Source organism: Nostoc sp. FACHB-110 (genome assembly GCF_014697425.1).
Taxonomy (GTDB): Bacteria; Cyanobacteriota; Cyanobacteriia; order Cyanobacteriales; family Nostocaceae; genus Nostoc_B.
Window position 1 is genome coordinate 1 of sequence record NZ_JACJRU010000004.1, and the last position, 115,343, is coordinate 115,343.

Genomic DNA, 115,343 nt, shown 5'->3' on the forward strand with positions numbered 1-115,343 from the left:
AATCCCAAAGTGAAGTTGACGCTGGAATTAACTGTATCGACACCACCTAAAGCATCGTTAAAGTTTTCCGTGACCACATCCAAGAGGTTATCGACAAAGTAGGTATCACTACCATCCCCACCATTGAGGATATCAGCACCACTGCCACCATTGAGGGTATCAGCACCACTGCCACCATTGAGGGTATCAGCACCACTGCCACCATTGAGGACATTATTGCCACTGTTACCATTGATGACGTTGTTATTGGCATTACCAGTACCATTAATATTGCCAACACCTGTCAGATTCAGGTTTTCTAGACCAAATCCCAAAGTGAAGTTGACGCTGGAATTAACTGTATCGACACCACCTAAAGCATCGTTAAAGTTTTCCGTGACCACATCCAAGAGGTTATCGACAAAGTAGGTATCGCTGCCATCCCCACCATTGAGGGTATCAGCACCACTGCCACCATTGAGGGTGTCGTTTCCATCTCCACCCAATAGACTGTCATTTCCTGACCCACCATCAAGTGAGTCGTTTCCTAACCCACCAATGAGGGTGTCATTCCCCCCCAGCCCCGATATGTGATCGGCAAAGCTAGTACCCGATAGAAAGTCATTTAAAGGGGTTCCAATAATCGAACTCATTTAACTAACTCAATGTAATACAAAAGGTTGTATCTATTATTATACATATTTATACGTATTTAGTAATAATATAATTGTACTAAAGCGGATGCCAGCGATGACCAAGGCTTAATTGAACTACTGAGCAATAATCTGGATTACTTGCGAGCCAAACCCGTGAATATCCCGAAGATTACTATCCTGCTTGATCACGGTTATCACCGAGACAAACTCACACTCGAACTACAAAAGCTCTACCCCCAAATCATGACCAAGATTAGGTTTCAACTCGCACCAAGCCAACCAAAGCGGAAATTGCAGCCTTTGGGAAAACTGGATTTGTACCTGTAGCTACCCGATGGGTGATTGAGCGGTCAAATGCTTGGATGGAACGCTATAAAAGTTGGGTCAAAAATTTTGAGAGAACCCTCTTCCATACCAACGCGAAGCTTAATCTTTGCTTCATCAGACTCATGCTCGACTGGCAAATGGATAAATCCCAAATGGGTTCTATAATGGCATAAAATTTTACACTGGCAGTTGAATGATAAATTCTGTCCCTTCACCCAAAACAGAATTGACTGTGATTTGACCACCGTGTTTTTCTGCGACAATTTGCTTTGCTATAGCCAACCCTAAACCTGTACCTTTACCGACAGCTTTAGTAGTAAATAAATGGTTAAAGATTTTGTGTGTTACCTCTGCACTCATCCCTTTACCATTATCAGCAATGGAGATGTTCACGAATTGAGCGGCTATTGATGTGGTAATTATAATCGAGTTAGGATGAGCTTGAATTTCTGCAAAACTCCGTCCGATATTTGCTTCATCTAATGCGTCAATGGCATTCGCCAAAATATTCATAAATACCTGATTTAATTGCCCAGGGAAACATTCAATTTGGGGTAAATCACCGTAGTTAGTGATTACTTCAATTGCCGGACGTTGTTCGTTAGCTTTGAGACGATGTTTGAGAATTAAAATTGTGCTATCAATGCCTTCGTGAAGATTAAATGGGACTTTGTAATCTCGGTCAGCACGGGAGAAAGTGCGGAGGGAAGTACTAATATTTTTTAATCTATCGCAAGCTATCGCCATAGAATCGAGCATTTTCGGCAGGTCTTCTATGGTATATTCCAAATCAATTTCTGATTCATGGTCGAGGATTTCTTCAGTTTTATCGCTGAAGGTTTCTTGATAGATTTTCAAATGTTCGATAATATCGGTAAAGGTGGGTTTAGCTTGTTTGAGAGTTGCCGCAATAAAGCCCAAAGGATTATTCATTTCGTGGGCGACACCAGCGACTAAGTTACCCAAGGCGGACATTTTTTCACTTTGGATAATTTGTAATTGGGCTTGTTGTAAAGCTAGTTCAGCTTGTTTACGCTCGCTAATATCCAACAACAGTCCATCCCACACTAATGTGCCATCAATAAGTTTTTCGATGCGTGCTTCACCGTGAATCCACTTAATAATTCCCGAGGGTGTAACAATTCGCCCTTCCCACAGCCAGGGATTTAGGGTGTTAATTGAATCTGCAACAGACTGATAATAAGATTCTAAATCTTCTGGATGGCCCATATCTAGGAGGATCTGCACATTGGCGATCGCTTGTTCGGCGGTGATTTCATAGAGGTCATAACAGTCATTACTCATATAAGGCATTGACACCGAACCATCAGTCGCCATGAGGAATTGATACACTACGCCAGGAACGTTATCTACTAGATTATGAAAGCGGGATTGAGCAGTTTTTAACTCATCAAGCGATCGCTTTAATTGTTGGGCATATTCCTGAGAAAGTTGATAAAGTCGAGCATTTTCTAGAGAAATTGCAGCTTGAGCGCAGATGAGGTTAAGTAGTTCGACGCGTTCGCTCGTAAACGCCCCCTTAGCTAAATTATTTTCTAGATATAAAATCCCCAGTAATTTACCTTGATGCAAAATTGGGTTACACAAAATACTATACGGTTGCTGACGGACAATATAAGGGTCATTGGCGAAAGTGATATCTGCGGTTGCATCCAATAAAACAACAGTTTGTTGGTTGTTTTTGACTTTGTAAATCAGCTTGTGGGGAATATCTTGACTGTCTGCAATGGCAAGACTTTGTAAAACAATCGGTTGTGTTCCTTGGGTAATTGCGCCTTGAATTAGTAAATGATTGTCTTGCAACAGCATTAACACACATTTATCAGCCCCAGCAGTTTCAATCACGATGGAAAGTAAGGAGGAAAGTAATTTTTCTAGTTCGATTTCACCGGAGATAGTCTGAGATGCTCTGAAAATTGCTTTTAAATCTAGAGTATCTGAGACACTGCTGCTAGAACTGGAAGAACGGGTAGATGTGACAGTCCCCAAGGTAAAGATAGTTTCGTTAGTTGAAAGAGGCGAACGGGTTGGCTGTAATATCGGGGCGAGTAATTGGGGATAGCGTCTTTCTAAGTCGGCGACTTTGGTTTTTGCTCCCCAACGGGTATAACAATAATATGCTTCCTGCATATAGCCTGCGGCAACTTTCTCTTTCCCCCAAGCAAGGTAAGATTTTGCTGCTAATTCGTTGGCGAGGGCTTCTTCTTGGATATATTCGTTGGCTTTAGCACCGAAAATAGCGCGATCGTAATAATCCATCGCTTCATACATCTGCCCTAATACCCGATATCGTTCTGCTTCCACCAAATAAAACTTGTGTAAATGGTTGGTGGGCGCATAGAGAGACCATTTTTTCAGCTTATCCTGGTTGTCAATTACTTGTTGTAAATCTGCCTCTTGATTGTTAGGTAATGTACCAAGATAAGTCAATGAATCGTAGAAGTGAAATAATGGAACCATAAAACAGCCAGATACTCCACTTAAATATTGTTTAGCTTGAGTTGCGGCTTCAATTGCTGATTCCCCCTCATTAAACAAGTAACAAAGAATTAATTTATTGACATAGAGTGTTCCCATTGCGTAAAGATCGTTAGCTTTTTGATGCAAGGGCAACATGATTTTTTCGTCATAAATTATGCCTTGAATTTCCCAAGGACATTTATTTGGAGTGAGTAAATTGGTAACAGATTGGTAAAAAATTCTCAGATAATTATGAGCAACTTCCTGTTTAAGTTGAGCCAGTGCTTGATTATAAAGCTGAATTTCTGGTTCTAAAGCAGACAAATTTTTCCCCAGAAAATAGGAAAGGGAACAGTAATTGTAGGCACAGTAGGCCGCATATTCTAAAGTCCCTGTCTCCAAACCACTGTGATATCCATCAAGTAAAGGGGCGAGTGAATCTTGAATATGATGTTTCCAGGGTTTGACAAATGGATAAACCATATTAATGGTACTGGCTTTAAATTCTCGGTTCTGGAAGCGTGATAATAGCCCCATTGCGATTTCGCCAATGCGATCGCCCAAATCAATTTCTCCGCTACTGCATAAAATTACTCCATACCAAGCAAAAGCTTGTGCTGATACAGCAGCATTACCATACTGAACTGATAATCTTACTTGCTTACACACAATTAACGGTAGAAGTTCGGGAACCGCTTGATAAACTGCTGCTGTGACAGTTGCTAAAATTCGTATCTTGGCAATAGCTTGCAGATCAGTCATCTCTGGTAGTGTCAATAAATCTGCTAAATCTTTTTCTGTGAATAAATCTTGAGTCTGTTTTAAACTTTGAGAAATATCTGTGGCGGTAGGATGCTCTGGAAACACAATGCCAAATAATTCCAAAACATTAAGAGCAGTTCTAATAGCTTCAGGCTGTTGACTTTGAGCTACTTCAGCCAAAATTTTTACTTCATAGACTTTCACTTTATCTAGTAATTGACGCGCATTTTTTACTACTTCATCAACTATCTGCTGCATTTGGCTAAAATCACCAATCAGACAAGTTGCTTCTGCGGCTAAATTATATAGAGCCAAGGTGATTTCATAATGTTGTTGCCAACAATTTGATGTGAGCAGTTCTCTCCCTTTATTGGCATATTCAATGGCTGCAATATAAGCAGTTGCTGATTTAGCTTTTCGTGCAGCTTCTAAATTCAGATTGGCTAGTTTTTCCCGTTCATTTTTTGAATTAATTAAATCAGCACCTTTATTCAACTGATTGACAATCTCAAAAATTCTCTCTTCTTTTTCTGCTTGATTGATAACACTTAAAAGCAGTTGCCCAATTTTTAAATGCTTTAGTTGTTTTTGGTCATCAGGAATCCGAGAATAAGCTGCTTGTTGTACTCTATCGTGTAAAAATTTGTAAGTAACAATTTCGTGCTTTTCAGAAATAGATACTATGCTTTCTTGACCGACATAAAACTTATAAACATCACCAATTGGTAAAATCAATCCTTCTTGTAGTGCTTTCCATAAACAGGCTGCGGTTTCGATTTGAGATTGTTCGGCAACAATAGCTAAAGTACCTAAATCAAAAGAATTGCCAATACAAGCAGCTAACTGCAACATCTGTTGAGTTGATAGTGGTAGTTTTTGCAGTTGTAAACTCATAAAAGCAATCACATCATCTGTTGCTACTTGCGTTTTTATCTGGATAATGTCACATTGCCAACAAGTTAATTCAAAGTCAAATGTGATTAATTTATCTTGATGTAACGCTTTGAGAAACTGTGCAGTAAAAAATGGATTACCTTGAGTTTTATGATATACTAATTCTGCTAGAGATAATGCCAAATCTTTACTACATTTGAGTGTGTCAGCCACTAACTTATTCACTTGTACCTGACTTAATGGTGCTAAAGTAATTGTGTTAATTGTGGCTTGAGCCTTTTGAATTTCACTTAATGTTAATAATAAGGGATGTCCGGGAGTGACTTCGTTATCACGATATGCACCAATAATGAAAAGATAAGCTGTATCAGCCATTAATAGCTGCATTAATTTGAGTGATGCGGAATCAGCCCATTGTAAATCGTCTAAAAATATGACTAAGGGATGTTTAGGAGTTGTAAAAACTTGGGTGAATTTTTGAAATAATAAATTAAAGCGATTTTGCGCTGCTGTTCCTGATAATTCTATCGCTGGTTGTTGTTGACCAATAATGTTTTCTAATTCGGGAATAACTTCAATAATTACTTGTCCATTTTCCCCGACAGCCTCTAATATTTTATGTTTCCATTTCTGAATTTGGATATCGCTTTCGGTTAATAATTGCCCCATTAAATCGCGGAATGCTTGGACAAAGGCACTGAAAGGAATGTTCCTTTGAAACTGGTCATATTTACCTTTAATAAAGTAACCGCGTTGTCTGACAATGGGTTTATGTACTTCGTTAACAACGGCGGTTTTGCCAATTCCAGAGAAACCCGCTACAAGCATCATTTCGGTTGCGCCAAGGCTGACTCTCTCAAATGCTTCTAGGAGGGTTTTTACTTCGGTTTCTCTGCCATATAATTTATCAGGAATGATGAAGCGATCGCACACATCCTTTTGCCCAATCTCAAAGCTTTGAATTTCACCAGTTTCTCTTAACTCAGTCAGACATTTTTCTAAATCATATTTTAATCCCAATGCACTCTGATATCTATCCTCAGCATTTTTTGCCATCAATTTACTGACGATTTTTGAGATAACTGAAGGGATATCTGGGTTAATTTCATGTAGTAACGGTGCTGTTTTCGCAATATGAGCATGTACCAATTCCATTGGGTCATTTGATGCAAATGGTAACTCACCTAAGAGTAATTCATAGAAAGTCACACCCAAAGAATAGAAATCTGTACGATAATCAATCCCCCGATTCATTCTCCCGGTTTGTTCTGGAGAGATATAAGCGAGTGTTCCTTCTAAAACATTGGGGTTAACTAGGGTTTGGGTTTCTCTGGGTAATAATGATGCAATACTAAAGTCGATTAATTTAACTTGTTTAGTTTGGGGGTTAATTAATATATTGCTGGGTTTAATATCTTTATGAATAATCCGCTCATGATAGAGTAAGTCTAGGATGTCGCAGAGTGCGATCGCTATTACTAAAAACTCCTCTCTAGATGTAACATTTTGATTTTTGGCCAAATAATCCTTAAGAGAAATTCCCCCAAAGTCTTCCATGACTAGCATATAGCCATTATGTAAGGCTTCTAGGCTATGGGTTTGAATAATCAGGGGTGAGTTAAGATTTTTGCCAATAGTATATTGATTGCGAAATAACAACAATTCGCTAAAGCTGGGATAGGCATTTTTCAGCAGTTTGATAACTACTGGTGTTGAGTCATTTTCTCTAATTGCGCGATAAACTAGCGTTCTTGCTCCGTTGTAAAGTTCTTGTACAAGATTATATCCGGGAATACTAAAAACGCTGCTCATCATCTTGTGCTCATCTGATAATTTCTCAATCTAGTATTCCCAGATAGATACATAGAGCTAAAATTTAAACGGGGATTTCTATAATAAATTCAGTACCTTCACCAAGAAGAGATTGACAAGACAACTGACCGCCGTGTTTTTCTTCAACAATTTGTTTAGCTATAGCCAACCCTAAACCTGTACCTTTACCGACTCCCTTGGTAGTAAATAAATGCTCAAATATCTTTTGTTGTATCTCTTCACTCATGCCTTTACCATTATCGGCAATTGATATTTTTACCCATATATTATCTACAATTGATGTTGTAATTGTAATGCAGTTAGGATGAGCTTTAATCTCGGCAAAACTCTTACCAATATTTGCTTCTTCTAGGGCATCAATAGCATTGGCAAGAATATTCATAAATACCTGATTCAATTGTCCAGGAAAACAATTGACTAAAGGTAAATCACTATAGTTTGTAATTACTTCAATTGCTGGGTGTTGTTGATTTGCTTTCAGGCGATGCTTGAGGATTAAAATTGTGCTGTCAATGCCTTCATGAAGATTAAATTGTACTTTGTAGTCTTTGTCAGCGCGAGAAAATGTCCGCAAGCTAGTGCTGATATTTTTTAATCTATCGCACGCCATAACCATTGCATCAATTGTTTTGGGTAAGTCTTCCAAAAGATACTCTAAGTCAATTTCCTCCGCATGGTCTTGAATTTCATGACTAGGATTTTCTAAGTTTTGTTGATAGAGTCGTAAATGTTCTGTGATATCGGCAAAATTGGGTTTAGTTTGTTGAAGCGTAGCAGAAATAAAGCCCAATGGATTATTCATTTCATGGGCGACACCTGCAACTAAATTACCCAACGCAGACATTTTTTCACTTTGGACTATATGCAATTGGGCATTTTGCAAATCAGTGAGGGCTTGCTCTAACTTTTGGGCATATTCCTGAGCAGATTCATAAAGTCGGGCATTTTCGAGAGAAATGGCAGCTTGAGCGCAGATGAGATTGAGTAGTTCGATGCGATCGCTTGTGAATGCTCCTGTGACTAAATTATTTTCTAGATATAGAATACCTATCAACTTGCCTTGATGTAAAATTGGACTGCATAAGATACTTTTAGGCTGCTGATGAACAATATATGGGTCGTTGGCTAAGATAGGATCTGCGATCGCATCCACTAAAATAGCAATCTGTTGGTTGTGCTTGACTTTGTAAATCAGCTTGTGGGGAATGTCTTGGCTATCTTCAACAGGAATACGCTGCAAAACAACTGGCTGCATCCCTTGAGTAATCGACCCTTTAATGAGCAAATTTCCATCTCGCAACAGCATTAAAACGCATTTATCCGCCCCAGCATTTTCGATGACGATTCTCAGCAATGATGAGAGAAGTTTTTCGAGTTCAATTTCACCAGAAAGAGTTTGAGAAGCTTTGAGGATAGCTGTTAAATCTAGGGTATCGGAGACACTGCTGTTAGAAGTGAGGGAACTGGTGGATGAGACACTCTTTAAGGTAAAGATGGTTTCGTCAGTGGACAGAGGAGAATAGGTTTGCTGTAATATGGGAGCCAGTAATTGAGGATAGAGAGTTTCTAAGTCAGTCACTTTGGCTTTTGCTCCCCAACGAGCATAAGCATAGTAGGCTTCCATCATATACTCTTGAGCAATGCGTTGCTTACCCCAATCAAGATAGAATTTTGCCGCTAGTTCGTTAGCCAGGGCTTCTTCTTGTACGTAATCGTTGATTTTAGCTCCACATATTGCCTTGTCGTAGAGGTCACTGGCGGCGATTTTTTGTCCCGACACGCGACATTTTTCTGCTGCTACTAAATCAAACTTATGTTGGTGATTCATCGGTGCGTGGTGCGCCCAGTTTTTTAGCTGAGTTTGATTTTCCTCTACCCTTTGCCATACTGCTGATGAATCTTGTAATTGCAAATTCAAACTGGCTAAAGCAATCAAAGAATCATAGAAATAAAATGCCGGCTCATATACCAGTCCCTGAGCAGCAATTAAATGGTTTCTGCACTCAACAGCATGATTTTGCGCTTGTTCAGTTTCTCCAAACAAAAAGCAGAGCATGAGTTTATATGAATGAAACACATACAACTCACTCAAATCATTATCAGACATGATCTGTGGCAGAACTTCCGTTTCTTGTACAACTTCCCCAGACAAAATACAAGGATCTTCCCCATAACCAAGCAAATTGAGTGCAGACTGCCAAGAAAGCCGACAGTGATTAGCTAGTCCCACTTGATTGATTTGCATCAACCCATTGTAGTAAGCACGAGCATTCTGTTCTAAAGTAGCAAGAGGTTGATTACACCAAAAAGAAGCATTGCAAAAAGTTCGCGCATGATATCCGGCAAACTTTGTGCTACCAACTTCTAAACCAATCACATAACTTTCTTGCAACAGAGGGAGGACTTCTTTAATGTGAGATTTGCGATGCAGAATAAAACCTGCCAACACTAAAAGTACTTCTGGTTTAATAGCTTTAGCATCAAATTTGGTAATCAGTTTTAGTGATAATTCAGCAAATTCTGTTGCTTTATCTACATCTTGTAAAACATTGCAGAGAATGAAGCCATAGTTAGCATAAGCAAATGCAGAAATAATTGTATTGCCATACTGAATTGATAATTTGACTGACAACGCCATCAGTAATGGACACAAAATAGAACCGGAGTTGTAAGCTGGTGGGACGAGAGCATTGGCAATTTGGATAATTGCCAAAACTTCTCGATTTGTCATTACAGGTAAATCAAATAAATCTGTAATTTCTCTATCTCCAATTAGTTCATTAATTTCTTGAATTGCCTGTTGAATATCTACTGGGCTTGGTGATTCGGCAAACTTTATCCCAAACTGTTGCAGGAGATTTTGTCCAATTTCAAGGGCTTTGACTGGTTCATTCTGAAAAACATAAGCTTGAATTTTAATACAATAAATATTGACCTTTTCTAACAGAGAGTTTGCTTGAATAATTACGCTATCAATCAACCGCTCCATTAATGCAAATTCGCCGCATAAAGAAGCAATTTCTGATGCTAATTCATGAAACGCCAAGCTCATATCATATTGCCGTTGCCACGCTTGTTCGCCTAATAAACATAATCCTGTTGAGGCATATTCTCCTGCAGCTTGATAGGCGGTAGAGTTTTTAGCTTTGCGACAAGCAATTAAATTAAGTTCTGCTAATTCATCTCGTTGATTTTGTTGAGTAATTAACGTAGTTCCGTAATTTAATTGATTGACAAGTTTAAAAATTCTCTCTTCTCTGATATCTGGAGACATCTGTTGCAGTAGCAGTTGTCCGATTTGGTAATGAGTTATCTGTTTTTGGTCTTCTGGTATGAGGGAATAGGCAGCTTGTTGCACGCGATCGTGTAAAAATTTGTATGTAACGGTTATTTGTTTTTGGTCATCTTGCTGAATGTCGCTATTTTGTAATGAAGAATCTTGATAAAGTTTATAAATTTCATTAGTTGGGAGAATCAGTCCTTCTTGTAAGGCTTTCCACAAAGCAGCAGCAGTATCAATGACTGATTGCTTACAAACAATAGCCAAAGTATCTAAATCGAATTGATTACCAATACAAGCTGCGAACCGTAATATTTCTTGGGTTGATGATGGGAGTTTTTGTAGTTGTAAATTCATAAATACTACAACATCATCTGTGAGTGCTTGAGTTGTCACCTGGGCAATATCAAATTGCCAACAGCCTAATTTAAAATCAAATTCAATAAATTTATCTTGATGTAATGATTTGAAAAATTGGATAGTAAAAAAGGGATTGCCTTGAGTTTTTTGATAAATTAATAAAGATAAATCCCATGCTAAACTTTCACTACATTTGAGAGTGTCAGCGACTAATTGATTTACTTGTGTTTGATTAAGGGGTGCTAAGGTAATTGTATTAATTGTTGCTTGTTTTTTTTGGATTTCACTCAAAGTCAATATCAATGGATGTCCTAGATGGACTTCGTGATCACGATATGCACCGATAAGTAAAAGATGACCTGTATCAGCCATTAATAGCTGCATTAATTTTAGTGATGCTGAATCTGCCCATTGCAAATCATCTAAAAATATTACTAAGGGATGTTCTGCACTGGTAAATACTTGCGTAAATTTTTGAAATAATAAGTTAAAGCGATTTTCGGCTGCATTACCTGATAATTCGATGGCTGGTGGTTGCTTACCAATAATTTCTGCTAGTTCAGGAATAACATCAATAATAACTTGTCCATTGTCGCCGACAGCTGCTAATATTTTATTTTGCCATTTTTCTATTTGAGCGTCACTTTCTGTTAACAATTGTCCCATTAAATCTCGGAAAGCTTGCACAAATGCACCCAAGGGAATATTGCGATTAAACTGGTCAAATTTACCTTTGATGAAATAGCCGCGTTGTCTTAGTATGGGTTTATGCACTTCGTTCACAACGGCTGTTTTCCCGATTCCCGAAAACCCAGCGACAAGCATCATTTCGGTTGCGCCAAGGCTAACTCTATCGAATGCTTCTAGTAGGGTTTGTACTTCGGGTTCTCTGCCATAGAGTTTATCAGGGATGATGAAGCGATCGCACACATCTTTCCGGGCAATTTTAAAGCTGTCAATCTTCCCGGTTTCTCTTAGTTGAGTTAAACAATTCCTTAAATCATATTTCAATCCCAAGGCACTTTGATATCTATCTTCAGCATTTTTCGCCATCAATTTGCTAACAATTTCGGCAAGTACCGATGGAATTTGGGGATTAATTTCTGTGATTAGGGGTGCTATTTTTGCGAGATGACAATGTACTAATTCCATCGCATCATGAGAGGGGAAGGGTAACTCACCTGTGAGTAATTCGTAGAAAGTTACACCTAAAGAATAAAAATCTGTGCGATAATCAATCCCACGATTCATTCTCCCTGTTTGTTCAGGAGAAATATAAGCGAGTGTTCCTTCTAATACGTTGGGATTAACTAAGGTTTGGGTTTCTCGCGGTAATAGCGATGCAATACTAAAGTCAATTAATTTAATTTGTTTGGTTTCGGGATTTATTAAGATATTGCTGGGTTTGATATCTTTATGAATAATGCGCTCATGATAGAGTAAATCTAAAATGTTGCACAAAGCGATCGCAATTACTAAAAATTCTTCTAAAGATTGTTGGGTTTCTCTAGTTCGCCACTCCTTTAGAGAAATCCCCCCAAAGTCTTCCATAACTAAGGCATAACCATTTTGACAAGGTTCTAGACTGTAGTTTTGGACTATCTGGGGGGAGTTGAGATTTTTGGCAATTGTATACTGATTGCGAAACAACAAAAGTTCATGAAAGCTGGGATAAGGATTTTTGAGGAATTTGATAACTACTGGTGCTGAGTCACTTTCTCTGACTGCTCGATAAACCAGTGTTCTTGAACCATTGTAGAGTTCTTCACTCATACAATATCCGGGAATCTTCATAACAAGAGTGCCAATCATAATACCTAAATCTTGAAAATATCTGGATTTAGTATTCCCAAATGCTCAACTGAACTCTATAGTAATGTAAAACTTTACACTGGTATTTGAATGATAAATTCTGTTTATCAAATAAATGATATTAAGCTTTCACCAGTTTTCAGCTTAACTATCAAGTTACACTCAAGTAATTTTTCATCTAAAAATTACAAAAATGTAATTCTCAAGTAGGAGAACCTGTAATTTTTCCCTATTTCAATCAGGAATATCAACAATCAACAAATTAGTTGAGTAATTCCATGAATCGTCTATTTCGCAAATATCATCATTGGTTGGCAATTGTCTGTGCGTTACCTTTATTATTGACAGTCATCACTGGTATGACCTTTCCTATTGCTAAAGCTTTGCATCAGAGGGAATTAGCCGGGTTTTTGATTCATCTCCACACATTAGAAACTTTTGGCTTGGATGGCTTTTTTCCGATAATTAATGGATTAGGATTATTTGGTTTATTAATTACTGGTATGTATATGTCAAATTTATTTAAAAAACGTCGGGCTGCGCCTCATTCAATTGATTTCTAAGGCGGATAAATAAGATTAAAATGTCCTTATTTCATCGCCAAGCATGAAAGTAGAACTGATATTTTTACTCAGCACTTTCAAGCTAGGAAAACATTTAGATTTACAGCCAATTGCCTACCAACACAAATGCTGACCAATAAAAAGGATGTTGAAAATTAGCATCTTGCAAAAAACTAATTTGAGCTTGGCGTAATGCTTCTGCTTTGCTAACACCTGGTTTTCGCAGGTGTTTATAAAATTCCACCATAAATTTAGCTGTGGAATCGTCCTTGACAGCCCACAACGTAGCTAAGGTACTGCGCGCACCAGAACGAACTGCAACGCCAGCTAACCCTAAGATAGCGCGATTATCTCCTTTGGCTGTTTGACAAGCACTCAGAACCATTAACTCCAAAGGTGTAGATTCTAATTCGTTTCTGCTTTTGAGAAATTCACTTAATTGTTTGATGTTGATTCTGTCATTCCAACTGAGGATAAATGTTTCATCTGATTTGCTGCTAAACTGACCGTGAGTGGCTAAGTGTAGCACAGAAAAAGGTGTTGATTTAATAGCTTGTTGCAAACTAGCGTCAGTAAAATTCTCATTCAATAAAACTTTTGTGGTTACTTCCGAGGCAATTTCTGTGACTTCTGATTTCACCCCAGGTAAGGCTTTAAATCCTTGACGGGCTTCACTCAGGGCGGCTGTCATCACACTAATATTTTCTTGTTGGAGCGATCGCGCTGACATCAGTTGCATTCCTGGCGAAAGTGCTACACTATACTTCTCTATCAGATATTGTTTACCATCATAAAGAGCAGCCATTGGGATATTGCGTAAAGAACCATCTAATACAAAAGCTAGAGTTTTGATGTTATGCTTTGTTAGTTGAGATTCTGCTGGGCGAATGAGCCAATCATAAATTTTCTGCGATACAGATAAGCGCTCTTCATTAGCAATAACAGGATTCAGAGATTGACGCATTTGCTGGACAATCTGATTTATTTGTTCTGCTGATAAAACAGTTTGATAATTAGAGAGTGGTTGCCCAGGAATCGATACAATTACTTCTAAGCGATCGCCTAAAATAATTGGATAGATAACAGCTGCTTGTTTGTCAATTTTGTCTAGTTGTTCTGGTTGGGCATTTAAACAAGCTTCGCGGAAAAAGTTATCTAATTCGGCTATTTTTAAGGCTTCAATGGTTTCTCTTGCTTGTTTGAGATTTTTTTGACTAGGTTGAGATTGCAGTAATAAATCTACTAATTCTCGATAAACTGGTTCAACACTTTCTTGAAAAGAAAACTGCACATCACGATTAATGGCTACTAAGTCACTCCGCAAAGACTTGAGAGTTCTAATAGAATAATCATAACTGGCGATCGCACCTGGAATATCACCTTGTTGTTTGAGAATTTTGCCAACTTGCCAAGCAGCTTGATAACTAATATCATTAGCATTAATTTCTTGGGCCAGTTTTAATGCTTTTTTGCTGAGTTTTAAAGCATCAGATAACTGTTGCCTTTCAGAGTACAACTTAGCTAATTCGTGTAAAGCATAAGCTTCGGCGCGTAAATCTTGTAAATTTTCTGCCTGTTGTACAGCCAAAGCCATAATTTGCGCTAATTCTGGATATAACTGATAATTACTCCTATCTAGTTTTGCCAATTTAGTAAAGTTGTGAACTAAATTGACTTTGGCATAAATGCTCATCCGGCTTGATGGCAAATTATTTAGTTGTGATTTAATCTGCAATAATAAAACCTTAGCTGCTTCTATTTCCTGAGTTTCTAGATAAACACTAGCTTGGTTTAACTGTGCTTCTAATCGTAATTGCAAATTAGTTGTTTGTGTGACAACTTTTTGATAATAATCTAAAGCGACTGTGGGTTGCTGTAAATCTCTAGCAGTATTGCCCAAACTGAGAAAAATATCCGTTTTATCTGTAGAATCATTTAAGCGATCGCTAATTTTTAAACTTTGCTCTAAAACTTCCTCAGATGTTTTTAATTCACCAACTAATTGAAAAGCTACCCCTAAACTGTGCAAAGCTTTCGCTTTTATCAAAGAATCTGGCTGATTTTGAAGTTTGCCATTAACATCAACTAACAACTTCTGCGCTCTGCGATAAAACCCCAATGTCTGCATTGCTTGAGCTTGATTAATTTGGCTACCAACTTTTCCCACCTCATCTCCAGCCTTAGCGTAAGCACTTTCGGCATACTGCCAAGCTTGCAAAGCATCTTCCGCTTTTCCCATTGCCAATTTCAGATTTCCTTGGGTATTAAAAGCCACCGCAAGTATGGCAGCATTAGCTTTTTTTTGCTTTTGTAAATGTTGGAGAATCTCTAGGCTATTATTTATAGCAATTTCGGCTTTTTGCCAATCCCCTAACTTCTGATAACCTAAAGATAAATAGCTTAAACTCCAAGCCTGATTGATATCATCACCTTGATTTTTAAAATTCACAGCCGCACTTTGCCAAAACTCTACCGCCTCAGCAAAACGCCCCAAGGCAAAAAGATTTCTGCCTTGGTGAATTTGATATTGACCATCTGTAAAATTATCAACTGATTTGGGTGGCAAATTTGCATCTGCCAAAATATTCACATCTAAACTTTTCACTAATGGTAAATTATCCTTATCTTGGGCAGATACACTAGTATTTGCCATCAATAAAATTAAGCAACCACAGTAAATATGATATTTAAAATAAAATATTAGCCTCCGATAATGGTACATATATTTCAATATAAATTTATGATGTTACTTCACTAGTAAATTTCAGTTATCAACTGGGATTTCAATCAAAAACTCTGTGCTTTCCCCCAATGTAGAAAATAATTTTAATTTACCATGATGTTTCTCTTCAATAATATGCTGACTAATAGATAAACCTAAACCAGTACCTTTACCTAAAGGCTTTGTAGTAAAAAATTGTTCAAATATGCGTGTTTGAATTTCTGGCGGAATACCCAGACCATTATCTTTAATTCCAATAATTGCTAATCCCTGCTCTGGCTCGTAGAGAGTTTTAATCACAATTTGTTGCTTATTTTTGGTTTTTGTCTGATTATCGACGGTTTGAGCGCTTTCATCAAAAGCATCAATGGCATTCGCAATAATATTCATCAAGACTTGGTTAATTTGCTCAGGATAACCTTCAATCAAGGGTAATCTTCCATAGTCTTTAATGACCTCTATATCTTCACGTAATTTATTTCGTTTGAAACGATGAGACAGAATTATCAGTGTACTTTCAATACATTCATGGATATCAAATTCAATTTTTTGTGATGTATCTGTGCGCGAAACATTCCGCAAACTATCACTGATTTTAATAATTCTATCTAATCCTAAATTTATTGATGAGATAATTTGAGGTATATCTTCAACTATTTGCGCTAATTCAATTAGTTTAGCATTTTTGGTAATGGCTATATCTGGATTAGGATAACATTGCTGATAAAGAGATAAATGATTTAATAAAGCATTTAGGTAATTATTGATAAATTCAAAATTACCTGTGACAAATCCCAAAGGATTATTAATTTCATGAGCTACTCCTGCAACTAATTGACCAAGCGTAGATAATTTTTCTTTTTGAATTAACTGTAATTGAGATTTTTTAAGTTCGTTTAATGCTTGGGTAAGTTCTTGTGTCCGTTCCTCTACACGTCGATCAAGTTGCTGATTTTGGGCTTCTAGTTGTTTGGTTAAAAAATTGAGTTTTAAATGTACTTGAATTCTTGCTAAGACTTCTTCTACCTGAAAAGGTTTAGTAATGTAATCTACGCCACCAATTAACAGACCTTGTACCTTATCAAATTTATCGTTAAGCGCACTCAGAAAAATCACAGGGATATTTTTAGTAACAGGATTTTGTTTTAGTTCTGCACAGGTTTGAAAGCCATCAATATCTGGCATAATTACATCTAGTAAAATTAAATCTGGATGCGCATATTCAGCTTGTTCAATCGCACCTTGACCATCAGTAGCGATTAAAATTTCCCAGCCAGAACTAGCAATAGCCTGAGATAGAACTTTTAAGTTTGTGGGATTATCATCTACAATTAAGATTGTGACATCCTCATAAAAGTTTTTTTTTGTCATAACTATTTAACCTTTGGTATCTTTAATCAATTGGCGTATCTGCTTCAGTTGAAAGTTCTCAGCAAGATTTCTCATCTGTTTTATAAAAGGTAAATATTTATTATCTATTTTTTCCAGTTCATTCAATGTGTTTTTAATGCCTTCAATATTTCCCCTCATAGCTAAATCTAGTAGCTGATCAAGTTCCCTATTTGGCGGAGAGACTATTAATTGATAATTTGGCGGTAGCTCATCATCTTTGGTATTATTTCTTGCTTCTGAATAAATCCATTCTAGGTGTAAATAACTTTGTAATAAGCTAGTTAAATGGTCAAGTTGTATTGGCTTAGGTAAAAATTCATTTCCTCCAACTGCTAGACTTTTTGCTTTATTGCTCTCAAAAACACTGGCAGAACAAACTATAATTGGCAGTTCATCAGATGTATATGTTTTTCTTAAAGTAGCAATCATTTTAAATCCATCCATAATTGGCAAATCCAAATCAGTAATAATTAAATCAGGCTGGTTATCAATTACGATATTGATTGCGGCTTCTCCATTAGCAGCCTCAAAACATAAAAAACCAATCGATTGGAGAAAACTAAAAATCAAAGCACGATTTTGCCATTGGTCATCAACAATGAGAATTTTTGGTTGCTTGTCTTTAACTCTCTGAATTTTCTGGTTATGCAGTTCGCCCTGTATAGTTAAGCAATCACTGTGAACCTGAAAACTCAAATCTAACCAAAATTTACTCCCTTGACCAAAATTACTTTCAACTTTGATTGCACTACCCATCAACTCAGCAATTTTACTACTAATTGCTAAACCTAAACCTGTACCTTCTGCTTGCTTATTTTTATCACCTACTTGTTCAAAGGGTAAGAATATCTTCTTTAGTTGTTCCGCCGTCATCCCAATTCCTGTATCTTGGATAGCAAATCTAATTTTGCACAGAGTATTGACTGCTTCTAATACCTCTACTTTAAAAGTTACGCTACCATTATCAGTAAATTTAATGGCATTACTCAGGAGATTAATTAATATTTGTCGTAAACGTTTTTCGTCTGCATAAATTCCTTGAGGCAATAGGGTATCGGGTTCGTAAATAAAGGAAATTCCTTTTTGTAAAGCACGAATGCGGCACATTTCTACTACTCCCGTTAAGAAGTAGGAAAAATCAAAATCTGTATTATGTAGTTCTAGCTTACTTGCTTCTATTTTGGATAAATCTAAAATATCGTTAATCAGAGTCAGAAGATGATAACCACACTGATGAATGATTTTAATTCCCTCTAATTCTGATTGCGCCATGCTTTGAGAACGTTCGAGGATTTGTGCATAACCAAGAATGCCATTTAAAGGTGTGCGTAACTCATGACTCATATTGGCTAAAAACTCACTTTTAGCTTGGTTAGCAACATCAGCAGCAATTTTGGCAACTTCTAATTCTTGAGTACGATCGCGTACTTTTTGCTCAAGAGTGCGAGAATAATCTTGCAGTTGTTGATTAGCTTTTTCTAGCTGAAACTGCTTATGAAAGTTTGTTGTCACAATTGTCGATAAAAAAATTGCCAGTAATGGTGAAATTACAGGCATCCACCACCCAATTAAAAACACACTATAACCAATACTGATCACAATAGCCGTGCCAGCGACAATAATCAAAAATGGCAGTCCCAAAGATGATCTTTTAAACTTAGAATTAACTTGTAATACTTGCCAAGTACTACCACTGGCAATCAAAGACCAGCAAAAAACCCATACCCATTCTAATTGCTCAGACCATATTTGTAGCAATGGTCTGCCATCAATAGCAGCACTGAGAATTTGACTAATTAAATTAGCATGAACTACTACACCTGCCATCGTTTCACCTTCACCCTGTAACTGGCGACTGTAGCCAACATTAAAAAAATCGTTAATACTTTTAGCTGTTGTACCAATTAAAACAATGCGATCGCGGATTAAATCTGCTGATACAGATTTATTCAAGACATCTCGCATTTTCACAACGTCAAAATTTTCTTGATAACCACGATAGTTCAAGACAATTTGATAGCCACCAACATCTGCGTTGCGATAATTAAACTCTTGACCAGTCAAAGGTTTAAATACCGCTTTACCTAAACCCAAAGTATGTGCGCGGTCATCGAGCGCTTGCAAAGAAATACCCTTTGGTTGCAAATACATTAAACTCAGACGCACTGCTAACCCTAAAAAAATTTTGCCGCTATCATCCCCAGCAGATAATAAACCCCGTCGCACTTTGCCATCTGTATCAGCAACCATATCCGCTAAGGCTACTTTATCTTGTTCAGCAAGAGTGGGGGATGGAGCTACTTTCTCTCCGACTAATTTTCTCACGCCAATCAAATTCGGCGTAGATTTCATGACTCCAACCAATTTTTTGTAACCAGGTTCCACTGGTAAATCTCGATAGATATCTACACCTATGACTGCTGGTTGCTTGGCTTTGATTTTAGTCAACAATTCCGCTAACACAACATCAGGAATCGGCCATTTGCCTGCTTGAGTAATATCTTGTTCATCTATGGCTACAATTAAAATTCGCTTGTCTACAGCTTCGGTAGAACGTAGCGCAAAAAAACACTCCATCGCATTCCACTCCAGCAGCTGCAATAGTCCTACCTTGCCGAGGACAATTACAAAGATTGTGACAGTTGGTGTTGCAATCAAAACAGTCAGCCAATATGGAAAACATATCCCGCGTATATACTGAAAAACAGTTTTAAAAGATAACTTCATCAGTCTTTTAAATGGAACACCTCAGCCCAAAATCAAAAAGAATTAGGAATGAGGGAATTTTTTCCTCATTCCCACATCACTCATGTGTTGAGTTTTAATTAATTAGTGGTTCATTAGCGATCGCATTTAAATCAACAGACTTTAACAGTTCTTGCCAAGAAGCAGACACAGAAGGATTATTTGGTTGCTTTCTTTTTAACTCTGCTAGAGTAGCCAGTGAATCATACCAAATACCCATACGTGCTAGTTTAGTAGCTACTGCCAAACTAGCTTGATTGTTCAAACTGCGTTGCGATTCTACTCGGCGAATCCATCCACTCACCCAAGGACTATCTGGCTCTAATTCTTGGGTACAAATCATTACCAAAGACCATTGATAATTTTTGCCAGTTGTCAAAGCCGGAACCGAAGATGGCAGTTTAACAGCCATCACACCATGTTGGCGCGGAACAGGAAAAGTTGTTTGATAATATTGCTTACCTTGCTCATCTTGCAGTGTAAACATCGCTTTTTTAGCCTTAGTCTGAGGTACGTAAACCAAAACTGTGGGACGCTGTGTAAGTGTCAGACCAATATTCGTTTTGGGCAGCAATGGCGTTACTGATGCGGCATTACTAGTTGATATGTCTGCACTGCAAATAGAAGCATCTCTCGAAGCTCCTCCGGTAGATTTTTTGGGTGCGAGGTCTTTCGGGGGATTAAAAGTCACCTGCGCCCAAATAGGTGTGGCCGCCAACATTAATAATGAAAAAGTTGCCGCCCCAAGTGTCAATAATGTAGGTAGAGAAAGATATTTTTTGTGTTGCTGCATAACTATTTTGTCTTTACATCTTCAGTTGAATCGTGTTAGCAAAAAAATTGATTTATAGAAATGTGTATAAATACGACTCTAATTATATTGTAATAATTAATCTCTCTAAATCAGTGTAAACACTGTTCCTGTTAAATATATAGATAAAATTAGGTGAACTTGTAGGTTCAACAGGGACTGAATATTTCTAAAAAACTGATAATTTTGTTAAAAACTTTTAACTTTTACACAAGCATTATATTGGAATTAGAATTATAAACAATGAATAAATCAACTATTCTGACACAATCAACCTGACCAAAAAACTTTATCTCTGTTTTACACAAACATTGTTTTATTAAATTAAATAAACACAATTTCATATAATAAAAGCAAAATATTTCACCAATAATTTATACATTTTGGTGTTTAGTGTATGTATGTTTATTGTTAATATTCTTGTTTATGAATTTTTCTGAACAGAGTATTGTCAGATTGATGAGAAATATTGAATCAAAAACTACTTCTGTTTATATGTTGAGTTCATATGCAAAACATTAACACTGCTAATATACAGCAAAAGAGATCACAATTTCTTGGCAAAATTATTCCTTCTTTAGCACTAGCTAGTTCTGTCATCATAGGTAACTCTTCAGCCCAAGCACTACAATTTAATTTTACTTATGCACCAGGAACAAGCTTAGACCAAATGCTGGGCTATGAAATGGCTGGCAAATATTGGTCAAATTATTTATCTGATGATGTCACCTTGAACATATTTATTGAACCAACGAATATGTTACCGAAAAACGTCATTGGTGGGGCGATACCAGGAGTAACATTACAGAACTTTAATACTGTTGCTCAAAAACTCCAAGCAGATGTCACTTCATATACAGATCGCACAGCTTTAAATAGTTTATTGAACCAATGTAATATCGGCATTGGCTTTAGCAACGGATATTGGCAATATCAATGCACAGGATATAAATCTTTAACCAGTACCTATAAGTATGGTATTTCTGACTTAGAGATTCAATCCGATGTGAAAACAGTCAATCTTACCCGTCCTAATGCCAAAGCTTTAGGAATTATTGGGGCGAATGATCCTGGTTATGATGCTTACATTCTTGTGAGTAACCTAGACAATATTAGTCGGCCTCTTTCATGGAATTATTTTTCTGCCAACAATAGCAGTAGTCTCATTCCTAACGGAACTCTGGACTTTTTCACTGTGGCAGTACATGAATTAACTCACACTCTAGGCTTTGTCAGTGGAATTGATTCACCTGAATATGCAGACTTATTAACCAAAAAGTCATTATTTACTAATGACGATATGTCTAAATATGGCTACTTGATGGATATGTTTCGCCTCTCTCAATCTAGCCGCTTTTGGAATAGACCTGATATATCCATTGGCGTAGATACAGTGTTATCTATTGATGGCGGTAACACCAAATTAGGTAATATGTCTTCTGGAAGTACTAAATTTGGCGGAGACGGTAATCAAGGCAGTCACTGGGATAAAGATGCTACCTATGATGGCATTATGGAGGCTAGTCTGGGTGCGGGCGGTACAAGACAACTGGTAACAAACAACGATTTAACTGTTTTGGATGTTCTCGGCTGGAATTTACAACAAAACAACCAAGATTTACTCAGCATTTTTAATAGTGCTAAGTCGGGACTGGCTAGCAAAATGGGAGTAACGACAAGTTGGATGGATACAAATCCCGCACAAGCCGCTTTAAGTCTGACACCAGGATTCATCGATGCGAATAACAATGGTTATGATGACCGTGGCGAAGCCTTAAATAAAATGATCAACAGTAGCGGGACTTACAACTGGGGTTGGAATGGTTATTGGTGGGGTTGGAACGGTTATTGGTGGGGTTGGAATGGTTATTGGCAATCTACTGACAACTTAATTGCTGATGGCTTTTGGCAAAATGCCACCTGGGAAACACTTGATGAATTTGAAGCTGATAGCGATCATTCTACCAACGATTCTCAGACGCAATCTGTTCCTGAACCTACCACTATCTCTGGATTGTTAGCAATGGCGTTATTTAGTATTTTTGGACGATGCCAACGCCGTGTCCGCGATTAACTAGGGTTTGCTAATACTTAAGTTGCCATCAAATAGGCTATTCCTATTCCTACTCTCCATTGCAGTTACTATCTTTGACAAAAATTGACTAACTAACGCACTAATTCTTTTTTGAGGTGCATCTTCCAACAGAAATGATTATATAAGAATCATATTAATTTTTGAAAAATCAGTACAGTAGTAGTGCATAAAATATAACTCTTGTGGCGTGGGCATCCTATCGCACCGGACGGGCTAGAAGTCCATCCCACAAGAGAATTTTAATGCAATATTTTAGTCTGGCTACGCCACTACATATACTACTATTCCTTACCTAATTAGGTTGAGTAATCAAATTCTTAAATCTATAAAAACTATCTTAATTTATAATGAAAATCTCAAAATTATTATTAGCTTTTAGCTTTTTTTTATTGCTGGAAACACCTTTAACAGTATTGGCACAAACTAAAATTAATCCAGACGGGACATTACCTACTAATGTCAATCATAACGGCAAGGTGTATGACATTACTGGGGGTGATAGACCAAATAATGGGGCGAATCTTTTTCACAGTTTAAAGGATTTTTCTCTGAAATCAGGTGACACTGCCAGGTTTATTTACGAACCAAACATTAACAATATTATTACTCGGATTACTGGAGGGTTGCCCTCGCAAATTGATGGAACTATTCAAACTTTGATGAATGGAACCAATAATATAGGTAATGCCAATCTATTTATTATTAATCCGAGTGGAATTATCTTTGGTGCTAATGCCAAATTAGATGTTGGTGGTTCGTTTGTGGGGACGACAGCCGATAGTATTAAATTTGCTGATGGTACAGAATTTAGCTCTATCAATCCCACATCTCACCCACTGCTAACTATTAGCACTCCTTTGGGTTTGCAATTTGGTTCTCGTCCTGCTGGAGAAATTCGCGTCAATGGTTCAGGAAATAATTTTCAACTCAATCCCGATTTTTCTTTGAATATTAGTAACATTCCATTAGGATTAAGCTATCAAACGCCCAATAGTCAGACTTTAGCTTTAGTTGGTGGTAAAGTAGAACTCGATGGCGGAAATATTAGCGTACCTCAAGGCAGAGTAGAATTATGGTCAGTAACGCAAGGTGAAGTTGCGATCGCCCAATCAAATGGAAAAATTCAATTACAACCAGCACCAGGAATTAGCTATGGTGATATTAACCTGAATCATGCGGCTTCTGTAGATGCAAGTGGTAATAGTGGTGGTTTAATTCAGGTGCGGGGACAAAATGTAACTTTACAAAATGGCTCGCTCATCATTACAGATACAAGAGGTAGTGGTTCTGGTGGGATATTAAATGTATTTGCGTCTGATCAATTAACGATTGATGGCTTTGTATTAAACCCCGATAACCAAGTTTTTAGCAGTATACTTGCTGATGTTGCTACTGGCGCTAGTGGAGAAGGCGGCAAAATCACCATTAATACAAAAACGTTGCAAGTGAGTAATGGTGGTCAAATATCTAGTGGTACTTTTGGTACTGGCAATGCTGGAGAATTGAATATTACAGCCGAAAATATTCAAGCCAGTGGTTTTTCTCCCTTCGGGCCGAGTGGTTTATTTGCACCTGTGGCTTTAGGTGCTAGGGGGAGAGGAGGTAATTTAACTATTAACACTGATGGGTTGCAAGTTAATGGTGGCGCACAAATATTTGCCAGTACCTATGGTTTTGGTCAAGCTGGCGACTTGAAAATTCTCGCTCAAAATGTCGAAGTCCTTGGGGGGGCAGAATCTGGCCCTAGTAGTATTCAAGCTACAGTACAGCGCTCTTCAGGTGCAGGAGGTAATTTATCACTGCAAACAAATCATTTACGAGTTGCTGATGGCGGTCAAATTGCTGTTAGCACCTCTGGTAAGGGATCGGCTGGCAATATGACCATCATCGCTGATTCAGTAGAATTAACAGGTAGTAATCAATTAGGTCGCAGTGGCTTATTTGCTAGTGCTATTGTTGGTAATGGTCAAGGCGGCGATGTCAATTTGAGTGTTGATCGCTTGGTGATTGCTGATGGTGCAACTATCAATGTCAGTAATTTCCTGAGTCGAGATCCACTTAATCTACGTGGTTTGGCTGGTAAAGGTGCGGCAGGAAATATTAGAATCAACTCCAATGCTGTACTATTAACCAATCAAGGAACAATTACTGCTAATACTAATGCTGGCGATTGGGGCAATATTACGATTAAATCAGATACTCTGCAAATGCGCCGAGGTAGTCAAATCAGTACCAATGCCCGTAATAGTGCAGTTGGTGGAAACATTAACATCACAACAAATACTTTAGTTGCCTACGAAAATAGTGATATTACTGCCAATGCACAAAAGGGCTTTGGTGGTAGGGTAGCGATTAATGCTCACGGAATTTTTGGTACTCAGTCGCGTCTACAATTGACTCCCGAAAGCGATATTACGGCTTCTTCTGATTTAGGTGCAGATTTTAGTGGAACTGTAGAATTAAATACACCTGATGTCGATCCCTCTCAAGGATTGGTGACATTACCAGCTAATTTTAGCGATCGCTCACGACAAATAGTCAATGCTTGCGGGGCAGTACAACAAAACCGTTTTGTAGTTAGTAATCGTGGTGGAGTACCGACTAATCCAACTGATAGCCTCAAAAGTGAAGTAGTTTGGCAGGATATCCGCGACTTATCCCCAGAAATCAGTCATCCCAAAACCAGTAGCAATTATTCAAATCCGAGTCGTCAGCCATCAATTATAGAAGCTCAAGGATTAATTGCTCATCCAGATGGCAGCATTGAGTTAGTAGCAGCCATACCACAGGTAACAGCTCATACTCCTTGGCAAACTGCGACTCAATGCGCTGCCAAAAATTAAAAGGGGTTGGCGACAATCGAAAAATACAAACCATTTTCTTGCCATGAGTTGCCATCTCCAGAAGGCGGGGAAACTAGGGGAATACCCCAATCCAAACGTACTGTTAAGTAATTCTGCCATTGCCAGCGTAATCCTAGCCCAGTAGATAATAAAGTGTTTCTACTGAGATTTGCTGGCGAGGATCTGCCGGGGTTGTTCCAACCAGTCCCAAAATCTACGAAAGGTGCTAGTTGCAGCAGACTTTTACCTTGCCAGAATTGGGCGATGGGAATTCGCACTTCCGCCGAAGCAAAAACTCCATTGTCGGTTAACAACGCATCTTGACGATAACCCCGAACGTTATCCTGACCACCGATGCCAATTTGTTCAAAGGGAACAAGGGGACGGTCTGCTAATTGTAAATCACCTTTGAGCAGCACTAAGGTATTAGGAGCTAATAAACGCACCCATTGAGCTTGTCCTCGCCAAGCCAAAAAGCGGCTATCAACAGAGTGATTGTTAATGGTGGCATTGAAAGCATCAATTCCCAAACTCAACTGCGAACGTAAAGCCAAAACCTGTTGGTTACTGCGAGCCGTCCATTCTTGAAAAAATCGGATTGATGTGATGTTTGTTCTTCCTTGTGCATCTGCACCAGAACTGGGAAAAGGAAGTTCCCCGTTTAAGAACCGGGCTTGACTGGCTCGATGACTAGCTGTTAAACCTAAAGCTAATTCTTGAGTTTGTTTTTGGATGATGGGTTGGCGTAGGGTGAGTTCGTAATAATGGGAATCAGATTGAATATCCAGAACGCTAAAAGGTTCTTCAATGACGCGATTATTAGAAGTGCCGTAGCTCAAAGCTAAAGTACCATTATGGGGATTGATGGGCAAAGTATAGCTGAAGTCATAGGCATTACTACCATCGGTATTAGTATAGCTAGCACTTAGACGATCGCCCCAGCCCGAAAGATTGGCTTCGCTTACTTGAATTTGTCTACTAAAACTACCCACAGCAGGCGATCGCCCATTATCCAGTACTATTTGTGTATTGAAAGTATTGGCTTCTTTGACCTGCACTTCTAATAAACTTTTTCCTGGTTGGGTGCTAGCCGATAGCTCGGCGGAAATACTCGCAATTAAAGGATTTAATTGTAACAATTGTAGGGCTGCTAACAGGCGATCGCGCTTCAACGGCTGATGAATATTTGTAGCCAGACGACTCTGCACATATGCAGGATTAAGTCTGCGAGTACCTGTAATTTTTATCTGTTCTAGTTCTCCTTCAACTATTTTGATTTCCACGATTCCATCGTGACGCTTTTGTGGCGGTATATAAGCTCCAGAAGTAATGTATTCATTTTGGATATAAAGGTTAGTAATCTCCGAACGGAGCTTATATAAATCTTGAAGTTTTATCGGGCGGTTAGTATAGGGTGCAGTAATTTTGGCAAAATCTTCCTCGGAAAAAACTGTGCTACCAGTAACAGCAAATTTCTTGACAACAATGGTGGCAGAATCTTCGCCTAAAGATTGCTGTTCTAATGTAGGGGATGTTGTATTTGGTTGCAGTAACTCCTCGATTGGTGGTAACTGCGTTGGCGGCGATAACTCCGGTAATGGTTGAGTGGAAGGCGGCTGACCAGGTTGAGAGCTTTCTAGATTAAGTATTTGGGCATTGACTGAATTAAAGGGAATTGTCAAGCTAATGATAGAAAAAATTAAATACCATTGGTAACTTAAAAAACCTGTATTGTTCATCTTGAGGCTCAAAATAAAAGCATCATCGCCAATTGCCGACTACAACAGAGCTACTTTAGGCATATTGGCGATCGCTCTAATAGAAGTATGCTTTTTTATGTTGCCCTTACGGAGATAGGTTATATCATGTCTGAATCAACAACAGGGTGTGGGAGGGGCGTTTTTTCCTGACACCCCACACCTCACACCCTGTTCTTGGTCAGGATTGCAACGCCTCAATATCTACAGATTTTCTCGCTAAAGTTGAGAAAATTATTGATGCTCCACAGGTGTGCGTTTTAATGGATACAATGGCTCCGAACCATTTAATTGCCAAATTCTCAAGACTAATACAGCAGCTACAGTCAGCCAGACACAAGAGAATGACAAAATTATTCCAGCATAAGGATTAGTTTGCCAGTAAAGCGCTGTTACTACTAAAGCAGATAACCAAGGGCCAAAAATTACTACAGGAACAGCCGCACCTAATCTGCGTTCTACTGTAAAAATTGTATTCCAAGTATCACCTACAGCCAGATGCACCACAAATAAAATTAAAGGCCACACTAAAAAGTGGTGATTCATTGCCTGCCACACTAATACAGAAGAAATCACTCGCAAAACCGCTATCATCATCCAGACAATGGGAAATACTAAAGGAGGTGGCGCCCATTTTGGTCTAATTACTTGGTCGTAGGTTTGACGAGAACGGGTATTATCTAACAGCGAAAATATTCGAGAACGGATACTAAATACGGCAAAAAGTAATCCGGTCAAAAATGTGCTAACCCAACTGGGAATCGCTGAATTATTATCAATCAATGTGACTAATTTTTCCATCCCCAACAAGACACCAATCATTGTTCCTATTTGGAAAATAGTGCCTAGTTTATAAACCAAAACTGCTTTGATATCTATCTCTGGTTTGGTAGATACCGATATCTGAGAATGTTCTTGCTTACCAGTTTTGACTCCCATCACTGTATTGACAAATTGTTCGATTATGCCACTATTGTTAGACTGATTCATCATGAAATACTAGGGTGTAGTTCTTATTTGGTAATAACCGCTTTACCCATAGTTTAATATGAGTAAAAAATAAAATATCCTAGAATTAATAAATATTTTTTATAAAATAAAATTAAATAAATTTGATGGGGACTGCTGGAGTAGAGAGGATCATCTTCAGTTCTGCTTTTTATAATTCAATACGCTTGGGTTAAGACTAAAAACCAATTCTGGCATAGGTTGGGGAGCCAGTGCGTTGGGCGGGTTCCCCGACATGAAGCAACTGGCGTTTGAGGAACGAAACCCAACATCCGAGCATACTTTGTTGGGTTACGCTATCGCTACACCCAACCTACTTTTCTGCTTAACTGCTGTTTTGCCTTGATGAGCATCTACTCTCAGAATGGTATTTATTTAGTAGCGATCGCACCTTGAAAAAAACTGCTATCAGAACATCAAAACCAGTCTAATACCAAAAGAGGGATACATGAAACAGTTAATGTACCCCCAGATAGAAGTAAAAATATATCTAAACATTTAGGATGCCTGTGTGTCTTAAAAAGACATTTATTGCTGAAAAATACAGACATAACTGCAAATTCAAGGAGTATCAAATGTCTAGATTTATTCTATCTTTGAAGCAAATAGTCAGCACAGGTGTGGTAATTGTTGGTTCTATCATTTTTATCATGATATCAGGGGTTTTTCTCAGCATTCAACAGCCAAGTTATGCCACTACCCAAGAAGAGTTAAAGCTAATTCCGCCAGAGTTTAAGCCTAATACTGAAGAAAAAATCAACCGTGCCAATGAATATGATCCAGGTGTGGGAATTCAAGAAGAAGATAGACAAGCAGCTTACGAACAAGCGATAAAAGATTCGCAAAATCTCAACACTTTAGAAAAAGCATATAAAAATAATTTAAAAGAAGAACAAGCCGAAAATTCTCAAAGTTTAGGCAAACAAGCCTCAGAAGTGATTAACAAGGTAATAGGCAAATAAAAATTGTTATAAACTCTAGCATTTTTGAATCATTGGTTAACAATAAGATACCTGATTTGATAAAAAATCGGGTATCTTATTCAGCACAATTTTATTACAACCAATTACCAATTAATACATAAGCAGACCAAAAGCTGGGGGCTTTGTAATTGGGATGATTAAGCATAGTTAGTTGAGCATGACGAAGAGCTTTAGCTTTGCTGATGTTGCCTTTTTTGAGTTCTTGATAAAAGTCACTCACAAACAAAGCTGTTGATTCATCATCGATTTGCCACAAAGAAGCCAATGTACTCCTAGCACCAGCACGAATGGCTGTACCTGCAAGTCCTAAAGCTGCACGGTTGTCACCCATTGCTGTTTGACAAGCACTTAATACTAATAATTCGACTGCTTTTGTTTGGTTGGCGTTCCTATTTCGCAGGAGGTTATCAAGTTGCTTAACATGAATTGGCCCATCAGCAGCTAATATAAAAGTTTGCTCGGCACTGGAACTAAATTGGCCGTGAGTGGCTAAATGGACAACATTAAAAGGAACATTATTCACCTCTTTTGCTAATGCTTGACTGGTGAATTGTTTGTCAATAAGATTAGTTGTAGAAACGCCTGCTTGAGCAATTAAATTAACCTCAGATTTAATCGCAGGTAATGGCGAGAAGTTGGGAAATCCTGGTGGTGGTTCAGATAATCCGGCAATTAAACCTTTAAGTTGCTGCTTGACTAGAGGTTGAGGATTTTGTAATTGTAAACTGACATTTAAGGCGATCGCATATTTTTCAATTAAGAATTTTTCCCCATCAAACAGCGAAGCCATTGGAATGTTACGCAATATTCCATCCAGGACAAACACGAGGGTATCAACTTTAGTGGCTGATAACTCCGACTCAATAGGTTTAATTAACCAGTCGTAAACTATTTGTGATTGGGTTTTAATCGTGCGAGTAGCAGTTGGATTGACTAAAGCTGTACGCAGACTGGAGACGATGTTTTCTACTTCTTTTTGGGGAATTTTGGTACTGTAATTGTGTAGTTTTTGGTCACGTAGTTTGACAATTACCTGAATTTCGTCAGGCAGAATAATCGGATATAAAATTGCTGTGTTGGGATTTTGCTTGTCTACCACTTTATCAAGGGCGACTTTTTTACCTTGCAAACAAGCTTCTTGAAAGAAATTATCTAATTCTGCTAATTGCAAAGCTTCAATCCGTTCCCGTACGCGCTCTAAAATTGTACTATCGGTTTTTGCTTGCAGTAATAATAACTCGACTGATTGGCGATAAACTGGTTCCACACTATCTCGAAAGTTAAATTGAACGTATTGACTAACTGCGGCTAAGTCGCTACGCAAAGATTTTAAAGTATCCACAGCTGCATCATAAGCCGCGATCGCACCTGGAAGTTGATTTTGCTGCCGCAGCAATCGCCCTAACTGCCACTGCAAGTGATAGGCAATATCGGGTGTATTTGTAGACTGTGCTAACACTAAACCTTTTTCGGTGAGGGTTTGGGCATATTTCCATTGCTTAGTTTGCTCGTAGACATTACCCAAAGTCAAAAGTGCGTAAGCTTCAGCCTGCTGATCGCCTAGACTGCTTGATGCGTTTACTGTTGCGGCTAAAAGTTGAACGATTTGTTGGGGCTTGGCGAGCGCAAATTGAGAATCAATCCCCAACTTAATTAAACTTTGAGCAAAATTAATCTGAGCATATATTGCTGCACGGCTAGGAGGAAGTTGGTTAATTTGGGATTGAATCGCAGTTAATAAAGCTGGGACTTGTGCTAATTGGTTAATTTCTATGAGTAAGCTGAGGTAATTCAGTTGTGCTTGAATTTTGCCTAAAGGTGAGGGGGAGATTTCCATCGCTTGTTGATAATAAGCGATCGCTTGTTGGTTGTCTTGTTGTTTGCGCGCGTTATTTGCCAAACTCAACAAACTGGCTCCCATCTCATCCACAGATTTGAGGTTTGTGGCTATCTCCCGACTTTGGGCGAGAACTTTTTGGGATTTTTGTAAATCACCTGATACTAACAGTGCATCACCAAGCGATCGCAATCCCACAGCTTTTTCCAGAGAATCTGGTTGCGCTTCTAACTGCTGCTGTAATGCTGCTAAAATTTGTAATGCACGACGGTAAAAACCTTGAGTCCGCCACGCCTGGGCTTGATTGATTTGCGATCGCACCACGCCACTAGTATTTTTTGCCTGCTGATAAATAGTTGCCGCTTGTTGCCAAGTGACTAAAGCTGCCTCAGCTTTACCCATTGACAGCTGCAAACGACCTTGAATTAAGAGTGATTGGGCGAATATTTGCTGATTTTGACTGCCTTGTAGTAGTTGCAAACTTTCAGCAATGGCTTGCTCTGCTTCTGTCCATGCACCTAGTTGCTGGTAAGCGAGGGATAAATTACTCAGGGTAATGGCTAATTTCAGTGCGTCTTGCTGTTGGCGATATTCTTGTGCTGCTTGTTGCAAAACTTTGACCGCTTCAGCAAAACGTCCACCATCATAAAGCGTCTTGCCTTCTTGCAAAGGCGATACCATCGTATTTGTCGATGAAGCGTTGAGAGGATTAGGCACTAACGCCAGCACAGGTGAACCCAAGACACACAGCAAACTCAGCAAAAAATACAGAAATAAGCGCAACATCCTGCTACTTTGATGAGAACTTAAGCAAAAATCCCTAGTTTTGGTCTTCAGTGACATGGTAAGCAGTAAATGATGGACTTTGCAAAATTGAATACAACAACACCAATCAAAATTATTTCATAGCCTTGGATGAATCTGCTGCTAGCATTTTGACGCAGCAGATTCATGCTAGAAGAAATACAACTAAAGAGAAATTTAATGCTGATTTTCAACTTAATTTGGATAAGCTGTAAAAGCTTACCTTAAAATTTTTTCACCTCTGGCCTTCTGCCTTGCCCAAAGGGCAAAATTTCACCAAGAGCTTCGACAATTTTATATTGTTTGTTGCAGTACCTTTGCCAAAATGGTGTGGCAGTGAAGTCTCTGCTACTCCAAAAACTGGTATGGGGGTGCATCATAGTAAAGGCCAAGCTATGCAAGGAATGTCTATGCACTCAGAAATGATGGGTATAAAGAGGAATCTAGAATCATTAAAAAATGCCTCTGACTTTGATAAAGAATTTGTGCGACAGATGATTCCGCCAGTAATGATGTCCTCCAGGATGGTAGCTAATCATGCAACTCATCGTGAAATTCGCAACTTAGCTGAAGAAATCTTCAAATCACAAACTGCTGAATTTCCGCAAATGTAACAATGGTATCAAGCTTGGTCTAAATAGTCTTATCGTTTAATATCTGACAACTATGACACTGACACTTACAGTTCCCAACATGGCTTGTTCTGCCTGTGCAAACAACATTACTAATGCCGTCAAAACAGTTGATGCCAATGCGGTTGTTGAAGCCGATCCGAAAACTAAGCTTGTAAATGTAGAAACTCACGTTTCTGAGCAAACAATCAAGGAGGCTTTAGCAGAAGCTGGCTATCCCGCAGCCTAATTTTTTCGATTACTGACAAAAAATAGTTGCGGAATTAGGCAGTAGGCAGTAGTTTCTGAGAACCCATTCATGACTGCTATAGACTTATTCTAAAAATAAGAGTTAAAGGAATATTATCCTTTGACTCTTATTTTTAGAAACACTAACTTTTAAATTTATTGAAGAAAATCTAATATTTTAAAATTACAATAGTATTTACCGCAGTCTCATTTTTACAATCATTTATAATAATTAGCTTTTAACTTAATTTGATTTATAAGATATGCCAAAAATATGACATTTGGCTTATATATAAATATAAAAAATTATCAAATTAATCAATTTCCTATTTCTGCCAGTACTGAAAATAACCGTTTTGATGAAATTAACATGATATTCCTAGAGGAACCCCTTCACTTCTAGTGAATCTCGAAAATGAATGTTAACTCGCAGAATTTTACTTCGATGCGTAAACCTAAAACTTTTAATAATCCAGAGCGTTTTGTTGAAGGCTGGTATTGGGTAATGCCATCACAAAATCTGCGAATAGGTGAGGTAAAGCCAGTTACTATTTTAGGGAGAAAGTTAGTAGTTTATCGTGGTCAAGATAAAAGAGTAGTTATTTGTGATGCCTACTGTCCTCATATGGGAGCGCACCTTGCTGAAGGCAGAATAGAAGGCAACGAATTACGCTGTTTTTTCCATCATTGGAAATTTGACAATCAAGGAATCTGTGTAGAAATTCCCTGTTTAGATGAGCCACTGCCGATTAAATTAAAAACTTGGCCCACAAATGAAGGGTACGGCATGATTTGGATTTGGACTGGGGAAACACCACAACAACCCCTACCATTTATTCCAGATTTACAACAACAGCAGTTTGATATTACTTTTGGGTTTCACTTTGTGAAAAACTGTCATCCGAATGTAGTGTTGATTAATGCGATTGATGCTCAACATTTTAATACAGTTCACAAGTTACCATTAGAAGTTATCTTTGACAAAGAAGAATATAATCACAATGTGATTATTTTTACGAATATTACAGATATTCGCAGAGGTCATTCTTTCACTAAGCTGATTCGTTCTCTATTCAAACACCCCATTAACTATAGTATCTGTTACTGGTATGGTAGTACGGGGATAGTTTCACTTGGCCCTGATTTTTTGGGTTTACACATGATGTTTGCCTTACGTCTTTTGGAGTCTGGCAAAACAGAAGGACAAACTATCTTTATGCTCAAAAAACGTAGTCATCTTTTTGGCAGATTATTTAATCAGTTGATATTTTGGGTAACGAAGCTTGTAGGTGAACATTTTATTCAGGATGATGAAAAAGTTTTTCGGACAATTCGTTTTGATTTAAAAACACCGATTAAAGCCGATCAAGCAATTATGCAGTTTATCAATCATATTGAACAGCAAAAGCCACTTTTATGGAGTACTTGGAATTTGGCACGGCGTGAAGTGGAACCGCAAGCTACTCAAAATCAATGGCGCGATGATTTGACTAATGACTAATTAACACCAAAAAGTGAAAAGTTAAACGCGACTTTTTACTTTTTCTTTCATAAGTTAATGCTTAAATAAAAAGAAGTGGCAAAGCCACTTCATCATTCCCAGGTAGAACCTAAAGATAAGTATAGCTATTGTAGAAATCGAAAATGGTATAAATAAACACCAATTAATTTAAGATTCCAATTTTCATTGCTAGAAGCTAAAAAATTATCATTTCCACTCATAGGCAAATTTCAGATTCGATATTGTAACACTATTGGTCTGGGTTTAGTGAAACAATCAACTGTGCTACCTTGATCCCTAGAGGTTTCCAATGGGGATTACTAGAGGAAAATATGCTATCACCTAAGACTGCATTATAGTCTCTAGGGTATTTTTGGGCGGCATTGGCTGTAGCGTCTACGCGCAGAATAAGTTTACCTTGGTAGCGAGAGAGTTTGCTGCTGTCTAGCAAGATAGTCCCGCCATAATCCCAGGCTAATCCATAAAGTTTAAAGTTGCCTAATTTTTGGCATAACTCACTCCAAGGAGTACCAACACCGATACCTTCGCGGGTTTTCCACGCTGTACCTAAGTTCCGTACATCTAGGGGTTTAGTGCGAGTGTTATCACTCCAGACTACCAAAAGCGATCGCTCTCGGCCTAAGTTTAACTGAGTAGCGGCAAAACTCCCGATTCCTTCTGCACCAGAAATAGTTTTATCCACTACGCGAGATTGACCAAATAGCTTGACTAAATCTTTTTTGGTGGTGGTGCGGGTAATAGGGCCAACTCTTTCACCAGGCACAATTAAAGTATCGTTTAAAGGTTTTGATTGAGCAAGGGTGAAATTATGAGAGCTATTTTGTGGTAATGCAATTGCTGGGTTGGCTGAGTAGCTAATTAATAAAGCTAACACAGCCGTTGTGATGTTTTTGATGGGTAGATTCACTGTTTTCTCGTTTAAGTAGTAGTAATTTAACTGACGACTATGATTAGCTACAGTTCCTCATTACTTATTCCTGAATTCTTGCTTATTTCATCACTCTTGTGGCGTTAAAAATCGCCAGCAAGGCTACACCCACATCAGCAAATACAGCTTCCCACATGGTTGCGACACCTAAAATTCCTAAGCCAATAAATGCAATTTTAATTGCTAAGGCGAAACTAATATTTTGCCAAACAATTTGGCGGGTTTTTCTGGCAATTTGAATTGCTGTAGCTACTTTAGAAGGTGCATCTGTCATGATGACGATATCGGCAGTTTCAATGGCTGCATCTGAGCCTAAACCACCCATTGCCATACCAACATCGGCTCTAGCAATTACAGGTGCATCGTTAATGCCATCACCAATAAAAGCGACTTTATCATGTTTAGGATTCGTGCTAATTAACTTTTCCATTGCCGAGACTTTTTCTTCTGGTAATAACTCGGCAATATAAGAGTCTATACCAATTTGTTGAGCAATTCTAGCCGCGATCGCCTGATTATCTCCTGTTAACATGACTGTTCTTTCTACGCCGATTTTTTTGAGTGCTTGTATCGCTGTTTTAGCATCGGCTTTTAACTCATCTGCAATCATAATATATCCAGCGTAAATATTATCTACTGCTAGATGTACAACTGTGCCTTTTACGTCGCAATTGTCATGGGTAATCTGCTCTTGATGGAGTAGGCGATCGCTTCCTGCTAATACTAGTTTATTACCTACATTTGCTTTAATTCCCTGCCCGGCTATTTCTTCATAATTCGACACTTCGGAAATATCAAAATCTTCACCATATTCTGCGCGAATTGATTGAGCGATGGGGTGATTGGAATGAGCTTCTACTTTGGCGGCTAACTCTAGTATTTCTTGTTGGCTATAGCCGTTAAATGGGACAATTTCGACTACTTTAAATACCCCTTTTGTTAAAGTTCCTGTTTTATCAAATACTACTGTTTTAACTGTAGTTAATGTATCCAAAAACATCGAACCTTTAATCAAAATACCGCGTTTGGCAGCACCGCCAATTCCCCCAAAATAACCCAGGGGTATACTGATAACCAATCCACAGGGACAAGAAATTACTAATAATATCAAAGCTCGATAAACCCATTCTGAAGATGTCGCCCCAGGAATTATTAAAGGTGGTAATATGGCGACTGCTAGAGAGATGAAAACAACTATTGGCGTGTAATAACGAGCAAATTTTGTAATGAATTTTTCTGTTTCTGCTTTTTTACTTCTGGCATTTTGTACTAAGTCTAAAATCTTGGCAATAGAAGATTCATTAAATAGTTTGGTGACTTGAATTTTGAGCAATCCAACTTGATTGATGGAACCAGCTAATACGGTATCGCCAATTCTAACGGTTTGTGGTACAGATTCCCCGGTTAAAGCTGATGTATCAACTTGGGAATTTCCGGTAATAATTTCCCCATCTAAAGGAATTTTTTCGCCTGGTTTAATAACTACGATGTCGCCAATTTTTACTGCTTCTGGAGAAACTTTATTGATAGTACCTTCTGTTTCCAGATTGGCATAATCTGGGCGGACTTCTAATAAAGCTTTGATGGAGTTACGCGAACGGCTTACAGCCACATCTTGAAATAATTCGCCTATTTTGTAAAATAACATCACACCTACAGCTTCAGGTAATTTATGAATTGCTAAAGCTCCGAGTGTGGCAATTGTCATTAAAAATGTTTCATCAAAAATTCTCCCTTTGAGGATATTACGTCCGGCTGTTTTTAACACAGTCCAACCACTCAGAAGGTAGGCGGGAATAAAAACTAAATATTCACCAATTGCATAAGGTGTGTTATGTAATTGTTGTTCAAAAATTAGCCCAGATATATACAAAATACCAATCACAATTAGAGAATATATTTCATTTTTGAAACTAAATTCTCCGCCGTGGTCATGGTTATGATTATCATCGTGATGATGCTCATGGTTATGGTTATGATTCTCATGATGATCATGACTGCAACAATCGGAATGTTCTGAATGTATTTTATGTTGCATTTTGGCTAAATCCTTGTTTCTTTAATATATGAGCGTATATTCAAATTTATGAGAAATTGCTATTTTATGCAAGTTGAATTTTTTAAGAAAGAGAATCTTTATCAATCACTAGTTGAATGACTGTAATAAATGATGTGAGAAAGTTTCAGTCAATGTGAATATGGATAAATTCACCTGGCGAAAGATGACAGCATCTCCAACTTTTGGCAGATTATGAGATAATTATGAAAATTAGAGTATACACAAATGCCTTTTTTGGAAAATACGGCGAAAAAGCCAAGCTTACCCGAAGTTTACCGCAGTATAAAAATCCCTCAGACCAAAAGTTTTTGGCGAAAAATATTGGCGTATGCAGGGCCAGGATATCTAGTTTCTGTAGGATATATTGATCCGGGAAACTGGGCGACTGATATAGCTGGTGGAGCTAAATTTGGCTATGCACTGCTAGTGGTGATTATGCTTTCTAACTTGATGGCGATTTTAATGCAATCGCTGTGTGTGCGGTTAGGGGTAGCGACGGGAAAAGATTTAGCCCAAGCTTGTCGAGATTATTTTAGCCCGCGTGTGAGTTTTGGGTTATGGTTGTTGTGTGAAATTGCGATCGCAGCTTGTGATTTAGCCGAAGTTTTAGGAAGTGCGATCGCGCTACAATTACTTTTTGGTATTCCCTTAAGTTGGGGTGTGTGCATTACAGCATTAGATGTATTTGGATTGTTATTACTGCAAAAAAAAGGCTTTCGTTATACAGAAGCCTTAGTAATTATGTTAGTAGGAACTGTCAGTTTATGTTTTGCAGTTGAAATGATGTTTTCGCGTCCTGATTGGGGCGGAATTTTATTAGGTTATACTCCCAAAGTAGAAATTTTACAAAATCCAGGAATGCTATATATTGCTATTGGCATTTTGGGTGCTACAGTTATGCCGCATAATTTATATTTGCACTCTTCAATTGTCCAGACACGCGCTTGGCAACCCACTACCGAAAAGCGATGGGAAGCGATTAAATTTGGTACAATTGACTCGACATTTGCTTTATGTTTTGCACTTTTAATTAATTCGGCAATCTTAATTGTAGCAGCAGCAACATTTCACTTTTCTGGACATCAGGATGTGGCAGAAATTCAAGATGCTTATCAATTACTATCTCCCTTGTTAGGTGTAAATGCGGCTAGTGCAATTTTTGGTTTAGCTTTATTAGCGTCTGGGCAAAGTTCCACCCTCACCGCAACTTTAGCCGGACAAATTGTCATGGAAGGCTTTTTAAATTTACGCCTGAAACCTTGGTTACGCAGATTTTTAACCAGAATAATTGCAATTGTGCCTGCTTTGATTTCTATTATTTATTTTGGCGAAAAAAGTACAAGTAATTTATTGATTTTTAGTCAAGTAATCTTAAGTTTACAACTATCATTTGCTGTAGTGCCGTTAGTCATGTTTACTAGTAATCGCCGCTTGATGGGTGAATTTGTGAATCCTTGGTGGTTAAAAAGCTTATCATGGTTAGTAGCGATCGCCATCATTATTTTAAATGCTTGGTTGTTATTGCAAACTATTTCTGGTTGGTTATCTGGTTAGAATAATCAAAGAAGGAAAATACTGCAAATGTGAAGGGGTAAAATTTGTGAAGTATATCCAGCAAAAAGTTGCAGTTTTGGGAATGACAATTTTGTTTGGTGCAGCACCTACACTTGTCTATGCAAATACACCAAATAATCAAAGAAATTTTCAGGAATCTTATCAACAAGGGGTACAGAAGTTAGAACAAGGCGATTTTCGGGCAGCGATCGCAGATTTTGATAAAGTAGTACAGCAGAATCCCAAATTTTACGAAGGTTTTTGTCTGCGGGGTTTAGCTAAATCACAAATTGGAGACTTAAGTGCCGCAATTACCGACTTTAACCAAGCACTCAAACTCAATCCCCAGCATATAGACGCTTATAATAGTCGGGGAACGGTTTATGCCCAAATGGGAAATTTACCAAAAGCAATTGCCGACTTTAACAGCACAATCAAAATTGATCCGCAGTCTGTAGATGCTTACTATAATCGGGGACTGGCTTACTTTAAACAACAAAATCCCCAAGCTGCAATTGCTGACTTTAATCAAGCAATTAGCTTGAATCCAAATTTAGCAGATGCTTACGGTAATCGCGGACTGGCTAAATATGCTTTAGGAGATCAGCGTAACGCGATCGCGGATTTACAGCAAGCCGCAACACTTTTCCGTCAGCAAGGCGACACCGCAAGCTATCAACAAACACAAAACCTAATTCAACAGGTACAGCCTTAGTGTTGTGGTGTTAATTTGCGTCTTAGCTGCATTCCCACTAACAAACCAATAATGATGATTCCGGTGAGATAAGCCAGCACAATTAAGCGAATTGATACGGGTGGCGCAACTCCTTCTACATCCACATTTTTCTGCACTCGCAGTGGGGAGAACTGACGTGATGCGTTTGGCTGAGGCGAAACTTCTACCAAAACATTGTGGGGTGCGCCATCAAAAAATTGCTGTTCCCAAGATAGTCTCCCGTTTGTATCTGGAATACCTTGATAAGCGAAGGGAACCCAGCCATCTTCCAGCGACTTTGTTTTGATGTTTACCAACACATCAGAAACAGGCTGTTTGGTTTTTTCATCAACAACTTGCACTTGTAATTTATCAGTTTTGCCGACTGTCGCACTTCCATCGCCCAACAGTTGCACTTCTAAACCTTGTTGTTTCACAATGCCATAATTATCGGCTTGTGGTTCAGCCGCAGAACCGTGATGGTGATGTTCTCCTTCCGGTGCAGTTGCAGATGCATGGTGATTATGATGTTCTCCATGAGATGTCTGCGATTGTGCAATTTCCGCACTCAGATTAACCACCAACAAAGCAATAATAGCCACCAAAGTTGCACCACTCAACAATAATCTTACCCGTTGGGGCGCAATTTCTCCTGGTTGAGTTTCTTGCCTTCCTCCAATTACCCAACCGCCACCTAAACCAACCAGCAATAAGATGATAGCGAGAATGGCGAAGTTGCGATATTTCACCCCATTTTCAGGAACTGATAAATTCAGGTTTTGTTGAATGGGAGTAAAAGCATTAGGCGTTATGGGGGTAACATTTACTTGTAGTTGGTAATTACCCCGAATTGGTAAAATTTGCTGGAATTGCAATTGCCCTTGAGGAGCGATCGCTTGTATATCTAATAATTTAGTGCCTTCTACAATGGGGAAATCTGTAGTAAACCAAGGATTTCTCGCAGGAGTAAAGATTTTTAAATTAATATTGGCATTTGTTAATGGTTTACCTGCTGCGTCTACTGCTTGCAGTGTTAATTTGACAGGCAATTGTAGTTTACGAGCTTCAGCCTCAAAAGGGATGATTTGACTAATAGGTGGTTCAGTAGTTAATTGCACTCTTGGTTGAGGCGATTGTGAAAAGCCCACTGAGTGATAAACACCGATACTCATCAAGGCAAAAATCGCACTGATGAGTAAATAAAACTTTAACTTTTTGATTTTCAGCATATCTCCAGAAGCGGCTAGACCAGCGTTTCTAGCCCTAGCGATCGCCATCATTTTGATGGATTTTCTCAATTATGGGTAGAAGAGTTTAAATTTCTTATCTCTCTACCCATCGATTGATCACAAAATGCTACTAATGACAACCTACTAGTAAAGTATGGTGGCGTAACGAGTGGACGCGATCGTGAATGGCTGGGTTAGTCGTAAAATAAACTGTCCAAAGTGTTAAAGCACACAATGAAACAAACAAAGTTGCTTGTACAGGTGTAGACATAGCTACACTTGCTGTTTTTTTCAAAACTGAAGGATGGGTTTGAGTAGACATCAAATACCTCGTACGCAGATGAAACGGTTTAACTCATCGGTCAACTTTTCCCTAGTAATAGCTTTCGCTTTTCAAGTATGGACAAATTTTTCCATGACCATGAGTGGCAGCTAGTCACTAAAACCGATTATTAAGCAGATAACACAAGATATTAAATTTTACCACCGTGCATTTCTTTAATTTATGTTCTGTTGTTGACCAGTAAACAAAGGTCATCTCCAATTCACAATTACCAATGACGCTCGCAGGCTCGCTAACGCAATTCGCAATAGACCATCTTTGTGCATAAGTACTGACAGTATGAAAACCAATTAATTGCACCTTCATCAAAAATTTGTTTCTAATTTACTTATTAATAGGGAACAATAAGTATAATTCTGTTTTTTCTGCAAAAAAAGTAGAATTAGCCTAAAAACATCATCAAACTTTGATATTACTGATTTACACCGACTTGACCAGTAAATGTGAATCGGATAGGCTTGGCATTTATGTAAGTTTCATTAGGAGACCTATGAGCAAGAAATTAATACTTAATTTGCTTTCTAGTTCGGCAATTTTTAGTTCGCTGATGTCTACGTTGGCAATCATCAACCCAGCCCACGCTAGCGTTAACCTAACCCAACGTTTAATTCATACAGACGATGGTCGTACATGTATCACTAATCCCCACGGTCTGAAGGACTTTGTTTGTATTCGAGATTCGGAAAGAGATCCAAAAGCACCACCAGCACCTAAATCTATGGTGGTTTCATCGCAGCCATCTAACGTCAACATTGCAGAACTGAATTTTACAGACGAAGAAAGCGATGCTGCTATTAGAATCTTTAAATGCGATTGTCCTTACTGCATCAATTCTTTGCGACAGTTACGGGGTAGTGGCAACTTAGTTTATTAAGAACAGCTATATTCATTGACTTTATCGTCAATAGCAAACCAAAAGAAGCATTTTTAACCAAAATTAATGACTAATCCTGGAGCAAATACCACTATATTTTTAGGGGGTTTGTAGTTGTGTGGCTACAAACCCCTTAATTTTGCACTATTTACATAAATTGTGTAGAGAGGCGATATAGTCGCCTCATTCAACTACTTCATTCACCGGGAATCGATCAATTAACTGCATCGCCCGGTAGGCATTGCGCTGCAAAACATCTGATAAATGGGGAACGTGAGGAATTTGAGATAATAAATCCAAAGTTCGGCGTAAAATTCTGACGACATCACCCTCATCTAAGCTGGTGTGACCACAGAGTTCTGTCCACTCCATACCTAAAGCCCACTGTTCAACAAGGGCAATTAGCTCAAATTCTAACCAAATCGGTAATGCTACGTTATAGCGGCGTTGCAGTTGGAACATTTGGCGACGGATTCCCCGTAATTGTTTCAAGCGTTCTGCAACTTCTTCACTCAAGTCAAAGTTGACCTTACTATCTGGACGCGGGGTTTCTGTCACTAAGGCGGCGACTGCGGCTGCTAGGTGGTGCGGATCTAATTGGTTGAGTTCACCACTAGCAAAGACTAAACCTAACCACAATTCATTTTCGCCACGAATAGCAGCAGCAATTTGACCTAGTTGGGTTGGCACTAGATTATCCAAACAGCCAAAATGTTGCAAAATCTCAATTAAATTGAGAAATTCTTCCCAATGACGTTGTGATTGTTGTTCAACTTGCCCTTGTAAGTGTTCGAGTTCGGCTTCAAGTTCCACATAGCGTGCTTTGCGTTTGAAAATATTGCCAGCATTGCCAGATTGATGCAGGGGATGATTTTCTAACTGTTCTTGAATTGCGGTCACACGACTGAGTTGTTCGGCGACTTCTGGTGGCAGATTTAACGATTCACTGGGGTTGGGAATCAGTTGGGCTATCGCGGCTGTTTGTTCATTCCCTCGGCGCGACTGTCCCGGCTTAAAGGGCATTTCTGGCGGTGGCAGAATATCTGCTGGCACGTCAATGCGGGGTAATTGAGCATATAAATCTACCACATCCGCAGTTGTCGCCACATACCAACGGTTATCTTGCCCCAAGCAAATTAAATATGGTGCTTGACCAGAACCAGGACTTTTACCCACTAACACTGCTGGTATAGGTGTAGACACTGTGATATTTTTCCCTTTCAGGCTTAACAGTGTCCCAGAAACAGCAAAGCCCAACATCATGAACAATTCTTCTTGACGGTCATCTTGGGCTTGTTCTTGCAGCGTTTTCAATAACTGGCGTTCAACTTTCAGCCGTTGGCGCAATTTCTCATAAACAGCGATTTCGTTTTCGTCTATGGCAGCGATTTGTTCTCTGAGTTGGGCGAGTTGAGCTTGTAATTGGGCAATCTCATCGTATTCTGGTTTGAGGTGCAAGTTGGCTATATACTGCCCAAAACTGCGTTCTACCAGTTCTCTAGCTTGTTCTATGGTGTGAGTTTGCAGCAAGTTCAGCACCATCCCGTAGCTAGGCGTAAACTGGCTGACTAATGGGTCTGGTTTCGAGGTTGCCAGATATGCTGCTTCCTTTGAGCCTTCAAAAGGAGTTTGGACTGTCACCACATGACCTTGTTTATCCATCCCTCGCCGTCCCGCCCGACCTGCCATTTGCAGAAACTCAGAAGCGTTTAAGAGGCGGTGTCCGGTATCAGTACGCTTGGACAGGGTGGAAATAACTGTAGTGCGGGCAGGCATATTAATCCCTGCGGCTAAGGTTTCTGTGGCGAAGACCACTTTAATCAATCCCTGCTGGAATAATTCTTCGACTAGCACTTTCCAAGCAGGTAAAATTCCGGCGTGGTGGGCAGCAATGCCGCGATACAGGGGGGCGATTTGTCCAGAACGCCCAGCTTCGGGGTTTTTTCTTAAAAATTCATCGATTTGCTCGCGCAGTATTTGTGATTCTTCGCCATTTACTAGCCATAAGTCACCCACTTCTGCCACGGCTTTATCGCATCCCCGCCGACTGAAGATAAAGTAAATGGCGGGTAGCATATCCCGTTGTTGTAGCTGGCTCAAGGTGTAGATAATACCAGGAGCTTCTGGTCTGCCATTTTTGCCCTTATCCCCTTGCCCTTTTTTGTATTTTTTAACTAAGCGGGGATTAATCTTATTTTTGCTGTCATTCAGTAAGGGGAAGAGTCCTTTGGGATTGCAATAGTGAAATTCCAAGGGTACTGGGCGAAAATCGGAGTAAATCAAGTCTGTGGGGCCGTGGACGTGATTTAACCAATCTGTGAGTTGTTCGCTGTTGGCAACAGTGGCAGACAGGGCGACTAGTTGCACTTCTCGGGGACAGTAAATAATTGATTCTTCCCAAACTGTACCCCGTTGGCGATCGTTCATGTAGTGGCATTCATCTAATACCACTGCTTCCACATCGACTAAGGAAGTACCGACTTGCCCGATGGGTGTGCCATAAAGCATATTGCGGAAGATTTCTGTGGTCATCACCAGAATTGGTGCATCCCGGTTAATGGAAGCATCTCCTGTTAAAAGTCCCACCAAATCGGGGCCAAATGTCTCACGGAAATCACGTAATTTTTGGTTCGACAACGCTTTGAGGGGCGTGGTGTAGAATACGCGCTTGCCGCGCGATAAGGCACGATAAATGGCATATTCTCCTACCAATGTTTTGCCCGAACCTGTGGGGGCGCACACAACGACACTCCGTCCAGCATTAAGGGACGCGATCGCATCTTTCTGAAACTGATCCAGATCAAAGGGAAATATCAACCCTAAATTAAGTTCTGGAGACGCTGCGGGATAATTCACTCAATCACTTTTGCAACCAGACTGTTTACTATATTAACGGGTCTTTTGTCAACTTCGGCATTTGTCAAGAGAAAGTATGAAGTGTGAAGTATGAAGTGTGAAATTAACCAAACCATCGACAGAACACTTATGTACTGATTTTTTTCATCCTTGATTTTTTAAACTTCTTTAGCCAGTTGTTATTGGTCAATAGTCAAAAGGCAGGAGGATAAAACTTCATACTTCATACTTCATACTTCATACTTTTATTTTCCCAATTCTTGCGATCGCAATGTAGCCGCCTTGACGGCTTCAATTAAAGCAGAACGGAATCCAGCTTTTTCTAATTGACTAATGCCAGCAATGGTTGTGCCGCCAGGACTGGTGACTCTATCTTTGAGTTCTGCAGGGTGCATTTTGCTTTCGTGCAGTAATTGTGCCGTGCCTAAAACTGTTTGCAGAGCGAGTTGATTGGCGATACCTCTGGGTAAACCGGAAGCAACTCCACCATCGGCTAGGGCTTCCACTAAGATAGATACGTAAGCTGGGCCGCTACCCGATAGCCCTGTGACTGCATCCATCAAGCTTTCGGAAACTTCAACTACTTCCCCCACTGCCGAAAATAATTGCCGGGCGATTTGCTGGTGTTTGGCGTGGGTATAAGCTCCTAAACAGATTGCTGTCATTCCCGCCCCGACAGTTGCCGGGGTGTTAGGCATGGCTCGAATGATTGGTAATCCAGGGAATGCTGCTTCTAGCTGCTCTAACGAAACTCCCGCCAAAATGGAGACGACCAAGGGAGAGTGTTCTGTCAGAATTATATCTGCTAATTCTTGTGCGATCGCGCTAAATACCTGCGGTTTCACAGCTAAAAATATGACTTCCTCAGCTTGCTGAAATACCAAGCTGTTATCTGTAGTGATAGTTACATTATATTGCTGCTGTAAAAATGCTTGACGTGCTGGCTGGGGTTCGCTAACTATGACTTCTGAAGGTTGGTAGATAGCACGCGCAATAAGGCGGGATAACAGCGCTTCTCCCATTACCCCACCACCAATTAAACCAAATTTTGTAGTCATTATCTTTATGGTCAATAGTCCATAGTCAATAGCCTAGAGTCAAAAACTTTAGACTCTTGACTTTTGACTCTGGACTATTCACTAGTTTAAATTTATTGTGCCATCCGATTAGGTTCATTTCCCCAGTTTGGTGTAGCAGTTGGGGCAGTACGTACAGGACGCGCTGGTGGTTGTGGTACTTCATGAATAACTCCACCTTGGGTGCTGACTTGCACGCAGCTTGGTGTAAACAAAAAGATACTTTCTCCAATTCGCTCTTGATGTCCATCTAATGCGTAAGTTCCACCAGCAACAAAATCAACTGCTCTTTGAGCTTGATCTGGATCCATGATTGTCAAGTTGAGAACCACTGACTTCCGCTCACGCAAAGCTTGAATAGCCTGGGGCATTTCTTCAAATGTACGAGGCTCAAGTACTAATACTTCTGAAATCCCGTTTACTGCTCCTGGCATACCAATTACGTTCCCCATCGTAGACTTTGATCCTGTTGCTACATCACTACCCATTGTAGACATGGGTTCGCGCCAACGTCGATTCTGTGTAGTGGCTTCAGCGGTTGCAGGTTGAGGATTTTCTTCTTGGTACAGATTTTGGTAGTTATCTGTATCTGGTTCTTCCTCGTAATATTCGTATTCTACCTGCTCGTTTAGCCCTACGAAATCCCGAAGTTTAGAAAATATATTGTTCATTTGGTACGCTCCTGATGCAAATTACCTTTATCGACTTGGCTATAAGTTCATGTAGCCATTAGAAATCGCTACGACAGGCGAACAATTTTGTGACTTTATCGCTGATTGTAGCGTCTATTACAACTAAGGATGATGAACTGACGCTTTTGTAAACGCCTGTACCATAACCTAGATACAATAATGAGTCAAGATTATATCCCAAAGATTTCAGGATATAAAGTTGAAACTACGGTTTTTTTGATGATTTGTGATTTTTTTTAATATTTTTATGAGTGTTTTATGGTACGAGGGAGTTAGGTAAATTGCGTGGATAGCATACCTAGAGCTTCACCTACTGAAATACGGAATAGGGTGTAGTGGATAGTAAGTAGCGTAATAGCCTGTTCCCTATTCCCTATTCCCTGTTACTTGTTGTAATTGCGATCGCCAAATAAAATAGTTCCCAATCTAATCATCGTCGCCCCTGCTTTGACAGCTAGCTGATAATCACCTGACATCCCCATTGACAAATGTTGAATATGAAGGTTTGACCAGTTTTGCAACTGGATTTCTTGAGCTAATTGATTGGTGCTATAAAATACATCATAAATTTCTGTCTCACTTAAACCGAGCGGCGGGATTGTCATCAAACCTTGAATTTGTAAAAATTTACACTGGTTAAGTTCCGTCAAGTCAGCTAGTAATTCGGGGACACTCCACCCGGACTTATTCGCATCGGGGAGAATTTTCACTTGTAGGCACACTTTCGGGCTAATTCCTAGCTGCTGCGCTAATTGATTTAAGCGTTGTGCCAATTTCAAATTATCGACAGAGTGAATCCACTCAAATAACTCTAAGGCTTTTTTGGCTTTATTGCTTTGTAAATGGCCAATCAAATGCCAGGTAATATCAGATAAATCTTGTAACTGCTCTTGTTTAGTAGCAGCTTCTTGGATACGACTCTCGCCAAAATCACGAATTCCGGCGTTATAAGCTAGGCGAATGGCCTCAGCCGGAACTTGCTTACTGACAGCAATTAACCTGACTGAGGCTGGTAAAGAGGAACGAATAGAAGTAATACGTTCGTCAATCGAACTACTCATTGGAAGGTGCGCTGGAAAACACTCTGAAGCTGATCGTACTCCTGAGATGAACCATTACGACGTAGAGTCCGCAAACGATTTTCTAACATCATTCTGGCCTCAGTGCGTCCAATCGGTTGAAATTTAATACCTTTAACGTCGTTTGTGACCAGAAAAAATAAGCGTTGGGCATAAAGTGTAGTGAACAAATCTTGGTTGTCGTCAACCAAGCAAATCCGATAAAGTAAGCCCCAGTTTGGATGGTTTATGTAAATTTCGGAGTTTTCTGAAGTCATTTAGGAGTCAAGGTAGGAGTATGTATATTTTTCTTAGTGCCAGACAAATGTTCAGACGATGATAATACCTTTTCGCCCAAACATTTAGACAATACTAAGCGAACTTGTTTAACATTCTGCCCTTTGTAGCATTGATAAAGTTCTCGCTCTAGTGCTGTATGAGCAGATAAAGCTAAAAGTGGGAAGGATAAACGCAAACAAGACTGGATTTGTCTTAGCAAGATCACAAAGTCTTTGCTTTTTGTGTGGATGAGCCTAAAACCAAGAGATTTACCCTGCAAAGTTCTCACCAACCACAGCTAATACTATTTTGGATTTGAGATTGGGGATTGGGAATTTAATGTCTGTGTCTGGGTTTACCAATCCATCTATCAAAATCATGATTTTAACTGCTATGGCTCTCAAATTGAAATTGATATTGGCTCCTCTCCATGTTGCCATAATTCTTGCCTTGTGGCGCAAAATTGCTAACGATTTAGGGGTTAGGGACTAGCTAATGATTCAGCATTTTCAAGGCTGCTAGTTGTGCCTGAGCTTTGTGCAGAGATTCATACCATTCTCTTTCAGGATCGCTGTCGGCAACAATACCTGCTCCTACTTGTCCCCAAACGGTTTTGATTGGGGTGTAGGGTGTAAGAAATTCTTCCCCTGCACCCTTGCACCCTTGCACCCCTGCACTGGAAACAGGCGCTAACAGTAGGGTACGAATTAAGATATTCAAGTCCAAGTTACCGCGCCAGTCTAAATAGCCGCAGGAACCGTAGAACAGGCTACGTCTTACAGGTTCTAGTTCTTCGATAATTTCCATACACCGGACTTTTGGACAGCCTGTAATTGTGCCGCCAGGAAACATAGCCCGAATTAAATCAACGGCATTCTTGCCAGATTTTAGAGTACCTTTGACGTTACTCACCAGGTGCATAACGTGGCTATATCGTTCAATTGTGAGTAATTCATCAACTGTGACTGTGCCCCATTGGCAAACTCGCCCTAAATCATTACGTTCTAAATCAACTAGCATGATGTGTTCTGCGCGTTCTTTGGTGTTGCTGAGTAGTTCTTGCGCCAGGTGATGATCTTGTTCTGGAGTTGCACCACGAGACCGCGTTCCCGCAATTGGTCGAGTTTGTGCTTGCCCGTTTTGTAACAGTACCAACCTTTCTGGCGAACAACTCACTACTTCACCCCAGGGAGTCCGCCAATAGCTGGCAAAAGGAGAAGGATTGATTTTGTGTAATGCTTGGTAAATTGACCAGCCAGAAGCTTTTGTAGATGCGGAAAATCGCAAAGAAAGATTTGCCTGAAATATGTCTCCAGCCTGAATATATTTTTTGGCACAATTGACGGATGTTTCATAATCTGACTGGGATGTGAAGAACTCAGGGTTAAAACTAATTGGTGTATTCTCTGAGGAGTTAACTTGGTAGAGTGAATTCCCTGAATTTTTTTCTTCTAAAAGAATTTTTAACCTATCTACATGATTAATGTCACTAGCTGCTAGCCAAAGAATTTGTTCGGCATGATCTAAAACCGCAAATGATTCGGGTTCATACCAATATGCTACGGGGAAGGGTAAAGTATCAGATTTGGCAAAAGGTAGCTGTTCAATTTCCCAAGCCACATCATAACCAAGCCATCCTAGCCAGCCGCCGGTGAAGGGGAGGTGGGGGGGAGGCAGGGGGCAGGGGGCAGGGGGCAGGGGGGAAGAGGATGAGTTAACTACACCCCTACTTTGCAGTAATTCTGCTAAAAACGGGAAAATCTTTCCTAAACCCGGTGTCCACATCTGCGGTACGCCGTCGATGATGCGGGGTGCGCCTGCACAGATAGAATAGCGGCTGAGTTGGGGTTGACTAGTTGGTGTGGGGTAAGGACTTTCGAGGAGAGTAGCGATTTGTGATGGTGTGTCTGTAAGAAATAAGGCAGCGAAAATTTCTGAGCCTGTACGATTTTCTAAGGGGATCGATCGCCAATACCAAGGCTTAATCATAATAAATTTAAAGCTTAAATTTGATTACCTAAAACTAGGCGCACTCCCCAGAATAAAGTTAAAGTGGCGATCGCTAACCAATCCCATCGTTTTAGCTTTAATTCATGCCACTGCACTTTATGTTCGTTGGGACTGGTAAAACCGCGCACCATCATGGCATTTGCCATTTGTTCCGCCCGTAATAATAAATTTTCTAACAGTCTTTCTGCGACTATCATCCAAACTTTAACTGCACCTTTTAAGCCTAATTTTTTCCAATTAATCGCCCTGGTCATCACAGAACGAATTAAATTTTGTACTTCTTCTAAAACCAAAGGAATAAACCGCAATGATAATGTCAAAGTTAAAGTAATTTCCGTGACAGGAATTTTTAATCGGCGTAGAGGCTGCATGATGCTTTCAAAGGCAGTGGTGATTTCTTCTGGTGCGGTTGTCAGTAGATATAAGTTAGTGCTGTAAATTACAGTAAATAAAATCGTACTCAGACGCACTGCCAAATCTAAAGAACGGCGAGTAACTTTGACTGGCCCTTGATGAAATAAGACGTAAGAGTATTTTTTAGTGCTGAGTGGGGAGTTGGGAGTTGGTTGTTGGTTGGGCTGGGTTAAAATTTGTTCGTTGGCTGGTAAACGTGGTTGATAGGTGATCCCCAGTCCATCAGGGCTGATAGCAGCAATTAATAATACTAAAAATGACAGTGTTAATAGCCAACCCATTTGTTGTTGCCAGACTCGCCGTGGAATTCTAGCAATTAAAGTAAAAATAATCAGCAGTGAGACTAACAAAATACGCCATTGATTGTTAGCAAAGCTGTAGCTTGTCAAAAAACTCATCAACCAGACAAACTTGACTCGCGGGTCTAATTTATGTAGCCAAGTTTGCGGTTGTTCTAAATATAGTCCTAGTGGTAGCGATCGCAGTAAATCCATTTTGAAGTGCTGAGTGCTGAGTTATGAGTGCTGAGTATTATAGTTTCCATAACACCATAAGTGATGGTTTCTATTTCTTGTCTCTTCTGTTCTGACATTTAACACTTAATACAGTTTACTTCTCCAGACTCAGCACTCAGCACCTAGCACTTTTAAACGCGAGTTGCGCGGTTAACACTACCACTTTCCACATCACGGATTTTTTTACTCCGCCAGAATAAGCGAATAGGTGTACCTTTAAAACCTAGCTGTTGCCGAAATTGCCTTTCGATATAGCGGCGGTAGTTATCGTTAAAGCGTTTGGCATCATTCACAAATAAGGCAATGGTTGGTGGTTGGGTGGTTACTTGAGTACCATAATAAATTTTGCCTTGACGACCACCACGGGAAGTTGGTGGTGAGTGCCATCTCACTGCTTCTTCTAGCACTTCGTTAATTACCGATGTGCTAACGCGGCGTTTGTGTTCTGTGGCGGCTTCCACGACTAATTCTAAAATCTTTTCTACCCTTTGTCCCGTTAAGGCACTAACGAAAATAGTAGATGCCCAATCGGTAAAATGTAACCGTTCTTGCAGATTTCTTTCGTATTCGTAGATAGTGTGGGAGTCTTTTTCAATTGCATCCCATTTATTAACTACAACAATACAAGCCCGACCTTCTTCGATAATGCGCCCAGCTAATTTTTGGTCTTGCTCGGTCACTCCGTCAAGGGCATCGATAACTAATAACACTACATCAGCCCGACGAATTGCTTTAAAAGCGCGGTTAATACTAAAAAATTCTGTGCCGTATTCGATGCTTTTCTTTTTGCGAATACCAGCTGTGTCAATTAATCGATATTGTTGCCCATCCCGTTCAATTGTGGTGTCTATGGCATCGCGGGTTGTCCCAGAAATCGGGCTAACAATGGCTCTTTCTGCACCGACAAAAGCGTTTAATAAACTTGATTTGCCGACGTTTGGACGACCCACAATCGCCACTTTAATTTCGTTGGTTTCTGGTACTTCTGATACTGGGGGAATGTATTTAATTAACTCGTCGAGTAATTCTCCTGTACCGTTGCCATGAATTGCCGAAATCGGGTATGGTTCTCCTAACCCCAATTCCCAAAATTCGGCAGCTTGAATTATGCCTTGTTCTGGTGATTCGCATTTATTCACAGCCAGTAACACTGGTACTGGTTGTTGGCGTAACCACTCAGCAATTTCTTCATCAGCTGAGTTGGGGCCTGTTTGACCATTCACCACAAAAATCGCTGCACTCGCCTCTGCTAACGCGGCTAAAGCTTGTTGGCGAATCAGAGGTAAAAATTCGGTGTCATCGTTAAAGACTAAACCACCTGTATCTACCACTAAATACTCGCGATCATTCCAGTAAGCAGGCAGATAAGTGCGATCGCGTGTTACCCCCGGTTCATCGTGGACAATCGCCGTTTGTTCCCCGGCGAGACGATTAACCAGGGTAGATTTGCCGACATTCGGTCGGCCGATAATTGCAACAATTGGCAGTCCCATAAAACCAGGCGTAGAGAAACAGATACTATATCACATTTCTTCATTTTAACGACGTTAAGTCTTGATTGATTTTTTTTGGACTAATCAAAACTTTCATCAAATCCCCGGAAACATAGCACTCACGCCAAAGGAGATTATGCCTTGAGAAATCGTAAGTGGTTGATAAAAGCCAGCAGATCAGCCTTTCGATGTATAAGATGGTGCTTTTTACTGGGCTTTTTTACGTTACTATACGCCAAATTAATTGAACCAAATTGGATTGAAATTAATTCTTTACAACTGACATTACCAAACCTGGCCTCAGAATTTAACGGTTATCGCATCGTCCAAATTAGCGATATCCACCGCGATAAATGGATGAGTACTCAGCGTTTGCAGCGGATAGTGCGATTAGTTAATCAACAAAAACCCGATTTAGTAGCCATTACAGGTGATTTAGTTACTCGCAACTTACCAAAATTAATCCCATCGCTGACGGTTTCGTTAACTCACCTCACACCCAAAGATCAAACCGTAGCAGTATTAGGCAATCATGACCACGAAAACGACACCCAAAAGATTATCCAAGCATTAGAAAAAAGCAATATTGTCCACCTGGGTAATGCAATTTACACCTTAAAACGAGGTAATGCGATGTTGCATATTGCGGGTGTAGATGATCTCCAGATGGGTAAAGGCCGCCTAGAGGTAGTGATGCAGCAATTACCCAAAGCAGGTGCAGCCGTTTTGTTAGCACACGAACCAGACTTTGCAATTACCAGTGCAGCTACAGGACGGTTTGATTTGCAACTATCAGGACATTCCCACGGAGGACAGGTGCGTTTACCGTTTATCACTCCGCCGATTCTGCCACCCTTAGCCAGAAAATATTACTTGGGAAAATATCAAATCAAAAATATGTTTTTATATACCAACCGAGGCTTAGGAATGACAGGCTTGCATCTGCGGTTGTTTGCTCGTCCTGAAATTACGGTGTTTACTTTGGTTGCACCTGAGAAGAAGGGTTAGGGATGAGAGGCTAGCGGCTAGAAATTGGTTTTTTTAGAGAAATGCTCCACATATTTTCTCCCGTGAAACTGCCTCATCCGTCTAAAATCAAACTGTTGGTTTGGATAGATAGGAAAAACAGGTGACTACCGAAATCTACGTCAGCACAGATATTGAAGCAGATGGGCCGATTCCTGGGCCTCATTCTATGCTGAGTATTGGCTCGGCAGCTTACACCGCAGATAAACAATTAATTGCCACTTTTTCGGCAAACCTAGAAACTTTGCCAGGTGCAGAAGGTCATCCCAAAACTATGAAATGGTGGTCAACACAGCCAGAGGCTTGGGCTGCTTGTCGAGAAAACCCCAAGCCACCAGCAGAGGTGATGCAGTCATATCACGCTTGGTTAAAAGCATTACCTGGTAAGCCAGTGTTTGTTGCTTATCCTGCTGCCTACGATTTTATGTTTGTCTATTGGTATTTGCTCAAATTTGTGGGAGATAGCCCGTTTAAGCATTCAGCATTAGACATTCGCTCCTATGCGATGGCTTTTCTGCAACGAAACTATGGTGATTCCGGCAAGGAAAACTTACCACCAGAGTGGTTAGAGGAGATTCCCTTAAGCCATGTTGCGGTGGATGATGCTATTCAACAGGGTAAGTTGTTTTGTAATCTACTACAAAACAACCTACAGCGTCAAAGTTGATTAGGCTTGCTAACAAGAGAATATCAACTCTTGAGACCGTCAATATAAGCTTTGATTCCAGGTATGGCGGTCATTTTTTCATAGAAGAAATTATTGACAACCTTCATTACCTCTGCTTGGGCTGCTTCTACTTGGGGGCCAAGGGGAACGCCTGCTTGTTGGCGGCTAATGCAGCGAGATAAACGCAGTAAATGGCGCACAATCTCTAACTCTTCTTCTCCTTCCAAGACTTTAATAACTGACATAATCAGTTCATCAGTTTGGTCAAGAATGCTTTCGATGTTAAAAACTGTGGCTTTTTCTGTAGCTTCTTGCACAGTTAATACTAGCGAGTGAACCTGATAAAGTAAAGCAGCTGGTTCGTCAAAAAGTTCGCGCAAAAAAGCTGCTTCTTCGTATTGACCATTTAACCGAAAAATGTTGTAAAGGCGTTTAGCTGCTTTACCGTAGTTGAGGTAGTCGTCTTTGATATATTTCTGAACTTCTTTTTGTAAATTTGCTACATAGTTATCTAATACATCAGCAGAAACTTGCTTTACCAGTTTAGAGAAGATGGGTGCAGATTGGGCATCTAAATAAACTTCTTGGAAGTAGCCATCGAGATAGCCATCTAGGGGTGTGATTGTGCCATCAGGAGCTTCCCAAGTAACGTCTAACATATTGCTAGCGTTGGATAATTGACCGCGCATTGTATCGGCCACTAACCAGTCGAATTTACACCAACCAGGATCTTGAGCTACTGAATCCCAGGTAATGATGAGGGGATTTCCTTGAGTATCCGTTGCTGGAATTTCGCCAGCGACAATTTCGTCAGGAAACCATGTGATGGGTGAGCCTTGATAATACGAGCGCTCGCCCCGCTCCACATCTTGAGGATAATTGCCAAATTTGAGTTCAATTAATTGGAAGTTGGGGCCGGAAATACTGCTGAGTGCTTTCTCGCGCATAATTCGCGCCAGAATCTCACAGGCTTCGGCTCTGGTGGGAGCAATGATATTTACTCGCTCAAAATAGTCGCAGTCACCAGGATGAGTTTGTACTTTTGATTGTGCAGCTGAACCAGAGAGTGCGAGTGCAGTTTCAACAACACCGGGAACATCGTCAAATTCGACAATTTTACCAATTGCCCGAAAACGTTCTAGCTCTTTGGCATCAAAATCTAACATGGAGACTTTGTGACCAAATACACCAGTCTCTTGATCGACGACAATATCACTGTCACCTGTGGCTTCGGTGATTGAGTTCATCCATCGCTCTAATTCTTGCTCGTTGAGTTGAACTCCCAAACGTTTAGCTGATTCAATGATGCGATCGCGTGCATCTATAGTTTGATCTGGTATTGTTGTCATGTCTGATTCTGGGAACTTAGTCAATCAAGGAATGATTCTTGTTAGGTAGACCGGACAGCTTGGTGGAAACTACGCATCAAAAGCTGTCCGTTCTATCGCACAAAAAATGGGTATGTTGTTTGATTTTTTGGTGTTTAATTCCTTTGAATAAGGAGCTTATACAGCGTCGATATAAGCTTTGATTGTGGGTAGTGCAGTCATCTTTTCATAGAAGAAATTGTTCACAATTTTCATCACTTCTGCCTTAGCTGCTTCTACTTCTGGGCCTAAAGGAGTACCCGGTTCTTGACGGCTCAAAATGCGGTTGAGGCGTAGCAAATAACGCACAATTTCTAATTCTTCTTCCCCTTCCAAAACTTTGATGACTGCCATAATCAGTTCATCTGTTTGATTAAGGATGCTATCAATATCAAAAATGCTGTTGTTTTCACTAGCTTGCTGAACAGTTCCCATCAGTGCGTGAACTTGATAAAGTAGTGCAGCAGGTTCGTCAAACAACTCACGTAAAAAAGCCGCTTCCTCATAACGTCCGTTCAGGCGGAAGATATTGTACATCCGCTTTGCTGCTTTGCCGTAGTTAGGATATTTGCCCTTGACACATTTTTTCACTTCCTTTTCCAACCTAGTCACATAATCTTCCATGACATCGGTGGAAGCTTGTTTGATGAGCTTGGCAAAGATAGGTGCAGATTCAGCGTCTAAATATACCTCTTGGAAATAACCATCTAAATAGCCATCTAGCGCAGTAATTGTACCGTCTGGTGCTTCCCAAGTGACATCTACTACATTGCTGGCGTTGGATAATTGACCCCTAATTGTATCAGCAATAATCCATTCCAACTTACACCAAGACCAATTAAGGTCTTGAGCTACAGCATCCCAGTGAATGACTAAAGGATTTCCTTCTAAATCAGTGACTTCGATTTGTCCAGCAACAATATCTTGAGGTAGCCAAGCAATTGGTGAACCTGCTCGGCGATTGCGTTCATCCCGAATTACGTCTTGGGGATAAGCCCCAAACTTGACATCAATTAACTGGTAATTCGGGCCGGACATGGTGTTGAGAGCTTTTTCTCGAATCAGTCGAGAGAGAATTTCTCCAGCTTCATCACGAGTCGGAGCAATGATATTGACACGCTCAAAGTAATCACAATCTCCTGGATAAGTTTGAATCTTAGATTGTGCGGCTGAACCAGAAATAGATAAGGCTGTTTCGACAACGCCGGGAATATCTTCAAATTCCACAATTTTACCAATCGCCCGAAAACGCGCCAATTCTTGGGGATCGAAGTCCAGCATGGTGACTTTGTGACCAAATACACCAGTTTCTTGATCAACAGTAATATCACTGTCTCCTGTGGCTTCGGTAATCGATTTCATCCACCGCTCTAATTCTTGTTCATTGAGTTGAACGCCCAAACGATTAGCAGATTCAATAATGCGAATGCGGGCATCGAGAGTGTTATCTGGAATGGTACTCATGTTTTATCTCTGCCAGTATAAATTGTGTGTCTAGGAATTGCACATTTGAATTTTTAGGTAAGGCAAATTTTCTCACTTGTTGACCAGTAGTTTCAATGTCTTCTTTTTAGCTCATTGATTCATTTTTAATGTGTTGACAATTGTAAATAACCTGGTAAACGAGCGAGAATTAATTATGCTGATTTACTAATACTATAAAACAGTAAATCAATTTACCCAATTGAATTCATAGTTCTCCCTCAAAGCAAAACTAGGGTGTTTGTTTATCGCCCAAGCCTAAACTTAGAGGCAACTGATTTGTTTTCAGCTACGTTTGAGTTGATGAAACTTATGAATTAAAAGAACACTACTGAAAAAAAGATATAGTTGTCAAGATTTTAAAAAATAAAATTTTTGTTTAATTAAATTCAACATTTAAATGTATAGAAATATGTATACATCAAGCAGAATTTTAAGACACTTAAGCTATCTGAATAGACATTTAAGACAGTTAAGACACTTAAGAAGTAGATTAATTTTTTATTATTAATAATGTTTAATTATTGTTTATAATTAGTAGCGATAAAACCAATACTTCCATAAGTAAGAATTGCAAATCAGTCTATTCCAACGCCCCTCAGAGGGTAGCATCCCAATTTAGCAAATTGACCAAAATATAACTAGTCATGGCGAATGGAGCGAAGCGGATATAGATATAGGAAAAGGGGTTCCCTACGAGGAGAGAGGGAACCCCTGTGCGTGTTTGCGTGTAAACTTTGAACTCTGCAATCAAATCAATCCAGTTGATGAATTATCCCCAATTTTCAATGGTGCGACTATGCGATAGGGGTTTTTTGTTTACGTTTTAGCCATAAACCCATAGCACCAGCCACAGCAATACCTGTAGTAGCAAGAGGTTCTGGTACAGGACTAGGTTTGACACCTAATCTTCCTCCACTGAAAACATATCCTAAATCTACTACCTGACTAAATCTTCCATCAGTTATGCCAGTCGCAGGTGAGCCTGTAAATCCAGAAGGGAATGTTAAGCCTAAACTTTCTGTCGATTCGCCGTCACCTGCACCTATGGAGTTGGTAAATTTCAAACTATTTCCTACTACTTGACCTGTATTACCGACAAAGGTGTTAGAAAATTGTCTCAAAATATTGTTGGAAGTATCTCGTAAATTTATGAGCCAACTGGTCAATGGAACTTGTGTAGAAGTAGGTAGTTTATCTATATCTACTGTATAAGTTCCATCAAAAGTACCACCTTGCAAGCTTACAGCTATGCCGGTTGAACCAATAGCAGCTTGAGGTTTAAAGTTTCCAGAAATAGTAAATGTTTTGAAAGTTGCTGCATGAGCAGAGGTACTTCCGACAGAGGCCAACATAGCTACACCTAGAGCAGTAACAGCTGTAGCTTGAGATAATTTCTTGAAGGACTTTGTAAGCATTGATGTCATTTTTCCAAAAATAATATAAGTTGACAAAGTGATGACAAGAATGATGAATATCAATCTTGTGTAAAGTAAGATTTTGCTCTCTATATGCAGAGATACTATGCCTTAAATCTTTGGGGCTGATGGAAGCTTCAAACTTTTAATTTGTTTTGATATTAGCAAGCATCCGAAACTCAATGGGTTTTCTCGATGATTTATTGATTTGCTCAAAACATTTCTAAGGCGTAATGTTTAGATATCAAAGAGTAACGCCTAGATAAATATGCTGAAGCTCACTTATGAGTTTAAGAGTTTTTTCTGCCACTTGCTATATGATGAATAAATAGAGGATTTACACGCTGAATAAAATTGCCATAATTTACATTTCTACTTAACTCCGTAATCACTGCAACTTGTTTTTTCTGTTGCCTTTGCATATTTATATACTGTCAGTAGAAAAATGAAACGGCAACAGAAATAGGTTTGTTTTACGAAAAGATTAAATAAATCACCTCAGTATGATTAGGTAAAAAAGTATGAAATTGGTAGAACTATCAAGCTTTGGAGGCTTTACCAATAAAAGTACTGTTCAGTATTTACGCGATATCAGCTTAGTAGGAAGTTTACAATCACTCAAGGTTGCTTGAGTTTAGAGGTGTAATAACTGTATTACTTGTATTAAGTGCTGAGTGAACGGTTATCCTGTGGATATATATAACTTCTGATAGTAAAACTCTCCCTGCTAGCACCAGCGAAGGTGTAATCTATTTCATTAATGGCGATCGCTCTCCACAACAAAAAACCCCGGCGTTAAATACCGAGGTTTAGGGAATAAGCCTTTTGGGTCGATGGGAAATGCTGATACCGAAATCTACAAATATTAACTAACAGCAAAAGCAACCAAAACTAGAGCAGTAACAAATATAGTTGCAATTGCACCTTGGATAACGTAGTTGCGTTGTTCCCAAACTGCTGGATACTCAGCGCAGTATACTTGGGGTTCAGTTGGGTAGTTGTTAAGAACGCCGTTTTCATTAACTGTGGTGTACATAGTTTTTATTGCTTCTTTATTAACTTATGTAAATAAAGATAACAATATTGTTACAAATAGTCAACATGACTTGACACAAAAAGGCTGATAACGTTAATAACAATCGCTAATCATAATAGTCTGTCAAGAGAACTTTGCGTGGTGGCAGGCTTCGGGAGAGGGAGCAAAGGGGAAAGACTCCTCCTTGCCCCTTGAACCTGCTATGTCTACACAGCAATATTGGGTTGGGAAACTACTAATCAGGAATGGGGTACTCAGGCGAGGCAATAAAGCACCGTGCGAGTACTGTGTTCCAGATTTTGGAATCAGCACAATTTCTTAAAGGAAAAACAGCTGATCAATTTATCAAAAAAAACATCAAGAACTATTACAAAAAATCATCTGCTGCATAAACGCTAGATGAAAGCTTGATAAGTTGAGTAGACAAAATTCCAAATATGGCATTGATAGGTAAATATTTACGACGAGCTTTTGAGTCTTGTTGTTTACATTTTTAGGACTTACGCAAGAAACCTCTCAAATCCTCTTAACTTCGTGTCCTACCCTGTGGGAAACCGTTATCGCGTCTATGCGTCCTACCCTGCGGAAAGCCGCTGACGCGTCTATGTGGTTTGTTTCTTCATAATTTTGCGTAAGTCCTGATTTTATTAGTGCCATTCTTCTCACAAAACATTAAGTACTATTCTGCTTCGAGTTATGTGTGAGATTCCTAGTTTGGAATCTCAAGTACAGAAAACAAGCTGAGGAAACAAATTTAACTATGAAGAAAAATAATCAACTGAGAGTCCGCAGGTCAATTCAGGAATTGCAGGATGATTACATCAATGGCAACAAGAAGCCTTTGGAAGATTTGATGCGAGCCTGGAAAGGTATCAAAGAGCTTCCTCCCGACAATCCACAGTCGTTCTTCATCCTAGGCGGCTATCATGGTGAGCCTTTCAGGGGCGCGGGATGGGGAAACGCCTCTTATTGGGGAGGCTATTGCAATCACGGTAATATTCTGTTTCCTACTTGGCATCGTGTGTATCTTTTGAAGTTAGAACAGGCCTTGCAAAGTATTCCTGGTTGTGAAGACGTGACACTTCCCTATTGGGATGAAACCAGTGAGGACTCCCTAAAACATGGGATTCCTTGGGCTTTGACTAAACAAAACTTTGAACTCGACGGAGAAACAATTCCTAATCCTCTACGTTCGTTTGTGTTCAACAAGGGCATCAAAGACAATATCAATGGCGATAACCCAAACTACAGCAAGCCTAAAGGGTATGAAACGGTACGCTACCCCTTGTCAGGACTAGTCGGCAGTCCAAAAGACCAGGAAGCCACACAGAAGCACAACTCACAGTTTCCCGACTACGAGAAGAACGTCGAGCTTCTTAATCAGAATGTGGTGAACTGGCTGACCACTACCGTTATTGTGGAAGATAAGACGGTCGGTGATAACGTGGCGGACAAATACAAGGCTTCTTTGAACGCTCCTAACTACACTGTTTTCTCAAACACAACCTCAGCCTCTCAATGGAACACGGATCACGCCGATGATGGTACTCAGGTAGTCGTGCCCCTGGAATCTCCACACAACAGTATTCACTTAGCTGTAGGAGGCTTCGACGTGCCGCATGTCTTCGATGCTTCGCCCATTGCAGGAGCCAACGGCGATATGGGTGAAAACGACACAGCTGGTCTAGATCCGATCTTTTACTTCCACCACTGCTTTATAGATCGTGTGTTCTGGCTGTGGCAGAAGAAGCATGGGTACACCAACCATCTCGAGGTCATAGCGGAATATCCTGGAACCAACTCTGTAGACAATCAGGGCCCCACACCAGGCATTGTACCTAACTCGTGGTTGACCTTGGAGTCGCCGCTCAATCCCTTCAAGAAGAAGGAACACGGCAAGGAAAGAGCCTACACTTCTCTTGATTGCATCAACATTGAAGAACAGCTTGGTTATACTTACAGCCGTGGCTCACTAGAAGAAATGCCTGAGCAAGCGGTTTTGCAACAAGGTCAAAGTACCAAGGTGATTCGCGTATCCGGAATCAACCGTGCACCCATCAGGGGTTCCTTCCTGGTTTCAGCCTACGTCAACATCGGAGGGAAGAAATACCATGTAGGAACAGAGGCTGTCTTGAGTCGTTGGAGTGTGCAGTATTGTGCCAATTGTCAGACACACTTGGAGGTTAAGTCCTTCATTGGTCTGCATAAGTTTCGGGAAGATTCGCTCAATAATGCTGAGTACGAGATAGAAATACGAACTCGTGATGGCTTACTCAACCAACACCAAGCTTTATCTACTAGCGGAAAAAAACTCTTCCGCCTAGAGGTGTGGTAGTATCAACTGGATTAACAAATTAAGTCTTTTTTTATAGGATGTCATAAAAGCCAATTAGATGCTTCCTGTAAAGGTTAATAAATGGTTAACACTGATGTGATAGGGTAGCGATCGCCCTCGTACTCAAAAACCCAGTCTTGATGACTGGGCTTTTGTTTGGGTTATATTTTATATAAGTTTTGTATAAGATGCTTTTGTTTCCATAACTACAAAAGCTAGATGGCAAATTCCAGAAATCAGTAGACAAGAAACTTTCAATTACCCTGTTCAATCCACTCCCGCCCTGCTTTCTCCGCAGCTTCAGGCGTATAGTAAAGCTTGCCCTTACCAAACACCACACCACCAGCACTAATCAGCCGGAACTGCCAACAATCAGCCTCTGTGTAAAATACCAACAGAGTCAAGTTATGAGTGCCAACAATTGAATAAATTTTGGTGGTATTCATTAGTGGTAGGTAGCTCAAGCTCTACCCTTGTTTTATCAAATTATTTTCTTGGAAGAAGTAATTGCTGAACACTTAAGCGTATCCAGTAAGCTAGAGGAATCCGGTTTGATTTCTGAATCTAGTGGTGTAGGCAGGGAGTAGGGCTAGGGGAATGGGGAATAGGAAAGAAGATTGATCGAGGTGTAGTGATTTTTTTCATAAATCAAATATGCGTCCTAATATTATGTAAGGTATGCTGCAAATTTCAAATAAAATCATTATCCCTGATAGCGAACTCGAAATTAGCGCGATTCGTTCTCAAGGTGCAGGGGGTCAAAATGTCAACAAAGTTGCTACAGCTATCCACTTACGCTTTGACATTGAAGCTTCATCATTACCAGCTTTCTATAAACAGCAACTTCTCAAGCTAAACGACCGACGTATCACTCAAGAGGGGGTTGTGGTCATCAAAGCCCAAGAACACCGCAGCCAAGAAAAAAATCGGGAAGAAGCTTTGCAACGACTCAAGCAACTCATACTTAGTGCAGTTGTACTGCCCGAAATACGTTTCCCCACTAAACCAACTCGCGGTTCTCAAAAAAAACGTCTTGACAGTAAAACTAAGCGCGGACAAATTAAGTCTATGAGAAGGCAGGTGATTGATGAAAAATAAAGGGATTTTGAAGAGTTAGTGAACACTCAAGACATCGAGATTTGCTAATTGTAATATGGGCATATATACGGAAAGCCTTATACTGAACTCAAATTAATCTATTGTGTCCTTTAGTAACATCAAGGACAGCTAAGACCCCAACTAGTACATCTAGTAGGGGTGATTTTTTTGTGGTAGCGATAGGAATGACTACCACATTAATTAATTCACATCTTGCACCTAGCCCCAGCGAATGGAATTCGTGGCTAAACAAACGAAGTCCGCCTGCGCGGACTAACGAAAAATCAAGGTTTTGAAACCCGCGCAGGCGGGTTTTGCCTCTATTCACATCTCGCACCTAGCCCCAGCGAATAGAATTCGCACGCCAGATGCTTCAAGTCGGGCATTGCCCGCCCAACGCACTGGCTCGGCTATACAAACGAAGTCCGCCTATCGCGCTTGCGCTGCGCTTGGCGCACCACGCGGACTAACGCAATATCAAGGGTTTGGAACCCGCGCAGGCGGTGAGGGGGTCGCAGTCTTGGCGGTTCCCGTCGATTGCGTTAGCGCAGCGTAAAGCCTGACGGCATGGCTTCGCTTAGAGCGACGTTCGCGTAGCGTCTCCCTTTGGGAGAAGGAGCGTCACCCCCGAACCCGTTAGCGCAGCGTTAGCGACGCAGGAGCGTCAGGGGTTTTGTCTGTGTAGCCGCGACTTCAGTCGCAGGCGTACAAGATATGTATCTATGTAGACGATTTTTGTTAGTTATTTGAAGCGCAAGGGCACAAAAAGCTGTTGATAAATGGAGCTAGAAGAATAATTAGATGAAGAAGCTTTCAAACCTGTTGCCTATGCCCTACTGTATTAGCTTTAGTAGTTAAAGCATATTCTTTAAATCTTTCCAAATCAGCTTGAATCGTTGATTCAACTGCCCGTCCTAAAAACAAGTTATCCATGATTTTGCCAAGAATGCCAGGGATAGCATAGGACACAGTTAGCTTGACGATACTACTAGTGTGGCGATCGTAAAACCGAATTGCGCCCTGATTTGGCAACCCATCAATAGATTTCCACTGGATAATTTGGTTGGGAATAATTTTGAGAATCTGCGATTTCCAGGTAAATTCCAACCCGCCAGTGTTGAGTTGCCAAATAGATATCTCTGGGTTGTCGGGAGGGATTTTTACCGAATCAATCCATTTCATCCATCGGGGCATTTGTTCTAAATCAGACCATAGACTCCACACTAAATCAATGGGAGCCTCGACTTCTACTTGTACGCTATGCTCTAGCCAATCTGACATTCTTTTTTATTCCTCTGGGGTTCGCTACTGCTTGATTGTCTCTAAAATCGCTTTTGCTGCCCTTCTTCCAGAAATTGTTGCTCCTTCCATACTATCGATATAATCTTGCTGGGTATAGCTACCTGCAAGAAAGAAGTTGGGGATAGGAGTTTTTTGGTTGGGGCGGTATAAATCCATCCCTGGGGCTTCTCGATAAAGAGATTGGGCAAGTTTCACAACACCATACCAAGTCATGTTGAGTTCCCGCGATGAGGGGAAGAGTTCATGTACTTGCTTGAGGACGTGCTGGGCGATCGCTTCGTTACTTTCCTTAATAAATGGATCTCCTGGGGTGAGTACCAGTTGCAGTAAAGAACCTTGTCCTGGGCGATAGTAATCACTAGGACTAGTCAAGGCCAAGTCAGCAAAACAAGAAAAGTCTGCGTCAGCAGTGTACAGCAAGTTATCTATGCCTACGGCATGGTCAAGTTGTTTGCGTTTTTCTGCATCTTGCAGTTCTGTCACCCAACCATCAAAACGCAACTGGACTGTAGCAACTGGTACTGCCTCTAATTTGTAAATATTGTCAAATTCTGACCATTTTCGCCAATCTTGTGGTATAATACGCTGAATTCCCGGAACATCGCAGGCGCAGACATAGGCATCAGCTGTAATGGTTTCTGTGGTATCACCTTGAGCTACAACTATACCAGTGACGTGGGTTTTACCATTTTCTTCAGCAAATTGAATTTCTCGTACTTGCCGACGAGTGTAAACTTTTGTGCCTCTGGCTGCTAAATATTCCAAGATTGGTTTGTGTAAGTACCCTTCAGGCGAGCCTTCTAGCATCCGCAACACTGAAGCCTCACTTCTAACTGCGAAAAACTGAAAGATGGTTAGCATACAACGGGCAGAAATATTTTCGCAGTCAATGAATCCTAACGCGTAGGCGATAGGATTCCACATCCGTTTAATGCTACCTTCGCTACCACCGTGACGACGAAACCAATCGGCAAAGCTAATTTTATCTAGGTTGCGGATGGTTTTCATTGCCCCGTCAAAGTCTATTAATCCTCTAACTATCGGACTAGTACCGAGCGCGATCGCATTTTGTAATTTATCTTGTAAAGACAGTTGGGAAGTCGTAAAAAATGCTTTTAACCCGTTAAAAGGCGCACCCGTGAAAAAACGAAAATCCAATGCACCGGTGCGCCCGCCTTGATTAATAAAAGTGTGGGTGTGTTCTTTTAATCGTAAATGTGACAACGCCCCCACTTTTTCCATTAACTCAAACAATTGATAGTAGCAGCCAAAAAATACGTGCAAACCCATTTCTACATGGTTGCCATCGCCATCTACCCAACTACCAACTTTACCACCAACAAATGGGCGGGACTCAAAAATCTGGACTTCACAGCCAGCATCGGCTAAATCTACAGCGGTTGCTAGCCCAGCCAATCCCGCACCTACGATTGCAACGCGCATTCCGTCCTACCTCTTCAGTTTCTTTACAAATTGTAACTGGGTTGGTGTCGGAAATTGCTATTCACCTCAAGCCTGTTTGCAAGGTTTTACACTTGCTCTGGTCATAAGTTAATTGCATATAGAGTTATTCAGAGTCCACCAGTATGTAGATGCACTGTAGGTCGAAACCCACGGGTAATAAAACAGATGTGATTACTTTTTTTGATCCTGATAGCTAAATTTACTGGTGGCAAAGCGTTTGTACTAGAATCAACAAACTTGAATTGCAATGGACTAAAAAAAGCATAATAGGTGCTTTTTTTGATTTATACAGTACAAATCTGCAAGCTGTAAAATCATATTCCTATTTATTTGCTTCTTTATTTTCATCGGTGGTTGGTAAACCTCGAATCAGTTCCCGAATTACATCTGTTGCAGGTCTACCTGTTTGCTGACAATACTTTTCTAGTTTCTCAGCTTCCTGTGCTGCTAAATTCACAGTTATACGTTTAACGGCCCATTTTTTATTAGTCATTATCATGCTATCTGCTGTATATTAACACCATCAAAACAACGAATAACGCAAGTTGAAGAGGAATTAAGATTATCAGAGTTTGTGTCTCGAAACAAGCAATGCTATCGACACAAAAATTAGTCAAACTGTCAAATTATTCATTATTTTCCAAAAACATATAAGAATGGATTACTATTTTGGCAGGAAACGTCCCAAGTGTACATTCATTGCTTATGATGTTTTCACCAATAATCTTCTCAAGAAAACTTGACAATTAAATTTTATAAAGCAATTTGAGATATCTTAGCTTGACTGAATCAAAATATCTTTTTTTATTCAGCAAAAGTATTTACGCTTTTCTGCTGTACAACATCAGCTAATACTGCTAGATAGACTATCAACTTTTATGACCTAGACCCTACAAGGTCAGATGTTTATATAGGTGTGCATATTGGGCGGGTAATTACCCAATAACACGCACCTACAAGCGATCGCCCTCATACTTATTAACATTTTGCTGCGAATTGGTACTTTTGATTGTTGATATTGATTAAGTCAGAGATATCGAAAAATTTAGATGCCGATTTAAGTGTTCATTTGCTAACTCCTAGTATTTAAATTGAGTAATATACATACTTTTGTCAATCCTACTTTTAGTAGTATTTGAACTATTTAAGGATGATTAAGTAATTATCATGCTAGTTTGTGTGATTTGTGTAAATACTATTTTGTTCCTGGGGTGGCATTAATACTTTGGACTAGGTAGATTATCTGTTTATTTATCTTATTGATAAATATCTAATGTGTAATATATCCATTAGTTGATTTGGAATACTACGCTAGAAACAAATTGAATTTTTTTCGCCATTGAACCGAAACAAAATATTTATTTCTGCCTCCTGGTATATCAAACAAATTGATTTATTTCATAAGATAATATTTGCTTGACTCACATCTGTACGGCTATTATAACCGCGATTTTAGTGCTTTAAATAATCTTCATTAAATGGTGAATTATGGTTTTTCTGGCAGTTTATAAAAAAAATATAAAGCAAATTCAAGGTGGCTTAAATTTTGATTAACTTGATAGTTTAAAAATAGTATTCCTCTGTAAAAAAAAGAAACTTAAGCAGTAAAGTTTGTGATTCTGGGGATAGAATTTAAAAAAACGGTTAATTTAATATTGAAGCAGTGGCGGAAATGATTGCTGTTAATAATTGAGGATGGTTGCTAAATTACTAAAAAGTCCAAAAATATCTAGCCTTCATGAACAGCCGATAAAGTAAGCAAGGGAAAAAGCGATCGCATCATGGAATTTAATCATCTACAATTACTAGCTGAAATTAAAAGTTGGCGATTTTGACCTCTGGTAATTGCTAGGCATTGAGAGTAGCAGTGCAAATCTGACTATCCAATGCAGACAAATAAATCTACAGTAGTAGCGATAGCAATTTACGAAATTATTCATATAAGAAAAAGTATTTGCTTTTATGCTTTATTGGTTGCATTTAAGCGCAAGGCTGAGGAGTTTTTAATTATTTACCCCTACTCCTCTGCCACGCAGTCGCTTTAAGTCGGGAAACCCGCCCAACGCGCAGGCTCTTCTTGCTGTCTCAACTAACAAATTAAGTGGTTAACAGCTTATTAAATTTGCGGCATAAGTTGAAGCGTCCCAAGTCCTAAGTCTTTTGGGGAAAGAGACTGTGCCTCGAATAGAGCCATCATATCGCGCATTTGCGGATTACCACGGGCAGAGCCTGTGAGTCCTTTAGCAATGATTAACCCACAGTAGCCTTTGGTATTTTTACACCGCTGATTCCATTTTTTCCGAGCTTCTACATGGATAGGGTCATCATCTAAAAATTCGCCAAACAAGAACAATTCCCCATTTTGAGTTTGCAACAAACCTAAATCGTAGCGATCGCCATCGAAGGGATCGGCCCCGGGATTAAAACAAATTGCTTGCAAACCGCCAGCCTCTTCTATACTTTCAATCACAACCTTCGCTTTAGGCCTGGAGGTTTGAATCAAAATCACAGGTAAACCATCACCTACCTGTTGAATTTCGCCAGATGGATGATAATTCACACCTTTGCGAAGGAACTCCAACATCTCCCACGAAACTACTCCCAAACTCAAAAAAGAATCTTCAGGAATTAAATCATCGCGCAAAGACCGGAAACTTTGTAAGTTAGCCAGATCGAGTTCCGATTCCTCTTCATCTAAACCTGCCATTTCTTCTAACTCAGTGGCTAACTTTGGCATTGAAGCAACAGTCACAGATACGGATTTTGTGGCAATATCCGCTTCTGGGAGAGAAATGCGGTAACGGTGGCTGAGTTCTGGGAAGTTAGGGACTTGTAATTGCTTACGGTGGTCACGAATAAAGCGACAAAGACTTTCTAAAGCAACGTAAACTACGAGTGCTTCTTCTTCATATAAAACTGATCTGAGTCCTTCTAAAGGGTGAATATTACCGAAGGTTGGCTCAATTTCTGAGAATACTACCTCGTCGGCTAAATTATCTGCGTCTTCATCTTCAGCATCTGGACGTTCAAAGGTGAGAAATAGGCAATCTTGCTTGAGAAAAGCTTCTTCTAAATGCCCTTGTGATTCATCATCTTGCAAAACTGCAGCCCGGAAACGCTTGAGGGAGTCTTCGGAACGATAAAACAAAATCCCATATTCCATCCCCAACATTCCCATCACCGAGGCGTACAGTGTACCGACATCCCATTTGTTAATTTCTATTGATAATATTTGCTGCTCTTCAATAAATTCCCAAGGGGCTGCTTGCCAAAGCGCAAAGGCTTTTTCTTGCAGAGCTTCGGCATATTGTGGTGGTAAGTCTGGGCTTTGGTTATCAATAATTTCGGCAAAGCCGCGAAACAATTCATCAATTAGAGGCAATTCTGGGGCATAGTCAATGACTATATCCAAGTCCTGTAAGACACCGCGCAAATAAAATTGAATTTCCCGGTCGCGGACAATAATTTTATGCGGTCTAGCGGGTTTAGCGGGACTATGGGGATGCTCCATTGCCCGCATTAAGGTGCGAACAATAGCTTCAGGGCCTGTTTCGGGCGGTACTACATCCATTCCTCTGACAATGCCTTGGGAGCCATCAACCCAAAGAATACAATCACCATTGGCTGATGAGTCTAAATGCTGAATAGGTGATGCCAATGGACGGCGATCGCCCTCCCAAACAGAAGGAATTTGAGATAATTTCTTCAACCGACGACTGGTAGAGCGATTAAAACTTGTCATAGAGTCAGTTAATCAAAGGAAGCAAGTTGGAAGTCAACTGTTGGGGATGGCTAGCTGGGGATGAATTTCCCGGCTGCTGACAGCTGAAGAGGAAGGGCGACTCAGGCGGACACAAGGCTCAAATTCTGTAAAAACCGAATCTATAAATACACCGAGTCTCTCAATTCTAGAATAAAAAGCTTTGGCTACTTTTGACGGAGTGTTTACAATTGGCAATTTGCGGCCTGAATATCGCTAGAATATATAGAAAAATTAGCGATCGCCAAAGCCGCTATCACAAACTTTTATAAGGTTACTGAATATTAGGGAGTTTACAAAATATGACACAAGCAACCCAGCCTCAACAACGTGGCATTCAATTAAGCGAAACCGCTTTACGCCAAGTTAAGCTTCTGCAACAAAGGCAAGGTCAAGATTTGTGCTTGCGGGTAGGAGTACGCCAAGGTGGATGCTCGGGAATGTCTTACATGATGGATTTTGAGGATAAAAGCAAAATTACCACCCACGACGAAGTTTTTGACTATGAAGGCTTCCAAATTGTGTGCGATCGCAAAAGCTTGCTTTATCTGTATGGTTTAATGCTCGACTATAGCGATGCCATGATTGGCGGTGGCTTTCAATTTACTAACCCCAACGCTAACCAAACCTGTGGTTGCGGTAAGTCATTTGGTGTGTAGTCAAAGTCAATAGTCAATATATTGACTATTGACCATTGACAATTGACTATTAACTATTGACCAATGACGAATAACTATTGACTAATGACTGACACCATTGAATCGCTGTTTGATAACGGTTTAGAACGCTATAAAGCGGGTGAAGCAGCGGATTCGTTGATCCCTGTATTTAAAGAGGTGTGCGATCGCTCCCCCAAAACTGCTGCGGCTTGGATTTGTTTATCATGGTTATATTTGCTAGATAACAAGCCAAATGCAGCATATAAAGCTGCCCAAAAAGCAGTCAAACTCAGCCCCCAAGACCCACAAGCCAGAGTAAATCTAGCTTTGTCCATGCTCGAAACAGGTCAAAAGGGTTTACGCCAGCATATTGATGCTGTACAACAGTTATTCTTGGTGAACCCAGAATGGCGTACCGAAATTAAAGACAGCATAGAAGACGGTCTGGGGAGAAAACCAGATTGGCAGAGTTTACTAAAAGTTAAAAATTGGTTGTTTGAAGATTAAACCATAGAGGTGCTTAGGTTAGGGGCTAGAGGCTAGAGGTGACTGTAAAACTTATCTCACTAATATTCTATAGTCTTACTAATTTCTCATCCCTAGTCTCTAATCTCTAATTTCCCATATGAAAGATAAATTTTTGAGTTGGCTGAATTTAATTTTGGTAGCCGATGTGTTTTTGGTGTTCCTTGGTTTTGGCTGGTTTGCGATCGCAGTTGTCGGTGATGCAACAGGAGTCAACTTAGGACTTGACTTGTGGCACAAACTTTGGCAACCAGTGTTTAACCCAGCTATTGGTATCCTCATGGGAGGCGCAATTCTCAGTGGGATTATCAGCTGGGTTTCTCGAAAATTCCAAGCTGATTAGTTATCTGTCAATTTTTAGCACAATTTTGGATTTGGGATTTGCAATTTCGGATTGACGTCTCAGCCAATGGGCAAATCTCAACTCCAAAATCAAAAATTGCTTGACTTTTAATTTAAAATCTGCTTTAAAGCTGGTTGCAAATTAGGATACTGATACTGGAAACCAGAATTTAAAGTACGTTTAGGTAAAACCTGCTGACCTTCTAAAACTACAATCGCTCCATCTCCTAGCAAAGCCTCAATGGCAAAAGCGGGAACAGGCAACCAAGAGGGACGATACAATACTTGTCCTAAAGTTTGGCTGAGATCGTTCATCCGAACAGGATTAGGAGCAGTGGCATTATAAACTCCTTCCATATCCGATTTATTCACAGCTTGCACAATTAGATTTACCAAGTCGTCAATATGAATCCAAGAAAACCACTGACGACCAGTACCAATAGGCCCACCAGCAAATAATTGAAAAGGAGGAATCATCTTTGCTAAGGCTCCTCCATCGCCGAGAACAATACCAAAACGTAAAATTACTAGCCGTACACCAGCATCTTTAACTTTGGTTGCTTCTGCTTCCCAAGCCTGGCAAACTTGAGCCAAAAAATCATTACCAGAGCTACTCGCTTCATCAAAGGTAGCGGTTTCGCTAGTGCCGTAGTAACCGATAGCTGAAGTATTAACTAACACTCTCGGTTTGGCATTTGCTTTAGCTATGGCTTCTACTATTTTCTGTGTGCCTAACTGACGGCTACTGAGAATTTCTCTTTTGCGTTCTGGTGTCCAGCGTCCTTCACCTATAGGTTCGCCTGCTAAGTTAATCACAACTTCGCAACCAGCAATAGCATCTTGCCAACTGCCAGATTGAGTTGGACTATAGGCAACAATTTCTACGTTAGGGAAATTTTCTCGCGGAAATACCTTTTGAGCAACGCTAGTGTTACGAGTGAATATTAACAATTGCTCGCCTTCTTTGTGCAACCGTTTTACTAAACGGCTACCGACTAATCCTGTTGCTCCAGTAATTGCTACTTTCATAATCCACCTCCACCAAAGCCCTATTGTAAAGTTTTTTGGCGATTGGCGATTCACTTATGGGGAGGTCTTGCTGAATCAATATGGGATGAAACTACAGGCAAAAAGTGAGTGTAGTGGCCAAGGGTTGAATAATTTTGCACTTGCTTAAACCCTAGATTTGTTATCTAATCGTGTAATTTTTAACTCAGTAATTAGTGATTTTGTGTAATCAATCTGTAATTATTGACCGTTTATAGCCTTAGGTATTATACGATGGACGGAGTGTTGCAAGCATGGGGCTATTATGGCTCGCTATACGTGTTCATTTACAATTTCTGTTAGTTTTGACGATCTCCGGGCTTTAGTTTTAGAACTTTTACAAGACTGTGATTTGGAAATTCAATATTTCAACCATGAATACATTCTAGCTAGAGAAATTCTGGGCAAAGTTTCTTATGACAAGCTAGTGAAAGTAGAAGCTTTTATTGATAAATCAACTGCTACTGAAAAAGAAACCCGAATGAGTATTGTGATTACAAGTGAAGAACTGCCACTCCAAGTGGATAATCATTGCCGACAAATGTTTGATTTTGTGAGACAGGCGATAGAAGGCAATCGTCGTTGGCATTTAATTGAAAGCATTGCTGGATAATTATTTTGGCTTTGCGTGAAGCTAGCTCTTAAGAATTTGCATAAGAGGCGACGAATCAGTTTTGAAAAATCAATTAATAGATGCGATCGCCTTTATTTGTCATAGTAGCAAATATGATTAATCCAAAGATGCTTTAATGACTGTACCAATCGTCTGCTGCCCTAAAACTGCCTTGGTTAAATTGCCGGGTATATTGCCATCAATTATCCAACAATCAATTCCTAAATGCGCAACAGCCAAAAACTCTTCTACTTTTCCAGCCATACCACCAGTAACATCTACAGATTCGCTTTGACCGATCGCATATTTAATTTGAGCATAGTTACTTGGTGTAATGTAAGGTAGCACTTGCCCAGACTGGTCATAAACACCTGGATAATTACCAGCATTAATTAATCGCACTTGATAACTTTTGTGAAGATGAAAGTATTGGGCTAATTGAGCTAATAAGGTATCGGTAGAAATAATTGTGCCACCAATTGCTTTATCTAAAACTACATCACCAAAAACTAAAGGTATTAATCCAGCTTGCAAACTATTTTCTATAACAGAAAAGTCCGTTTTGACTAGCTTTTTATGTTGAGTAGCCACCATAGTTAGGGGTGGTAAGCTAACTGCTGGCAAACCCGCTTTTAAAAAAAACTTAGCTAATAATAAATTTAAATCTAAAACATCTTGGTGAACTAAGCAAAATCCTAGTTTCTCACCATCTGAGTTAAAGCCTGCGATAGTCTGATATTTATGTGCTGATTGGTGTCCAAAAGAACCAGCACCGTTACCAATGATTAAATTTAAGCTGGGATTTTGCTTTTTTAGCAGATTAATTTCCCCAACCAATTGTTGCATAATTTCGGTTCGAGCCGTATATGGGATGTTCTTATCAGTAATTAAAGAACCTCCCAGCTTTATTAATGCTAGCTCTAGCATGAAATATAGCTATTTTGTTTGTTTGATAAATGACTTGTGGAAGTGGGGAGTAGATTGGTGAGAAACTCCTACACAGATTATGAGCGAATGTTTATCAGCAGCTATTCCAGGTTAAAGAATATTAGTCAACCAAAAATTTTTGTAGAGCAAACAGGCAACAAATTTAGTGCTGTTGCCTATTAGCAAGAATCTTTGTTGAATCTCAAAGTAAAATCTAGCTGCTATATTTCTGAATTTATCAATCGCAGAAATTATCTACTCTGATATCTCGTAAAATTTCAGAAACTTGCCACCCAGAATTGGCTATAGATAAAACTACTGGATTGTCACGTACTGGAATATAGTTGGCTTCTTTAGCTTCTACTATATTGAATACTGGTTTTTCTTCGACTGGAGGTTCCTGGCTCTCAAAATCATCTATTGACAGATTTCCTTCTTCGATCTGTTTTATCTTTTTGAGAATTAATTTTTCAGATTTTTTGATGAGTCTTATATCCATGATGATTTGTTAAGCCCTAAAAAGTGACAAAGAAACAAGTAAACAAGGTTAAATTCTGGGAGAGTTCAAGAACTTCTTCCAGAATCTTGAGTAAAATCCGCAAAAAAGTTTTATGAAGTAGATTGTTGAAAAAATTACCTAGGAAAATCTAGGATACATCAAAATTGAGTGAAAATATGCTGATTGAACTGAAAAATTTAATTACTTCCTGGCTAGAAATTAAAACATCTTATCGGATGAGTCTTGATAACCAGCATTGAACACAAGATTCAAGAATATTTTTTCCTTCTTGCTGAAGTGCAGACATCTTCCATCTGGTAGTGAACATGAGAAATATGCGGTTGTTAATATAACCAGAAAACTAAGTAACTACTTAGTCATTGCTTAGTTTTTAACTAGATTTGTAACTCGTAATAGTACTACATGAGGGACTGTCACGGTGATGCGCAATACGAGAGTTAGCCCTGACTGGCGCTCACGTCAAATTAAGGTTTTGGGGCGGTTAGGCGGTCAAATTGACATTGGGTAACGTAGCCACAGGATAATAGCGATTGCTCATTTGCGATCGCTAACTTCCAACTTCTGGCTTCCGACTTCCATCAACAAGTTAAAAGTCAATATGGTTCAGTTAATGTCTCTTATCAGACTTCTACAAAATAACCGATAAAATTCATCTGATTGCTGTCAGTATTTCAATTACTTTCTGGTAATTTTGTGTTCTCCCTTGTTGCTGAAATAGATCAGCTGCTTTTTGCAAATCCGCGATCGCTCCTTGCTTATCTCTCAACAGAGCGCGGGCAACACCCTGATTTAAGAAGGCTAAAGCATCGTTGGGGTTAATCTGTAGAAATTTCTTGGAATCTGCAATTGTGCCTCTATAATTTTCCTGCCCACCGAGAGCTTGTGTTAAAGAGATTAAGGCAGAGTTATCATTAATCCGCAGAGCTTGGTTATAATCTTCAAATGCTCCTTTATGCTCTTCTAAGCGAGCGCGACTACTACCTCGCAATAAGTAGGTTTCGCTAGAGTCGGAATCGATCTCTAAGGCTTGGTTATAATCTTCAATTGCTCCTTTATGATCTCCTAAGCGCGCGCGGGCATGACCTCGGTTTTTATAAGCTGATGTATATTTGGGATCGATCTCCAGGGCTTGGTTAAAATCTTCAATTGCTCCTTTAGGGTCTCCCAACTCAGAACGAGCAATACCCCTACCATGGTAAGCACTATCATATTTGGGATCGATCTCCAGGGCTTGGCTGTAATCCTTAATTGCCTCCTTATAGTCTCCCAAATAAGTGCGGGCAGAACCACGATTTATGTAAACACCAACATCTTTAGGATTAATTTCCAGAGCTTGGTTACAATCCTCAATTGCCTTCTTATAGTCTCCCAAGCGAATACGGGCAAAAGCCCGGTTATTGTAGGCGTTGACTGATTTAGGATCAATCCGTAGGGCTTCTGTAAAATCCTCAATTGCTCCCTTATAATCTCCAGACAATACGCGAGAGGCGCCCTGATTTAGGTAGGGATTTACTTTCTCTGAGTCGGTATTTGAGATGTCTATATAAAATGATGCTAGCAATATTGAATCTACAGCGATGGCTGATTTAGCTGATAAGAAAACCGGAGTGCAAGCAATTATAGATAAAGCAGAAAATGTGGCTACAGACTTAAGAAAGTGTCGCATAATATCCTGTTGATAACATCCTAAATTTTAAATACAGCAATTTTCACAGCAATTTCGCAAAAAATGCCAAAAAGCTGAATTTATCATCCTAGTAGTCTGGCAAGGCAAGTTTGCCGTGTAGGGTGAAACTGTCTTCGATAAGTTTTCTCGCTCAAAGTACTGTAGCAAGTGACACACTCCCCGCGCCGCCCTCAAGGACGGCGTGGGGCTGCTGACAGTAATAGCTCAATTTAAAACTGTCCAGAGTATTGCTCTAGGAAACTTAACTTGACAATGCCTTCACGACTTGATGAATTCCAGCAAATCGGCATTAATCTGCTCCGCATTCGTTGTTGGCATACCGTGTGGAAAACCCTTGTAGATTTTCAATACTGAGCCTTTCACCAACTTGGCACTCAACAATCCAGAGTTTTCATAAGGAACAATCTGGTCATCATCGCCATGCATTACCAAGGTTGGCACAGAGATTTTCTTTAGATCCTCAGTGAAGTCAGTTTGGGAGAAAGCCACAATGCCATCGTAGTGAGCCTTTGCACCGCCCGTCATGCCCTGTCGCCACCAATTCTGAATCACACCTTGGGCTGCTGTTACACCTGGTCGGTTGTAGCCATAAAAGGGCCCTGCTGGCACATCCCAATAAAATTGGGCGCGGTTAGTAGCCACCTGCACTTGAAAGTCGTCAAATACTTCTTTAGGTAGACCGCCCGGATTCGCAGGGGTCTTTAGCATCAGTGGCGGCACTGCACTGATGAGGACAGCCTTGGCGACACGACTTTCACCGTGGCGGGCGATGTAGCGTGTGACCTCTCCGCCACCAGTCGAGTGACCAACATGGACAGCATCTTGTAGATCAAGATGGGCGGTGAGCGCGGCGAGGTCGTCGGCATAATGATCCATATCGTGTCCATTGCTCGTTTGGCTCGAGCGTCCATGACCACGCCTATCGTGGGCAATGACACGATAGCCATGATTCAAGAAAAACATCATCTGAGCGTCCCAGTCGTCAGCCGACAGGGGCCAGCCGTGCGAAAAAACAATAGGCTGTCCTTTGCCCCAGTCCTTATAGTAAATCTCGGTTCCATCATTGACTGTGATCGTACTCATATAATTTTTAGTATGTTGCTTACGCAGTATGGAATGATTTCATTGATCGGCAAAGTTGTGAAAATGCCGATCGCATAATGGTCTAAAGAAGTTGCTATTAGAACACTTGTAGTCAAACAATTCGCGGGAATTCGCCGAAAGCACGATCGCAGCTATCATACGTCTAACGTTTGTGCTTACCCGACATAGATAACATTGCAACCAATTGGTAAAACTCGAGCCTAGCTATATCTGATAGGGTAAATGTCACAATTGGTGTCAAGTGCTTTCCCTGACTTGCATCAAGAAACTACCATGATTAATTTTGGAAATAATCAGCCTACAGGAATAGATTCAGTCTGTAATTGCTCTACTCTCTGCTTACAAAGTAATGTATCAATTTGTATATATTATTTGCAAAACCACTAGTTAATTACCAGTTTTGGGATTAATAACGCCATCAACTTTGTGATTTTTACCGACAAATGCAGTATCCTCTAGAACTTACATTTAAATTTTGGGCATTAGCACCGCAAATCTCTGTTGTTAATGCTCAAGGTAACTTGGTTTTCTACGTCAAACAAAAGCTTTTTAAACTCAAAGAAGCGATTACAATTTTTGCTGATTCTGAGCAAACCCAACCCTTATACTACATCAAGGCCGATCGCATTATTGACTTCTCGGCTCGCTATGAGTTTACAGATGCTAACGGGACTAATATCGGTGCTGTCAAACGCCGGGGTTTAAAATCAATTTGGCGGGCGCGTTATGACATTTTTGATGGTGACAGCACTTATTTAACCATCCAAGAGAAAAATCCTTGGGTAAAAGTTGCAGATGCTTTATTTGCAGAAATTCCCATTGTGGGTATGTTTACTGGCTATGTATTTAACCCAGTTTATTTAGTCAGTCGGGCTGATGGTAACGTAGTTATGCGTTTGGAGAAAATTCCTTCTTTCTTATCTAGAATATTTACCATCAAAGCTGTAGATCAAGTCAGCGATCGCGAAGAGCAACAGATTTTGTTAAGTTTAATCATGATGCTCCTCTTAGAAAAAAATCGCGGTTAATAAAATTCATCAGAAGAAAATTAGGAATTATTAATTTTCTTCTGATTGAATTGATGAAGCGATCGCTATTCGTAAACAATGTTTAATACCTCTGCGGCTTATGCTGTGTTAATTGCCTTCAGTACCAAGCAACTTAACATCACAAAAATAGAGTTTTTATTTATAAAGTATATAATAATTGACATTTAATGATGACTGATATAAATAAATACAAGCAGCTACTAAAAGAATTCTATGGTAGTAGAACTACTTATGATCATGAGGAAGGTACTCGCCATCCTCTAGAAGCCAAGCTTTTACTTGAATTTGTTCCGCTTCAGCAGGGGCAGAAAATTCTTGATGTGGCGACTGGAACAGGTTTAATAGCAATTCCTGCAGCCCAAAAGGTTGGTTCAGAAGGTTATGTGATTGGGGTTGATATGACTCCTGAAATGTTAAATCAAGCAAAACTTAAGATTGCGGCTGCCAAATTACAAAATATTGAGTTGATTGAGGCAGATGCAGAATATATCAACTTTAGTGATAGTAGTTTTGATGCTGTCTTTTGCTGTGAGGCACTTGTACTTTTTCCTGATATCCCTGCTATTTTGCAAAAGTGGTATCACTTCTTAAAATCAGGAGGATACATTGCATTTACCTCTCCTCCCGAAACTGCTCTTTTGGCATCTCTTCATCGAAGTATTTGCACTAGGGTTTTAGGTGTATCGCTACCGTATATTCTCGAACCACTTGGCACACCAGAAAGATGTCAGAATTTGCTTCATCAAGCAGGTTTTAGAGATGTCGAAATTCATACTGTACCGTCAGGGCGTTATCGCCATCTTAAAGATAAGAAATTATCTTGGATAGCAATCAATATAAATTTTCAAGCTCATCCTCTGTTGTCAAAATTATCACAATCGCAATTAGAACAGTGGCAAGCTGAGTACAGTACAGAAATGGAAAAACTCACAACAGAGCAAGGTGTTTGGGAAGATACTACAAAATTCCTTGTTCGCGCCCGAAAATAAGTGGGTATTCAGTACTTGTTATACTAAATTGTTAGTTAGGAAATTTAAGAAATCAAAATACTTATATTAATGCTGGAATAAAACCTTTGATTTAATTGAGGTATGAAGCATATTTGTTATTAACTTTAAGTACCAAGATTTACGCAAGTGTCACAAACGACGCTACGGCTACGCCGCAGCCCGCGCCAAACAACTAGACAGACAATAAACATTGAGATTAAATCCCCCTTAAAAAGCAGGATTTAAGGGGGACTAAAGTGTTTTACTACCAACCAGCAGACTTTTAAAACAAACTCTTAACCAATTAATTTCTGCCAACTATTTGGCCCAACAATTCCATCAGCAGTTAAACCATTTTGCTGTTGAAATTTTTTAATCGCTGCTTCTGTTTGTGGCCCATAGACACCATCATTGTCTACACCAACCCGATATTGTAAATATCTCACCACTGTTCCACCAGCATGATTTGGGCGAATAATACGTTTGGCCAAAATCAAATTTATCGCATTCCATGTAGCTGTATTAGCAACACCTGATGGTGCAATTCCCACAATTTTTTGAAAGTTTTCTACAGCCGAACTGGTAATTTCTCCCAACATATTATCTTCTACTAAAGGCTTACCATTTTTATCGGTAATTTTTAACCGATTTAAAGCCTTTTGTAATCTGAGTGTTGTTGTATCAACATTTTGCTCTTCGTCAGGAACAGGGTTAACAGGAGACGTAGGTAATTGCCCAGTTAAGCCTTTAACAATTGCATTTGCTAGTGCTTCTGCATTATAAAGATTCATATCTTTTTGAGAATCTACAAAGCAACCCTCTACCAGAATCGCTGGCATATTAGTATTTCTCAGCACAAACAAATGAGAACCACTTTTAACACCGCGATTAAAAAAGCCTAACTTAATAATTTCATCTAATACAGGTTTGGCGTATTTTTTACTTGCATCACTACCTACAAATACTTCTGTACCATTGGCTTGGGCATTGAAAGAATTAAAATGGATTGAGACATAAAGCTCTACTCTATTAGCATTTGCTTTATTGACTCTTTGTGAAAGCGAATCCTTTACAGAATTAGCACTTGAGGGTTTACAAGGTATAACTTCGTGTCCCAAGGCTTTGAGTTTCTCTATCACTCTATTACCTACATCCAAAGTTAAATTATCTTCCACTCTTATTCCTCTAGCACCAGTATCAGGAGGACAATTGTGTCCGATATCAATTCCAAATTTCATGTGCGAATCCTTGACTGTATTTGATAATAATTTAAAGTTGAGGAAAGCTTAAAATTGATAAGTCAATTTTTCTGATTTTATCAACAATATGTTGATCATAAAAGCTCAATTATTTACTATTATTTTAACAAACGTTAATCGTTATTTTACTGATTTTTCAGCTTACATAAAATTATAATAATTTATTAACTTTCTTTAAAGAAAAAAATGACCTCTCGGCTCAAGCTATAGGTATAGTTGTCTTGCTTTGCTCAGGTCGCTTTCCGTATCATTCAATAGAGATATTTACATACCTTTTTCCTAGCAGCTTGCCAATATAGTTTCAGCAAAACAAATCAAGAATAACATGGGATATACACTTCATCCCTAGAGGTCTAATATCGTGTTCAGTAAAACAGGACTAATACTCAGTTGCAGTCAAAGATAGTCACCTAGGGAGGGAGTAGGAGTAGTAGTTTGTCAAGAAAACTTTGCGTGGTGGCTGGCTTCGGGGCAGGGAGCAGGGTTTACAAGAGTGCCATTCCACCTACACCCCTATATCCCTTGACTCTCCCCAAATTCCTGATTTTTCCTAGCACAGCGTCAGTTTTCAGGGCTAAATAGCTGTTAAATTACTCAATCAATCCCAAATGCCGATGAATTATGTCAACAGCATTTGCCACACCATCTTCGCTTCTAATCTTTTCACCTAATTCTTTAGCTTGAGAGCGCATTCTAGAATCGTTGAGAGCAATTTCAATAGCTGCTGCTAAAGCTTCCTCCGAAAATTCTTTGAAAGGAATTGGTTGAGGAGTAACTCCCAGTTGAGCTAGCTTTTCTGCCCAAATTGGCTGGTCAGCAAAAAAGGGCATGACGATTGAAGGTATTGCCGCTCGTAATACTGCCGCACTCGTACCTGCACCACCATGATGAACATTTGCCAAAACTTGAGGTAACAACCAGTCATGAGGAACTGAGTTAATCACGAAGGCGCGTGACGAATCTTTGACTTCATCTGTTGTGCCTACGTTTCCCCAGCCTGAAAGTATAATGCCACGTTGATGAGTTTTCTCTAAAGCTTTCAGTATCGAATTTGTAACTTTCTCTGGATTTCGCATTGCCATACTTCCAAATCCAATAGAGATTGGTGTTGGTTTCTGGCGAAGAAATTCTCTTAGTTCTTCACAAGGCGTATAGTCGTCAGCCTGGTCAATAAACCAATAACCAGTCAAATAAACCCATTCTGGCCAATCGTTGGGTCTGGGAATGACATGAGAACTATATCCATGCAGTACAGGAATTTTTAATAAGTTTTTAGGAGTGTCGTTTCGCCCAATAGTGCCTAAAAACGACAAAGAGGGCAATTTTAAGGTTTGGGTTCGGAAACGATTAATTAAATGTTTGTATCTTTGCCAATACAAGAACTCTAATAACAAGTAAGTTGTATAGTTTATGACTCTACTCAATGGGTTATTAGCAATTTGGTTAAAATTCAGATAAGGAAACATCCCTGTTGCACTAAAAGGTAAGCATGAAGCTATAAAGCAGGGTATTTCTAACTTCTCTACTATGTGATATCCCCAGTTTGTTTGAGGGGTGTAGATGATCACTTCACTTTCTCTACACGCTAACCACGCTGATTCTAACTGTTGCTGAAATAGCGCGTCACTTAATATCTCTACTTTTTCTCCAGCAACAGTTCGAATACCTTCTGACGATTGAAATAACTCTTGACTATTGCCCCCTATAGATGCAAACTCCAAATCAAACTGCTTAATAAATGACTCAAAATTTTCAGTTGTGGCTATTGTTACCTGATGCCCTGCACGTCTTAAACCAATGGCTAAGGCACAATAAGGTTGTAAGTCACCCCTTGATCCCATTGTGAGGAGCGTAATCTTTAGTTTTCGACTTGGATAGTTTGGTAAACTTTGGCTCATTTGCATATGCTCTTGTTGATGAAAAATTTGATTTAGCTTGAGTGGTTTATATCTGATGGAGAGACTCTTGATAAAGTAAAGCTTTACACCATCAGACAACACTGTATGGATAAATAGAGAGTCACAAAATTTGCTAACTAACCTTATTGTCAAAAATTTCGTATTACGGCTAGACAGCCCAAGAATTACGGTATAGCTTCATATTAAAGCCATTGCGATTAACTTAGATGAAATATTTTTTCCTATTATTACTAGTCATCCTGACAAATTTTTTGATATTTCCAGCTTATGCCTCTGTCTGCCGAAGTTATGACGGACACCAGATTTGTATCCTCAGTATTAACCGAAGTGCTAAAAATTATTGGGAATACAGAGCAATAATTAGTGTAGATGGGGTAAAAAGACCTTTGGAGGTATACAACTGTCGCCAAAAAATGAGAATTCAACCAGATGGAACTGTTCTACCCTTTGAAAACAAAGACCCAGGCTATTTAATCTGCAACTTCTTTAAAAAATCCTGACCAAGAAGTATGAAAAACGCACGAAAATATTCTCCCGCTATTTTGACTGACTAACTTACTTCTTCTGTGCGGCAAACACGCACCCAATGATGAATACAGTAAATCCTACATAACTCAGTACAGTGACCCATTCTTGCCAACTACCCGATGTATTCATCTGCTAAAATCACGAACTCTCCTTTATTATTTTGAGACAAAACGAAATTATCCTGACAAAATCTCCGCGTAACTTTGCGCTCACCGCAGCACCACTTTGTCTTAAAAAGCTAGGATTTGGCACAGCTTTACACAAAAACGTTATGATGTATGGGCTATTCGGTTTTGGTGGGGGTCAGCCACCAAAGGTAACGGGGAAAGCACGGTGTAAATCCGTCACTGTCCCGCAACTGTAAAGGTAAAGTAAAAGGTAAATTTCTTTTAAATTTCCAAGTCAGGATGCCCGCCGGATTCTACTTATTGCTCATAAATCTGCGAGGTACAGATGACTGCTGGCCATATAAATATTAATACTAATTCTTCGAGTATTACTGAACACACTCATACTTTATTTGTGTGTAAAACCTGTGCTAGTGTTTGGCAAGATGGCAAGCGTATAGGTGAAAGTGGTGGTCAAAAATTACTAAACCAAATTCAAGAACTAGCGCAAGATTGGCATTTGCGAGAGGAATTTCCTATCCAAGAAGTTGAATGCATGAGTGCTTGCAACCGTTCTTGTGTTGTTGCTTTTGCAGCACAAGGTAAGTTAACTTATCTGTTTGGTGATTTAAATGCTGATAGCAGTGCTGCTATTTTAGAATGTGCGAGTCAATACTACACTAAACCAGAGGGTTTATTGCCTTGGTCAGAACGACCAGAACCTTTAAAAAAAGGAATTTTGGCGAAAATACCACCTGTCAGTTATCAGTAATCAGTTATCAGTAAACAATGAATTTAATTATTTTTAGACTAGAGTCTTTCATAAGATGGAGACATGGATGGCGTTTAGCAGTCATTCACCATACGCTTTGATAATTATTATGGGATGATTTTGCCCTATTTTGAACGCATTATTAATAGTTTTAGTCACTAATCATCCTGCATTTATGCAACGCCTGATAACTGATAACTGATACCTGTTTATATGATGCGTGTTTTGATTCTGGGTGGAACTGGAGAGGCTGCAGCACTAGCAGCTAGAGTGACAACTATACCAGGAATTGAGGCGATCGCATCTTTAGCAGGTCGTACCCGTGAACCTTCAGTGCCATCGGGCAATGTGCGAATTGGGGGTTTTGGCGGTGTGGCAGGACTGGTTGCGTATCTGCGTCAAATGCAGATTGATGTTTTAATTGATGCCACTCACCCCTTTGCTAATCAAATATCCTTCAATGCGGCGGCGGCAGCGAATGAAGTTGGAATCCCAAGATTGATGTTGATTCGTCCGCCTTGGGAGAAAATAGAAGGCGATCGCTGGATAGAAGTAGACAGTAATACTATCGCCGCCGCCGTTTTACCAAACCAAGCCAAACGGGTATTTTTAACCGTTGGTAGACAAGAACTTGCCGCTTTTGCAAGCTTAAAAGAAATTTGGTTTCTGATGCGGATGATTGATCCTCCGGGTGAAGATGCTTTAGTGCCACCAGGGATGATATTGTGCGATCGCGGCCCCTTTGCTTTAGATAACGAAAAAGAAATTCTGCTTCAACATAACATTGATGCGATCGTCAGCAAAAATAGTGGCGGTGATGCCACCTACGCCAAAATTATCGCCGCGCGGGAACTAGGGATACAAGTTTTCATGGTCAACCGTCCAGCAATACCAGCAGGGGAACAAGTCACAGACATTGATAGTGCTGTGGCATGGTTGCGAGAAAAACTGTCTAGTTATTCAGAATAAAATTAAGAAACAAATGTTGAAGGTGGGACAGATGACCCAAACTCCTCAAACTCAGATTTTACCATTGGAAAATGGCGATCGCTTATCTCGCCATGAATTTGAAATCCGCTATGCAGCCAGTCCCCATATCAAAAAAGCAGAATTAATCGAGGGAGTAGTTTACGTGGCATCACCCCTACGTTTTCAACGTCATGCCGAACCACATGGAAAATTAGTGATTTGGTTAGGAAACTACCAAATATCTACACCAGGAGTTAAATTAGGCATTGAGCCAACAATACTGCTAGATCAAGACAATGAACCACAACCGGATGGCGTGTTGTTAATTGATTCAAATTTAGGCGGACAATCGCGTTTAACAGAAGATGATTATATTGAAGGCGCACCAGAGTTAGTCGCAGAAGTCGCTGCCAGCAGTGCCGCCTATGATTTACATGATAAGAAAAAAGCGTATCGTCGCAACGGTGTTCAAGAATATATTGTGTGGCGGATATTAGAAAATAAATTAGATTGGTTCTCTTTAAATGAAAGTGAGTATTTACCTTTAGAACCAGATAGCGATGGTATTATTCGCAGTCGAGTCATGCCTGGATTATGGTTAGCTGTTCCAGCTTTGTTGGCAGGAGATATGGCTAGGGTTTTGGCAGTCTTACAAGATGGATTAAATTCACCAGAACACGCCCAATTTTTGCAACGTTTGTCATAGTTAATGTTATTCAAACGCAACATCTTCGTAAAGTGCTGCCATTGTTCCCTCAAAATCAATACTTTTGAGTTGAAATAATTTTTCTTGGGACTTGTATGTTTGCAAAACCCATAATCCTTCATTATTGCGTCTAAAACATTCTACTCGCTGGCGTTTTGTATTAATCAAAACGTATTCTTGTAAGCTTTCTAGCTCTTGATAATCAGCAAATTTATCACCTCGGTCAAAGGCTTCTGTGGAGTCAGATAAAACTTCAACAATTAAACAGGGAAATCTTTTGTAATTAAGTGTTTCCTGATCCCGTGGGTCGCAAGTAACCATAACATCGGGATAGTAGTATCTATTCAAAGATTCAATTCGCAATTTCATTGCAAGAATATAAACACGGCAATCAGAACCGTGTATATAACTTCGTAATAGTGCGCCAAGATTTCCGGCAATTGTAACGTGAGAATCTATTGAGCAGTCTAACTCATATATACAGCCATTAATATATTCATGTTTAATTGAGCTTGTTTCCTCCATTTGAAGGTATTCTTCTGGAGTAAGGTAGTTGGGTTGAGGGGAAGCAATCATAAGAAGTAAAAAGTTAAAAGGCAAAAGTAAAAAGGAAAAACTTGTAATTAATTTTAATTGCGAATTACGAATTTTTAATTGCTATCCATTGTGTAATAGGAGCCATAGCTTTCCAACCTAAAAATTTGCCAATTGGTTCTGCTCTTTGAATAGCGATGCGAGTAAAATTACCACCTACTTTTTCATACCATTGAAATAAGGTTTGCTCACCTTCTAATGTGACGGCATTCGCAACTAAACGTCCGCCTGGTCTTAATGCTTGCCAACAAATATCAAATAATCCTGCTGCTGTGACTCCACCACCAATAAAGATAGCGTCTGGTGTGGGTAAGTCTGCTAAGGCTGAGGGTGCTTTTCCAGCGATGATTTGCAGATTTGGTGTACCTAAGGCTGCGGCGTTATCGGCAATATATTGTAGTCTAGATGAGTTTTGTTCAATGGCGATCGCCTGACACCTCTGATTCGTCCGCATCCATTCAATTGAAATTGAACCACAACCCGCGCCGACATCCCATAAAAGTTCTCCTGGCAATGGTGCTAGGGTTGATAAAGTAATTGCTCTGACTTCCCGTTTGGTAAGTTGTCCATCGTGATGATAAGCATCATCTGGTAATCCTGGTAATCTGGATAAAGGCGCAACTCCACTATCAGCAATACAATCAACAGCGATGGTATTTAATGCAGCAATTTGGGTTTCATTCCAAGAATTTGCTGTACCCTCTAAAATCCTTTCATGAATCCCACCCATACGTTCCAACACGGTGATTCTACTATTCCCATAACCGCGACTTTTCAGGATTTCAGCAACAATTTTGGGTGTTTCTTTTCCTTCACTTAATATTAGTAACTTGGCTTGAGGATAAATATAAGACTCTATCAGAGAAGGTGGACGGCCGCACAAACTTAAAGTATCAACTTCAGTGAATGACCATCCGAGTCTGGCGCAAGCGAGACTAAAGGCTGAAGGTGCAGGAATAATCGTCATTTCCGAGACAGGAATGCGCCTGGTTAACGTAGCACCAATGCCGTAACACATAGGATCACCACTCGCTAAAATGCAGATTGACTGACCCCGACGATGGATAACTTCTTCAACTGATGTGCTAAAAGGAGAAGTCCAAGCTATTTTTTTTCGCTGGTCATCGCTGGGGAGCATCGCTAAATGGCGATCGCCGCCTACAATAATTTCAGCATAATCTAGTAAAGTACGAGCGATCGCGCTTAATCCTGGTAATCCATCTTCACCGATACCAATAATCGATAGCCATTTTTGTGTCATAGTCAATTTATTATAAAATCATCAATTAAATTCAGTTGTAATTATTAAGATGGCAGAATATGACAACCTATGTAAAATACTTGCAGAAACATATCCCCGGGATTTTATTCGGTGGTTATTAAATCAAGAACCACAAAAAATTGAAATATTAAAAACCGAATTAAGTATCGAACCCATACGCGCTGATTCCGTAACTTTCCTGCAAACAGAAAATCGCATTTTACACATAGAGTTTCAAACCACAACCCAATCGCAACAACCGATTGCTTTACGGATGCTAGATTATTACGTCAGATTAACACGTAAATATCAAGTGCCTGTGACTCAAGTTGTGATTTTCTTGCAAGAAACAACAGATGAAGTCGCTTTTACCGAAGAATATATCAGCGAAGTTACCATCCACCGTTTTCGAGTTATACGGATGTGGGAGCAAGATTCGTCACTATTTCTTGGTAATTTAGGCTTATTGCCTTTCGCACCCTTAACGCGAACCGATTCAGCCCCAACATTGTTATCACAAGTTGCCGAGGAAATTGCTAAAATTTCAGATATTGGAACAAGGCAAAACACGGCTGCTTATACAGAGATTTTAGCAGGATTGAAGTTTGATAAAGATTTGATTCGTCAATTATTGAGCGAGGAGATTATGCAAGAATCCGTAATTTACCAAGATATTTTTCAGAAAGGAGAAAGAAAAGGAGAACAAAAAGGGGAACAAAAGGAAGCCTTTCGTTTCTTACAGCGTCAGTTAAATAGGCGATTTGGCGAAATAGATTCATCAATTATTGAGCGTCTGGGAGTTTTATCTACTGCTCAATTAGAAGAATTGGGAGAAGAGTTTTTAGATTTTGCTGATGTGTCTGATTTAACTGCTTGGCTGGAACAACATATTAGCACTTGAATTAATAGTTAATAAGATGCTATTTCACTAAGTTAATTGAGTGTAAATGCGTGAAAAAACTATTGATTTATTTTTGATTGCTACTAACTCTAATTAACAAAAATTATCGAGTTAATGAAAAATATGAAGCAGTCAAGATTATGACTGGCTCTCATGCTAAATTACTAAAGCTTGGTATTGGGAAACTCCGGTGCGATTCCGGGGCTGTGCCGCAGCTGTAATGTAAAGGCCAAAGAAATTTGCTTTGGACTTTGCGAGTCAGAATGCCAATTCCGAGAGTATACTGTCTACTCCCTGCGTCGCACGGGGAAGGAGTTTTGGTTTTGTTGTCTGTTTCTACACCTTGTCCTGGCTTATTTTATGCTACACCTGCAAAAGATGGCATTTTGTCTCGTATTAGAATACCAGGTGGAATACTCAATAGTAAACAATGTAGGGCGATCGCGTCTATTGCAGATATGTACGGTGGCTATGTAGATGTGACAAATCGTGCTAATCTCCAAATCCGCGAAATTAATCAAGGTATCAATACTGAAGTTCTCCAACAACTGCAAGATTTAGGCTTGGGTTCTCGCAACCCAATGATAGACCATATTCGTAATATCATGACCAGCCCAACGGCAGGTATCGACCCGCAAGAATTAATCGATACGCGTCCTTTTGTTCAGGCTTGGGATGATTATTTAGCAGCACATTCAGAACTTGCAGGACTCTCAGCGAAGTTTAGTGTTTGCTTTGATGGCGGTGGATTAGTTTCGGTATGCGATCGCCTAAATGATATCCTATTTGCTGCCGTCTTAATTGAGAATCATATCTACTTCCGTCTACATCTGGGTTTGGGAGAAAAAAGAAAACCACCCAACGATGTGGGAATTCTTGTTTCACCCGATGAATGCTTATTCGTATTAGCAGCCTTAGCTGATGTTTACCTAGCCCACATTGATACTAGTATTAAACGCAAGCCACGTTTACGAGAAGTAATCAATAATTTGGGTTGTCATCGTTATCTGGAAGAAGTTGAACAGCGTTTACCTTTTGCTGGGAAACGTGATCAAAAACTTGCGGATGTTGTAGAAAAAAAAACAAATTTCTCTCACATTGGCATTCACTCCCAAAGGCAAAAAAATTTATTTTATATTGGCGTTGTATTACCTTTAGGCAGGTTAAAAAGTCAGCAAATACGAGGTTTAGCTGATTTAGCCCAAAAATATGGTAGCGGTACTATTCGACTCACACCTTGGCAAAACTTGTTGATAACTGATATTCCTCAGCAGTGCATTGTTGATGTGCAGAGTGAAATCACAGATTTAGGATTAGATTTCTCAACCAACAATATTAAAAGTGCATTAGTTTCCTGTTCGGGAAAAAGTGGTTGTGCGGCTTCTGCTACAGATACCAAAGCTCACGCCTTAACACTGTCAGACTATATCCAAACTCATGTTAAGCTAGATTCCCCAATTAATATTCACTTTAGCGGTTGTGAAAAATCCTGCGCCCAGCATCATCACAGTGACATCGCCTTAGTAGGTGTAAGCGATCGCAATTTAGAAAGTTATCACATTTACGTTGGTGATGGTAATAGTGATGAAAAATTCGGTCGCCAACTCTATCAAAATGTAACTTTCGAGGAAGTGCCAACGTTAATAGAAACAATGCTCAAAGTATATAAAAGTTACCGATGTCATCCGGAAGAATCCTTTGGACAATTCACCAATAGATATACAATTTCTCAGTTAAAACAATTATTTTTTCAACCTCTTAATCATCTGCGTTTTTCTGCTGTTTGTAATTAAAAATGCCCGAATATATCCGCAACGCCAACGAAATCTACCGTAATTCCTTTGCTATTATCCGTTCAGAAGCGAACTTAGATATACTGCCAGCAGATATAGCTAAAGTTGCTGTACGCCTCATTCATGCCTGTGGAATGACGGATATTGTCACCGACTTGGGATATTCACCCACCGCCGCACAAGCCGGAAGAACAGCATTAGCAGCAGGCGCGCCAATTTTATGTGATTGTCGGATGGTGGCTGATGGAGTGACTAGGCGACGACTTCCAGCCAATAACGAAGTGATTTGTACGCTAAATGAACCAGAAGTGCCAGAACTGGCGCAAAAATTGGGTAATACGCGGTCTGCTGCTGCCTTGGAATTGTGGAAACCGCACCTAGCAGGGGCAGTTGTCGCCATTGGTAATGCGCCCACCGCCTTATTCAGGTTGCTAGAAATGCTAGACGAGGGTGCGCCTAAACCTGCATTAATCTTGGGCTTTCCCGTGGGGTTTGTGGGTGCAGCCGAGTCCAAAGCCGCATTAGCAGAAGATAGCAGAAATGTGCCTTTTATAACATTACATGGTCGGCGGGGTGGAAGTGCGATCGCCGCAGCCGCAGTTAACGCCTTGGCAACGGAGGAAGAATAATTATGACAACCAAAGGCCGTCTTTATGGAGTTGGTGTCGGGCCAGGCGACCCGGAACTGTTGACAATCAAAGCATTGCGGTTAATTCAGGCTGCACCTGTGATTGCCTATCAATCAGCCACAGATAAAGAGAGTATAGCGCGAGCGATCGCTTCTCCATATTTCACAGGCAAACAAATCGAAGTCGCCTATCACCTCCCCCGCGCCTTAGAACCAGAAAAAGCCAAGGAAATTTACGACAAAGAAGTAGAACCAATTGCCCAACACCTCGCCGCCGGACGCGATGTAGTAGTGCTGTGTGAAGGCGACCCGTTTTTTTTCGGTTCATTTATGTATGTATTCACACGCTTATCTGAACAGTATCAAACCGAAGTTGTCCCCGGTGTTTCATCACTGATGGCTTGTCCGGTAGCTTTAGGTGTTCCCTTCACCTACTACAACGATATTATGACTGTTCTCCCCGCCCCACTCCCCGCCGAAGACCTGATTACGCAATTACTCACAACCGACGCAGCCGCAATTATGAAACTCGGTCGTCATTTTAAAAAAGTCCGCGATATTTTGCATCAATTAGGATTAGCATCACGGGCATTGTATATTGAACGGGCAACAATGGCACAGCAGAGAATTGTCCCTTTAGATGAAGTTGATCCGGCTGAAGTACCTTATTTTGCCATGATTGTTATACCTAGTAAAAATCGGTTGTAGACCAATACGGTTCAGTTAGTAATCTTTTTCTTTCTCTTCGTTTCCTTTGTGTCCTACCCTCCGGGAAGCCACTTCGTATCTATGTGTCCTTTGCGGTTCGTTAAAAACAATTGATTTTAACCAAGAGTTTGAGCCTTAACTGAACTGTATTAGTCTATAGTCGCCTGAGATTTTAAACTAAAATATAATTAATAATTATATTACACAAATTACCGTCTAATTCGCTCACTATGACAAACATTACCATTTTTAATATTGACGACAATATGAAAAACATCTTGCAAGACCGAGCTAAAAAAAATGGACGTTCTCTAGAAGAAGAAGTCAAAGAAATTCTCCATCAAGTTTTAATAGAAAATCAAACACCGCCTATAAATATTGTAAATTTGATAGACAAACGCTTTGCTCACTTAGGCGATTTTGAACTAGGAGAAATAAAGAGAGAACCTATACGTCCTGCACCTACTTTTGAATAATGATTGTTCTTGATACTAATGTATTGTCAGAGTTAATCAAACCCCAAGGGTCTACAGTAGTTCGTAATTGGGCTGCTCAACAACCTATAACAAGTTTGTTTATTACAACAATTACACAAGCCGAAATACTCTATGGCATTGCAATTTTACCAGAAGGAAAGCGGAAATATGAACTATATCAAGCCGCTACTTTGATGTTTGCAGAAGACTTTGTAGGACGTATCTTGACCTTTGATGAATCTGCTGCTGTAGCTTTTGCTAATATTTCAGCCCAAAGACGAGCCAATGGAACTCCCATATCTCAGGCTGATGCTCAAATTGCTGCTATTTGTTATTCGCATAACGCAGCTATAGCAACTCGTAATGTTGCTGATTTTGTAGACTGCGGAATTTTTATTATTAATCCTTGGGAATAGAATTTTTTATCAAAACAGTTTAATTCAACCTTGACTTTGTATAACAGTTAAAAATTTCATTTTTTATCCAGTTAGTATAACTATGAGCTTCGTATCATCAAAATGAATTTGTATAACTGAATTATGTAAGAGGTATTCTGCTTTTTCAAACATCTTGTTGCGAGATGTCAACTTAATCTTGTAAACGCTACATTAAAAGTAGCTGAACGAGATAAGTTTGTGAGGCTCAAACAATGAAAAATATTACCGCATTGAGTCTAATCACCTTAGCTACTATTACTGGGCTTTTAGTTAACAGTCAATCTGCCCAAGCTCATCGGCGTTACTATCGCCATTATCCATATTCTAGGCTGTCATTATATGACTGTTATCCAATTACTCAGTGGGCAGTTGATGAAGACCCTGCTTATCATCCCCAGGCTTATGCTGATGGCTATCGTCAAGGACGAGAACAAGCTAAAAGAGGAAATTCATACAAGCCACGCACTGCTGGCGGAGAATTTAGCCGTGGTTTTGATGATGGTTATTATGGCAGAGAATTTGCCGGACAGAAACATATTGTTCCCAATGAAATTACACCATACACTACTACACAGTGCGATTAGTTTTGATTGTTGTGTTGTTAGTTAAATTCAGATGCAAGCAAGTCGAAAACTTGTATACGATTTAAAGATTTGGCTAGGGTTCAGTGCCTAATAAAGTAAAAATATGTGTGTTTAAGTGGGTACATTTATGCTTTGATTTGAAAGATATCACTTTTACGCAATATCTATTCAATTTCAAGAAATCTCATGATAAAGGTTGCGCCTGCTGTTATAATTTTGGGTCAAAATAGTGTGGTAATAGCTCGCAAAATGATGAGCGTCTTGCCAGGGGCAACATTATATGGTTTAGCAGGTCGCACATCTGGGGTTGATGTTAGTTTCACGAATTTTGGTGAAACTTTGCGCGAGTTATTTGCTGCGGGAACACCGTTAATTGGTATTTGTGCGGCGGGTATTTTGATTAGAACCTTAGCACCTCTGATTTCTGATAAGCGTCAAGAACCGCCAGTGTTAGCTGTGGCTGAGGATGGTAGTGCTGTAGTTCCCCTTTTAGGTGGGTTGAGTGGGGTTAATGATTTAGCACGCCGCATTGCTGAGGTACTGGATGTGCAACCAGCAATTACAACTACAGGCGATATCCGTTTCCGCACGGCGTTGTTATCGCCTCCGCCTGGATATTATTTAGCAAACCCAGATGATGCAAAAACTTTTATTTCGGATTTGTTAGCGGGGGCGCAGGTTAAGTTGGAGGGAACTGCGCCGTGGTTAACTAATAGTCAATTGCCTATGGATGCAAATGGAGATGTGACAATTAGAGTTACAGAAAGTTTAATTAGTCCTACTGCTAATTGTCTAGTTTACCATCCTAAAACTATTGCGATCGCCATTACTAACCCCTCCGTCACTTTAACTTCAGTACAGCAACTACTCACAGATGCCGAACTTGCACCCGCATCTGTAGCTGGAATATTTGCACCCCTTTCCATCGCTGCTAGTTCAGTAATTCAATCTGTGGCTGATGCTTTTGGCGTAACTGCCCGCTTTTTTAACGAAACTCAGCTTAAAAGCGCACAAGCCATTGCTCTGGCTGCGACAGGCTTATCTGGTAAACTGATTGTTAATACTTCTGAAATAGCAATTGCGATCGCACCTGATCCAATTGATCCCAACACTATCGGTCAGTCACGCGGTAGGTTAGCAATTATTGGCACTGGCCCTGGCGCATCACAGTGGATGTCTCCAGAAGTTAAGGAAATTCTCAAGTCTGCTACAGATTTAGTAGGTTACAAAACTTATCTCGATTTAGTTGGTTCTTTAACAGAGGGTAAGCAACGCCATGAGTCTGATAACCGCGAAGAAATTGCACGGGCAACAATGGCACTAGATTTGGCAGCCACAGGCAAATATGTAGCTGTGGTATCTTCTGGTGATCCTGGGATATATGCAATGGCGGCGGCAGTGTTTGAAGTCCTGGATAGGTATGCCAAACCGGAATGGGACAGTGTAGAAATTCACGTTGCGCCAGGTATCTCGGCAATGCAAGCGGCGGCGGCGGCAATTGGCGCACCTTTGGGGCATGACTTTTGTACGATTTCACTGTCGGATATTTTGAAGCCTTGGTCAATTATTGAACAACGAATTGCGGCGGCGGCACAAGCGGATTTTGCGATCGCATTTTACAATCCTGTTTCTAAAGAACGTACATGGCAACTCGCCGCCACTAAAGATATTTTGTTACGTTACCGCACACCAGAGACTCCGGTAGTGTTGGGTAGGAATCTTGGTAGACCGGGACAAACAGTTAAGGTAATTTCTCTGGAAGAGTTAACGCCAGATGTAGCTGATATGAGGACTGTGATTATAGTTGGTTCTAGTCAAACGAGAATGATTAAACGTAACGATGGGAGTATCTCGGTTTATACGCCTCGTCGGTATAGTTAAGTTTTTAAACGCAGAGTAACGCTGAGTTAGCGCAAAGTAACGCTGAGTATTTCTAGAGAATCTCTATTTTCAGAAAATTTCTCAATGATTATTTGGTGTAGAACGCTTTTCTGTTGCGACAACCAGCAGCAGAGGTATTGAAAGAAACTAAAATAGGAGCATTAGCAATTGGTCATTACCGTAGCGAAGTCTAAAGCGGTAATTGTGATACCAAATTTGGGGATTATCAAGCTGTAGTTTTGAAGTGTAATTGCGCTTCGCAGTGTCAAAGGCAATCCCATCTTTTCAACCTCACATTTTGATAGGTTGAAAACTCAATATCAAGCTAGGGAAAAAGTCGAGCCTATTTTCTAAACTGTGAATATCAAAAGTTAATTCCCATTTACGTTAAATGGAGATGAAATTATGCCATTCAGTATTGCTTTTTTCCCAGTCGGTGGTGCTATAGCTCTACTTGGTGCTACTAACCCTATTACATGGGTTGTAATTGGTGGAGCAGCTGCGATTTATGCAGCCTCAGAAGTAAATAAGGCAGTAGAAGAACGTAAGAAATCTAAAAACAAAGATTCCTAACAATTCAACAAAGATTTAGTTGTGTGACCTGTGCCATAGCGATGTAAATCACATCTAAATTAACGGTTCAAGAATTTTCCACTTTCTATCTGTTAAATCAGTATCTTATGGTTTTCGGTTCGTATATTCACTCTAGTGTATGAGCTAAAATTGATACTTGTCAGACAGGAATAGAAAATTTGAACTATTAAAAGTGAAAGGAAGTTTCATTTTTATTATTCTCGTGGAAAAAATTTTCTATGATGTTTTTTACATCGTCTTACTTTCATTACTAAAAAGATTAACTAACCTGATGTTCGTCAAATTGATTTTGTAATTTAGGAGATAAAACAAATGTCTTTTGGTGTTTTCTATCAGTTGATGCGTGGTCTTAAAATATCTACAGAAGCATTTTCTGATTATAGGAGAAAATCAAAAAAATGTCCTAAGTGTGATAGTAGTAACGTAACAACCAATAGTATTGGTACACGTTCATGTAATCAGTGTGGGCATTTTTGGATTTAACTATAATTACGGTAACGAAAAGTGCAATTTTTACATTACTCTGATATCTAACATTTTTCAGAGTTGATTGTTTTGTAAGTGGCTTTCCAAAATGAAAGTCACTTTCTTTTTGCATTTGGCTAAAGTCTTAGAGGTTGTTTGAAAAGTCTAATTTATTACTTGTCTTGGCGATTAGAAATCGCGCGCCATTGAGGGAGTCGGGGAACCCGCCCAACGCAATGGCTTGGCTACACAGACAAAACCCCTGACGCTCCTGCGTCGCTAAAGCTGCGCTAACGGGTTCGCCAGTCGCCTGCGGAGGGAAACCCTACCAAGAGCGCTGGTCTCACCACCTGCGTGGGTTCAAAACCATTGATTTTTCATTAGTCCGCGCAGGTGGTCACTGAGCTTGTCGAAGTGCGGACTTTGTTTGTGTAGCCGCGATTTCTAATCGACCAAAACTTTTAAAACATCCTCTTAATGAAGTTTTTTACGTCTACAAAATTAGATTAGAAAACAACTTACATTTCCTAGTAACTAGGATTGCCAAATATTATTATCTAGTCTTAAATCAAATTAATAAATTTACGAATTTTACTACTCAATAAACAAAGGTCTTTCTTGATGTGTAGACAGCAACTTAGCTTCTAAAATCGTCCAATCTTCCTGTTCAATTAAGTTAATTAATTCATCAAGATTTTGACGATATTTTTGCAACGAACCTAACAATGCTTGGCGATTATAACGTGCCATCATTACTCCTAATTCAGGATTGCCGCCACCAACCCGGCTGGTGTCTCGAAAACCAGAACTAGCTAGATTTTGTGCCAACTGCAAAACTTCGGGGTCAGTTTCACCCATACAAGCCGCAATTAATGAAGCACTCACCATAACTGGTAAATGAGAAATCCAACTGACAGCGAGGTCATGTTGTTCTGGTTGACAGTGGTAAATTTTCGCGCCAAGCGATCGCACAATCTCTTCTAAAATAGCGATCGCATCTAGTGGTGTAGTGGCATCTGGTGTAATTACATACGGTCTATCGACAAATAAATTCTTTTGTGCCGCTTCTATGCCACTATCGGCTGTTCCTGCCATTGGATGACCACCGACAAACCTTTCCCACAGTGGCGAAATCGCCTTGACTATCGGTGCTTTCACGGAACCCACATCAGTAATAATCGTTGCGGTATTTAGATGTGTAATTAACTGTTCAACTTGGGGAACAATAAGGGCGATAGGCGTACAAATAAAGATAATGTCTGCGGCTGCTAACAAACTCATCTCCACGGATGCCTCATCCACACTGCCAAGGGCTACGGCTGTTTGACAGGTAGATTCACGGCGACTGACTCCTAAAACATGATGACCTTGCGATCGCAAATCATAACCCAAAGAACCGCCTATTAATCCCAAACCTAAAATCCCAATATTCATAATTGACATTTGATTTTTTATGTACATTTTAGGGTCTAGAAACTTTTAAGAGTCAAGTATGAAGCATGAAACACTTCATACTTCATACTTCATACTTCATACTTTATGGGTAGCATCAATGACTGTAGAGGAATTACTCGAACAATACGCAGCCGGGATTACAGATTTTAGCGGTATCGAACTTTGCGAAGCGAACCTAAGTGGTGTCAAACTCAGTGGAGTCAATCTTAGCGAAGCTAATTTGAGTGTGGTAAACCTGAGTGGGGCAAATCTCAGTGAATCCAATTTGAGCCATGCTAAGTTGAATGTCGCTCGTCTCAGTGGTGTGAACTTTGCCGGGACAATCATGAATTATGCCAGCCTGAATGTGGCAAACTTGATTCGTGCTGACCTCAGCCGCGCCCAACTGCGGGGTGCTTCTCTAGTCCGGACTGAGTTAATTCGCGCCGAATTAAGTCGGGCTGATTTATTTGAAGCTAATCTAAGTAATGCTGATTTACGCGAAGCCACACTCCGCAAAGCAAATCTACGGCGCGCTAACTTACACGAAACCATTTTAAAAGGTTGTTCCTTGGCTGGGGCAAACTTAGAAATGGCGAACTTAAACGCCGCCGATTTGCATCGTGCTGACCTCAGTGGTGCTAACTTACGTGATGCTGAACTGAAACAGGCAAATTTGACCCATACAAATCTGAGCGGTGCAGACTTAAGCGGGGCAAATCTCCGTTGGGCTGATTTAAGCGGGGCAAATTTGAGTTGGGCTGATTTAAGTGGCGCAAAATTGAGTGGTGCGAACTTGATGGGAGCCAATTTAAGCAATGCTAATTTAACGAATACAAGTTTTGTTCATGCTAATTTAACTGAAGCATCATTAATTAGAGCCGAATGGATTGGTGCTGATTTAACAGGCGCAACATTAACAGGGGCAAAACTGCATTCGGCTTCGCGGTTTGGGTTAAAAACCGAAGGGATGATTTGTGAATGGGTTGATCTTAGTCCAAAAGGCGATCGCTCGATCATCCAAAAATTTGAAGCCGATGACCCAGGCGACTTTTTTAACGAAACGCCCCCAACCATTCGCATTATCGTTGATGCAGCCTTAGAACCAGAAGCGAACTTTGCCCTGGCTGGGGCTTATTTCCACGTTGCTCAAGAATATAAAATCCTCAAGCAACCACCCAGCATGGAAATTGGTCGTCGCCGCACTGTGTTTACATTCCGCGTAGATAGCGACGAAGCTTTATTGCCAACCGCCTGTATTGCCATTCTCCCCTTTAGAGATGCTACCAGTACGCAAAAAAGTATTTATCAAGTGGTAGAAATTCTCAATCAAGAAAATATATCCAACCTAGGGACAAAAATACCCCATCGGGTGAAGCAATTAACCGAGGCGATCGAACAAGCTATTAGTCAGGCTCAGACTATTAGGCAAATGAAGAAAAATCTAGAGTTAGCAGCAAAAATCAACTTTTTTAGAGCGCCTAGCCAGACAATCTTAACTAATTCCAGCGGCCAGACATTGACAGTATACGATAACCCCAACTTTGGCAAAAAATTTATTAACCCCTCCCAACTAGATGCAGCCTTCTTAGCTGATAAATCCAGTGAAGCAGCAACAATTACACCACTTTCATTAAATATAGTTGTAGATTTTCTCAAAAGCTTTCACTATATCAGTTAAGACTTACGTAGAAAGCTGGTCTCTTGAGACAGGCTGTCAGGATTTTATCTACCTACACCCTTAAACCCGCTTTCAACAGACCATCTTTGTGCGTAAGTCCTGATGAATCAGCAAATCAAGAATCTTACCAGAAGCGAATTTTTGGAGGTAGCAAATGCGTGATACCTTTAACAGAATGGTCGGACGGACTCGTTATGTAGTTTGTCGGTTATTTCTCCACTTAGGCGGGTCAGATGTTGCACCTATTTTAGGCGTATTAAATCGTGCTGCGAGGGAAGCCATTGACGCTGAAGGCGACTTGCAGGTTTTAGGAGAAGTATTAGTCGACCTCAGCGAAACCTTGTTGCGATATGATCAAGATTGGATGTCTGCTGCCAACGAAGGCAACGTATTTTGGAGTGAAGGCGAAGCTGGTGATTACGTCAATGAGTTATTTACAGACTCAGCCGAAAGATACGGCGCGGATATTGATTGGGAGTCTCCTTCTGACTTTGATGCACCCTTATCATTACCAGCGACACGCAACGTCGTAGTGATGATTACCGTAGCCTATGAAGGTGAAGTTCCCGAGTTAGAAACAGACCTAGCAAATATTCGAGCGTTAAAAGAAGGTTTAAGAGCTTTAATTAACTTGCACCATAAAAACAAACTTCTAGCCATTCAAGTACATTTTTCACCAGCCCAGTTAGGTGATGAACTTACCAACGATGAGCTTTTGCAATATTATCCAGAACTGATACCTTTGTAACTTGTTGGGTTGTCCGCACACCAACCATTTTTGAAGTTGTTAAGCTCGGAGATAAGACAATACTGCAATGATCATGACCATATTACGTAAATTTACAGTTGTTGTTTTAGCATTGAGTTTGTGTATAACAACTGTTGCCTGCGGCGGTGGAGAGCAAACTACTTCCACAGGCCAGAATGTTAGCCAAACTTCTACTGCCACCAAATTAAGTGATGGTCAGTATCAAATACAACAAGCAACCTATGATGATGGCACTGGGGAATACAAACTGTTTTTACTCAACAGCAACCCCCCAACCTTTACAACCGAAAATTTACAAATGGCGCGGCTGACCGATGAAGAAATCAAAGAAGGTAAGAAATCTTATCTCAAGGTAGAAAAAGGACAGCCAGCTTTATACCTGACCGAAGACTTTAAAATTGAGTACGTCCACAACGTGACTCAAACTCAAACTAATTCTCAAACAGGAAAACAAGAAACGGTTGTAGTTCGCCAAGAAAACAGCTTTTGGTCGCCCTTTGCGGGTTCTTTAGCTGGTAGTATCGCAGGTCAAGCAATTGGGAATATGTTGTTTAGACCTCAATATTATGTACCACCTGTTTATCAACCTGGTGGTGCGCTAACTGGTTTTGGTGGTTATGGTTCTAGCTATGACCAAGCAGTTAGCAGTTACCGCAGCCGTTATAACGCACCACCCGCAGCTGTCAGAAATCGTACAGCTTTCCGCACCACAGGCACTATTAGAAACACATATCCTAGTGATAGTGGTTCTACTGTCCGTACTACCACTCCTCCTCGCAGAAATACAGTTAACCGTCCTAGCGGTTCTGGCTTTGGTTCTAGTCAACTTAGACCATCTGGTAGGTCTAGTACCACCCGACGTAATTCCGGTAGTAGTTTTGGTAGTGGTGGCCGCAGTCCCAGCCGTAGCGGTGGTTTCGGTAGCAGACGACGTTAATCTAGTTTGATTTTCAATAATTAATCAAGGGGCAAATTTATGCCCCTTGATTTTTGAGAAAAGTAGGTTGGGTGGAGCGATAGCGTAACCCAACAAAGTATGCTCGGATGTTGGGTTTCGTTCCTCAACCCAAGAGTATTGAAATAGAAGGCAGTATTTCCAAGCTTGTGAAGAAATTTAAGTTAAAGCAACTGCTGGTTGTGGCCAACGTCCGAGTGCTTTGCCAACTACAGCCAGTTCTTGCATTAACTGGTCAAAGCGGGCTGGTGTGAGAGATTGTGGCCCGTCGGAAAGGGCTTTTTTCGGGTTGGGGTGAACCTCAATCATGAGAGAATCAGTACCAGATGCGATCGCTGCCATTGCCATTGATGGCACATATTCTGCCCAGCCAACGCCATGACTAGGGTCAATCATAATCGGTAGGTGTGTCAATTTCCGCAATACTGGCACTACAGATAAATCTAGGGTGTTGCGGGTATACTGGCGGTCAAAGGTGCGAATTCCCCGTTCACATAAAATCACATTGGGATTTCCCGCCGCCAAAATGTATTCAGCCGCCATTAACCACTCTTCAATAGTGGCTGACATTCCCCGCTTTAACAGCACTGGTTTTGGTTGCGCGCCTACTTTTTTGAGTAGGGAGAAATTCTGCATATTTCTCGCGCCTACTTGGACAACATCGGCGACTTCGGCAATTTTATCTAGTTCAGCCGCGTCCATCACTTCTGTGATGATGCCCAACCCACTGACTTCTCGCGCCTTGGCGAGTAAATCTAAAGCACTCTCGCCATGTCCTTGAAACGCATAAGGCGAAGTGCGGGGTTTGTATGCGCCACCACGCAAAAATTTAGCACCAGCAGCCTTGACGCGCTGTGCTGTTTCTACAATCATTTCTTCATTTTCTACCGAACAAGGGCCAGCTACGACTACCAAAGGCTGATTTTCGCCAAATACCACCGGGCCATCAGGCGTATTAACCACTACTTCTGATGCTTCACCGTGGCGATATTGGCGACTAGCACGCTTATATGGTTGTTCTACGCGTAATACTTGCTCAATCCAAGGGCTAACTTCTTGGATTTGTAGGGGATCTAAATCGGCAGTTTCACCAACTAAGCCAATTACTACTTTGTGTTTACCGATAATTTTTTCTGGTGTTAATCCCCAACTAGTTAGTTCCTCATCAATGCGGTTGATTTCCGCTTCTGGGGAACCAATCTTCATGACTACTATCATTGTAAATTTCCTGATGATTAAATAAGTAAATGTAACTGTTGCAGCCCTCAGAGGACTTAAAAATGTACTCCCTATTCCCTATTCCCTATTCCCTCCTTCGACGAATAGTTAATAAATCAAATAGGATTGATACTTATATTTAGTGTAATTTTAATAACTAAAAACTAACCTTGATTAATTGTAAAAAATAAAGCGATCGCCGCTTGAGCGACTGAATATTGGGTTTAATCAAGGACTATATTCAATGTTGAAGTTAGAAGATTTTAACTTCAACATTTACTGTAAATCCCAATACCGCAATCTGAATCCGCGATCGCTATTTATTAAACGTTCTTTTGCCGCGTTTCGCGCCAAACCGCTACCATACGACCCCAATTAGTGCCGAACTCACTTAAACCTAGTAAGCTTCCGGCTTGTGCTTCATCCCAGGAGGCAGACAGAACCCCATAAGTGATTCCTAGCACCCCTAAACCAAATAACCCCATGTTCACCAATAAAACTAATAGGGGTGGTAATTGAATACGCGCTTGAGTAGCCAGCAAATAGCTAACCACTAAGGTGGCAATTCCCAACGCTGTGGGGCCACCACAAAATACTGCTACCCGCCGAATCATTCTTTGGCTCACTACTTTAGGTATCGCCATCTCTTCTTTTCTGAAAGGCGGTTGCTTGCTGGCTGATTTTTCTGTGGTAGTTGTCTTGATAGGGGTTTTTTGAACTTTTACAGGTTTTTGGCGTTTCTTGTTCGGTTCAAAAGGCAAGCGACTGCGTTCAGATTCTTCAGCAGACATAAGCGGTAATTCCTATCCACGAATACCTAGGCGAGCAATTAAAGCTTGATATTTTTCCCGGCTTTCTTGTTGGAGATAAGCAAGCAAGCGCTTACGATGACCAATGAGCTTTAACAAGCCTCTGCGGGAAGAATGGTCTTTTTTATTGGCTTGCAGGTGTTCGCTGAGGCGGTTAATCCGCTCGGTCAGCATAGCGACTTGCACTTCCGTAGAACCAGTATCAGTTTCGTGAACTTGGAAACTGGAGATTATTTCTTGTTTGCGCTGTTGCGTCAGAGCCATGATCGATTAAATTTCTAATTTTTCTAAATATATGCAGCAGTCTCTCATAATATCACAGCCTTTAAGCTGTATGGGGGATTACGGGGAAGAAAGGGTTGTGGGTGTTGGGTGTAAGGGTTCTATTGATAGGACTTACTCAGAAAAACTCTTTGTTGTAACCAAGCCCCGTTGGCGCGGGGTGTAGTCTTTCAAGAGCAGGTTTTTTGAAGTAAGCAGATGTTAAGATAAACCATCGTGACAAAAAGCACGTCATGAGCAAAGATTTGGGATGGCACAGTTGGATTGCGAGCGTTAGCCAAAGACTACCCCAGCTAAGTCAACCACAAGGAAAAGTGTTGGCAATGTCGAGTTTTGGCATTTAATTTCAGACTTCAGACTTCAGACTTTATGCACCTACCCTCTTTTCTCTGGCTATGGAAAATCGCTGCGTGGTCGATGGGCTTATCGCTGTTGGCGTATATCATGTTAGCTGTGACTGGGATATGGATGTGGCAAGTGAAAACTTCCCAGTCTCTGCCTAGTTTGCCTGGGTTTCCGGTAAGTCGTGGGGGAGTGCGATCGCTCCACTATACAATGGGTATCAGTATGGTGAGTTTAGTGTTATTGTTATTAGCGATCGGCATTATCGGCACATTAGGCCACTTTGGCTCCTTAGGACATTCATCACACCTAATTGCCGGGCTAATAGTAGTATTTTTAGTGTTAATATCTGCCCTCAGTGCCACACAAATTAACCCCATAAGACCTTGGGTAAGAAATTTACACATCACTGTAAATATTATTCTCTGCGCCGCCTTTGCTTGGGTATCCTGGACTGGCTGGACTGTGGTACAGAAGTATTTACCTTAGCACTCATCTCTCCGTGAACTCTGTGCCTCTGTGGTTCGTTTAGTGCCTTGTGCGTAAGTCATGCATCTTAAAATTACCTGAAACTGATAGAGAATTAAGGGTTTTGCTTGTATAGCCGCGACTTCAGTCGCCAGGATATGAGCCTTCCAGTTAGGATAAAACTGAAAGCAACAATCATAATGGAACCGTGACAGCCAACTCAGCTAATACCTCTACAACTATATTTCGCCTATCTCCGTTAATTCGGATTACCCTGTTGAGCTTATATGTAGCACTCACAATACCATTGCCATTTTTAGCCCAAGCAACAGCCGCACCAACACCACCATCGTTACTTTGGGTAGGAATTGCCATTGGTTTTATCGGACTGTATGCAGTGTTGACAGAAAGAGTAATTGTCAATGACCAAGAAATTCAAGTCACTTACCCTGTTTGGGTTCCGCGTTTCTTTCGTAAAGGTTGGACTTTACCTTGGTCAGAAGTCAAACAAATCAAACCTCGTTCTACAGGGCAAGGCGGATTAGTTTATTATTTCCTCAGCAAAGATGGTAAAGCTTATTTATTACCGATGCGCGTCGCTGGTTTTGCCCGGTTAGTAAACATCGTCCAAGCCAAAACAGGCATAGACACCACAGATGTCCGTCCCTTAGCACAACCTTGGATGTATGCGATTTTATTTGGATTTACATTACTACTGCTGTTAGTCGATGCTTGGACTATCAATACAGCCTTGACACTATCTTAAATTAAAGACTCACGCCAAAGCTCAAAGGCTCTCTTTGCGCCTCTGCGCCTCTGCGTGAGAAAAAAGGAAAACTCTAACTGTGGATAATTTCACTCCACAAGCCCAACTCAGGCTTGAGCAAGTTAATCTATTTAGCAAACTAAAAAGCAATCACCAGGGATACCCAATCTTACAGAATATTTCCTTTCAAGTATTCCCTGGTGAAAGAATTGCGATTGTTGGCGTAACTGGTGCTGGCAAAACCTCATTACTACGCTTAATAAACCGCTTAACTGAACCAAGTAGCGGTAAAATCTATTTGGAAACCCAAGAATATCAACAAATCCCTGCCGTTCAACTACGGCAAATGGTGACACTGGTGTTGCAAGAGTCAAAGCTACTGGGGATGACAGTGCAGCAAGCTTTGGAATATCCTTTAGTTTTGCGCGGAATGCCCAAACAGACGATTCAGCAACGAGTTAGCGATTGCCTGGAACAACTGCATATTCCTAATGACTGGTTAGCCAAAAATGAGTTACAGTTGTCATCGGGTCAAAGGCAATTAGTTGCGATCGCGCGTGCTTTAATCATCCAACCTAAAATCTTACTATTAGATGAGCCAACATCAGCCTTGGATGCGGGTAAAGCCTCTCATGTGATGCAAATCTTCATTCAACTAGCCCAAACCCAACAAACTACAATTTTGATGGTCAATCACCAGTTAGATTTAGCCCAAATGTTTTGTACAAGGCTGTTACACCTACACCAAGGCCAGTTGTTAGCAGACAAACCAACTTCTGAGGTAGATTTAGCAACTTTACAAGCAAGCTTGACTCAAGCAGAAACTCAAGCTGCAGAAGAATGGATTTAAAAACCTCTTATCTGATAAATCACCCTAAAGTCAACACTTCAACACTTTTCATCTGAATGAAGTACATTAGCCTAGCCTCTGTTTGCTAAAACTTGTACTGCACCAACCAAACAACCCTGTCCAATAGCAGTCGAAGCATAGTTTAAGAAATCAACAGATGATAAAACCCAGGCAAAACCTGTTACCTGTTACCCTAGCCCTATTCCCTGCTATATCATCACCGCTGAGTAGTAAGTGTTGGACGTTGATTGCTAAACCGTTCTTTTGCTAACTTAGTTTGTGATTGGGGAAGATTAGCATTCAAAATTTCCATGTTAAATCTGTATCCCACATTCCGAATAGTTTGAATCAAACTAGGTTGGCGGGGATCGAGTTCTACTTTCTTGCGTAGCGACAAAACATGAGTGTCAATTGTTCGCGGGTTGTCAATTGCATCTGGCCAAGCACGCCGCAGCAATTCTGAGCGAGACAAAGGTACTCCGCCAGCTTGTGCCAACACATACAACAAACTAAATTCCTGGGGTGTTAAATCAATAAATTCCCCTTGGAACCTTACACGACGCTGCACTAAATCAATTTGCAAAGTGCCATAGTCTAAATACGCTGGTGCAGTCGGTGTGCGTTTGCGGCGAATTAACGCCTCAACCCTAGCTAAAAACTCTTGCATTCCAAAAGGTTTGCTGAGGTAATCATCTGCACCCGCCTTTAGTCCAGCAACAACATCCGCCTCATTGCTACGTGCAGACAGCATTAAGATTAACGGTTGCTGTTGACGATGCAACCAACGGCAAAACTCGATACCATCTCCATCGGGCAGATCCGCGTCTAGAATAACTAGAGTAGGTTGATGGGTTAAAAACACTTCTCTTGCTTGATAAATACTGGCAGCTTGATTTACCCTATACTCTAATTGTTGCAAGTGCCAACCCAGCAACGACCTTAGATGGGGATTCCCCTCAACGATTTCAATACAGACCGAACCCACGGCGGTAAGACCCCTTAGCGTTGATGACTTTCAAAGTAACAAGCCCATGCTCAAGGTTTTGTAGTCTTTGCTACTTCTACTCACAATTCATTTGACATTTACTCAAACAAATGGCCAAAATACCTTTACCCTCAGCCTATTTCCCAAGTTAAATACTAATTTTCTTAAATTTTTGTTAGACTTATCAAAAGTTCTTCTTAACCATCATCTTGCTCTTAGCAAAATGTAACTAGACTAAGAACTTATACTCCAACAGACGCTAAGGGCGTTGACTATCGTTGTGCTGTCATAGAGAGTGTGGATAAAAATCTTGTAAAATTTACACTCAACCACAAAAATCAGCCTATTGATAGATAAAATCGTAAGAATAAATTACTAAACAATCACTTTCCCAGTTTTCTGGAATAGGATCTAAATACGCTGTAGCTGCTATGGGAGGCTAACAAAAGTAGGTTTATAGGCATAAGTTAAATGCCAAAAATGTAAAAAAGGCGAAAGTAGCACTTCACATTTCAGCTTTAATCATTTACAATTCTCATTCCAAAGAGATCTAAACAGCAGTTATGCTTCAAGACACACAAACCATCCGCTATTACCAAAGACTCACAGACGCCTTCGTCGAGCTATGGAATCGCGGTTATCGCATGGACGATATGCGGATGTATTTGGATGGATATCTAGCCGCACTGCGACATGGCAACGCTATTGAGCCATATCTGATTCATCGTTTAGAAGAGGAAGCTAGCCGCTACTTGTACGATGCATCAAATTTTGCAATGCCGGAACCACAACCACAGCACGATTACTACTAATGCTCTTGCTTTAGTCTTTGAAAGTAAACGTGGATTGTCGCAGATGATTATAGCATATTATCTGTACCAATCAAGAGTGTAGTGGTGTGAATTTTGGAGAGATAGTTTTGGGAAAAACATCCCCTCACGCTCGTTGTAACTTGGCTAATCCCGCTGAGGGGTGTTTAATATTGTATTTTTAATTAAAAAAGCAGAAAGTTTTTTATTCGCTACTTGCTACTCAGCCATGAAATAATTTTCTGCTTTGGGAAGCGTAGTCCATCAAAAAAGCCCCATTACAGGGGCTTTTTTGTCATATGAGGTAGTTGCTGCTTAGTTAATTTATGAAGCTAGGGCAATAGTCACTTTTTCTTGCAATTGGCCCTTTTGGTACATTTCGATGAGAATATCGGAACCGCCGATAAATTCACCATCAATATAAACTTGAGGGATGGTAGGCCAGTTGGAATACTCTTTAATGCCTTGACGAATTTCGTAGTCATCAAGAACGTTAATTGTCTCAAAGGGAACACCCAACGTATTGAGAATTTGGACAACGTTGTTAGAAAAACCACATTGAGGCATTAACTTAGTTCCCTTCATGAAAACCAAAATTTTGTTTTGTTTGACTAAGTTATCGATTTTCTCTTTGAGTTCTGGCGACATGGTATTTTTGTTTCCTATGTTACTGATATAAAAAATCAATAATCAATGCTCAACGTAGCTTAGAACTATTGATTTTACGAAGTGGCTGTTGTCTGCCAAGTTTCCGGCGTATATGTTTTAACTGCCAAGGCGTGAATTGCTTCAGTTGACATAGCTTGCCGCAACGCACCATAAACTAGCTGATGCTGTTGCACCAGTCCTTTACCTGCAAACTGCGATGATATGACTGTAACTTGATAGTGGTCTCCACCACCTGTCAAGTCTTGCACTTGTATCTGAGCGTCTGGCAGTTCCGCCTTGATCATAGCCTCAATCTGCTGCGGACTAATCATCGCAATTCCTGAAAAAACTTACTTCTCTATTATTAGCAGAAGAGAAGGGGATGAGGGATGAAGTATGAAGTGTGAAGTATGAAGTATGAAAGATGAAATTTTATCCTTTAGCTTTTTGCCTCCTGCCTTGAGACTAATGACCAAGATTTATTTTTGCGAGGTTGAACCACTACCGCCTTGTCTGGGGTAGGGGGTGTCAACAAAACCGAGTTCAAATAGTTGCTGATATGCTTTTTTGCCTAAATCTCTTGTGGGGTTTTGGCTTTTAACAATTTGAATTAATAAGGGTACTGCTAATTCTGGCTGGTTGAGGGCGCGATGTACCAGTGCTAACTGATAGGTGGCTTCGTCGCGTTTTTGGGCTGTTAATAAGGCTTTTTGTCGCTGAGAGTCAGAAACTCTGAGGTCAATACCAGAAAAGCTGGAGTTAAGTTCTTGATAAAAGTTAGATAACTGATTATAAACTTGACGTGCTTCTTGAAGCTTTTTAGCTGCTAAGGTGTAGTTTTGCGCGGAAACAGCTGCTTCTGCCTCTTTCATCAGTCTATCTCCTCCCTCAATGCTTAAAAGGCTATTATTTTGGGTGGCAGGGCGGAGATTATTGGGTGCATTAGGGTCAATGGGCTGGGCTTTTTGGCTGTAAAGTTGTACCTGAGCATTTGTAGGAGATAACAAACTCAAGATGGCAATGACTGTAAAGGAACTGAGGCCAATTAAAGGCGCAGTTGCAGCAATTTTCATGGATTAAACAGGTGCGACAAAATATATACAAATACTAAGGGAAACTTTGGGTATCTTAACTTTGTTTTCGTTTTAAACAAAACACAGCTATATACTTCGTTTCTTTGTTTTAGACTGAAAATCGGTTTAATAGAGTTCCCATTGCCTCTGTATACTAATTACCATCGTCCCTTATGAGCGATCGCATCAATTCCTCTGATTTTCCCACCACAGGTGTACCAGCAAGCAATTTGGGAGTTGTGTTGCAACGCGGTGGTGAAGAACTAGTCTTAGAAAAAGCCCCAGACCGTTTCACCATCCGCCCAGCTACCGATTTTACACCTCAACAATTATCTCAGGTAACTTGGGGTATTTGGCAGCGAAGTATTCCCCAAGCGCAATTAGAATTATTCCAGGTTGCACCTGCCCAATTAGACGCAGCAATGGCTCAAGCACGCGCCGCCGAAAATGTTGCTTTTGCCAGTCATGTTTACACTATTAAAAATAACCCGGCAACTTTTGTTTACTTGGGCGACCAAATTACTATTCAATTTGCCGAGGGCGTAGCAGTCCCTAGAATTAATGCTATAGCCAGCACCTACAGTTTAATTCAAGATAAACCTGTTGTTGGTATACCTAATACTTTCGTATTTTTAGTTAGCAAACAAGCCACAGAAAACCCGATTAAAATTACTAATCAACTGCAAGCACTCAAGGAAGTGGTTGCGGCTGAACCGAATATTCTCATTAACAGCGAGACTCACTACAAACCCCGCGACCCGCTTTATCCACAACAGTGGTATTTAAACCATAATGGCGGTGACGAATTAACGCTAGGTTCTCATATCTCAGTTGAAAAAGCTTGGGATGTTACTCGTGGTGTGCGTTCTGTGGTTGTAGCAGTGGTGGATGATTCTTTTGATTTAAATCATCCTGATTTTCAAGGTTCGGGCAAAGTTATTGCACCAAGAGATTTAAGACAAAATGATTTTTTACCTTTACCTGATGCCAAAGAAACTAGCCACGGGACAGCTTGCGCTGGGGTAGTTATTGCCGAAGAAAATGGAACGGGAATTGTTGGGGTTGCACCAGGTTGTGCATTTATGCCCATCCGCACTACGGGTTATTTGGATGATGAATCAATTGAGCAAATTTTTAACTGGGCAATTGATAAGGGTGCTAGTGTAATTTCTTGCAGTTGGGGAGCTTCGGCTGTGTATTTCCCACTGTCGTTACGACAGAAGGCGGCTATTACTCGTGCCGCAACCAAAGGGCGCAATGGCAAAGGATGTGTGATTTTCTTTGCTGCTGGCAATGCCAACCGTCCAGTTAATGGCACGGTTGTAGAGAAAAACTGGCCAGATAAATTATTACAAGGCAAAACAGATTGGCTCAGTGGTTTTGCGGTACATCCTGATGTGATGGCTGTTGCCGCTTCTACTAGTATGAATAAAAAAGCTGCCTATAGTAATTGGGGCGATAGCATTGCTTTGTGCGCGCCTAGTAATAATGCGCCTCCGGGAATGTCATTTCCAGAGAAGGGTTATGTGTATACACAACCGGCGATCGCATCTTATCTTAGTGGGATAGGTGTGTTCACAACTGACCAATTAGGTGCAGCCGGTTACGACAAAGGTGATTTTACAGCTAACTTTGGCGGGACTTCTAGTGCTACGCCTGTAGTTGCTGGGGTAGCAGCGTTAGTTTTATCAGCAAATCCTAACTTGACAGCCCAACAAGTTAAACGCATCTTACAAGAAACTGCTGATAAGATAGTTGACCCGAATGCTGACCCGCAATTAGGTCTCAAAGGCGGAACTTATGATGGTAATGGTCATTCCCCGTGGTTTGGTTATGGCAAAGTCAATGCAGCTAAGGCAGTACAAGCCGCCAAGCAAATGCAGGACGCTGCATCACCAATTAGCCAGCAATTGCGCGTCAGTAATACCAACTCTGTAGGCATTCCTGATAACTATCGCCAAGGAGTGACAAGTGCGATCGCAATTTCCCAATCTGTTATAGTCAAAGATATTCAAGTAAATGTCAATATCACCCACGATTTTTTAGGCGATTTAGAAATTTACTTAATCGCCCCGAATAACCAGCAAGTTTTGTTACAAAATCGGACTTTAGGCAGACGCACTAACTTGCAAATGAGTTATAGTGTGCGATCGCATCCAGCCCTCAAACAATTGCTATCTTCATCTGGTCAGGGAAGTTGGCAATTATTACTCATAGATTACGCACCCCAAGACATCGGCAGATTAAATAGCTGGGAATTAGTCATTGGTTATTAAAAGCTAGAGACGTGAAATGTCACGTCTCTACTGTTTTATTATTGACCATTAACCATTGACCACTGACATCCAGTCACCTCAGATGCTTGATGATTTAAGTTTTGCAGTGCTTTTGTTAAATCTTCTGTGAGGCGTTTGGCATTTTGCTTAATTGTGCCTTCAGTGTATTCCGCAACATTAATTGGGTTGCCAATGTCAATGTTTACATCTGTACCCCAATTTGGATAGGGCTGGCTGTAGTTGATGCTAAGTGGGACAATTTTAATTTTTAGCTCTGGGTGATTTAATTCTGCACTCAGAGACAAACGAGCAATTCCTGGCTTTAAAGCATGAACTTCGCCATCTCGAAAAATGCCGCCTTCAGGAAAAATCACCAAAGTCTTTCCTTGCTGAAGTAAGGAAACTCCGTGTCGTAAAGTAGAAACTGTTGGGTGTTTTGGATCTACAGGAAAGCCACCTAAGTTACGCACAAACCAGCCTTGTATTCCTTGACATTCGGTGATAGTGACCATGAAGCGCAAATCAGCACCGATAATTTCTGAAGTTGCGTAGGGTACTAGCAAAGCATCCCAACGTGCGCGGTGTGTAGGTGCGATGATTATCGGCCCAGTTTTGGGAAGATTTTCTTGTCCTGTAATTCTAATTCTTCCAAAGAACAAAGGTAGTACTAAATGCCGACCTAATATATGCGCTAAAGGCCCTAAAACAGGTGAAACTCCTGAATTGGTTTGAGCCACCTGAGAATTTGCGACGTTACTCCTTAGGGCTGGTTCGTACGTATCTTTGGAAGAGTAAAATTTCAACATATCGGTAGCTGCGAATTGCCAAGTAAAAAATTAAATAACTCTCGATAGTTCAACCGTAAATTCTCTTCCGTAGATTGTGTAGCACTCATTGGACAGTTTGACCTCTGTCTGTAGCTTTTTGCAGTCGTCGAGTAGCAAACCAAGCTTGTAAATGTTCACGACAGGCTGATTCTAGAATGCCTCCCAAGACTTTCAGCCGATGATTAGACGCAGCACTATCAGGGATATTGATCACGCTACGAATTGCGCCAGTTTTAGTATCGTCCACTCCGTAAACAAGCATTCCTAAACGCGATTGCACGATCGCACCTGCACACATCGGACAAGGTTCTAAAGTTACATACAATGTACACTCATGTAGTCGCCAGCTTTGTAATTTTTGCGACGCTGTTCTGATGGCAATAATTTCTGCGTGGGCTGTTGGGTCTTTGTCCCGTTCTTTTCTATTTTCACCTTCGGCGATGATATTTCCTGTGGAATTAACAATCACTGCACCCACAGGAACCTCACCGACATTTCCTGCTGCTTTTGCTAGTTCTAAAGCATAGGTCATCCATTGTCGGTGTTTGAGATATTCTGGGTATTCGATTAACATATTAGATTCGAGAGGGCAGAGGGAACAGGCAAAATGCATCCCTATTCCCCATTCCCTATTAAGCAGCTTCTAATAAAGGGTTGAGTTGACCTTTGGTATCTAGGGCATAAATGTCATCACAACCGCCTATATGTTGATTGTTGATGAAAATCTGCGGTACTGTGCGACGACCATTAGCCCGTTCTGCCATTTTGTTTCTAGCAGTTTCGTCACCATCAATTTTGTATTCCGTGAAATTTACGCCTTTCCACCACAGCAGCATTTTGGCGCGGATGCAGTAAGGGCAAGTTTGCCAGGTATAAATTTCAACGTTAGCTTTGATGCGTTCTGGATGCCGTCCGAGTATGGGATTGAGAAAGTCCAACATAAGTCTTAAATGTAAAGTTATGCAGTATAAGATTTTATAGCTGTAGTCACTAAGCTACATCTTGCTTGGGAATGTCCACAAATCTTAATCTAATACCATTAAGGTGATGGCGATCGCAGTTTTTCCAAAGCAAATTTCCCCAGCCACATTCTGTAACACTAATGTGTCATTTTGTTACTCAGGCCATTCCACAGGAAATGGTCAACCCAGAAATTTTTGAGTGCGCGTTCATAAACTTTTTATTTTTGGATCTAGGCAATTTTTTCGTAAACTTATACGCATTTTTCTTGACCCTATTTAATCAAATACACACAAAAAAAATGATTGATTTTGTTGAAAAGTTAATTAATGAATCATATTTAAATTTAATGATATTGCTTCAAAGTCTTTTGTAGTAATAACTTTAGACATTTTTCCAATTAGACTCTCCCAAAGCAATATATAGTACAAAAGAACTATATAATTTGACTTACTGGTATTAGTTAACATCAATTAGCAGCAAAACTTAACACTTATGGAAGTGAATACTATTTTCCATAGGTATCCGCCCTTTGGTAGACTTGAAAACTGAAATAGCCAGATGAAATAACGCTATAGCGAGCAGTTGAGAGGGGGACTCTGTGGAAAATACGCTTGGATTAGAGATTATTGAGGTAGTAGAACAAGCCGCGATCGCATCCGCTAAGTGGATGGGTAAAGGCGAAAAAAACACAGCCGACCAAGTAGCAGTAGAAGCAATGCGGGAGCGCATGAATAAAATCTATATGCGCGGTCGCATCGTGATTGGAGAAGGGGAACGTGATGACGCTCCCATGCTGTATATCGGTGAAGAAGTTGGTATCTGTACCCGTGAAGATGCCAAAGAATTGTGTAATCCAGATGAGTTAGTCGAAATTGACATCGCCGTAGACCCCTGCGAAGGTACAAACTTGGTAGCATACGGACAGCCTGGTTCAATGGCTGTGTTGGCAATTTCTGAAAAAGGTGGCTTGTTTGCTGCACCTGACTTCTACATGAAGAAACTCGCAGCACCCCCAGCAGCTAAAGGCAAAGTTGACATTAACAAGTCAGCTACCGAAAACCTCAAAATTCTCTCTGAGTGTCTAGATCGCGCGATTGATGAACTCGTAGTAGTCGTCATGAAACGCGAACGCCACAACGACTTGATTAAAGAAATCCGCGATGCTGGCGCTAGAGTCCAACTCATTTCTGATGGTGACGTAGGCGCTGCAATATCTTGTGGTTTTGCGGGAACAAATATCCATGCCTTAATGGGTATTGGTGCTGCACCCGAAGGTGTGATTTCTGCGGCGGCTATGCGGGCTATGGGTGGACATTTCCAAGGCCAATTGATCTACGATCCAGCTGTAGTCAAAACAGGTCTCATAGGCGAAAGCAAAGAAGCGAACATTGAGCGTTTGCAATCTATGAACATCACTGACCCTGATAAGGTCTACGATGCTCATGAACTCGCATCTGGTGAAAATGTGCTATTTGCTGCTTGCGGTATTACCTCTGGTAACTTGATGAACGGTGTTCGGTTCTTCCACGGTGGTGCAAGAACTCAAAGCTTGGTTATTTCTAGCCAGTCTCAGACAGCTAGATTCGTCGATACAATCCACATGTTCGACCAGCCTAAGACTCTGCAATTGCACTAGAAACTCAGGGAGTAGGGAGAGAGATTCATTAAGTCAAAAGTAAAAAGTAAAAAGTAAAAAATATTTTTGTTTTTTACTTTTGCCTTTTGACTTTTTACTTCCACTCCCCAATTGTTAATAACCCATTATTAATTGTTGATAAGAAATGAATATTGCAGTGGTGGGGTTAAGCCATAAAACAGCCCCAGTCGAAGTTAGAGAAAAGCTGAGTATTCCAGAACCACAAACTGAAAGTGCGATCGCTAATTTAACTAGTTATCCCCACATTGACGAAGTAGCCATACTCAGCACTTGCAACCGTCTGGAAATTTACATTGTCGCCAGCGAAACTGACCAAGGTGTGCGCGAAGTTACTCAATTTCTTTCAGAACACAGCAAATTACCTGTCGCTTCTTTAAGACAACACCTATTTGTCTTGCTGCACGAAGATGCTGTTATGCACGTTATGAGAGTAGCAGCAGGCTTAGATAGTTTGGTGCTAGGAGAAGGACAAATTCTGGCTCAGGTGAAAAATACTCACAAACTGGGACAGCAATACAACGGTATCAAAACAATTTTGAATCGATTATTTAAACAAGCAATTACAGCTGGTAAGCGAGTACGTACCGAAACCAGTATTGGGACTGGTGCTGTCTCTATTAGTTCGGCGGCTGTGGAATTGGCACAAATCAAAGTCGCTAATTTGGCGGCTTGTCGCGTGGCAATTCTCGGTGCTGGCAAAATGTCGCGGTTGCTAGTACAGCATTTAGTTTCTAAAGGTGCAAACCAAATTAGCATTGTCAATCGCTCACGCGATCGCGCCGAAGAATTAGCACAGCAGTTCGCAGAACACCCCATCCGCACCCATCTGCTGGGGGAAATGATGACTGTAATTTCCGAAAGTGATTTAGTATTTACAAGTACATCGGCAACCGAGCCAATACTTGACCGTGCCAAGTTAGAAGTAGTTTTAGAACCTGGCCGTCCTTTAATGTTATTTGACATTTCTGTGCCGCGTAACGTTCACTCAGATGTCAATGAACTGGCAAATGTCCAGGCGTTTAACGTCGATGATTTAAAAGCAGTAGTCGCACAAAACTACGAAAGTCGCCGCAAAATGGCTCAAGAAGCCGAAAAACTTTTAGATGAAGAA

The 115,343-nt window shown here is 40.3% G+C and carries 97 protein-coding genes and 2 riboswitches (1 of these 99 running past the window's edge); of the genes, 43 read left to right on the forward strand and 54 right to left on the reverse strand.

Annotated features, from left to right (window positions below):
• The 3 genes from H6G69_RS05765 to H6G69_RS05780 all read right to left on the reverse strand — a co-directional run.
• Positions 1–632: calcium-binding protein (locus H6G69_RS05765; RefSeq protein ID WP_277883350.1), on the reverse strand; the 632-nt coding region annotated here is incomplete at its 3' end.
• Positions 633–1,139: 507 nt separating this feature from the next.
• The gene (locus H6G69_RS05775) at positions 1,140–6,914 is read right to left on the reverse strand and encodes an ATP-binding sensor histidine kinase (protein ID WP_190682997.1); all 5,775 of its coding nucleotides are present in this window, start codon (positions 6,912–6,914) and stop codon (positions 1,140–1,142) included.
• 61 nt (positions 6,915–6,975) lie between these two features.
• Positions 6,976–12,384 (reverse strand): ATP-binding sensor histidine kinase, encoded by a 5,409-nt coding sequence (locus H6G69_RS05780; RefSeq protein ID WP_190683000.1) that lies wholly within the window; start codon positions 12,382–12,384, stop codon positions 6,976–6,978.
• 278 nt (positions 12,385–12,662) lie between these two features.
• Between H6G69_RS05780 and H6G69_RS05785 the strand changes: the two genes are divergently transcribed.
• Entirely contained in the window at positions 12,663–12,947 is a 285-nt protein-coding gene (locus H6G69_RS05785) for a peptidase (RefSeq protein WP_190683002.1), read from the forward strand.
• A gap of 100 nt (positions 12,948–13,047) precedes the next feature.
• On the opposite strand, the gene H6G69_RS05790 is transcribed toward H6G69_RS05785, so the two are convergent.
• The 4 genes from H6G69_RS05790 to H6G69_RS05805 all read right to left on the reverse strand — a co-directional run bounded on the left by H6G69_RS05790 (position 13,048) and on the right by H6G69_RS05805 (position 20,599).
• Positions 13,048–15,600 (reverse strand): CHAT domain-containing protein, encoded by a 2,553-nt coding sequence (locus H6G69_RS05790; RefSeq protein WP_190683005.1) that lies wholly within the window; start codon positions 15,598–15,600, stop codon positions 13,048–13,050.
• Between the two features lie 111 nt (positions 15,601–15,711).
• Positions 15,712–17,040 carry a response regulator gene (locus H6G69_RS05795; RefSeq protein ID WP_190683008.1) on the reverse strand — a complete coding sequence of 443 codons (1,329 nt, stop codon included), beginning with the start codon at positions 17,038–17,040 and terminating at the stop codon, positions 15,712–15,714.
• Between the two features lie 6 nt (positions 17,041–17,046).
• Positions 17,047–19,788: a CHASE2 domain-containing protein gene (locus H6G69_RS05800; protein ID WP_190683011.1), complete on the reverse strand. Its 2,742-nt coding sequence runs from the start codon at positions 19,786–19,788 to the stop codon at positions 17,047–17,049.
• Between the two features lie 94 nt (positions 19,789–19,882).
• A complete protein-coding gene (locus tag H6G69_RS05805; RefSeq protein ID WP_190683015.1) occupies positions 19,883–20,599 on the reverse strand; it encodes a DUF928 domain-containing protein in 717 nt (238 codons plus the stop codon).
• A 526-nt stretch (positions 20,600–21,125) separates the two neighbouring features.
• On the opposite strand from H6G69_RS05805, the gene H6G69_RS05810 reads away from it, so the two are divergent.
• Positions 21,126–22,691: an NF038122 family metalloprotease gene (locus H6G69_RS05810; RefSeq protein ID WP_190683019.1), complete on the forward strand. Its 1,566-nt coding sequence runs from the start codon at positions 21,126–21,128 to the stop codon at positions 22,689–22,691.
• Positions 22,692–23,059: 368 nt separating this feature from the next.
• Complete coding sequence (locus H6G69_RS05815) at positions 23,060–25,555, forward strand: S-layer family protein (protein ID WP_190683022.1); 2,496 nt, start codon at positions 23,060–23,062, stop codon at positions 25,553–25,555.
• Here H6G69_RS05815 and H6G69_RS05820 read toward each other — a convergent pair.
• Both H6G69_RS05820 and H6G69_RS05825 read right to left on the reverse strand, forming a co-directional pair.
• Positions 25,552–27,294, reverse strand: coding sequence for a ShlB/FhaC/HecB family hemolysin secretion/activation protein (locus H6G69_RS05820; protein ID WP_190683025.1), 1,743 nt, complete (start codon positions 27,292–27,294; stop codon positions 25,552–25,554). The two genes, H6G69_RS05815 and H6G69_RS05820, sit on opposite strands and share 4 nt — an antisense overlap.
• A gap of 252 nt (positions 27,295–27,546) precedes the next feature.
• Positions 27,547–28,302: a TspO/MBR family protein gene (locus H6G69_RS05825; protein WP_190683716.1), complete on the reverse strand. Its 756-nt coding sequence runs from the start codon at positions 28,300–28,302 to the stop codon at positions 27,547–27,549.
• 593 nt (positions 28,303–28,895) lie between these two features.
• Here H6G69_RS05825 and H6G69_RS05830 point away from each other — a divergent pair.
• Positions 28,896–29,282: a hypothetical protein gene (locus tag H6G69_RS05830; RefSeq protein WP_190683028.1), complete on the forward strand. Its 387-nt coding sequence runs from the start codon at positions 28,896–28,898 to the stop codon at positions 29,280–29,282.
• A gap of 94 nt (positions 29,283–29,376) precedes the next feature.
• Here the strand turns inward: H6G69_RS05830 and H6G69_RS05835 are convergent, their stop codons facing one another.
• Complete coding sequence (locus H6G69_RS05835; RefSeq protein ID WP_242071989.1) at positions 29,377–31,926, reverse strand: CHAT domain-containing protein; 2,550 nt, start codon at positions 31,924–31,926, stop codon at positions 29,377–29,379.
• Between the two features lie 317 nt (positions 31,927–32,243).
• Here H6G69_RS05835 and H6G69_RS05840 point away from each other — a divergent pair, with 317 nt between their 5' ends.
• From H6G69_RS05840 to H6G69_RS05850, 3 genes are all read left to right on the forward strand, one after another.
• Positions 32,244–32,558 (forward strand): DUF305 domain-containing protein, encoded by a 315-nt coding sequence (locus H6G69_RS05840; RefSeq protein WP_242071990.1) that lies wholly within the window; start codon positions 32,244–32,246, stop codon positions 32,556–32,558.
• Between the two features lie 52 nt (positions 32,559–32,610).
• On the forward strand, positions 32,611–32,805 hold the full coding sequence (locus H6G69_RS05845) for a heavy-metal-associated domain-containing protein (RefSeq protein ID WP_190683035.1): 195 nt from the start codon (positions 32,611–32,613) through the stop codon (positions 32,803–32,805).
• Between the two features lie 414 nt (positions 32,806–33,219).
• Positions 33,220–34,305: an aromatic ring-hydroxylating dioxygenase subunit alpha gene (locus H6G69_RS05850; RefSeq protein ID WP_190683038.1), complete on the forward strand. Its 1,086-nt coding sequence runs from the start codon at positions 33,220–33,222 to the stop codon at positions 34,303–34,305.
• Between the two features lie 250 nt (positions 34,306–34,555).
• Here the strand turns inward: H6G69_RS05850 and H6G69_RS05855 are convergent, their stop codons facing one another.
• Complete coding sequence (locus H6G69_RS05855) at positions 34,556–35,233, reverse strand: hypothetical protein (protein ID WP_190683041.1); 678 nt, start codon at positions 35,231–35,233, stop codon at positions 34,556–34,558.
• Between the two features lie 82 nt (positions 35,234–35,315).
• Positions 35,316–37,292, reverse strand: coding sequence for a heavy metal translocating P-type ATPase (locus H6G69_RS05860; RefSeq protein ID WP_190683044.1), 1,977 nt, complete (start codon positions 37,290–37,292; stop codon positions 35,316–35,318).
• A gap of 246 nt (positions 37,293–37,538) precedes the next feature.
• Here H6G69_RS05860 and H6G69_RS05865 point away from each other — a divergent pair, with 246 nt between their 5' ends.
• Together H6G69_RS05865 and H6G69_RS05870 are read left to right on the forward strand one after the other, a co-directional pair.
• On the forward strand, positions 37,539–38,867 hold the full coding sequence (locus H6G69_RS05865; protein WP_190683047.1) for an Nramp family divalent metal transporter: 1,329 nt from the start codon (positions 37,539–37,541) through the stop codon (positions 38,865–38,867).
• 46 nt (positions 38,868–38,913) lie between these two features.
• Positions 38,914–39,582, forward strand: coding sequence for a tetratricopeptide repeat protein (locus H6G69_RS05870; RefSeq protein WP_190683050.1), 669 nt, complete (start codon positions 38,914–38,916; stop codon positions 39,580–39,582).
• Here the strand turns inward: H6G69_RS05870 and H6G69_RS05875 are convergent.
• Both H6G69_RS05875 and H6G69_RS05880 read right to left on the reverse strand, forming a co-directional pair.
• Entirely contained in the window at positions 39,579–40,880 is a 1,302-nt protein-coding gene (locus H6G69_RS05875; RefSeq protein WP_242071991.1) for a hypothetical protein, read from the reverse strand. The genes H6G69_RS05870 and H6G69_RS05875 overlap by 4 nt on opposite strands.
• A gap of 61 nt (positions 40,881–40,941) precedes the next feature.
• Complete coding sequence (locus tag H6G69_RS05880; RefSeq protein WP_190683053.1) at positions 40,942–41,133, reverse strand: CbtB-domain containing protein; 192 nt, start codon at positions 41,131–41,133, stop codon at positions 40,942–40,944.
• A gap of 511 nt (positions 41,134–41,644) precedes the next feature.
• Here H6G69_RS05880 and H6G69_RS05885 point away from each other — a divergent pair.
• Positions 41,645–42,028, forward strand: coding sequence for a hypothetical protein (locus tag H6G69_RS05885; RefSeq protein ID WP_190683056.1), 384 nt, complete (start codon positions 41,645–41,647; stop codon positions 42,026–42,028).
• A 183-nt stretch (positions 42,029–42,211) separates the two neighbouring features.
• On the opposite strand, the gene H6G69_RS05890 is transcribed toward H6G69_RS05885, so the two are convergent.
• The 10 genes from H6G69_RS05890 to der form a co-directional block, all read right to left on the reverse strand.
• A complete protein-coding gene (locus H6G69_RS05890) occupies positions 42,212–44,884 on the reverse strand; it encodes an RNA helicase (RefSeq protein ID WP_190683059.1) in 2,673 nt (890 codons plus the stop codon).
• 245 nt (positions 44,885–45,129) lie between these two features.
• On the reverse strand, positions 45,130–45,942 hold the full coding sequence (gene proC, locus H6G69_RS05895) for a pyrroline-5-carboxylate reductase (RefSeq protein WP_190683062.1): 813 nt from the start codon (positions 45,940–45,942) through the stop codon (positions 45,130–45,132).
• Between the two features lie 92 nt (positions 45,943–46,034).
• Positions 46,035–46,631, reverse strand: a complete 597-nt coding sequence (locus tag H6G69_RS05900) for a cell division protein SepF (RefSeq protein WP_190683064.1) — start codon at positions 46,629–46,631, stop codon at positions 46,035–46,037.
• A gap of 404 nt (positions 46,632–47,035) precedes the next feature.
• Positions 47,036–47,713: a YggS family pyridoxal phosphate-dependent enzyme gene (locus H6G69_RS05905; protein WP_190683067.1), complete on the reverse strand. Its 678-nt coding sequence runs from the start codon at positions 47,711–47,713 to the stop codon at positions 47,036–47,038.
• Positions 47,710–47,988 (reverse strand): transcriptional coactivator PipX, encoded by a 279-nt coding sequence (gene pipX / locus H6G69_RS05910; RefSeq protein WP_190683070.1) that lies wholly within the window; start codon positions 47,986–47,988, stop codon positions 47,710–47,712. Before pipX ends, H6G69_RS05905 begins: the two co-directional genes overlap by 4 nt.
• Before the next feature lie 270 nt (positions 47,989–48,258).
• The gene (locus H6G69_RS05915; protein ID WP_190683072.1) at positions 48,259–48,429 is read right to left on the reverse strand and encodes a hypothetical protein; all 171 of its coding nucleotides are present in this window, start codon (positions 48,427–48,429) and stop codon (positions 48,259–48,261) included.
• 52 nt (positions 48,430–48,481) lie between these two features.
• Positions 48,482–49,978, reverse strand: coding sequence for an anthranilate synthase component I (locus tag H6G69_RS05920; RefSeq protein WP_190683075.1), 1,497 nt, complete (start codon positions 49,976–49,978; stop codon positions 48,482–48,484).
• A gap of 14 nt (positions 49,979–49,992) precedes the next feature.
• Complete coding sequence (locus H6G69_RS05925; protein ID WP_190683079.1) at positions 49,993–50,907, reverse strand: energy-coupling factor transporter transmembrane protein EcfT; 915 nt, start codon at positions 50,905–50,907, stop codon at positions 49,993–49,995.
• On the reverse strand, positions 50,880–51,005 hold the full coding sequence (locus H6G69_RS34330; RefSeq protein WP_277883351.1) for a hypothetical protein: 126 nt from the start codon (positions 51,003–51,005) through the stop codon (positions 50,880–50,882). Before H6G69_RS34330 ends, H6G69_RS05925 begins: the two co-directional genes overlap by 28 nt.
• A gap of 54 nt (positions 51,006–51,059) precedes the next feature.
• Complete coding sequence (gene der, locus H6G69_RS05930; RefSeq protein ID WP_190683083.1) at positions 51,060–52,421, reverse strand: ribosome biogenesis GTPase Der; 1,362 nt, start codon at positions 52,419–52,421, stop codon at positions 51,060–51,062.
• A 141-nt stretch (positions 52,422–52,562) separates the two neighbouring features.
• On the opposite strand from der, the gene H6G69_RS05935 reads away from it, so the two are divergent.
• Positions 52,563–53,429 (forward strand): metallophosphoesterase, encoded by an 867-nt coding sequence (locus tag H6G69_RS05935; RefSeq protein WP_190683086.1) that lies wholly within the window; start codon positions 52,563–52,565, stop codon positions 53,427–53,429.
• A 121-nt stretch (positions 53,430–53,550) separates the two neighbouring features.
• Positions 53,551–54,114 carry an exonuclease gene (locus H6G69_RS05940; RefSeq protein WP_190683090.1) on the forward strand — a complete coding sequence of 188 codons (564 nt, stop codon included), beginning with the start codon at positions 53,551–53,553 and terminating at the stop codon, positions 54,112–54,114.
• Positions 54,115–54,137: 23 nt separating this feature from the next.
• Here H6G69_RS05940 and H6G69_RS05945 read toward each other — a convergent pair whose 3' ends face one another.
• From H6G69_RS05945 to psb34, 4 genes are all read right to left on the reverse strand, one after another.
• Positions 54,138–55,463 carry a hypothetical protein gene (locus H6G69_RS05945; RefSeq protein WP_190683096.1) on the reverse strand — a complete coding sequence of 442 codons (1,326 nt, stop codon included), beginning with the start codon at positions 55,461–55,463 and terminating at the stop codon, positions 54,138–54,140.
• 156 nt (positions 55,464–55,619) lie between these two features.
• A complete protein-coding gene (locus H6G69_RS05950) occupies positions 55,620–56,945 on the reverse strand; it encodes a hypothetical protein (RefSeq protein ID WP_190683099.1) in 1,326 nt (441 codons plus the stop codon).
• An 815-nt stretch (positions 56,946–57,760) separates the two neighbouring features.
• Positions 57,761–58,381, reverse strand: coding sequence for a PEP-CTERM sorting domain-containing protein (locus H6G69_RS05955; protein WP_190683104.1), 621 nt, complete (start codon positions 58,379–58,381; stop codon positions 57,761–57,763).
• 865 nt (positions 58,382–59,246) lie between these two features.
• Positions 59,247–59,417, reverse strand: coding sequence for a photosystem II assembly protein Psb34 (psb34, locus tag H6G69_RS05960; protein WP_190683107.1), 171 nt, complete (start codon positions 59,415–59,417; stop codon positions 59,247–59,249).
• 760 nt (positions 59,418–60,177) lie between these two features.
• Between psb34 and H6G69_RS05965 the strand changes: the two genes are divergently transcribed.
• Entirely contained in the window at positions 60,178–61,752 is a 1,575-nt protein-coding gene (locus tag H6G69_RS05965; protein ID WP_190683110.1) for a tyrosinase family protein, read from the forward strand.
• A 254-nt stretch (positions 61,753–62,006) separates the two neighbouring features.
• Here H6G69_RS05965 and H6G69_RS05970 read toward each other — a convergent pair whose 3' ends face one another.
• Positions 62,007–62,198: a hypothetical protein gene (locus tag H6G69_RS05970; RefSeq protein WP_190683113.1), complete on the reverse strand. Its 192-nt coding sequence runs from the start codon at positions 62,196–62,198 to the stop codon at positions 62,007–62,009.
• 232 nt (positions 62,199–62,430) lie between these two features.
• Here H6G69_RS05970 and arfB point away from each other — a divergent pair, with 232 nt between their 5' ends.
• Entirely contained in the window at positions 62,431–62,850 is a 420-nt protein-coding gene (gene arfB / locus H6G69_RS05975; protein ID WP_190683117.1) for an alternative ribosome rescue aminoacyl-tRNA hydrolase ArfB, read from the forward strand.
• A 292-nt stretch (positions 62,851–63,142) separates the two neighbouring features.
• Positions 63,143–63,406: a hypothetical protein gene (locus H6G69_RS05980; RefSeq protein WP_190683119.1), complete on the forward strand. Its 264-nt coding sequence runs from the start codon at positions 63,143–63,145 to the stop codon at positions 63,404–63,406.
• A 257-nt stretch (positions 63,407–63,663) separates the two neighbouring features.
• Here the strand turns inward: H6G69_RS05980 and H6G69_RS05985 are convergent, their stop codons facing one another.
• From H6G69_RS05985 to H6G69_RS06005, 5 genes are all read right to left on the reverse strand, one after another.
• Positions 63,664–64,131, reverse strand: a complete 468-nt coding sequence (locus H6G69_RS05985) for an SRPBCC family protein (RefSeq protein ID WP_190683121.1) — start codon at positions 64,129–64,131, stop codon at positions 63,664–63,666.
• A gap of 24 nt (positions 64,132–64,155) precedes the next feature.
• Positions 64,156–65,595: a 9,9'-di-cis-zeta-carotene desaturase gene (gene zds / locus H6G69_RS05990; protein ID WP_190683123.1), complete on the reverse strand. Its 1,440-nt coding sequence runs from the start codon at positions 65,593–65,595 to the stop codon at positions 64,156–64,158.
• Between the two features lie 343 nt (positions 65,596–65,938).
• Complete coding sequence (locus H6G69_RS05995) at positions 65,939–66,115, reverse strand: ribbon-helix-helix protein, CopG family (RefSeq protein ID WP_190683124.1); 177 nt, start codon at positions 66,113–66,115, stop codon at positions 65,939–65,941.
• Positions 66,116–67,732: 1,617 nt separating this feature from the next.
• Positions 67,733–69,358, reverse strand: coding sequence for a DUF6930 domain-containing protein (locus H6G69_RS06000; protein WP_190683126.1), 1,626 nt, complete (start codon positions 69,356–69,358; stop codon positions 67,733–67,735).
• Positions 69,359–69,391: 33 nt separating this feature from the next.
• Positions 69,392–69,574, reverse strand: coding sequence for a hypothetical protein (locus tag H6G69_RS06005; protein WP_190683128.1), 183 nt, complete (start codon positions 69,572–69,574; stop codon positions 69,392–69,394).
• A 104-nt stretch (positions 69,575–69,678) separates the two neighbouring features.
• On the opposite strand from H6G69_RS06005, the gene H6G69_RS06010 reads away from it, so the two are divergent.
• From H6G69_RS06010 to H6G69_RS06020, 3 genes are all read left to right on the forward strand, one after another.
• Positions 69,679–70,035, forward strand: coding sequence for an iron-sulfur cluster assembly accessory protein (locus tag H6G69_RS06010; RefSeq protein WP_190683130.1), 357 nt, complete (start codon positions 69,679–69,681; stop codon positions 70,033–70,035).
• A gap of 84 nt (positions 70,036–70,119) precedes the next feature.
• The gene (locus H6G69_RS06015) at positions 70,120–70,542 is read left to right on the forward strand and encodes a M48 family metallopeptidase (RefSeq protein ID WP_190683133.1); all 423 of its coding nucleotides are present in this window, start codon (positions 70,120–70,122) and stop codon (positions 70,540–70,542) included.
• 118 nt (positions 70,543–70,660) lie between these two features.
• Positions 70,661–70,903 (forward strand): hypothetical protein, encoded by a 243-nt coding sequence (locus H6G69_RS06020; protein WP_190683136.1) that lies wholly within the window; start codon positions 70,661–70,663, stop codon positions 70,901–70,903.
• A gap of 107 nt (positions 70,904–71,010) precedes the next feature.
• Here H6G69_RS06020 and H6G69_RS06025 read toward each other — a convergent pair whose 3' ends face one another.
• Entirely contained in the window at positions 71,011–71,931 is a 921-nt protein-coding gene (locus tag H6G69_RS06025) for a TIGR01777 family oxidoreductase (RefSeq protein WP_190683139.1), read from the reverse strand.
• A gap of 283 nt (positions 71,932–72,214) precedes the next feature.
• Here H6G69_RS06025 and H6G69_RS06030 point away from each other — a divergent pair, with 283 nt between their 5' ends.
• Positions 72,215–72,562 (forward strand): hypothetical protein, encoded by a 348-nt coding sequence (locus H6G69_RS06030; RefSeq protein WP_190683141.1) that lies wholly within the window; start codon positions 72,215–72,217, stop codon positions 72,560–72,562.
• Positions 72,563–72,679: 117 nt separating this feature from the next.
• On the opposite strand, the gene H6G69_RS06035 is transcribed toward H6G69_RS06030, so the two are convergent.
• From H6G69_RS06035 to H6G69_RS06050, 4 genes are all read right to left on the reverse strand, one after another.
• Complete coding sequence (locus H6G69_RS06035; RefSeq protein ID WP_190683144.1) at positions 72,680–73,489, reverse strand: isopentenyl phosphate kinase; 810 nt, start codon at positions 73,487–73,489, stop codon at positions 72,680–72,682.
• 238 nt (positions 73,490–73,727) lie between these two features.
• Positions 73,728–73,988, reverse strand: coding sequence for a hypothetical protein (locus H6G69_RS06040; protein ID WP_190683147.1), 261 nt, complete (start codon positions 73,986–73,988; stop codon positions 73,728–73,730).
• 670 nt (positions 73,989–74,658) lie between these two features.
• Positions 74,659–75,675 carry a tetratricopeptide repeat protein gene (locus H6G69_RS06045; protein WP_190683150.1) on the reverse strand — a complete coding sequence of 339 codons (1,017 nt, stop codon included), beginning with the start codon at positions 75,673–75,675 and terminating at the stop codon, positions 74,659–74,661.
• A 279-nt stretch (positions 75,676–75,954) separates the two neighbouring features.
• A complete protein-coding gene (locus H6G69_RS06050) occupies positions 75,955–76,779 on the reverse strand; it encodes an alpha/beta fold hydrolase (protein WP_190683154.1) in 825 nt (274 codons plus the stop codon).
• A gap of 464 nt (positions 76,780–77,243) precedes the next feature.
• Here H6G69_RS06050 and H6G69_RS06055 point away from each other — a divergent pair, with 464 nt between their 5' ends.
• Positions 77,244–77,828: a hypothetical protein gene (locus H6G69_RS06055; protein WP_190683157.1), complete on the forward strand. Its 585-nt coding sequence runs from the start codon at positions 77,244–77,246 to the stop codon at positions 77,826–77,828.
• Between the two features lie 191 nt (positions 77,829–78,019).
• Positions 78,020–78,838, forward strand: a complete 819-nt coding sequence (locus tag H6G69_RS06060; protein WP_190683723.1) for a class I SAM-dependent methyltransferase — start codon at positions 78,020–78,022, stop codon at positions 78,836–78,838.
• Positions 78,839–79,134: 296 nt separating this feature from the next.
• On the opposite strand, the gene H6G69_RS06065 is transcribed toward H6G69_RS06060, so the two are convergent.
• Positions 79,135–80,076: an N-acetylmuramoyl-L-alanine amidase gene (locus H6G69_RS06065; RefSeq protein WP_190683161.1), complete on the reverse strand. Its 942-nt coding sequence runs from the start codon at positions 80,074–80,076 to the stop codon at positions 79,135–79,137.
• 611 nt (positions 80,077–80,687) lie between these two features.
• The gene (locus tag H6G69_RS06070) at positions 80,688–82,001 is read right to left on the reverse strand and encodes a glycosyltransferase (RefSeq protein WP_313950124.1); all 1,314 of its coding nucleotides are present in this window, start codon (positions 81,999–82,001) and stop codon (positions 80,688–80,690) included.
• 814 nt (positions 82,002–82,815) lie between these two features.
• Positions 82,816–82,978: riboswitch (cobalamin riboswitch) on the forward strand.
• 19 nt (positions 82,979–82,997) lie between these two features.
• Here H6G69_RS06070 and H6G69_RS06075 point away from each other — a divergent pair.
• From H6G69_RS06075 to H6G69_RS06085, 3 genes are all read left to right on the forward strand, one after another.
• Positions 82,998–83,423, forward strand: a complete 426-nt coding sequence (locus H6G69_RS06075) for a DUF1636 domain-containing protein (RefSeq protein ID WP_190683167.1) — start codon at positions 82,998–83,000, stop codon at positions 83,421–83,423.
• Positions 83,424–83,639: 216 nt separating this feature from the next.
• Positions 83,640–84,392, forward strand: coding sequence for a cobalt-precorrin-6A reductase (locus tag H6G69_RS06080; RefSeq protein ID WP_190683726.1), 753 nt, complete (start codon positions 83,640–83,642; stop codon positions 84,390–84,392).
• A gap of 31 nt (positions 84,393–84,423) precedes the next feature.
• Positions 84,424–85,098, forward strand: coding sequence for a Uma2 family endonuclease (locus tag H6G69_RS06085; protein ID WP_190683169.1), 675 nt, complete (start codon positions 84,424–84,426; stop codon positions 85,096–85,098).
• Positions 85,099–85,104: 6 nt separating this feature from the next.
• Here the strand turns inward: H6G69_RS06085 and H6G69_RS06090 are convergent, their stop codons facing one another.
• Together H6G69_RS06090 and cbiE are read right to left on the reverse strand one after the other, a co-directional pair.
• A complete protein-coding gene (locus H6G69_RS06090) occupies positions 85,105–85,674 on the reverse strand; it encodes a Uma2 family endonuclease (RefSeq protein ID WP_190683171.1) in 570 nt (189 codons plus the stop codon).
• Positions 85,675–85,738: 64 nt separating this feature from the next.
• A complete protein-coding gene (gene cbiE, locus H6G69_RS06095) occupies positions 85,739–86,953 on the reverse strand; it encodes a precorrin-6y C5,15-methyltransferase (decarboxylating) subunit CbiE (RefSeq protein ID WP_190683173.1) in 1,215 nt (404 codons plus the stop codon).
• Between the two features lie 49 nt (positions 86,954–87,002).
• Here cbiE and H6G69_RS06100 point away from each other — a divergent pair, with 49 nt between their 5' ends.
• The 9 genes from H6G69_RS06100 (at position 87,003) to H6G69_RS06140 (ending at position 94,934) form a co-directional block, all read left to right on the forward strand.
• A complete protein-coding gene (locus H6G69_RS06100) occupies positions 87,003–87,854 on the forward strand; it encodes a DUF4351 domain-containing protein (protein ID WP_190683176.1) in 852 nt (283 codons plus the stop codon).
• A gap of 141 nt (positions 87,855–87,995) precedes the next feature.
• Positions 87,996–88,144: riboswitch (cobalamin riboswitch) on the forward strand.
• On the forward strand, positions 88,118–89,647 hold the full coding sequence (cobG, locus tag H6G69_RS06105; RefSeq protein WP_190683180.1) for a precorrin-3B synthase: 1,530 nt from the start codon (positions 88,118–88,120) through the stop codon (positions 89,645–89,647). (Overlaps the previous riboswitch by 27 nt.)
• Before the next feature lie 2 nt (positions 89,648–89,649).
• Positions 89,650–90,276, forward strand: coding sequence for a precorrin-8X methylmutase (locus tag H6G69_RS06110; protein WP_190683183.1), 627 nt, complete (start codon positions 89,650–89,652; stop codon positions 90,274–90,276).
• 2 nt (positions 90,277–90,278) lie between these two features.
• Positions 90,279–90,983: a precorrin-2 C(20)-methyltransferase gene (locus H6G69_RS06115; protein ID WP_190683186.1), complete on the forward strand. Its 705-nt coding sequence runs from the start codon at positions 90,279–90,281 to the stop codon at positions 90,981–90,983.
• Positions 90,984–91,213: 230 nt separating this feature from the next.
• Entirely contained in the window at positions 91,214–91,459 is a 246-nt protein-coding gene (locus H6G69_RS06120) for a FitA-like ribbon-helix-helix domain-containing protein (RefSeq protein ID WP_190683188.1), read from the forward strand.
• On the forward strand, positions 91,459–91,875 hold the full coding sequence (locus H6G69_RS06125; RefSeq protein ID WP_190683193.1) for a type II toxin-antitoxin system VapC family toxin: 417 nt from the start codon (positions 91,459–91,461) through the stop codon (positions 91,873–91,875). Before H6G69_RS06120 ends, H6G69_RS06125 begins: the two co-directional genes overlap by 1 nt.
• A gap of 233 nt (positions 91,876–92,108) precedes the next feature.
• Positions 92,109–92,480 carry a hypothetical protein gene (locus H6G69_RS06130; protein WP_190683197.1) on the forward strand — a complete coding sequence of 124 codons (372 nt, stop codon included), beginning with the start codon at positions 92,109–92,111 and terminating at the stop codon, positions 92,478–92,480.
• A gap of 186 nt (positions 92,481–92,666) precedes the next feature.
• Complete coding sequence (cobJ, locus tag H6G69_RS06135) at positions 92,667–94,361, forward strand: precorrin-3B C(17)-methyltransferase (RefSeq protein WP_190683199.1); 1,695 nt, start codon at positions 92,667–92,669, stop codon at positions 94,359–94,361.
• Between the two features lie 405 nt (positions 94,362–94,766).
• On the forward strand, positions 94,767–94,934 hold the full coding sequence (locus tag H6G69_RS06140) for a hypothetical protein (RefSeq protein ID WP_190683202.1): 168 nt from the start codon (positions 94,767–94,769) through the stop codon (positions 94,932–94,934).
• A 1,080-nt stretch (positions 94,935–96,014) separates the two neighbouring features.
• On the opposite strand, the gene H6G69_RS06145 is transcribed toward H6G69_RS06140, so the two are convergent.
• On the reverse strand, positions 96,015–96,854 hold the full coding sequence (locus H6G69_RS06145) for a prephenate/arogenate dehydrogenase (protein ID WP_190683205.1): 840 nt from the start codon (positions 96,852–96,854) through the stop codon (positions 96,015–96,017).
• 118 nt (positions 96,855–96,972) lie between these two features.
• On the opposite strand from H6G69_RS06145, the gene H6G69_RS06150 reads away from it, so the two are divergent.
• The 3 genes from H6G69_RS06150 (at position 96,973) to H6G69_RS06160 (ending at position 100,241) form a co-directional block, all read left to right on the forward strand.
• A complete protein-coding gene (locus H6G69_RS06150) occupies positions 96,973–98,535 on the forward strand; it encodes a pentapeptide repeat-containing protein (protein ID WP_190683729.1) in 1,563 nt (520 codons plus the stop codon).
• Between the two features lie 154 nt (positions 98,536–98,689).
• Positions 98,690–99,283: a DUF1517 domain-containing protein gene (locus H6G69_RS06155; protein WP_190683208.1), complete on the forward strand. Its 594-nt coding sequence runs from the start codon at positions 98,690–98,692 to the stop codon at positions 99,281–99,283.
• A gap of 67 nt (positions 99,284–99,350) precedes the next feature.
• Complete coding sequence (locus H6G69_RS06160; protein ID WP_190683211.1) at positions 99,351–100,241, forward strand: hypothetical protein; 891 nt, start codon at positions 99,351–99,353, stop codon at positions 100,239–100,241.
• A gap of 177 nt (positions 100,242–100,418) precedes the next feature.
• Here H6G69_RS06160 and aroF read toward each other — a convergent pair whose 3' ends face one another.
• The 3 genes from aroF to rpsO form a co-directional block, all read right to left on the reverse strand.
• Positions 100,419–101,477, reverse strand: coding sequence for a 3-deoxy-7-phosphoheptulonate synthase (gene aroF, locus H6G69_RS06165; RefSeq protein WP_190683214.1), 1,059 nt, complete (start codon positions 101,475–101,477; stop codon positions 100,419–100,421).
• 323 nt (positions 101,478–101,800) lie between these two features.
• Positions 101,801–102,268, reverse strand: coding sequence for a PAM68 family protein (locus tag H6G69_RS06170; protein WP_190683217.1), 468 nt, complete (start codon positions 102,266–102,268; stop codon positions 101,801–101,803).
• A 12-nt stretch (positions 102,269–102,280) separates the two neighbouring features.
• A complete protein-coding gene (gene rpsO, locus H6G69_RS06175) occupies positions 102,281–102,550 on the reverse strand; it encodes a 30S ribosomal protein S15 (RefSeq protein ID WP_190683220.1) in 270 nt (89 codons plus the stop codon).
• 387 nt (positions 102,551–102,937) lie between these two features.
• On the opposite strand from rpsO, the gene H6G69_RS06180 reads away from it, so the two are divergent.
• The 3 genes from H6G69_RS06180 (at position 102,938) to H6G69_RS06190 (ending at position 104,994) form a co-directional block, all read left to right on the forward strand.
• On the forward strand, positions 102,938–103,399 hold the full coding sequence (locus tag H6G69_RS06180; protein ID WP_190683224.1) for a DUF4079 domain-containing protein: 462 nt from the start codon (positions 102,938–102,940) through the stop codon (positions 103,397–103,399).
• A gap of 187 nt (positions 103,400–103,586) precedes the next feature.
• Entirely contained in the window at positions 103,587–104,144 is a 558-nt protein-coding gene (locus H6G69_RS06185) for a hypothetical protein (RefSeq protein ID WP_190683227.1), read from the forward strand.
• A gap of 79 nt (positions 104,145–104,223) precedes the next feature.
• The gene (locus H6G69_RS06190) at positions 104,224–104,994 is read left to right on the forward strand and encodes an ATP-binding cassette domain-containing protein (protein WP_190683230.1); all 771 of its coding nucleotides are present in this window, start codon (positions 104,224–104,226) and stop codon (positions 104,992–104,994) included.
• A 217-nt stretch (positions 104,995–105,211) separates the two neighbouring features.
• Here H6G69_RS06190 and H6G69_RS06195 read toward each other — a convergent pair whose 3' ends face one another.
• Entirely contained in the window at positions 105,212–105,979 is a 768-nt protein-coding gene (locus tag H6G69_RS06195) for a response regulator transcription factor (protein ID WP_062296855.1), read from the reverse strand.
• A 563-nt stretch (positions 105,980–106,542) separates the two neighbouring features.
• Between H6G69_RS06195 and H6G69_RS06200 the strand changes: the two genes are divergently transcribed.
• On the forward strand, positions 106,543–106,791 hold the full coding sequence (locus H6G69_RS06200) for a DUF6761 family protein (protein ID WP_062296854.1): 249 nt from the start codon (positions 106,543–106,545) through the stop codon (positions 106,789–106,791).
• A 321-nt stretch (positions 106,792–107,112) separates the two neighbouring features.
• On the opposite strand, the gene grxD is transcribed toward H6G69_RS06200, so the two are convergent.
• From grxD to H6G69_RS06215, 3 genes are all read right to left on the reverse strand, one after another.
• On the reverse strand, positions 107,113–107,436 hold the full coding sequence (gene grxD / locus H6G69_RS06205; RefSeq protein WP_190683233.1) for a Grx4 family monothiol glutaredoxin: 324 nt from the start codon (positions 107,434–107,436) through the stop codon (positions 107,113–107,115).
• Positions 107,437–107,510: 74 nt separating this feature from the next.
• The gene (locus H6G69_RS06210) at positions 107,511–107,768 is read right to left on the reverse strand and encodes a BolA family protein (RefSeq protein WP_190683237.1); all 258 of its coding nucleotides are present in this window, start codon (positions 107,766–107,768) and stop codon (positions 107,511–107,513) included.
• Between the two features lie 147 nt (positions 107,769–107,915).
• Positions 107,916–108,509 (reverse strand): hypothetical protein, encoded by a 594-nt coding sequence (locus H6G69_RS06215; protein WP_190683241.1) that lies wholly within the window; start codon positions 108,507–108,509, stop codon positions 107,916–107,918.
• Positions 108,510–108,682: 173 nt separating this feature from the next.
• Here H6G69_RS06215 and H6G69_RS06220 point away from each other — a divergent pair, with 173 nt between their 5' ends.
• Positions 108,683–110,785, forward strand: a complete 2,103-nt coding sequence (locus H6G69_RS06220) for a S8 family serine peptidase (RefSeq protein WP_190683244.1) — start codon at positions 108,683–108,685, stop codon at positions 110,783–110,785.
• Positions 110,786–110,823: 38 nt separating this feature from the next.
• On the opposite strand, the gene H6G69_RS06225 is transcribed toward H6G69_RS06220, so the two are convergent.
• The 3 genes from H6G69_RS06225 to grxC form a co-directional block, all read right to left on the reverse strand.
• A complete protein-coding gene (locus H6G69_RS06225; RefSeq protein WP_190683247.1) occupies positions 110,824–111,591 on the reverse strand; it encodes a 1-acyl-sn-glycerol-3-phosphate acyltransferase in 768 nt (255 codons plus the stop codon).
• 85 nt (positions 111,592–111,676) lie between these two features.
• Positions 111,677–112,186 carry a tRNA adenosine(34) deaminase TadA gene (gene tadA / locus H6G69_RS06230; RefSeq protein ID WP_190683250.1) on the reverse strand — a complete coding sequence of 170 codons (510 nt, stop codon included), beginning with the start codon at positions 112,184–112,186 and terminating at the stop codon, positions 111,677–111,679.
• A 58-nt stretch (positions 112,187–112,244) separates the two neighbouring features.
• Positions 112,245–112,553, reverse strand: coding sequence for a glutaredoxin 3 (gene grxC / locus H6G69_RS06235; protein ID WP_190683253.1), 309 nt, complete (start codon positions 112,551–112,553; stop codon positions 112,245–112,247).
• A gap of 620 nt (positions 112,554–113,173) precedes the next feature.
• Here grxC and glpX point away from each other — a divergent pair.
• Positions 113,174–114,211, forward strand: coding sequence for a class II fructose-bisphosphatase (gene glpX / locus H6G69_RS06240; RefSeq protein ID WP_190683256.1), 1,038 nt, complete (start codon positions 113,174–113,176; stop codon positions 114,209–114,211).
• Between the two features lie 145 nt (positions 114,212–114,356).
• Positions 114,357–115,343, forward strand: partial view of a glutamyl-tRNA reductase gene (locus tag H6G69_RS06245; protein ID WP_190683260.1) — the 5' portion only. Its footprint extends 300 nt past the window's final position; only the first 987 of its 1,287 coding nucleotides appear in the window; its start codon is at positions 114,357–114,359; the stop codon falls past the right edge of the window.

Coding starts and splice junctions, on each gene's coding strand:
- H6G69_RS05835 (WP_242071989.1), bottom strand. CDS start 31,926: ATGTTGCGCTTATTTCTGTATTTTTTGCTGAGTTTGCTGTGTGTCTTG.
- H6G69_RS05805 (WP_190683015.1), bottom strand. CDS start 20,599: ATGCAGCAACACAAAAAATATCTTTCTCTACCTACATTATTGACACTT.
- H6G69_RS05885 (WP_190683056.1), top strand. CDS start 41,645: ATGAGCAAGAAATTAATACTTAATTTGCTTTCTAGTTCGGCAATTTTT.
- H6G69_RS06010 (WP_190683130.1), top strand. CDS start 69,679: ATGACACAAGCAACCCAGCCTCAACAACGTGGCATTCAATTAAGCGAA.
- H6G69_RS06170 (WP_190683217.1), bottom strand. CDS start 102,268: ATGTCTGCTGAAGAATCTGAACGCAGTCGCTTGCCTTTTGAACCGAAC.
- H6G69_RS05775 (WP_190682997.1), bottom strand. CDS start 6,914: ATGATGAGCAGCGTTTTTAGTATTCCCGGATATAATCTTGTACAAGAA.
- H6G69_RS06145 (WP_190683205.1), bottom strand. CDS start 96,854: ATGAATATTGGGATTTTAGGTTTGGGATTAATAGGCGGTTCTTTGGGT.
- H6G69_RS05845 (WP_190683035.1), top strand. CDS start 32,611: ATGACACTGACACTTACAGTTCCCAACATGGCTTGTTCTGCCTGTGCA.
- arfB (WP_190683117.1), top strand. CDS start 62,431: ATGCTGCAAATTTCAAATAAAATCATTATCCCTGATAGCGAACTCGAA.
- H6G69_RS06030 (WP_190683141.1), top strand. CDS start 72,215: ATGGCTCGCTATACGTGTTCATTTACAATTTCTGTTAGTTTTGACGAT.
- H6G69_RS05880 (WP_190683053.1), bottom strand. CDS start 41,133: ATGTCTACTCAAACCCATCCTTCAGTTTTGAAAAAAACAGCAAGTGTA.
- H6G69_RS34330 (WP_277883351.1), bottom strand. CDS start 51,005: ATGTCAGAACAGAAGAGACAAGAAATAGAAACCATCACTTATGGTGTT.
- H6G69_RS05815 (WP_190683022.1), top strand. CDS start 23,060: ATGAAAATCTCAAAATTATTATTAGCTTTTAGCTTTTTTTTATTGCTG.
- H6G69_RS06140 (WP_190683202.1), top strand. CDS start 94,767: ATGCCATTCAGTATTGCTTTTTTCCCAGTCGGTGGTGCTATAGCTCTA.
- H6G69_RS05985 (WP_190683121.1), bottom strand. CDS start 64,131: ATGTCAGATTGGCTAGAGCATAGCGTACAAGTAGAAGTCGAGGCTCCC.
- H6G69_RS06025 (WP_190683139.1), bottom strand. CDS start 71,931: ATGAAAGTAGCAATTACTGGAGCAACAGGATTAGTCGGTAGCCGTTTA.
- H6G69_RS05945 (WP_190683096.1), bottom strand. CDS start 55,463: ATGACAACAATACCAGATCAAACTATAGATGCACGCGATCGCATCATT.
- psb34 (WP_190683107.1), bottom strand. CDS start 59,417: ATGTACACCACAGTTAATGAAAACGGCGTTCTTAACAACTACCCAACT.
- der (WP_190683083.1), bottom strand. CDS start 52,421: ATGGGACTGCCAATTGTTGCAATTATCGGCCGACCGAATGTCGGCAAA.
- H6G69_RS05925 (WP_190683079.1), bottom strand. CDS start 50,907: ATGGATTTACTGCGATCGCTACCACTAGGACTATATTTAGAACAACCG.
- H6G69_RS06125 (WP_190683193.1), top strand. CDS start 91,459: ATGATTGTTCTTGATACTAATGTATTGTCAGAGTTAATCAAACCCCAA.
- proC (WP_190683062.1), bottom strand. CDS start 45,942: ATGACTACAAAATTTGGTTTAATTGGTGGTGGGGTAATGGGAGAAGCG.
- H6G69_RS06220 (WP_190683244.1), top strand. CDS start 108,683: ATGAGCGATCGCATCAATTCCTCTGATTTTCCCACCACAGGTGTACCA.
- H6G69_RS06115 (WP_190683186.1), top strand. CDS start 90,279: ATGACAACCAAAGGCCGTCTTTATGGAGTTGGTGTCGGGCCAGGCGAC.
- H6G69_RS06225 (WP_190683247.1), bottom strand. CDS start 111,591: ATGTTGAAATTTTACTCTTCCAAAGATACGTACGAACCAGCCCTAAGG.
- H6G69_RS05950 (WP_190683099.1), bottom strand. CDS start 56,945: ATGAGTACCATTCCAGATAACACTCTCGATGCCCGCATTCGCATTATT.
- H6G69_RS06210 (WP_190683237.1), bottom strand. CDS start 107,768: ATGATTAGTCCGCAGCAGATTGAGGCTATGATCAAGGCGGAACTGCCA.
- H6G69_RS06050 (WP_190683154.1), bottom strand. CDS start 76,779: ATGAGTACGATCACAGTCAATGATGGAACCGAGATTTACTATAAGGAC.
- H6G69_RS05970 (WP_190683113.1), bottom strand. CDS start 62,198: ATGAATACCACCAAAATTTATTCAATTGTTGGCACTCATAACTTGACT.
- H6G69_RS05955 (WP_190683104.1), bottom strand. CDS start 58,381: ATGCTTACAAAGTCCTTCAAGAAATTATCTCAAGCTACAGCTGTTACT.
- H6G69_RS06090 (WP_190683171.1), bottom strand. CDS start 85,674: ATGATTGCTTCCCCTCAACCCAACTACCTTACTCCAGAAGAATACCTT.
- H6G69_RS05915 (WP_190683072.1), bottom strand. CDS start 48,429: ATGGCAACATGGAGAGGAGCCAATATCAATTTCAATTTGAGAGCCATA.
- cobG (WP_190683180.1), top strand. CDS start 88,118: ATGCCAATTCCGAGAGTATACTGTCTACTCCCTGCGTCGCACGGGGAA.
- H6G69_RS06075 (WP_190683167.1), top strand. CDS start 82,998: ATGACTGCTGGCCATATAAATATTAATACTAATTCTTCGAGTATTACT.
- cbiE (WP_190683173.1), bottom strand. CDS start 86,953: ATGACACAAAAATGGCTATCGATTATTGGTATCGGTGAAGATGGATTA.
- rpsO (WP_190683220.1), bottom strand. CDS start 102,550: ATGGCTCTGACGCAACAGCGCAAACAAGAAATAATCTCCAGTTTCCAA.
- H6G69_RS05965 (WP_190683110.1), top strand. CDS start 60,178: ATGAAGAAAAATAATCAACTGAGAGTCCGCAGGTCAATTCAGGAATTG.
- grxC (WP_190683253.1), bottom strand. CDS start 112,553: ATGTTGGACTTTCTCAATCCCATACTCGGACGGCATCCAGAACGCATC.
- H6G69_RS06020 (WP_190683136.1), top strand. CDS start 70,661: ATGAAAGATAAATTTTTGAGTTGGCTGAATTTAATTTTGGTAGCCGAT.
- H6G69_RS06055 (WP_190683157.1), top strand. CDS start 77,244: ATGCAGTATCCTCTAGAACTTACATTTAAATTTTGGGCATTAGCACCG.
- H6G69_RS05850 (WP_190683038.1), top strand. CDS start 33,220: ATGAATGTTAACTCGCAGAATTTTACTTCGATGCGTAAACCTAAAACT.
- aroF (WP_190683214.1), bottom strand. CDS start 101,477: ATGATAGTAGTCATGAAGATTGGTTCCCCAGAAGCGGAAATCAACCGC.
- H6G69_RS06200 (WP_062296854.1), top strand. CDS start 106,543: ATGCTTCAAGACACACAAACCATCCGCTATTACCAAAGACTCACAGAC.
- H6G69_RS06035 (WP_190683144.1), bottom strand. CDS start 73,489: ATGCTAGAGCTAGCATTAATAAAGCTGGGAGGTTCTTTAATTACTGAT.
- H6G69_RS05780 (WP_190683000.1), bottom strand. CDS start 12,384: ATGATTGGCACTCTTGTTATGAAGATTCCCGGATATTGTATGAGTGAA.
- grxD (WP_190683233.1), bottom strand. CDS start 107,436: ATGTCGCCAGAACTCAAAGAGAAAATCGATAACTTAGTCAAACAAAAC.
- H6G69_RS05790 (WP_190683005.1), bottom strand. CDS start 15,600: ATGGCAAATACTAGTGTATCTGCCCAAGATAAGGATAATTTACCATTA.
- H6G69_RS05795 (WP_190683008.1), bottom strand. CDS start 17,040: ATGACAAAAAAAAACTTTTATGAGGATGTCACAATCTTAATTGTAGAT.
- H6G69_RS05995 (WP_190683124.1), bottom strand. CDS start 66,115: ATGATAATGACTAATAAAAAATGGGCCGTTAAACGTATAACTGTGAAT.
- tadA (WP_190683250.1), bottom strand. CDS start 112,186: ATGTTAATCGAATACCCAGAATATCTCAAACACCGACAATGGATGACC.
- H6G69_RS05900 (WP_190683064.1), bottom strand. CDS start 46,631: ATGAACAATATATTTTCTAAACTTCGGGATTTCGTAGGGCTAAACGAG.
- H6G69_RS06110 (WP_190683183.1), top strand. CDS start 89,650: ATGCCCGAATATATCCGCAACGCCAACGAAATCTACCGTAATTCCTTT.
- H6G69_RS05920 (WP_190683075.1), bottom strand. CDS start 49,978: ATGATTAAGCCTTGGTATTGGCGATCGATCCCCTTAGAAAATCGTACA.
- H6G69_RS05865 (WP_190683047.1), top strand. CDS start 37,539: ATGCCTTTTTTGGAAAATACGGCGAAAAAGCCAAGCTTACCCGAAGTT.
- cobJ (WP_190683199.1), top strand. CDS start 92,667: ATGATAAAGGTTGCGCCTGCTGTTATAATTTTGGGTCAAAATAGTGTG.
- pipX (WP_190683070.1), bottom strand. CDS start 47,988: ATGACTTCAGAAAACTCCGAAATTTACATAAACCATCCAAACTGGGGC.
- zds (WP_190683123.1), bottom strand. CDS start 65,595: ATGCGCGTTGCAATCGTAGGTGCGGGATTGGCTGGGCTAGCAACCGCT.
- H6G69_RS06160 (WP_190683211.1), top strand. CDS start 99,351: ATGATCATGACCATATTACGTAAATTTACAGTTGTTGTTTTAGCATTG.
- H6G69_RS06085 (WP_190683169.1), top strand. CDS start 84,424: ATGACCCAAACTCCTCAAACTCAGATTTTACCATTGGAAAATGGCGAT.
- H6G69_RS06215 (WP_190683241.1), bottom strand. CDS start 108,509: ATGAAAATTGCTGCAACTGCGCCTTTAATTGGCCTCAGTTCCTTTACA.
- H6G69_RS05825 (WP_190683716.1), bottom strand. CDS start 28,302: ATGAATCAGTCTAACAATAGTGGCATAATCGAACAATTTGTCAATACA.
- H6G69_RS06180 (WP_190683224.1), top strand. CDS start 102,938: ATGCACCTACCCTCTTTTCTCTGGCTATGGAAAATCGCTGCGTGGTCG.
- H6G69_RS06045 (WP_190683150.1), bottom strand. CDS start 75,675: ATGCGACACTTTCTTAAGTCTGTAGCCACATTTTCTGCTTTATCTATA.
- H6G69_RS06120 (WP_190683188.1), top strand. CDS start 91,214: ATGACAAACATTACCATTTTTAATATTGACGACAATATGAAAAACATC.
- H6G69_RS05905 (WP_190683067.1), bottom strand. CDS start 47,713: ATGAGTAGTTCGATTGACGAACGTATTACTTCTATTCGTTCCTCTTTA.
- H6G69_RS05860 (WP_190683044.1), bottom strand. CDS start 37,292: ATGCAACATAAAATACATTCAGAACATTCCGATTGTTGCAGTCATGAT.
- H6G69_RS06130 (WP_190683197.1), top strand. CDS start 92,109: ATGAAAAATATTACCGCATTGAGTCTAATCACCTTAGCTACTATTACT.
- H6G69_RS05785 (WP_190683002.1), top strand. CDS start 12,663: ATGAATCGTCTATTTCGCAAATATCATCATTGGTTGGCAATTGTCTGT.
- H6G69_RS06015 (WP_190683133.1), top strand. CDS start 70,120: ATGACTGACACCATTGAATCGCTGTTTGATAACGGTTTAGAACGCTAT.
- H6G69_RS06060 (WP_190683723.1), top strand. CDS start 78,020: ATGACTGATATAAATAAATACAAGCAGCTACTAAAAGAATTCTATGGT.
- H6G69_RS06100 (WP_190683176.1), top strand. CDS start 87,003: ATGGCAGAATATGACAACCTATGTAAAATACTTGCAGAAACATATCCC.
- H6G69_RS05810 (WP_190683019.1), top strand. CDS start 21,126: ATGCAAAACATTAACACTGCTAATATACAGCAAAAGAGATCACAATTT.
- H6G69_RS05830 (WP_190683028.1), top strand. CDS start 28,896: ATGTCTAGATTTATTCTATCTTTGAAGCAAATAGTCAGCACAGGTGTG.
- H6G69_RS06155 (WP_190683208.1), top strand. CDS start 98,690: ATGCGTGATACCTTTAACAGAATGGTCGGACGGACTCGTTATGTAGTT.
- H6G69_RS06040 (WP_190683147.1), bottom strand. CDS start 73,988: ATGGATATAAGACTCATCAAAAAATCTGAAAAATTAATTCTCAAAAAG.
- H6G69_RS06080 (WP_190683726.1), top strand. CDS start 83,640: ATGCGTGTTTTGATTCTGGGTGGAACTGGAGAGGCTGCAGCACTAGCA.
- H6G69_RS05800 (WP_190683011.1), bottom strand. CDS start 19,788: ATGAAGTTATCTTTTAAAACTGTTTTTCAGTATATACGCGGGATATGT.
- H6G69_RS06065 (WP_190683161.1), bottom strand. CDS start 80,076: ATGAAATTTGGAATTGATATCGGACACAATTGTCCTCCTGATACTGGT.
- H6G69_RS06070 (WP_313950124.1), bottom strand. CDS start 82,001: ATGCAAATGAGCCAAAGTTTACCAAACTATCCAAGTCGAAAACTAAAG.
- H6G69_RS06000 (WP_190683126.1), bottom strand. CDS start 69,358: ATGACAAGTTTTAATCGCTCTACCAGTCGTCGGTTGAAGAAATTATCT.
- H6G69_RS06150 (WP_190683729.1), top strand. CDS start 96,973: ATGACTGTAGAGGAATTACTCGAACAATACGCAGCCGGGATTACAGAT.
- H6G69_RS05820 (WP_190683025.1), bottom strand. CDS start 27,294: ATGAACAATACAGGTTTTTTAAGTTACCAATGGTATTTAATTTTTTCT.